We start from the raw sequence: 115,343 nt of genomic DNA on the forward strand, positions 1-115,343 counted from the left end.
ATCGTCCGCCGGATCGGCGGGGGGAGGGGCACATGATCCGGCTGGTCAACGCGGCCAAGGCCCGCTCGCGCGCCATCGCCGAACGCGCGCGGCTCAGGTACCGCTGGCTCGACCACCTCGTCCGCACCCACCAGCGCTACCGGCACTGCTCCGGTGACCGGCTGGCCGGCGCCTTCACCTACTTCGCGTTCCTGTCGTTCTTCCCGCTGATCGCGCTCGCGTTCTCGGTGTTCGGCTACTTCGCGGCCGCCCGCCCGGAGATCCTCACCATCCTCACGAAGGCGATCTACGCGCAGCTCCCGGGCCTCGCCGAGCGGCTCCCCCTGGAGCAGATCGCCGACGCCCGGGTGCCCGCCGGGATCATCGGCCTCGGCGGCCTCCTCTACGCCGGGCTCGGGGCCGTGGACGCGATGCGGTACGCGCTCCGGGAGATCTGGATGGCCGGTCTCCCGCGGCACAACCCGCTCGTCGGCAGGCTCCGCGACCTGGTGACCCTCCTGCTGGTCGGCGTCACGGCGCTCGCCTCGGTCGCGGTGGGCGGCTTCGCCACGAGCGCGACCGGCACGGTGACCGGCTGGTTCGGCCTGGCCGGTTCGCCGTGGGGCGGGGCCGCGGTGTGGCTCGCCGGGCTCGGCGCCGCCCTCCTCGCCGATCTGGCGATCTTCCTGGTGCTCTTCGGCTGGCTCGCGGCGCCGTCCCAGCCGTTCGGCGTGGTGCTCAGGGGCGCCCTGCTCGGCGCGGCCGGGTTCGGCCTGCTCAAGCAGCTCGCCGTCCTCCTGCTCGCGCACACCCTGCGCAACCCGGTGTACGGCACGTTCGCCGTCGTCGTGGGGCTGCTGCTGTGGATCAACCTCTCCGCCCGGGTCGTGCTGTACGCGGCGGCCTGGACGGCCACGGCCATGCTCGGGCCGCCGCCCACGCCGACCCCGGCGCCGTGGCCGGTTCTGCCGCCGCGGGCGCGGCCGGCCGGGCCGGGCTAGCCCGGACCGCCGGGGGAGCCCGCGGCCGGTCCCGGTGGGCGGCCGCCGTGCCCGGCGGCGCGGCTCCGGCGCGGGGTCACTCCGGGGGTCACTCCCGGGCGGTACGGCGGGCCCGGCGCAGCCGGTAGGCGGCGAGCAGCCCGACGAGGGCCAGGGCGCCCCCGGCCGCCGGGACGGCGAACGCCATGGGGCTCCGCTCCCCGGAGCTCCGTACCGCCGGCGCGGGCGCCTGGGCGGCCGGTGGTACGGCCGGGGCGGCCGGCGCGGCCGGGAGGGCCTGCACCGGGGCGGGGGAGGGCGACGGCGTCTCGGAGAGCGGGGGCACCAGCGTGCCCACCGGGGTGACCTTGCCCCGGACCGCGAAGCCCCAGTCGAGCAGGTCGGCGACCTCGTCCCAGAACCAGCCGGGGTGGCGCATGATCACCACGATGATGGTGTGGCCGTTCCGGGTGGCCGCGCCCACGAAGCTGCCGAGCGCCTTCGACGTCCAGCCGTTCTTCACGCCGATCATGCCCTGGTAGCGCCCGAGCAGCCGGTTGTGGTTGGCGATCTCGTAGTGGCCCTTCGGCGCCGGGAACTTCGCCACCTTGGTGCTGACGTACCGGCGGAAGTCGGGCATGGCGAGCCCGGCCCGCGCGATGAGCGCGAGGTCATAGGCCGAGCTGCGCTGGCCGGGCCGGTCGAGGCCGCTCGGGGTCTTCGCCACGGTATCGTACGCCTGGAGCCGCCGGGCCACCTGGTTCATCTCGGCGAGCGTCTTGCGCATGCCCCCGTTGGCCTCGGCGAGCGCGTTGGCGGCGTCGTTGCCCGAGACCATCAGCAGCGCCCGGAAGAGGTCCTCGACCGTGTAGATCGGCTTCGGGACGAGCCCGACCGCGCTGCCCTCCTCGTTGCACGCCTCGGGGCTGGGCCGTACCACCCGCTTCTTGTCGAGCTTCGGGATCAGGGTGATCGCGGTGAGCGCCTTGAGCGTGCTCGCGGGACGGTAGTGCCCGTGCGGATCCTTGGCGGCGAGCACGTCACCGGTGTCCGCGTCCGCGACGAGGTACGCGGCGGCCTTGGTCTTCGGCGGGCGCCGGACCCCGGCGGGCACGATCTCCCCGCGGCTGGCGAGCCGCTCCCCGCCGATCGTCCCGGACGGCCGATCGGCGCGCGCCACCGTGGCCGCCTCGGCGCGGGGCGCCGTGCCGAGCAGCGCGGCCGCGGCGGTCACGATCGCGAGCAGGGCCGATGCCCGTCCCAGGTGATCTCTCATCGGTAGGTCAGCCTAGCCGTACTTCGCACGTCGCGATTTATGCCCCTAAGTTCGCCGGAACGCCCGCTGATTGGCCATCCCCATACTGAGTACATGACAAGACGGGTAGCGGGTTTCCTGGTCGCCCTGGGCGCCTTCATGGTCGTCGAGTGGACCAACCTCGCGTTCAACCTCACCGACGGCCACCCGACCTCGTTCTACGTGATCCACGGGATCCTGATCGCGGTCAACATCGTTCTGGGTCTGGCGCTGACCACCGTCGGCGTGCGGGGATGGAAGTCGGGTAGGGAATCCCAGCGGGAGATCCATCCGACGACCACGGAGGCAGCGCAGTGGCGATCGAGTTCAAGCCATCACAGGGCCCGACCTTAGGCGTGGAGTGGGAGCTTCAGCTCGTCGACACCCACACCCGGCTCCTCCGCCAGGAGGCCAAGGAGGTGCTGGCCGCGGTTCCCGAGCTGAGCGACGGCCCGCGCCCGAAGGCCATGCACGAGCTCATGCAGTCGCAGATCGAGATCGTCACGGACATCTGCCACACGGTGCCCGAGGCCGTCCAGGACCTGCGCAAGACGATCGAGCGGCTGCGCGACGTGGTGGAGCCGCGGGGCATCGCGCTCGCCTGCACGGGGACCCACGCGATCAGTGACTGGCGGGACGCGGTCTACGCGCCGGTTCAGCGCTACACCGAGCTCGTGCAGGAGATGCAGTGGCTCGCCTGGCGGATCCAGACCTTCGGCGTCCACATCCACGTCGGGGTGAGCGACCGGGACAAGGTGATCCCGATGATCAACGCGCTCGCGGGCTACCTGCCGCACTTCCTGGCGCTCACCGCCTCCAGCCCGTTCTGGGGCGGGCAGGACACGGGCCTCGCCTCGAGCCGGGCGATCGTGTTCGGCGCCCTGCCGACGGCCGGGCCGCCCCACCTCCTCGCCGACTGGGCGGAGTTCGAGGAGTACATGGAGACCCTCCTGCGCGCCGGCACGATCCGGAGCATCAAGGAGGTCTGGTGGGACATCCGGCCCCACCCGGACTTCGGCACGATCGAGATCCGGATGTTCGACGGGATCCCCACCATGCGGGAGGTGGGGATGGTCGCCGCACTGTCCCAGTGCCTCGTGACGCTGTTCGACCAGCAGCTCGACCGCGGGTACACGCTGCCGCTGCCGACGGCGTGGGTGGTACGGGACAACAAGTGGCGCGCCACGCGCTACGGCCTCGACGCCGACATCATCATCGACGATCGTGGCTCCACCGCCCCGGTGCGCGACGTATTGTATGAACTTCAAAGGGAGCTCGAACCCATCGCTGAGCGTCTCGGCTGCGCCGAGGAGCTCGCCGTCATGAGCGACGTGCTCGAACACGGGTGCTCCTCCGAACGTCAGCGGACGATCGTCGCAGGTGGAGGGACCCTCCAGGACGTCGTCGACGCCACCATCATCGAGTTCGCCGAGGACAGGTTCGTCACCTCGAACCCCAACCGCGAGCCGACGCACTCAGCGAGCTGAGCGGTATGCCTGATTTGTCAGGAAATAGCGGCTTACATCCGGCAAGAGGTGGTCGCCGGTGTAAATAGTAGGCAACCACGCTGCCGGAAAAGGCCGCGGCGTGAAAAGATTATGGCCGGAAGGGTCGGTGACGGCGGCACGCAAGCGGCCGCACGGCCCTTTTGGTGTTTCGTTATGTGTCATGTCCTCTTTTGACTGGCCGAATAGTTATCTATAGCGATATTCGGCGGTCGGTGAGGGCTCGCAGGAGAAGGGAAGACCCGTGACCACCTCATCGAAGCTCGCACCGCCCGAGGGGGCCCTTTTGGGGGGAGATGACCTGGCCGAGCAGTTGGCGGTATTCCTCCGCGAGCACAACGATGAGCTGATCGAATTCCGCCGGGATGTGCATGCCCACCCGGAGACCGCTTTCCGGGAATATCGCACCACGGAGAAGATTGTTCAACGCCTGGCGGCCGCCGGATTGCGCCCGCGGCTGCTCTCGCGGGGCACCGGTCTGTGGGTCGACATCGGTGACGGGGATGGGCCGACCGTGGCATTGCGCGCGGATATCGACGCGCTGCCCATGCAGGATGAGAAGAACGTTCCCTACCGGTCGACCAACCCGGGCGCCTGCCACGCCTGCGGGCACGACGTGCACACCACCGTGGTGCTCGGCGCCGGGCTGTTCCTCGCGGCCCAGGCCGAGGCCGGCGCGCTCCCCGGCCGGGTGCGGCTGATCTTCCAGCCGGCCGAGGAGACCGCGAGCGGCGCCCTGGAGGTCATGCGGGAGGGTGGCCTGCACGGGGTGGACCGGATCTTCGCCCTGCACTGCGACCCCCGGATCGAGGTCGGGCGGGTCGGGCTGCGCGTGGGCCCGATCACCGGCTCCTGCGACAGCATCCAGATCAAGGTCTCGGGCCCCGGCGGCCACACCGCCCGCCCGCACCTCACCGTCGACCTCGTCTACGCGCTGAGCAAGATCGTCACCGAGCTGCCCGCCGCCCTGTCCCGCCGGGTCGACCCCCGCTCCAGCCTCAGCCTGGTCTGGGGGCAGGTGGCCGCCGGGTCGGCCTTCAACACGATCCCCGACGAGGGCCTGGCCCAGGGCACGGTGCGCTCCCTCGACGAGGAGGCCTGGCACCGGGCCCCCGACCTGGTCAAGGCGCTGCTCGACTCGGTCGCCAGCGCGTACGGGGTCGACGCCGAGCTCGACTACCGGCGCGGCACCCCGCCGACGGTGAACGAGGCGACGAGCGTCGGGATGATGCGCGACGCGGTCACCCAGGTGCTCGGGGAGAGCGCCGCCGTGCCCACCCCGCAGAGCCTCGGCGGGGAGGACTTCTCCTGGTACGTCGAGTCGGTGCCCGGCGCGCTCGCCCGGCTCGGCACGCGCTCGCCCGACATGCCGGAGGAGCTCGACCTCCACCGGCCGGAGTTCGACGTCGACGAGCGGGCGATCGGCGTCGGCGTCCAGGTGCTCGCCGCCACGGCGCTCAACGCACTGTGGGCCGACCGTGGCAAGCCGGACCAGCCGGCGGTATAGGCGTGCCACGGCCGCCGCCCCGGGAAGGGCGGCGCCTGAAGGTCACCCGGCCCTCGCGCCGGATCGCCACCCGGCCCTCGCGCCTGATCGCCGGCCGGAACGCCCCTCTCCCGGGCTCGCTGGTCACAGGGCGGCGTGAGCTGCATAACGGACGTGTTGCGGAGCCGTTTGCGCCTTTGGCCGATACGGGACGAACAACTATCTTCCGTGCAGGTATGCCGTGCGTTCGCGCGTAGATGCGCAGGGTGCGGACGGCGGGGACACGGAAGGGGAATCGAACTTGCTCCGCTCACGAGTGAGCACGCTGGCTGCCGCCGCCGTGGCGGGAGCCGTACTGATGGCCGCCACCGCATGCGGGGGCGGTGACACCGCGACCTCGGAGTCCTCCGCGTCGCCGGGCGGCGGCGCGTCGACGGTCAAGGTGGGCCTCGCCTACGACATCGGCGGGCGGGGTGACGGGTCGTTCAACGACGCCGCCGCGGCGGGCCTGGACAAGGCGGCCGCCGAGCTGAACATCGAGACCAAGGAGCTCGAGGCGTCGCCGGGCGAGACCGACGCGCAGAAGGAGCAGCGGCTGCGCCTGTTCGCCTCCAGCGGCTACAACCCGATCATCGCGGTCGGGTTCGCCTACTCGGCGGCGGTGGCCAAGGTCGCCCCCGAGTTCCCCCAGGTGAAGTTCGCCATCGTCGACGACGCCGAGGCGAAGGGCGACAACATCACCAACCTCGTCTTCGCCGAGGAGCAGGGTTCGTTCCTCGTCGGCGCGGTCGCGGCGCTCAAGTCCAAGACGGGCAACATCGGCTTCATCGGCGGCGTCGAGACCCCGCTGATCAAGAAGTTCGAGGCCGGCTACGTCGCGGGCGCGAAGGCCGTCAAGCCGGACATCAAGGTCCAGAGCAAGTACCTGACCCAGCCGCCGGACTTCACCGGCTTCAACGACCCGGCGAAGGGCAAGACCGTCGCCCAGGGCATGTACGACGCGGGCGCCGACGTGATCTACCAGGCGGCCGGCGGCTCCGGCAGCGGCGTGTTCGAGGCGGCCAAGGCGGCCGGCGCCATGGCGATCGGCGTCGACTCCGACCAGGCGGCCCTCCCCGCGTACGCGGAGGTCAAGGACGTCATCATCACGTCGATGCTGAAGAAGGTCGACGTCGCGGTCTACGACTTCATCAAGAACGCCACCGCCGGCACCGTGCAGTCCGGCCCCGTCGTCTACGACCTGAAGGCCGGTGGCGTCGACTACTCCACCACCGGCGGCCACGTCGACGACATCAAGGCCACCCTCGACGAGTACAAGCAGAAGATCATCAACGGCGAGATCACGGTTCCGACCGGCGCCTGACGCGGCGGCCGTGGGGACCGGTGACCCCGGTCCCCACGGCCCTTCCCGTCACTGATGATCAACCCGGACTCCGCACGGAGGAGGCGGTCATTTCCACCGCGACGGAACCTGCTGCGGTGGAGCTTGTCGGGATAACCAAGAGGTTCCCCGGGGTCGTCGCCAACCGCGACATCCACCTCCGCGTCGCGAAAGGCCAGATCCACGCGATCGTGGGGGAGAACGGGGCCGGCAAGTCCACCCTCATGAAGATCCTCTACGGCATGCAGCGCCCCGACGAGGGTGAGATCCGGATCAACGGGTCGCCGGTCGGCTTCCACAGCCCCGCCGACGCGATCTCCGCCGGCATCGGCATGGTCCACCAGCACTTCATGCTGGCCGACAACCTCACCGTGCTGGAGAACGTCATCCTCGGCAGCGAACCCCGGCGGGGCGGCATCGCCATCGACTTCGCCGCGGCCCGGAAGAAGATCAAGGAGATCTCCGACGCGTACGGCCTCGGCATCCGGCCCGACGTCCCGGTGGAGGAGCTGGGCGTCGGCGACCGGCAGCGCGTGGAGATCCTCAAGGTCCTCTACCGCGGCGCGCGGATCCTCATCCTCGACGAGCCCACGGCCGTGCTCGTCCCCCATGAGGTGGACGAGCTCTTCGAGAACCTGCGCGGCCTGGTCCGCGAGGGCCTGACCATCATCTTCATCTCGCACAAGCTCGACGAGGTGCTCCGGGTCGCCGACGCCATCACGGTGATCTGCCGCGGCACCACCGTCGCCACGGTCGACCCCAAGCAGGTGACCGCCCGCCAGCTCGCCGAGCTGATGGTCGGCGGCGAGCTGCCGAGCCCGGAGACGCGCGAGTCCACGGTCACCGACGTCACGGTCCTCTCCGTGCGGGACCTGACCGTGCGCAACCCGGACGGCCGGGTGGTCGTCGACAACGTGAGCTTCGACATCCGCAAGGGCGAGGTCCTCGGCATCGCCGGGGTGGAGGGCAACGGCCAGAACGAGCTGGTCGAGGCGCTCATGGGCATCCGCCCGTCCACCGGGCGGATCGTGCTGAACGGCACGGACATCAGCGAGTACCCCACCCGGAGGCGGCGCGAGGCGGGGATCGGCTACATCCCGGCCGACCGGCACCGGCACGGCCTGCTGCTCGAGTCGCCGCTCTGGGAGAACCGGATCCTCGGCCACCAGACCCGCCGCCCGAACGTCAAGGGCCGCCGGGGCATCTGGCTCGACCGGGCGGGCGCGCGCGCCGACACCCGGCGGATCGTGCGGGAGTACGACGTCCGCACCCCCGGGATCGACGTCCACGCCACCGCCCTCTCCGGCGGCAACCAGCAGAAGCTCATCGTGGGCCGGGAGATGAGCGGCGACCCGGTGCTGCTGATCGCCAGCCACCCGACCCGCGGGGTCGACGTCGGCGCCCAGGCGGCCATCTGGGACCACCTGCGGGCCGCCCGGGCCAAGGGCCTGGCGGTGCTGCTGATCTCCGCGGACCTCGACGAGCTCATCGGCCTGTCCGACACGCTCAAGGTGATCCTGCGCGGCAGGATCGTCGCGGACATCGACCCGTCCACGGTGACTCCCGAGCGGCTCGGCTCGGCCATGACCGGCGCTGAGGAGGGCATGTGACTTCCTTTCTCGATCGCGCGCTCGGCCGGGTACGGCTCGGCGGCTGGCTCGCCTTCGCCGCCCCGCTGCTCGCAGTCGCGTTCGCCGCGCTGATCACCTCGGCGGTGCTGCTGATCGCCGGGCACCGGCCGGTGGCGGCCTTCTCCGCGCTCGTCGAGTACGGCTCGGCCCCGCGCACCATGGCCGTCATCGTCAACACGGCGACGCATTACTACATCGCCGCGCTCGCCGTGGCGATCGGGTTCCGGATGAACCTGTTCAACATCGGGGTGGACGGCCAGTACCGGCTGGCCGCGGTGGTGGCCGCCGGCGTCGGCGGCGCGGCGCTCCTCCCCGGTGTGCTCAACCTCCTGCTCGTCATCCTGGTCGCGGTGGTCGTCGGCGCGCTCTGGTCGGCGATCGCGGGCGTGCTCAAGGTGGTCCGGGGCGTCAGCGAGGTCATCTCGACGATCATGCTGAACGCGATCGCGACCGGCCTCGGCTCGTGGCTGCTGATCAACCACCTCGGCGTGGTGACCGGGAACGAGATGGCGACCCGCCCGATCCCCGAGGGCTCCCGGATGCCCGGGCTGTCGCTCATCCCCGGGGCGGACCTGCCGGTCACCGGGTTCCTCGTGCTCGCGGTCGCCCTCGGCATCGCCTACCACGTGCTGCTCAGCCGGACCCGGTTCGGCTTCGAGCTCCGGGCCACCGGCCAGTCCCTGACCGCGGCGGTGGCGAGCGGGGTCGACGTCAAGAAGATGGTCATCGCCGCGATGACCGTCTCGGGCGCCGTGGCCGGGCTGATCGGCATGGTCGAGCTGCTGAGCGGCTCGTACCGGTACAGCAACAACTTCCCGGCCGGGCTGGGCTTCACCGGGATCGCGATCGCGCTGCTCGGCAGGAACCACCCGGTGGGCATGGCGCTCGGCGCCCTGCTCTGGAGCTTCCTGGACAACTCCTCCGACGCGCTCCAGCTCCTCGACATCTCCAAGGAGATCGTCGCGATCATGCAGGGCGTGACCGTCCTGTCGGTGATCATCGCGTACGAGCTGGTCCACCGGTACCAGGTCGTCGCGGGTCAGCGCCGGGTCGGCAAGGAGCTGAGCGCGTCCGGCGCGGAGGACGCGGCGGCCGGGACGGGCGCGCTCGCGCGCTAGGCGGCTGGCGAGGAGAGCACATGACACTCCTGCTTCCGGCGCCCGGCGGGACGGCCGCGTGCCGCCGCGCCCCGGCCGGGCCCGCGCTCCCGGCCGGGCCGGCCGTACCGGGCGCGCCCGCGCGCGGCGCGATGATCCTCACCCGGCCGGTGGACATCCCCGGCGATCACGTTCCCGGCGGCCGAGACCCGGTCGCCGGACCGCCGGCCGGTGCCGGCGAAGGTGGTGGCCGCACCGTGATGGTGCCTGTGAGAAAGATGGTGCCGTAGTGACCACGACGGAGCTGCCGGTGGCCAAACCGGAGCGGGCCGAACGCCGGCTCCGGCTGAACGGGCCGACGCTGCTGCTCGGAATCGCGTTGCTGATCGTGCTGCTCGCGGTGGCGCGCGTGATCACCGGGGCCGACGACCTCACCTCGGCCGGCACCGTGGGCGCCGCGCTCGGCCTCGCCGTGCCCATCGGGCTCGCCGGCCTCGGCGGCCTGTGGTCGGAGCGGGCCGGCGTGGTGAACATCGGGCTCGAGGGCATGATGATCCTCGGGACCTGGTTCGGGGCCTGGGGCACGCTGGAGTTCGGCAGCCCCTGGGCCGGGGTGATCGCCGGCGCGATCGGCGGGGCGCTCGGCGGCGTGGTCCACGCGATCGCGACCGTCACCTTCGGCGTCGACCACATCATCTCCGGGGTGGCGATCAACATCGTGGGCCTCGGCTTCACCCAGTACCTGTCCAAGCTGGTCTTCGAGGGCATGCCCGGCGGCGGCAGCAAGCAGTCGCCCCGGCTCCCCGCGATGGAGACGCTGAGCGTGCCGTGGATCGGCGAGCCGCTGCGGTCGCTCGAGGCCTCCCACACCTTCCTGGTCTCGGATGTCGCCGGGGTGCTGCTGGGCATCACCCAGAACGTGCCCGCGTTCACCCTGCTCGCCATCCTGCTCGTGCCGCTGTCGTACTTCCTGCTGTGGCGGACCGCGTTCGGGCTGCGGTTACGAGCCTGCGGCGAGCGGCCGGTGGCCGCCGAGTCGCTGGGCGTGAACGTCTACCTGTACAAGTGGATCGCGGTGGTGGTCTCCGGCCTGCTCGCCGGGCTGGGCGGGGCCTTCCTGTCGATCGTGGCCGCGCAGATCTACCGGGACGGGCAGACCGGTGGCCGCGGCTACATCGGCCTCGCCGCGATGATCTTCGGCAACTGGCGGCCGGGCGGCCTCGCCGGCGGCGCCGCGCTGTTCGGGTACACCGACGCGCTCCAGCTCCGGCAGGGCGGGGTCTCGGTGCACGCGCTGCTGCTCGTGATCACGCTGCTCCTCGCCGCGGTCGCGGTCTACCACGCGGTGCGGCGGCGCCGGTGGGCGGCGCTCATCTCCGGGGCGGCGGCGGTTGTGATCTTCGTGGCCTTCACGGTGACCGACGTGGTCCCTGAGCAGTTCACCTCGTTCACCCCGCACCTCACCACGCTGCTGGTGCTGGCGCTCGCCTCCCAGCGGCTGCGCATGCCGGCCGCCGATGGTGTTCCGTATCGGAGAGGGCAGACCACATGACGATCGATTGGCAGCGGCTGCGCGACGCGGCGTGCGAGGTGATGGCGAACGCCTACGCGCCGTACTCCAAGTTCCCGGTGGGCGCCGCCGCCCTGGTGGACGACGGCCGGGTGGTGACCGGGTGCAACGTGGAGAACGCCTCCTACGGCCTCGGCCTGTGCGCCGAGTGCGGCCTGGTCTCCGCCCTGCACGCCACCGGGGGCGGCCGCCTCGTGGCCTTCACCTGCGTGGACGGGCACGGCGAGCTGCTCATGCCGTGCGGGCGCTGCCGCCAGCTCCTGCTCGAGCACGGCGGGCCCGACCTGCTCATCGAGACCCCCGAAGGACCGCGGCGGCTCGCCGAGCTGCTGCCGTACGCCTTCGGGCCGGACGATCTGTCCCGCTAGTGCGGCACCGGAGCGAGAGGTAGGGGACATGGGGTTCGATGCGATCGAGGTGATCGTCACCAAGCGGGACGGCGGCGAGCTGTCCACCGCGCAGATCGACTGGGTGGTCGACGCATACACGCGCGGCGCGGTGGCCGAGGAGCAGATGGCCGCGCTGCTCATGGCGATCCTGCTCAACGGCATGAACCGCCGGGAGATCGCGGACTGGACCAAGGCGATGATCCGGACGGGGGAGCGGATGGACTGGTCCGCCCTCGACCGGCCGACCGCGGACAAGCACTCCACCGGCGGGGTGGGGGACAAGATCACGCTGCCGCTCGCCCCGCTCGTGGCGGCCTGCGGCGCGTACGTCCCCCAGCTCTCCGGCCGCGGGCTCGGCCACACCGGCGGCACGCTCGACAAGCTCGAGTCCATCCCCGGGTGGCGGGCCACGCTCTCCCAGGAGGAGATGCTCCAGGTCATCCGCACCGCCGGCGCGGTGGTCTGCGCCGCCGGCGCCGGGCTGGCGCCGGCCGACCGGAAGATCTACGCGCTCCGCGACGTCACCGGCACGGTCGAGTCGATCCCGCTGATCGCCTCCTCGATCATGTCCAAGAAGATCGCCGAGGGCACCGGGTCGCTCGTGCTCGACGTCAAGGTCGGCTCGGGCGCGTTCATGAAGGACGTGGCGAGCGCCCGGGAGCTCGCCCGGACCATGGTCGACCTCGGCCTGGACGCGGGCGTGCGCACCGTCGCCCTGCTCACCGCCATGGACCGCCCGCTCGGCCGGGCCGTGGGAAACGCCCTGGAGGTCGCCGAGGCCGTCGAGGTCCTCGCCGGCGGCGGGCCGTCCGACGTGGTCGAGCTCACCGTACGGCTCGCCCGGGAGATGCTCGAGGCCGCCCAGGTGCCCAACCCCAAGGACCCCGAGCAGGCCCTCAAGGACGGGTCGGCCATGGACGTCTGGCGGCGCATGATCCGCGCCCAGGGCGGCGACCCGGACGCCCCGCTGCCCGAGGCCAACGAGGTCACCGTGGTCAGCGCGCCCGCCACCGGGGTGCTCACCCGCCTCGACGCCTACGCGGTCGGGGTGGCGGCCTGGCGGCTCGGGGCCGGCCGGGCCCGCAAGGAGGACCCGGTGTCGGCGACCGCGGGCGTCACCCTCCACGCCAAGCCGGGCGACCGGGTGACCCGCGGCCAGCCCCTGCTCACCCTGCACGCGGACGACCCGGCCCGCTTCGAGCGGGCGCTCCAGGTGCTCGAGGGCGCGTACACGATCGAGGAGAACGGCACCCCGGACCTGCTCCCGCTCGTCATCGAACGGATCGCCGGATAGGGACCGCGCCACGGGCGGCGGTACGGCGCCGCCCTCGAACGCCCCGCGGCGAGCACCGGCGGGACCGCGCGGCGGGCCGTACCCGTACACCGATCGCACGGCGCGGCCCGCCGGCCGCGCCCGGACCTGAAAGACTGAACCGCATGGCGAAGAAGATCGACGCGCCGCACCGGATCCCCGCCGAGGGCGGGAAGATCATCGACGAGTACATCGGCCGGGTCGGCACCGGCGACGACCGGGTCTCCATCGCGCACATGCAGGCGCCGCCCGGGTGGGCCGAGCCGGCCCAGACCCCGGAGTTCACCGAGTACACGATCGTGCTCAAGGGCTCGGTCGTGGTGGAGCACGCCGGGGGCACGGACGTCGTCTCGGCCGGGCAGGCGTTCGTCAGCGAGCCGGGGGAGCGGGTGCGGTACAGCGCCGGCCCGTCGGGGGCCGAGTACATCGCGGTCTGCCTGCCCGCGTTCTCGCCGGATACCGTGCACCGGGACGAGTGACGGATACCGTGCACCGGGACCAGTGAGGAATAGGATTAGGCGAATGACCGATCGGAGTGTGGTGGGCGGATGACGCAGACGCCCACGCTAGAGGAGATCCGCAAGGCGCCCAAGGTCCTCCTCCACGACCACCTCGACGGAGGACTCCGCCCCGAGACGATCATCGAGCTCGCCCGCGAGCGCGGCCACCGGCTGCCCTCCACCGACCCGGACAACCTCGCCGAATGGTTCCGCGAGTCGGCCGACTCGGGCTCGCTCGAGCGCTACCTCGACACCTTCACCCACACGGTCGCCGTGATGCAGACCCGGGAGGCCCTCACCCGGGTGGCCGCCGAGTGCGCCGAGGACCTCGCCGACGACGGGATCGTCTACGCCGAGGTCCGGTACGCGCCCGAGCTGCACACCGACGGCGGGCTCACGCTCGACGAGGTCGTGGAGGCGGTCCTCGAGGGCTTCCGGATCGGCTCGACCGGCCCCGACGGGCGGCAGCGGATCAGGGTGGGCACGCTGCTCACCGCCATGCGCCACCAGGCGCGCTCCATGGAGATCGCCGAGCTCGCCGTGCGCTACCGCGACGCGGGCGTGGTCGGCTTCGACATCGCGGGGGCCGAGGCGGGGTACCCGCCCACCCGGCACCTCGACGCGTTCGAGTACCTCAAGCGGGAGAACGCCCACTTCACCATCCACGCGGGCGAGGGGTTCGGGCTGCCGTCGATCTGGCAGGCGATCCAGTGGTGCGGCGCCGACCGGCTCGGCCACGGGGTCCGGATCATCGACGACATCACCGTGGCGGACGACGGCACCGTGACGCTCGGCCGGCTCGCCGCCTACGTCCGGGACAAGCGGATCCCGCTGGAGATGTGCCCGACGTCGAACGTGCAGACCGGGGCGGCGAAGTCGATCGCCGAGCACCCGATCGGCCTGCTGCGCCGGCTCTGCTTCCGGGTCACCGTGAACACCGACAACCGGCTGATGAGCGGCACCAGCCTCTCCCTGGAGTTCGCCAAGCTCGTCGAGGCGTTCGGGTACGGCTGGGACGACCTGCAGTGGTTCACGGTGAACGCGATGAAGTCGGCCTTCATCCCGTTCGACGAGCGGCTCGCCCTGATCAACGGTGTGATCAAGCCCGGTTTCGCGCAGCTCAAGTGGCGGATGTGAAGCCCACGGTCTTCCGGTCGAAGGTGGCCTGGGTGTTCGGCTGGGCCTGGATCGTCTTCGCCCTGCTGAACGCCTGGGACCTCGCCGTGCGCGGCACCATGCCCTCGGCGCTGATCGCCGCCGCCGTGCTCGGCATCATCACCGTGTTCGTCTTCCTCACCGCGCTCCGCCCGGCGATCGTGGCCGAGGCCGGCGGGGTCCGGGTCCGCAACCCGCTCCGCACCGCCTACATCCCGTGGAACGCCCTCGGCGCCGTGACGGTGACGGACGCGATCACCCTCCAGTCGGGCCCGGCCAAGGTCCGGTGCTGGACCCCGCAGGCGTCGCCGCGGGAGCGCGCCCGGGCCGCGGCCCGGGCGGCCAAGGCCGCCAAGGACCCGAACCTCACCCCGGCCCAGCGCGCCGTCGCCGAGGCGGCCGGCCGTACCCACGCCGACTGGGTGGCCGAATGGCTCACCGCGCTGCGCGACGAGCGGCGGGACATGTCCACCGGGGAGACCACGGTCACCTGGTCGTGGTGGGCGCTCGCTTCCGTGGCGGCGGCGGTCCTTCTCGCCGGGCTGATCGTGGTCCTCGCGCTCACCGGCTGATCGCGGTTCCCGCCTGCACCGGCTGAGCGCGCCGCCCGAACCAGGCCGGGCGGCCCGCGCGGTGTGGCGGCCGAGAGGCGCACGGCGCGCGGGCCGCCGCCACCGTCCGCTCAGGACCGGGCGGTGGGTTCACCGTGCCCGGCCGGTGGCGAGGTCCTTCCGGCAGTCCGTGCACGGCCCACGGCGGGGTGTGGCCGCACGGGGCCGCACCCCGCGAGCGGCGTCAAAGCCCCACGGCGGCGGCGAGGTCCTTGCGGAGCAACTCCAGCTCCGCGGCGGCCGTCGCCCGCGCCCCGGCGACGTCGCCGCCGCGCACCGGGACCACCACCTCCAGGTAGCACTTGAGCTTCGGCTCGGTGCCGCTCGGCCGTACCACGACCCGGGCGCCGCCGGAGAGGCGGAGGCGCACGCCCGCCGTGGGCGGCAGGCCGCCCACCCCCTGCGCCAGGTCCTCGGCCGACTCCACCGCGCGCCCGGCGAGCCGCACCGGCGGCGCGGCGTTCAGCCGGTCCACCGCCTTGGCGATCAGCGACCGGTCGGCCACCCGGAACGAGAGCTGGCTCGTCGCGTGCAGGCCGTACCGGCGGGCCTGGTCGTCGAGCAGGTCGATGAGGGTCTTGCCCTCCCGCTTCGCCGCGGCGGCCACGGCGGCCATGGTGAGCGCGGCCCCGATGCCGTCCTTGTCCAGGACGGGCGGCCCGGCGTCCGATCCGACGCTGTACCCGAGCGCCTCCTCATAGCCGAAGACCAGGCCCGGCCCCGCGCGCATGATCCACTTGAACCCGGTGAGCGTCTCCGCGTACCGCACCCCGTGCTCGGCGGCGATCTTCGCGAGCAGGGAGGACGACACGATCGTGGTGGCCACCAGCCGGTCGCCGGAGGTGTGCCGCAGCACGTGCTCCGCGAGCAGCCCGCCCACCTCGTCACCGGTGAGCGTCCGGTAGGCGCCCTCCCGGGTCCGGGCCGCGACCGCACACCGGTCCGCGTCCGGATCGTTGGCGAGCACGAGGTCCGCGCCGGTCTCGGCCGCGAGGGCGAGCACCAGGTCCATCGCGCCCGGCTCCTCCGGGTTGGGGAACGCCACCGTGGGGAAGTCCGGGTCGGGCGCGGCCTGCCGGTCCACCACGGCCGGGCGAGGGAACCCCGCGCGCTCCAGGGCCCGCACCATCACCTCGCCGCCCACCCCGTGGAGCGGGGTGTAGGCGATCGAGAGCTCCCGGGCGTCGCCGAGCGGGAGGCCCAGCAGCGCCTCGAGGTACGGCTCGACGATCTCCGGCCACTCCACCGTCCGCCAGCCGTCGCCGAGCGGGAGCGCATCCACCCGCCCCACCGTCTCGATCGCCGCGGAGATCTCCCGGTCGACCGGGGAGACGATCTGCCGGCCGTCGCCCCAGTAGACCTTGTAGCCGTTGTCCCGCGGCGGGTTGTGCGACGCGGTCACCATCACCCCGGCGTCGGCCCCGAGGTGCCGCACGGCGAACGCGAGCACCGGGGTCGGCCACGCACCGGCGAGCAGCGAGGCCCGCAGCCCGGCCCCGGTGAGCACCGCGGCCGTGTCCCGGGCGAACACATCCGACTTGTGCCGGGCGTCGTACCCGATCACCACGTGCCTGCCCGGGCCCAGCACGCGGGCGAGCCCGGCGGCCGCGCGCATGACGGTCACCCGGTTCATCCGGTTGGGCCCGGCGCCGAGCTCACCGCGCAGCCCGGCCGTGCCGAACTCCAGGGTCCCGCCGAACCGGTCGGCGAGCGCGGCGAGGTCCCCCCGGCTCAGGATTCCGGAGAGCTCGGCGCGCGTCTCCGGGTCCGGGTCCTGGTCGAGCCACTCCCGGGCGAGGGAGACGAGGTCCGTCGAGGTCACCGTGCGCTCCCCGGGGTCACAGCTTCTCGACGACCTGGGCGAGCAGGTCGCCCATGCGGGTCGCGGTGGCCCGGCCGACCGCGAGTACCTCCTCGTGGTCGAGGGGCTCGCCGGTGAGCCCGGCGCCCAGGTTGGTCACGAGGGAGATGCCGAGCACCTCGGCGCCCGCCTCGCGCGCCGCGATCGCCTCGAGCACGGTGGACATGCCAACCAGGTCGGCGCCGAGCGTGCGGAGCATGCGGATCTCGGCCGGCGTCTCGTACGTGGGGCCGCGGAGCGCCGCGTAGACCCCCTCGGTGAGGCCGGGCTCCACCTCGCGGACCAGGCCGCGGAGCCGGGCGCTGTAGACCTCGGTGAGGTCGACGAACCTCGGGCCGGTGACCGGGTTGGCGCCGGTGAGGTTGATGTGGTCGCTGATCAGCACGGGCGTGCCGACCCGCTGGGTCTCCGGGCGCAGGCCGCCGGCGGCGTTGGTGAGCACGACCACCCGCGCTCCGGCCGCCGTGGCCGTGCGCACCCCGTGGACCACGGGCTCCACGCCCCGGCCCTCGTAGAGGTGGGTGCGGCCGAGGAAGATCAGTGCGGTGCGCCCGCCGCCGGTCCGGACCGCGCGGACCTTGCCCGCGTGCCCGGGGACCGCCGGTGGGGCGAAGCCCGGCAGCTCGGTCACGGGGAACTCGGCGATCGTCTCCCCGATCCGGGCGGCGGCCGGTTCCCAGCCCGAGCCCATGACGAGGGCGACGTCAACCGTGGACAGCCCGGCGCGCTCGCGCAGGATGGCCGCGGACTCGGCGGCGAGCTGGTAAGGATCGTTCGTCACCCTGCTGAGGGTACAGAACCCCGCGGGCGTTCAGTCGCCCAGCTTCTTACACGGGCGGGTGCGGAGCTGATACACGTAATCGTCCGGTGCGCCGGCCTTCTCGGCGGCGTCCGCGATGATGCCGAGGTAGCGGGCGGACGGCAGGCCGCCCTCATAGCTGTCGAGCACGTACGTCCAGGCGAGCACGTCTCCGTCGAGCGTCGCGACCCGGAGCCGGAGCTTCCGGTAGATGCCGAGGTCGCTGCCCATCCACTGGTCGAGTGAGGCCTCGTCCCACTCGGGCACGTCGTAGAGCACCACGAAGACCTGCTCGTTGGGGTCTTCGACGATGGTGACCAGGGCGCCTTCCCACCCGACGTCCTCGCCGCCGAAGGTGAGCCGCCAGCCCATGATCCAGCCCGTCCCGCGCATGGGCGAGTGGGGGGCCCACTCCGCCATCTGCTTGGGGTCCATGTTGCTGCCATAGGCCGCGTAAACAGGCACGGCAAAAGCGTAATCCAAGATCCCGAAGTCGCGCCGGAGGACCGCGATACCGCTCATGAGCTGGTGGTACGCCGGCCGGGATATGGTGGTGCGAACCACGCTGTCATGTCGTTATGGGCCATACGGAAGAATAGGTTTCGTGACGAGGATTGCGATCATTGGTGGCGGTCCGGGGGGGTATGAGGCGGCGCTCGTCGCCGCGCAGCTCGGTGCGAAGGTCACGGTCATCGAACAGGACGGCCCCGGCGGCGCGTGCGTGCTCAGCGACTGCGTGCCGTCCAAGACGCTGATCGCCACCTCTGTTCGCAAGCAGGCCCTGCTCGACGCGGCCTCCCTCGGCGTCCGGTTCAGCGGCGGACCCGACGGCGACGCCGGGCACGTGCTCGCCGACATGCCTCTGGTGAACCGGCGGGTGAAGGAGCTGGCCCGCGCGCAGTCGGAGGACATCGCCAAACGGCTCGCCGCCGAGGGCGTCGACGTCATCGAGGGCAGGGGCCGGCTCGTCGACCCCCAGCGGATCAGGGTGGGAGATCAGACGATCCGCGCGGACGTGGTCATCGTGGCCACCGGCGCCCACCCCCGCGTGCTGCCCGGGGCGGAGCCGGACGGGGAGCGCATCCTCACCTGGCGGCAGCTCTACGACCTCGACGAGCTGCCCGAGCACCTGATCGTGGTCGGCTCCGGGGTCACCGGTGCGGAGTTCGCGGGCGCGTACCGCTCGCTCGGCTCGGAGGTCACGCTGATCTCCTCGCGCGACCGGATGATGCCGAACGAGGACGCCGACGCCGCCGAGGTGCTCGAGGCCGTCTACCGCCGCCGCGGCATGAACGTCCTCGGCAGGTCGCGCGCCGCCTCGGTCCGGCGCACCGCCGACGGGGTGGTGGTCACCCTGGAGGACGGCCGGGTCGCCGAGGGCACCCACTGCCTCATGACCGTCGGCATGGTCCCGAACACCGCCGGCCTGGGGCTGGAGGACAACGGCATCCGGCTCGACCGGAACGGGTTCATCGAGGTCGACAAGGTGTCCCGGACCTCGGCGCCGGGCGTCTACGCCGCCGGGGACTGCACCGGGGTGATGATGCTCGCGTCCGTCGCCGCGATGCAGGGCCGGATCGCGGTCTGGCACGCGCTCGGCGAGGCGGTGGAGCCGATCCGGCTGGCCACGGTCGCGTCCAACATCTTCACCGACCCGGAGATCGCCTCCGTGGGGGTGACCCAGCGGCAGGTCGACTCCGGGCAGGTGGACGCGAAGGTGGTCAAGCTGCCCCTCGCCACCAACGCGCGGGCGAAGATGCAGGGGTTCCTCGACGGGTTCGTGAAGCTGTTCTGCCGGCCGAACACCGGCATCGTGCTGGGCGGCGTGGTGGTGGCGCCGCGCGCGTCGGAGCTGATCCTCGCCGTGTCCACCGCGGTGCGGAACCGGCTCACCGTGGACCAGCTCGCCCACACCTTCGCCGTCTACCCCTCGCTCTCCGGTTCGATCACCGAGGCCGCCCGCCGGCTCATGTCCCGCGAGGCGGCCTTCCTCTGACGCGCGTACGGCCCTCTGACGCACGTACGGCCCCGGCCTTGACGTGACGTACGGCCCCGGCCTTGACGTGACGTACGGCCCCGGCCTTGACGTGACGTACGGCCCCGGCCCTTATCCGAGACCTACGGCTTGGACGCGGCCTAGCGGACATTGTGGGCTTTCCGTACCGAGCGGCCAGAGCAGAGCTCGGCTCGATCCCGGTCCACCGGCTCCGGGGGACGTGGCCATCGGCCGCCAGGATGGCGGGACCGCGCGATCCCGGGCCTCCGTGGGGCCGGTGCGGGGAATGGGCCGCCCCCCGCCGGTGAACCCGGGCCACCGTGCCTGCGGATCGCCCATGGCCGGTCGCAGCGAGCCCCGCCGGACGCCGGTGGGGCGGCGAAGCCATGCAGAACACCGCGGCCGTGATCGCCGTGCCCGCGGCCCCGGAGCCACGGGAGGGACATCGCCCTGACAGGCCCGCCCCGGAGGTCGCGGGGACCGCTCTGGAAGCCGCCGGAAAAGCACGTGACCCCGCACCGGGGGGCACGGGGTCACCGGATTCCTGGAGACGTCAGGGCCGGCCGGGGGTCACCAGTCTCCGCCGCCGAAGTCACCCCCACCGAAGTCGCCGCCGCCCCAATCGCCGCCGCCCCAGTCACCGCCGGAGCCGCCCCAGTCGCCACCGGAGCCGCCCCAGTCACCGCCGGAGCCGCCCCAGTCGCCACCGGAGCCGCCCCAGTCACCGCCTCCGCCGCCGCCGGAGTCACCGCCGAGACCGCTCGCGAGGCCGGCGGCCAGGCCCCAGCCGGCGCCCATCGCGGAGCCGAGCATGGTGCCGACGAGCATGCCGGTGAGCAGGTCCCCGCCGAAGCCGCCGTAGTAGCCGTAGGCGTACGGCTGGTAGGCCGGGCCCGCGTCCCAGTACGGCCGGCGGTGGCCGTCCACGACGACCTCGCGCATCTGCGGGGTGAGCCCGCGCTCCACGGCGTCGGCGTCGGCCGCGCAGGCGGGGACCTCGCGGACCATGCCACCGGGCGGAGCCCACTGGACCTTGCGCACAGAGGGACCGTGCTGCGGGTTGAAGAAGCACGGGGGAAGCCGTTCGGGGAGCGGCTCGTTGTTCACCCGCGCCTTGACGCACGCGAGCGCGTACCGGCCCTCCTCCAGCGTGGCGGTCACCGTGCGCAGGTCGTCGGCACGCCGGACGGCGGCCAGCTCGGCCTTGGCCCGCTCGTACGCGTCGAGCGCGCGCTGCCAGTCGGCGGTGGTGTCCGCCGTCTGCGGCAGCATCTTCACGTCCATGTCGAGGGCGGTGATCTCCTCACCGAACTTGGTGACGTCCTCCTCGACCGTCTGCTTCACCGCGGCGAGCTCGCGGGCCTCCTGCTCCTCGCGCTTGCGCTTGTTGCGGCGGGCGAGCAGCCAGATCCCGCCCCCGCCGATGGCCGCGAGGCCGAGGATCGCGAGGAGACCGCCGGTGCCGCCGCCGTCATCCCCGCCGCCGTCATCGCCGCCGCCGGCCAGGCTCCCCGGCCGCAGGGCCTCGTTGCGGTTCCCGGCCGCGAACGCGTCCACCCGGGCCACGAAGTCCTGCATCACGGCGACCGGGTTCCCGGAGTTGTTGGCGGCGGCGAGGTTCGCGATCCGCCCGGCCGCGCCCTTCGGGAGGGCGCTCGACCCGGCGAACAGGGTGGTCCCGTCGATCACCGCGACGGTCGCCGAGGGCCGGCCCGCCTTCGCGAGCTCCTGGCCGAGTGAGGTGATGTAGGAGCCGGCCTGCTGGCTCGTCGTGATCGTCCCGTCGGGCAAGGCGACCGCGTAGATCTTGGTCTTGGCGTCCTTCAGGGCGTTGCGGATGCCCTCCTGGTCGCTCGCCGACAGCGGGGCCCCGCTCTGCACGAACAGCGGGTCGCCGTTCCGCCACGAGGCGAGCACCGTCGCCGGGTCGGGCGCGGGGGCGGCCCACGCGGCCGACGGCAAGAGCAATGCGCATAGGCCCGCGAGCAGCGCCACCACGGCGCCCCTGACCGGGCCTAGGGGTCTGTTGCTGGTCACGGCTTCAAGCCTCCTTCGCCCTCCAGGACGAACGGGGACGCGAGAACGTTCCTCATCACCGCAACCGTATCCGGTGACCCCACGACCGCGGGCACGGCTGCGCGGCCCGGCGGGCGGCCGCTCACCGGGCACCCGGGACGACGCTCAACGGGCACCCGGGACGACGCTCACCGGGCACCTGGGACGGCCCACGGGGCGGCGCCGGCGGGCGGCGCCGGCGGGCGGCGCGGCCGGGGCCGGTCACTCGTCCTTGATCTCGCAGATCACCGCGCCGGAGGCGATGGACTGGCCGACCGAGACGGACAGGCCGGTGATCGTGCCGTCCTTGTGGGCGGTGATCGGCTGCTCCATCTTCATCGCCTCGAGCACCACGACCGTGTCCCCGGCGGAGACCCGGTCCCCCTCCGCGGCGACGACCTTGACGATCGTGCCCTGCATCGGGCTGACCAGGGCGTTGCCGCTGCCCCCGGCCGCCCGCTTGGCGCTGTTCTGCGCGACCCGCCGCGGCGCCTTCTTCGGCCCGCCGCCGGCCTTGCCGAGCCCGGCGGGCAGCACGACCTCCACCCGCTTGCCGCCGACCTCGACCGTGATCCGCTCGCGCTCCGGGGCCTCGGCGGTCTCGATCTCCCCGTCGAACGGCGGGATCTCGTTGACGAACTCGGTCTCGATCCAGCGCGTGTGCACGGAGAACGGCTCGGAGGTGAAGGCCGGGTCGTTCACCACGGCCCGGTGGAACGGCAGCACGGTCGGCATGCCGGTGATCTCGAACTCGGCGAGCGCCCGCCGCGCCCGCTGCAGGGCCTGCTCGCGGGTCGCGCCGGTCACGATCAGCTTGGCGATGAGCGAGTCGAACGCCTGCGGCACGCTCTGGCCGGCCTCGTAGCCGGAGTCCACCCGGACGCCCGGGCCTCCCGGCAGGCGCATGGTCTTGATCGTCCCGGGGGCGGGCAGGAAGCCGCGGCCGGGGTCCTCCGCGTTGATCCGGAACTCGATGGAGTGCCCGCGCAGCACCGGGTCGTCGTACCCGATCGGCTCGCCGTCGGCGATGCGGAACATCTCCCGCACCAGGTCGATGCCGGCCACCTCCTCGGTCACCGGGTGCTCGACCTGGAGCCGCGTGTTGACCTCGAGGAAGGAGATGGTGCCGTCCTGGCCGACGAGGAACTCGCAGGTGCCCGCGCCGACGTAGCCGGCCTCGCGGAGGATCGCCTTGGAGGAGGAGTAGAGCAGCTCGCGCTGCTCCTCGGTGAGGAACGGCGCGGGCGCCTCCTCGATGAGCTTCTGGTGGCGGCGCTGGATCGAGCAGTCCCGGGTGCTCACCACCACGACGTTGCCGTACCGGTCGGCGAGGCACTGGGTCTCGACGTGGCGCGGGCGGTAGAGGTAGCGCTCGACGAAGCACTCCCCACGGCCGAAGGCGGTCACGGCCTCGCGGACGGCCGACTCGTACAGGTCAGGGATCTCCTCCATGGTGCGGGCCACCTTGAGCCCGCGGCCGCCACCGCCGTACGCCGCCTTGATGGCGATGGGCAGGCCGTGCCGCTCGGCGAAGGCGAGCACCTCCTCGACCCCGCTGACCGGGTCGGGGGTGCCGGCGACGAGCGGTGCGCCCACCCGCTGGGCGATGTGCCGGGCCTTGACCTTGTCACCGAGCGCGTTGATCGCGGCGGGCGGCGGCCCGATCCAGATGAGCCCGGCGTCCAGGACCGCCTGGGCGAAGTCGGCGTTCTCGGCGAGGAACCCATAACCGGGGTGCACGGCGTCCGCTCCCGACTCCCGGGCCACGGCGAGGAGCTTGCCGATGTTGAGGTAGGTCTCCGCGGGGGTCTGCCCGCCGAGTGCGTACGCCTCGTCGGCCACCCGGACGTGGAGCGCGTCCAGATCCTGGTCGGCGTACACCGCCACGCTCGTCAGCCCATTGTCCTTGCAAGCGCGGGCGATCCGTACCGCGATCTCGCCACGGTTGGCGATCAGGACCTTCTGCACCGCCGTGATTCCTTCCTTCTCAGGCCGTGAGCCCTTCTGGAGTGTAAGCGCCCGCCGATTCATCGATTACGGCCGCCCCGCCGGATGCGCGCAGGGCCGGTTCACGTGCGTGCCCTCCGGTTCGGCCAGGGCCCGCGGCCGCCCCGGCGCCCCGGGCCGCCGTCCCGGTGCCGCCCCGCCGTACGGTGCCGTGCGAAAGGGCCCGGCGCAAGGGTGACGCGATCACACGATAGGGAGCCGGGCCGTTCCGCCGCCAGACCCGGCCCGGTGGGCCCGCCGTTTCCCGCCCGGAACGGGATCCCCGGTGAGCCACCCCGGCGGGAAGAAAACGAACGAAGGGGCAGGGCTCTTGAATGCCGACATTTCATTTCGAGATCGAGAACGTGATGAAAAATGATCCCCGCGGGCTCGACGCCGGGGTTCATCAGGCGACATTCCCATATAACGACTCGGCATGAACCGTTCCTCGAAATGATCGCGGATTTACAGTGGGGCCGGTTTCTTTTCGTGGACGAAGGGACGAAGGAGTGACGCGATGACCAGCAACCTGCTCGGCGGTGACCTGGCGGAGATGCAGAACATGGCGGCCCAGTTCAGCCGGCAGGCCGATCAGGTCCGCGCCACGATGACCGCCCTCGACCGCGAGGCGGCCAAGGTCGGCACCGCGTGGACCGGTCCCGGCGCGCAGCGCTTCCGCGAGGCCTGGGAGAGCTACCGGTCGGCGTTCCACCGCATGGCCGACGAGCTGCACGAGGCGGCCCGGGTCATCAACTCCTACCGGGGCAACATCGAGGCCGCCACCCGGTAGGCGGCACCGGCCCGCCTCACCCGGGGATCGCGGCCTGGATCGGGACCGCGATCCCCGCCGAGACCAGCCACCCGCGCCCCGGCGGGCCGCCCGCCCCGGTGCGCGGCAGCCGGATGGCGAACAGGTCCCCGTCGGCGGGGCCCTGCACCCCGAGCAGCAGCCCGGTCCGGTTCTTCCGCGCCTCGGCCGCGAACCCCCGGTACCCGGCGGACAGGTCCGCGGTCGACCCGGCGATGAGCATCCCGTGCCCGCCGTCCCGCCCGGTGCGGAGGATCTCCTCGAGCGCCAGGCCGAGCGGGGAGTCGGGGGAGATCAGCTCGGCGTCGTCGACGAGCACCGCGTACGGCTCCCGCCCGGCGACCACGGCGAGCGCGTCCACCGGCCCGGAGCAGCCGTGCCCGTCCGCCGTGACCGGCTGGGCGCTCCCATCGAGCACGGCGAGCACCCCCGGCTCCCCGGCGAGGCCGCGGAGCGGGCTGCGCCGGGGCGTGACCACGAGCACCGGCGTGCCCTGGGCGAGCAGCGACCGGGCGGCGGTGAGCAGGCAGGACGACCGCCCGGACCGGGGCGGTCCCGCGATCACCGCGGCCGGGCCCTGAGCCTGCAGGTCGATCCCCATCGGGGCGAGCGCGTCGCCCCCGGCGCCGAGCAGCGCCCACAGCGGGGAGGGCGGCGTGAACGACGGATCCAGCCGCATCGCCTGCTCGGCCGTGATCCGCGCGGGCAGCGCGTCCACCCGCAGCGGCGGCTCCGACGGCCACGCCCACGCGCCCGGGCGCGCCGGGTCCCCGCCGAACCGGGCGGCCGCGCCGCGGGCCAGCTCCTGCAGGGCGGCGACCTGGGCCTGGCCGGACGGATCGGGCGCCAGGAGCGCGATCCGGCTCTCCACCAGGCCGTGCTCACCGATCGAGAGCGCCCGCCCCGGCGGCATCGACCCGGGCAGGTCCCGGCTGGGGAGCCCGGCCAGGCCGTAGTCGGACGGGTCGGCGAGCCGCAGGATCAGCCGCTCGTCGAAGACCGTGGAGATCTGCCCGACCAGGCCCGACCGGTCCGCGGTGACCACGGCCCGCAGGCCCACGGCCGGGCCCTCCCTGAGGAGCTGGAGCATCTCGTCGAGCAGCCGGCCGTAGTCGTGGCCGTCGAAGGCCGCGACGTACCCCTCCCAGCGGTCGAGCAGGAGCACGAGCCAGGGCAGGCGGCCGGCCTCTTCCCCGGCGCCGGTCCCGTCCTCGCCGTACGGCCCGGCCCCGGCGCCGCAGGAGCCGGTCGCCGCGGCACCGGAGGTGCCGGCCCCGGGGGAGCCGGATGCGCCGGTTCCGGCGGCCCGCGCCCGGGCCGCGGCCCGGGCCTCGGCGAGCGACGCGTACCCCGCCTCGGCGAGGAGCCGCTGCCGGCGGGCGACCTCGCCGCGTAACCGGTTGAGCAGGCGCTCCACCCGGTCGGCCTCCTCCCGGGTGACCACCGCGCCGCAGTGGGGGAGGCAGGCCAGCGGCAGCAGGGCGCCCGACCCGCAGTCGATCGCGTGGACGTGCACGTCCTCGGGGGAGGCCCACGCGGCGATCGCCCCGGCGATCGTCCGGAGCGCCGTGGACCGGCCGCTCCGCGCCGTACCCGCGATGAGCAGGTGGCCGCTGCGCGGCAGGTCGAGGAGGAGCGGGGTGCGGCGCTGCTCCCACGGGAGGTCGGCCAGCCCGTACGGCAGCGGCGGCACCTCTTCGATCCCCCTCCGGTACGGCCGGGCCGCGGGGATCCACTCCACCTGCGGATCCGCCGGGCCGGGCTCCGGGAGGCCGGGGAGGGAGAGCACCACCCGGTCCGGGAGCGGGGGCGGCCACGGGCTGGGCTGGGGCGGGATACCGCGGGCGGCCGCGCGGACCGCGCCGACGAGCAGCGAAAGATCGGTCTCCGCGGCCTCCTCCGCCGCGGCCGCCCCGGCGGACGGCGGGTGGCCGAGCGCCCGCCACGGCAGGTCGATCACCCGGACCTCGCCGGAAGGGTGCTCCGTGCCGCGCGGCGCCCGGCCGCCGACCCGCGCGGCCTGCACCGCCACGGGCGGGGCGGACCCGGCCTTGACGTAGCAGCGGCCCGGGGTGGCCGGGGCGATGCGCGCGGCGTCCGGCGCGTCGATCACGTCGGCCGACTCGCGGGCGTCCGTCACCCGGAGGGCGATCCGGAGCGAGGTGTTGGCCTGGATGTCCGGGGTCACCGCCCCGGCCGGCCGCTGGGTGGCGAGGATCAGGTGGACCCCGAGGGAGCGGCCGCGCCGGGCGATGTCCACCAGGCCCGCGACGAAGTCGGGCAGCTCGGCGACGAGCGTGGCGAACTCGTCGATGATCAGCACCAGCCGGGGGAGCGGCGGGAGGGGCGTGCCCCCGGCCGGGCCGGCGGGCCCGCCGCCCGCGGGGTGCGGCCCCGCCTCGCGGGCCGTCCCGTCCTCCGGCGACCGGACCGGCCGATCGGGGCACCCGGCCGCCCGGGCGCCCGCGGAGGCGCGCAGGCGGTGGTACTCGCCGATGTCCTTCGCCCCGGCCGCGAGGAGCAGGCGTTCCCGCCGGCGGATCTCGGCGGCGAGCGATCGCAGGGCCCGCTGGGTGAGATGGCCGTCGAGGTCGGTCACCATGCCCACCGTGTGCGGGAGCCGTACGCACTCTTTGAAGGCCGCCCCGCCCTTGTAGTCGATGAGCACGAAGGTCAGCTCGTCCGGCCGGTTGGCCACGGCGAGCGAGCAGATGAGCGTCTGCAGCAGCTCCGACTTGCCCGAACCCGTGGTCCCGGCGATGAGCGCGTGCGGGCCGTCCTCGGCGAGGTCGATCTCGAACGGCCCGTCCGGCCCCACCCCGATCACCGCCCGGGTGGTCCGGCCCCAGCCGGCCGCGATCCGCGCCGGGTCCGCCGGGCCGATGAGGTCGAGCAGCCGCACCGACCCGGGGAGGGCGGCGGCCGGGTCCTCCCGGCTCACGTCGCGGAGCGGGGCGAGCGCCCGCGCCAGCCGGTCGGCCCACGCCGGGGACACCCGGTCGGCCCGGATCCCGGCCGTCGCCTCCGGCCCGCCGCCGTCGAACCGCACCGTGCCGTCGGCCGCACAGGAGAGCACCGCCGTGCACTCCTCGGGCAGGAGCCGCTCGTCGTCCTCGATCGCGATCGTGTAGACCCCGGCCATCGGCCCGCGCCGGAGCACCTGCGGCATGCCGGGCAGGCCCCGGAGCACCTGGGCGCCGTCGAGCACGACCAGCACCTCGAACGGCCGCTCGCCGTGCCCGGTGAACGGCTCATGCCGCTCGTTCCCCGGGCCTCCCGCCGCGTGCCCGGCCGGCCGCGGCCCTCGCCGGATCCCCTCGTACGGCCCGGCCTCACTCTCGCCGAGCCGCTCGGCCACGAGCGCGGCGAGGTCGGCGGCGCGCCGGGCGGCGGCCTCCGGGTCCGCCCCGATGAGCGCGACGCAATCGGCGGGGAAGCGGCCGCCGCGCGCGGCCGGGGCGCAGTGCGGCAGCCAGCGGACCCAGCTCCACTCCTCGGCGCCGTCCCCGTGGGCGGAGAGCACCACGATCGCCAGGTCGTACGGGCTGTGCAGGGCGGCCGCCTGGCCGGCGAGCCAGCGGGCGCAGCCGAGCGCCGCCGCCCGGGGGCCGACCACGCCGGCCACGCCGATCCGCCGCAGGTCCAGGGTGACGGGCACGTCGCGGCTGAGCGGCGGCTCGGGCAGGGCCGCGTCCTGGGCCGGGCCGGCCTCCGGCCGGAACTCGATCGCGGCCGGCAGGTCGGCGAGGCCCACCCGTAGCCGCAGCGCGTCGGGGTCGTGCATGCGCCGCTCCCACAGCCGCCGCCGCGGGCCCACCGCGGTGAGCAGCACCTCGGCCGGATCCGGCGCCGCGGCCCGGCGCTCCGCCTCGTCCGCCCGGACCGCCGCGGCGACCCGCTCCTCGAAGGCCGCCATCCGCTCCCGGTACTCCCGGAGCGCCTGCCGGTACCGCTTCCGGCCGTACCGGCGGTCGCTCGCCCACTGCCCGATCGCGATGAGCGGGGAGGCGGCGGCGAAGAGCAGGAAGTACCACTGCCGGAAGACCAGCGCGGTCACCACGCCGAGCACCGCGGGGAGGAACGTGGCGAGGAGCTGCAGCCGCGCCCCTTCCGGGCGCCCCGGCTCGGCGGGGACCACGATCCGTCGCTCACCGGCCGGGCGGGCGAGCCGGGGCGGGCGGTGGTAGGCGAGCCCGCCGCCGGGGAGCGGGTCGAGGTGCGCGTCGGGCGGCTCGACCGGGCCGACCGCGAACGCCGAGGCGCCGCAGGTGAGGACGGCCCCCTCCGGCCACGGCACCGCGGCGGTCACCGGCTCGCCGTCGAGCAGCGCCACCGGCTCACCGCCGGGGGCCGGCTCCACGGTGACCGCGGCCGGGGTGAGGCGGACCACCGCGGCGGCCGCGGGCAGCAGCGGATCGGGCACGGTGATCGCGCACGCCGGGTCGGCGCCGAGCGAGTAGCTGCCGAGGCCGAGCCGGTGGACCGCCCCGGCCCCCGGCCCGCCGATCACCCGCAGCTCGGCGAGCCCGTCGGGCTCCTCGGTCACGGTGGCGTCCGCGGCCCGGGGGTCCGTCGCGATCCGGTCGCCGTCGCGGAGCAGGCCGAACACGGCCGCGCCCGGGTCGAGCCGCCGCCCTTCCAGCCAGAGCCCGGAGGCTTCCGGGGCGTGGTCCGCGGGGCCGCCGTCGAGGCGGTAGGGCGCCCGGGCGCGTGCCAGCCGTACCACGTTGCCGGCGCGGGACCGGCCGAGGGCGGCGGCGAGCTCGGCCACCGTGCTGGTCTCGTCGCCCTCGACCAGCACCTCGCGTTCCCGGTCGCCGTGGACGACGGTGAGCATGACCCGCATATGGCTCCTCGATCGGTTCCGGCGGATTCAGTACGAAAGTGGGCTCTTTTTCAGGCGTGAGCCTGATATCGGCTGTTAAGTCATTAAATGGGGCGGCCGGTCGAGTGGCAGCGGCCGAATATTCGGTGGCCCCATCCGCGGTGATCCTCCGGGAATGGGGCGAAATCCGGATCGGTGGTCGCCGGAACCGTTTGTGTGGAATACCGGTGATTTCCGGATGTGCCCCCTGTGAGCAGGGTATGCGCGGGCATCCCGCGGAGCGCCGTCGCAATTGGGTACGGCCGGACCGGCCGTGATCGAGGCGCTGAGCACGGCCCGGGCCGGCCGCGATCGAGGTGGTGAGCACGCTCCGGCCTGGCCCCGATCGAGGCGGGCGAGGACGGCCGGGCCGCCGGCGGTCGCGGCTCTCCGCCTCCGTTCCGCCGTGCCGGTGCACGAAAGCGCGTTAATCGCCCCAAATCGCATATTCATTAACGCTCGTTTGTGGGATATGGCCGGATAGGTGGTGGTCGTGGATCATGGAGTTGATTTCGCTCCCGGATCGCCGGGGATATGATGACAGACCGGTTCCATTGGCAGAGCCATTCTCAACGGAAGGACATCGTCTTACCGGAACGGAGCCGCGAGAATTCCCCGAGCACCAGGGAGGGCGGGAGATTCGGAGCGAACCGGTACGGCCGCGCATGACGTGGCGGCCCGGCGAGCGCGGTCCGGCCCATCCCGGCGCGGACCGGTGTGACGCCCGGCCCACCGCCGGCCGGCCCGGCCGGCGGGCGTCCCAGTGCGCTGCGGCGGCCATCGGTCCTCGCCGGGCGCGCCGCCTGACGTTTCCCGGGTTCGCGGCGAAGAGGGTGGAGGCCTGCGGCACATGAGGCCATCCGCGTCGAGCCGGCGGACCGGCTGGGAGAGCGCCCGGCCGCCGGGCTGGGCAGACCGATGGGGCGCGCGCCCGGGGACCGGGCCGCGGCCGCCGGAGTCCCGGCCGTTCCCGCCGCCCTCCCCGCCGGAGTGGTGGCGCGGCCGCCGGGCGGTCCACATCCCCCCGCGGCCTGCCGTACGGGAGGCCATGGCCGGGATCGGCGCGCTGCTCGCGCTGATCGGGCTCATCGGGGGCGTGCCGTACGCGCTGCTCAGGTTCGCCGGGCCGCCGTTCTCCCCGCGGCTGCTCGAGGCGCTCGTCCACGCGGCCGGGTGGCGCACGGTCGCCGCGATCATCGTGCTGGTGCTCTGGCTCGCCTGGTTCCAGCTCTTCGTCTGCGTGCTGGTCGAGGTGTACGCCGGGCTGCTCCGCACCGGCGCTCCGGTCCGGGTCCCCCTCGCGGGCGGCGCTCAGGACGTGGCGAACCGGTTGGTCTCCGCCGTGCTCGGGTGCCTCGGAACGGCCGCTGCGGCCCCGGCCGCGCAGCGCACCTCGCCGGTGCCCGGATCGGAGGTGGCCGTCCCGCCCGACCGGGGTGAGGCGAGCGTCGATCAGATGGAATCCCCGGTGGGCCGGGCCAGGCGTCGCCGGCCGGGCCGGGCGTCCGGTACGCCGGAGAAGGCCGGGAACCGTCTCGCCGGCCGGCTCGCCGTCCGCGACCGTGACCGGTTGACGCGGCTCTGGCGGCGGGCGTCCCGCCGTGGCACCGCCCGCGAGGAGGCGGTCCCGGTGGAGGCCGCCGTCCGGCTCGGGGCGGACGCACCGGGCGGCCGGATGCTCGACCTCGGCCTGCGCCTGCTCGGCGGGCTGCTCGCCGAACGCGGCGGCCGCCTGCCCACGATCCACGCCGTGCACGTCTCCCACCAGGGGATCGACCTGTGGATCCACCCGGCGGACGAGGACGCCCCGGGTCCCTGGCAGTCGTGCGACGGCGGACAGGTGTGGCGGTTACCCGCGCACGAGGGGCGACGGCTCGACGAACCGGCCCTCTCCCGCCACCCGGCCCCGTACCCGGGCCTCGTCACGCTCGGCACCGGCCACGGCGGCCGGGTCCTCATCGACCTCGACGCGGCGCCGGGCGTGATCGGGCTGACCGGCGCGCACACGGTGGCCGCCCTCTCGGCGCTCGCCGTGGAGCTGGCGACCAACCGCTGGTCCCACGACATGCGGATCACGCTCGTGGGCTTCGGCGCCGAGCTCGCCGAGCTCGCCCCGGGGCGGATCAGGGTCGCGGGCAGCCTCACCGAGGTCCTCCGCGAGCTCGAGCACCCGGCCGCCGCCGCCGAGGACGTGCTCACCGGGCGGCCGGCCCGCCGGGCGGCCGACCCCGTGCGGCCCCGGCACTACCTCCTCTCCGCGATCCGGCCCGGCGCGGAGGAGATCCGCCGGCTGGCGCCGCTCGTCAAGGGCCCCCGGCCGGCGTACGGGTTCGTGGTCGCCGGCGAGGCGCCGCACACCGCGTGGACCTGGGAGATCACCGAGGACGGCCGGGCGCGGGTGGACGCGCTCGGGCTCGAGGTCACCGCGCAGCTCCTGCCGCGCGGGCACTACGCCGCGGTCATCGACCTGTTCCGTACGGCGGCGCGGGAGGAGGAGCGGTGGCCCGGAACGCCCGGTGTGGCCGGCCGGCGGTCTGGATCGTGACCGTAGGCGGTGGCACCAGGGTGTCACCTGCGGGCGCGATCACTGCCCTTCCTGGTTCCCAATCGTGTGCGGCCCACCCGTGCCGAGCGTCGATCGGTGTGACGCAGAACGCGCCATCACCCGATAACGCGGGGATCGCCCCAGACGGCGATCGTCCGGTAGCCGATACCGCAGACCTCTAGGGAGGCCGCGAGGATCAAGCGCGTCGTCCCGTTCAAGGCGACGTCGAAGGTGGCGGGTGAGCGGAACGTAGCGGCTCTCGTGCCGAGCTGTTCGTCCCTATCCGGCTCGCCATCTTCGTTGCGGTCCGCATAAATGGTGAAGTTCACCGTTTCGAGCTGATCATCCCGTTCTGCGTTGTCGCTCACTCCGACCGTCGCCTGGAAGCGGGCATATGGGCGGTCCAGCTCGTAGAGCGTCCATTGCTCAGAGCAGGTGTCCAATCTCGCGATGGCCAGGCTCTTGCGATACCGGGTCCCGGACAGGGGGAAAGAGCCCTGCAGCCACGCGTTTCCCACTGGGGTGAGATCGGAAAGGTGGACGGTTCGCCCTTCGCCGTCGGGTGGAGAGGACGCGCTGGAGTCGTCGCTCTGGCCGATGGGGACCGCGGCTTCGGCCGTGACCGTCGTCGTCGCCGTGGCCGTCACGGTCACCGTGCTCTGGGCCTTCGGGGCTTGCTCCCCGGTGACGTTGTTGCCCCAACCGATCTCCAACAGCCCGGTCACGATCGAGAACACTCCGCCCAGCACCGTCGCGGCAAGGGTGCCGACGACGCCGATGACGGCCGCCTTCACGTTTGAGTCGGTTCCACCGGTATGCGTTTGGCTGTGCTGTGGAGCCGGCGCGTTAAGCCTTTTCACGCTTTGACCATAGCGAGGTGCCGGCGGGTGAGGTTCTTCATTGACGGTGTTGTGATCAGCGGCGTTCGTGGGTGAGCAGCCATTGCTTGATGTGGCTGCCGTAGTAATAGCCGCCGTATCCGCCGGTCGCCGGCAGCACCCGGTGGCACGGCACGAACGGGGCGATCAGGTTCTGCGCGCACGCGGTGCCCGCCGCCCGCGCCGCGGTCCGCGGCAGCCCGGCCTTCTCCGCGAGCTGGCCGTACGTCACCGTGGCCCCGGCGGGCACGGCGCGCAGCGCCGCGTAGAGCCGCCGCCGGGTGGGCGTGCCCGCCTGCTCGGCCACCGGGACCCGGTCGAGCGCGTCGAGCTCCCCGTCGACGTACGCGCGGACCGCCTCCGCGGCCTCGGCGAGGTCGCCCGCCACCAGCGGCAGCTCCTGGAGCCGCTGCGGCAGCCGTACGAAGAGCTCCCGGGGGTCGGCGGTGAACCCGGCCGCGACCAGCGGGCCGTCGTGGGCGAGCATGGCGAGGGGACCGACCGGGGTGGGAACGACCTGATAGGTGATCATCTCTCGTCGCGGCCTGCCGGCCGCACCCTCCTTCGCTGTCAGTCTGCCAGGGTGACGTCGGCCAGGGGCGGCACGCCCTGACCAGGGAGTTCGCGCGCGAGCCGGTGCTCACCCGCCGTCCGCGTGCCACAGGTGCACGGCGGCGTACGCCCGCCACGGCCGCCAGCGCTCGACCTCGGCGGGCGGAATGCCGAGCCGGCGCATGGCCCGCACCAGGCCCAGGTCGCCCTCCGGCCAGGCGTCGGGGTCGCGGATCGCGCGCAGGGCGATGTAGCTCGCGGTCCACGGGCCGATGCCGGGGATCTCCCGGAGCAGCGCCACGGTCTCCGCCGGGTCCTGGGCGCCGTCGAGGTCGATCCGCCCGCTCGCCACGGCCTCGGCGAGCGCGGTGAGGGTGGCGATCCGGCGGGTGGTGAGCCCCAGCCCGGTCAGGTCGGCCCCGGCCAGCCGGTCGGCGGCCGGGAAGAGCAGGGCGCACTCCGGCGGCTCGCCCCCCGGCGGGCCGCCCTCGGGCGGGTCCTCCACCGGCGGGCCGGCTCCGTCCGGCGGCGGTGCCACACCGTCCGGCCCGGCGGCCCGCCCAGCCCCGAGCGGCCGATCCGGTGATCGATCGGGCGGCTGATCCGCCGGGGCCGCCGGTGACCCGGCCCGGGCGGCGATCCGGCCGAGGATCGTCCGGGCCGCGGCGACCGAGATCTGCTGGCCGACCACGGCGCGCACCGCGAGCTCGAACCCGTCGAAGGCGCCGGGCACCCGCAGCCCCGGCCGCCGCGCCACCAGCGGCGCGAGGCCGGTCGAGCCGAGCACGGCGGCGATGGCGTCGGGATCGGCGTCGAGGTCGAACAGCCGCCGGCACCGGGACACGATCTTGGCGAGCCGCCGGATGTCCGCGGTGCGCACGGTGAGCCGCAGGTGGTCCTCGGCCGGGGTGATCGTGAGCGATCCGCCGGGGATGGCCCGGGTGTAGCGCGGCGCGTCGGCCTCCCCGCGCCGGGGCCCGGCACCGTCGCCGGCCGGCCGGGTGACGTGCTCCACGCCCGGGATCGCGCGGGCGGCGAGGAAGCGCAGCAGCGCCCCGGCGTCGTAGGGCCGGCGGTAGCCGAGCCGCAAGGTGAGCGCGGCGGGACCGCCCGCCGGTCCCGGTTCGGCCGGCCGCCCCGCCGGGCGGGCCGACCGGCGCAGCTCCCCGGGGGTGAGGCCGTACGACTCTTTGATCACCGCGTTGAACTGGCGGACGCTGCCGAACCCCGCGGCGAAGGCGACGTCGGTGACGGGCAGGGCGGTCTCGGTGAGCAGCCGCTTCGCGAGCAGGAGCCGTCTCGTCCGGGCCACGGCGAGGGGACCGACGCCGAGCTCGGCGGTGAACAGCCGGTGCAGGTGCCGTTCGCTCACGTGCAGCCGGTGGGCGAGCCCGGCGACGCCGAGCTCGTCGGCGACCCCCTCGTCGATCAGCCGGAGCGCCCGCCCCACCAGGTCGGAGCGGGTGTTCCATCCCGGGTCGCCCGGGCTGAGCTCCGGGCGGCAGCGGCGGCACGGCCGGAACCCGTCCGCCTCGGCCGCGGCGGCGTGCCGGTAGAAGCGCACGTTCTCGCGAGCCGGGGTGCGGGCGGGGCAGATCGGACGGCAGTAGATCCCGGTGGTGAGGACGGCCGTGACGAAGCGCCCGTCGAACCGCGGGTCGCGCGCGGACACCGCCGCGTAGCACGTGTCGAAGTCGAGCCGTCCCGTCACCACGGGTCCGACGTTATGCGCCGGGCGTGCGAACGCGCTCGCGGAAATCGGACCTCGCGGTCACTTGTTCGAGACGCCCACCCCGAGGTTGAACTCCCGGTAGACGCGGGCCCAGAAGCCGTCGCGCAGCCAGATGCGCGCCTCCGGGTAGGGCCGGAGCGAGTGGCCGAGCTCCTTCTCCGCCTCGATCAGCAGCTCGGTGTCGATCACCGGCGGGAGCATCGGCCCGGGCAGCAGGTCGCGGATGTTGTCCCGGCCCCGGGTGAGGATCCACTTCTGCGCGACGTGCTCGCCCACCTCCTCCACCTGGCTGCGCGCCGGGCCCAGCTTCGACGCCTTCGGCGCCGGCTTGGGGGCGCGGTTGGCGAACACCTGGGCGGGCGAGGGCACGGACGGCACCGGCGGCACACGGGTGAAGTACGGCCGGAGGAAGTCGGCGCTCAAGATCTCCACAGTGTCCGACTCCCACACCAGCCGCTCGGCCTGGTTGGTGCCGAAGGGCGGCTCGACACCCCAAAGATGGACGCGCACCCCGTACGCCTGAGCGGCCTCAACGGCGGGCACCATGTCCTCGTCACCGGCGATCAAGATGGTGTCACTCACCGCGTGGTGCCGCGCCAACGCCTCCAGGTCACTGCGGATCTGCGCGTCCACGCCCTTCTGCTGCCCACGCGCGTTCAGGTTGCCCAACCGGACCTTCACCCAGGGGAGCTGGGCGATCACCCGCTGATCGACGGTCGGCACCCGGTCCCGGGCGGCGTCGTACCAATAGACCCGCAACAGCTCACCGCCCGGAATGCGCTCGGCCGCGTGCTTCTGGAGCGACTTGATGAGCTCGTCGGCACGCACCCGGAACTCTTTGCGCTCCTTGGCCCCTAACAGCACCTCACCCGCGGCCGCGTACAGGTACCCAACATCGACCAGCAGTGCGAACTTGGAGGTGGGATGTGGATGATGGAAGTCCGGGATGGCCATGGTGTCCTCCAGGACTCGGCACTTGGCAAAGGCTGGCTATATTCCCCCACTTCCTAGATAGTCCCAACTCCCGGACGGGCTGACACCTTGATCTGACAATGTGACCGAAAGGTCTACACCAGCTCACCCCGGCCCGGGTCACCTCGGGCCGGGGAAGAAGGCGGTGCGCCATGTCACATGCCCGCGCAGCGGGCTGACACGCATCCGATATGCCGGATTTCTCCAGTTATCGACCTTCCGTACGGGCTGGGTAGCGGGCGCCGTGCGGGCCGCGATGGCGGCGACGAGCGCCGCCACCTCCTCGGGCGTCACGTTCCCCTTGACGATCTTCAGGTACGGCTCGGGCTCGCTCATAGCGGGATGTTCCCGTGCTTCTTCGGGGGCAGGCTCTTGCGCTTGTTCCTGAGCGCGCGCAGCGCGCGGATGATGTGCACCCGGGTGTGCGACGGGCGGATCACCGCGTCCACGTACCCGCGGTCGGCGGCGATGTAGGGGTTGGCGAACGTGTCCTCGTACTCGGTGATGAAGCGGGCGCGCGCCGCCTCGGGGTCCTCGGCCTGCGCCAGCTCGCGCCGGTAGAGGATGTTGACCGCGCCCTGGGCGCCCATCACCGCGATCTGGGCGGTGGGCCAGGCGAGGTTGATGTCCGCCCCCAGGTGCTTGGAGCCCATGACGTCGTAGGCCCCGCCGTACGCCTTCCGGGTGATGACCGTCACCAGCGGCACCGTCGCCTCGGCGTACGCGTAGAGGAGCTTGGCGCCCCGCCGGATGATGCCGTTCCACTCCTGGTCGGTGCCGGGGAGGAAGCCGGGCACGTCCACGAAGGTGAGGACCGGGATGTTGAAGGCATCGCAGGTCCGGACGAACCGGGCGGCCTTCTCCGACGCGGCGATGTCGAGCGTCCCGGCGAAGTGCATCGGCTGGTTCGCCACCACGCCGACCGAGTGTCCCTCGACCCGGCCGAACCCGATGATGATGTTCGGCGCGTAGCCCGCCTGGAGCTCGAGGAAGTCGCCGTCGTCGAGGACGTGCCGGATCACCGTGTGCATGTCGTACGGCTGGTTCGCCGAGTCCGGGATGAGCGTGTCCAGCTCCCGGTCGGCGTCGGTGATCTCGAGCGTGACCTCGGTGTCGTAGACCGGCGGGTCCTCCATGTTGTTGGACGGCAGGTAGGACAGGAGCGCCTTGGCGAACTCCAGGCAGTCCACCTCGTCGGCCGCCTCGTAGTGGGCCACCCCCGACTTGGTGCCGTGGGTGTGCGCGCCGCCCAGCTCCTCGAAGGTGACCTCCTCACCGGTGACCGCCTTGATCACGTCCGGCCCGGTGATGAACATGTGCGAGGTCTCCTGGACCATCAGGATGAAGTCGGTCAGGGCGGGGGAGTAGACCGCCCCGCCGGCGCACGGCCCCATGATCAGGGAGATCTGCGGGATCACGCCGGAGGCGTGGACGTTGCGCTTGAAGATCTCGGCGTAGAGCCCGAGGGCGACCACGCCCTCCTGGATCCGGGCGCCGCCCGAGTCGTTGATCCCGATGATCGGGCAGCCGGTCTTCAGCGCGTGGTCCATCACCTTGACGATCTTCTCGCCGAAGACCTCGCCGAGCGATCCGCCGAAGACCGTGAAGTCCTGCGCGAACACCGCGACGTGGCGGCCGTCGATCGTCCCGTACCCGGTCACCACGCCGTCGCCGTACGGCCGCTCGCGGTCGAGGCCGAAGCTGGTCGACCGGTGCCTGGCGAGCTCGTCGAACTCGACGAAGGACCCCTCATCGAGCAGGAGGGCGAGCCGCTCCCGGGCGGTCATCTTGCCCTTGGCGTGCTGCTTCTCCACCGCTCGCTGGGAGCCGGCGTGCAACGCCTCCTCAAGGCGGCGCTCAAGATCCTTGATCTTGCCGGCGGTCGTGTGGATGTCGATCTCCTGGGCGCGTTCGGCGCTCATCCGTCTCCCACCACTCCTCGCTCGCGGCCCGGCCCGCGCGTCCGCCGGGTTCGCTCCGCAATCACGACGGACAGGGTAACGAGCCGCCGATCGTCGATGGGGGCAGGGTGGCGCATCCGGTGTGCCGTCCTGCCCGGCCCGGCCGGGACGGCCGCCCGCGGGCACGGGCCCTCGCGGCGGCCGCGGTGACCGGTCGGCGTGCGGCCGGCCGGTGATTCGGCCATGAAACGCCGTGAAAGAACAGGGCCGGAACCCGCGGAAACCCGCGAAGGGTGAGCGAAAAGCACGTGGTGTGAAGTGTGGGCAAATGTCGTCCCGCGCAGAGGTCTGATCACCCGACGAAATTGGCTAGCCTCAACGGCATGGCCGCCATTGCCCACACCGCTGCGAACGGTGCTCCCGAGCCAGGATCCGAAGGCGTATCCGAGCGGCTCGACGCCGTCGCCGAAATGCCCGACGAACTCCGCGCCGACGTCCGCCTGCTCGGTGAGCTGCTCGGCCAGGTGATCGCCGAACAGGGTGGGCCGGATCTGCTCGCCGACGTGGAACGGCTGCGCAAGGCGGTGATCGCCGCCAAGCGCGGGGAGACCACCGCCGATGAGATCGCCGCCATGGTGGCGGAGTGGCCGATCGACCGCGCGGTGCAGATCGCCCGGGCCTTCACCTGCTACTTCCACCTGGTCAACCTCGCCGAGGAGCACCACCGCATCCGCAGCCTGCGGCAGCGGGACCAGGGCGGAGTTCCGCTCCGCGAGTCGATCGCCGAGGCCGTGGAGCGGCTGCGGGACGACGAGCGGCTCGGCGACCTGATCGAAAACCTGGAGTTCCACCCGGTGCTCACCGCGCACCCCACCGAGGCGCGGCGCCGGGCGATCGTCACCGCGATCCAGCGGATCAGCGCCCAGCTCGGCGTGTACCGCACGGCCGCCGGCGCGAGCGAGCGCGAGGAGGCGAAGCGGCGGCTGATCGAGGAGATCGACATCCTCTGGCGGACCGCCCAGCTCAGGCCCACCAAGCTCGACCCGCTCGACGAGGTGCGCACCGCGATGGCGGTGTTCGACGAGACCCTCTTCCGGGTCGTGCCCAAGATCTACCGGACCCTCGACGCCGCGCTCGCCCCCGGCACCGGCACCAGGGAGCCGCGGGCGAGGGCGTTCATCCGCTTCGGGAGCTGGATCGGCGGCGACCGGGACGGCAACCCCTACGTCACCGCGCGGGTGACCCGGGAGGCCATCCAGATCCAGGCCGAGCACGTGCTCATCGCGCTGGAGAACGCCACCTCCCGGATCGGGCGCGCGCTCACCGTCGCCAACCTGTTCACCCCGCCGTCCGCCGAGCTCAGCGCGGCGATCGCCCAGGCGGAGGGCGACCACCCGGACCTGATGAGCGAGCTGGCCAAGCGCTCGCCCCGGGAGCCGCACCGGCAGTGGCTGCTCTTCGTGGCGGCGCGGATCGCGGCCACCCGCCGCCGCGACCTGGACCTCGCCTACCGCTCCCCGGACGAGCTCCTCGCCGACCTGCGGCTCGTGCAGCGCTCGCTCCGCGACGCGGGAGCCGTACGGCAGGCCTACGGCGAGCTGCAGCACCTGATCTGGCAGGTGGAGACGTTCGGGTTCCACCTCGCCGAGCTGGAGATCCGCCAGCACTCCGAGGTGCACGCGGTCGCGCTCAAGGAGATCGCCTCGGGCAGCCTCTCGGAGCGCACCGAGGAGGTCCTCGCCACGTTCCGGACCATCGCCTGGATCCAGGAGCGGTTCGGGGTGGCGGCCTGCTCCCGGTACATCGTCTCCTTCACCCGGTCGGCCGCGGACATCGCCGCCGTGTACGAGCTCGCCCGGCACGCCCTCGGCGACCGGGCGCCGGTGCTCGACGTGGTGCCGCTCTTCGAGTCGGGCGACGACCTGGAGCACGCTCCCGAGGTCCTCGACGGCATGCTCCGGCTCGAGCCGGTGCGCGAGCGCCTCGCGGCGAACGGGCGCCGCCTGGAGGTCATGCTCGGCTACTCCGACTCGGCCAAGGAGATCGGCCCGGCGGCCGCCACGCTCCGGCTGTACGACGCGCAGGCCGCGCTGGCCGAGTGGGCCAGGGCGAACGACATCCGGCTCACCCTGTTCCACGGCCGCGGCGGCGCCCTGGGGCGGGGCGGCGGACCGGCGAACCGCGCGGTGCTCGCCCAGGCGCCCGGCTCGGTCGCGGGCCGGTTCAAGGTGACCGAGCAGGGCGAGGTCATCTTCGCCCGGTACGGCCACGCGGAGATCGCCCGCCGGCACATCGAGCAGGTCACCAACGCCGTGCTGCTCGCCTCCACCCCGGCCGTGGAGTCGAAGGCGGCCGAGGCGGCGGCACGGTTCCGCGAGCTCGCCGAGCTGGTGGCCGCCGCGTCCGAGCGCGCCTACCGGGCGCTGGTCGAGGCGCCGGGGTTCCCGGAGTGGTTCGCCCTGGTGAGCCCGCTCGAGGAGATCGGCCGGCTGCGGATCGGGTCCCGGCCGCCCCGGCGCGGCCTGGGCGCGCCGCGCTCGCTCGACGACCTGCGGGCCATCCCGTGGGTCTTCGCCTGGGCGCAGACCCGGGTCAACCTCCCCGGCTGGTACGGCCTGGGCAGCGGGCTCGCCGCGGCCGAGGCCAGCCGCGGCATGGACGAGCTCCGCGCGGCGTACCGGGAGTGGCCGCTGTTCGCCTCGATGATGGACAACGCGGAGATGTCGCTCGCCAAGACCGACCGGGCCATCGCGGCCCGGTACCTCGCGCTCGGCGGCCGGGAGGACTTCGCCGAGCAGGTCCTCGGCGAGTACGACCTCACCCGGAGGCTGGTGCTCGAGGTGACCGGCCACCGCCGGCTGCTGGAGAACCGGCGCGTGCTCTCCCGGGCGGTGCAGCTCCGCAACCCCTACGTGGACGCGCTGAGCCACCTGCAGCTCCGCGCCCTCGCGGCGCTTCGGGCGGGCGGCCTGTCCGAGACGGAGCGCGAGCGCCTGTCCACCCTGCTGCTGCTCAGCGTGAACGGCGTGGCGGCCGGCCTGCAGAACACCGGCTGACGCCGGTGCGCCCGGGCCGGCCGGACGGCCCGGGCCCGCCGACGGCCGCGCCGGCGGGGCCGTACCGCAGGGCGGCCGCGTCCGGCAGGCCGGCGGGCCCCCGCGGATACGCTGAAGAGGTGACGGAATCCCCCTACACCGATCTCGACCGCCCGCCGCTGTCCGCGGCCGCGCTCCAGCGGGCCCTGGTGCGCCCGGGATCCCTGTGGTCGTCCGTCACCGTGGTCGCGCGGACCGGGTCGACCAACGCCGACCTGGCCGAGGCGGCCCGGCAGGGCGCCGCCGAGGGCACGGTGCTGGTCGCGGAGGTGCAGTCGGCCGGGCGCGGCAGGCTCGGCCGCACCTGGACCGCGCCGCCGCGGGCGGGGCTCACGTTCTCCGTCCTGCTCCGGCCCACCGTGCGCCCCGCGCGCCAGGGGTGGCTGATGCTGCTCGCCGGGCTGGCGGCCGCCTCGGCGATACGGCGGATCGCGCAGGTCGACGTCCGGCTCAAGTGGCCCAACGACCTGCTCGTCGGCGAGCGCAAGCTCGGGGGCGTCCTCGCCGAGCGGGTGGACGGGGCGGTCGTCGTCGGGATCGGGATCAACGTCACCCTCCGGCCCGACGAGCTTCCCGTGGAGCAGGCCACGTCCCTCGCGATCGAGAAGGCGGCCTGCACCGACCGGGACCCGCTGCTGCGGGCGATCCTCCGGGAGCTCGAGTCGCACTACCGGGACTGGACCGAGGCCGACGGGGACGCGGAGGCCAGCGGGCTGCGCTCCGCGTACCTCGCCTCCTCGGCCACGGTGGGGCGCGAGGTCCGGGTCGAGCTGCCCGGCGGGTACGCGCTCACCGGGCAGGCCACCGGCATCGACCAGGACGGCCACCTGCTCGTGCGGGCGGAGGGCCGGCTGCACACGCTGAGCGCCGGCGACGTGGTCCACCTGCGCCCGCGCTGACGCGCCGTGCGGAATCCGCCGGCATCGGCGGGCTGCGGACCGGCTGGGAACGTGTCACGATTTGCCACATGGGCCTCCCGGAGCACTACCTCACCGAGGGCGAGCGGATCGTCTTGTCCTTCCACCCGCACTGGAAGCGGCTCGTGCTGCCCACGCTGGCGTTCATCGCCGTGACCGGGGCGGCCGCCGTCGCGATCTACGCGATCCCGGGTGAGTACGAGTTCGCGAAGTACGCCCGCATCGCGGTGGCCGTGGTGGCCTTCGTGGCGCTCATGCTGTGGTCGGTGATCCCCTTCCTGCGGTGGAAGACGACCACCTACACGCTGACCACGCACCGGTTCGCGATCAGCACGGGGATCCTGAACCGGTCGGAGGACGACATCCCGCTCACCAAGGTCAACAGCGTGAGCTCGGACCAGCGGTTCATCGAGCGCCTGCTCGGTTGCGGCACACTCCGAGTGGAGTCGGCCTCGGAGAAGGGTGAGATCGACTACCGGGACATTCCCAAGATCCAGCTCGTCCGGCTGGAGCTGTTCCGGCTGGTGGAGGACGCGGGCCGGGACGACGGCTGAGCCGCCGTACGCGCGCCCGTCAGGGAGGAGACGTGGATACCGGGGGGAAGCCCAGCGCCGATGACGTGCGATGGCTGGTCGCCGGATCGCAGCCGGTCTATACCCGCCGTCAGGTGATCGAGGCGGCCGGGGTGCGGCCGGACTTCGCATCCCGGATCTGGCGGGCGCTCGGCTTCCCGGCCCCGGCCGACGACGCGGTGGCGTTCTCCGAGGCCGACGTGGCGGCGCTGCGGCGGGTGCGCGCGCACCTCGAGGCGGGCCTGCTCGACGAGCAGACCACGATCCGCATGGCGCGGGCGCTGGGCCGTACCACGGCGCGGCTCGCCCAGTGGCAGGCGGAGATCATGACGAGCTCCTTGCTCGAGCAGCCCGGCAGGCCCGGCGAGGCCGACCTGGAGCGGGTCATGGAGACGACCCGCCGGTTGCTGCCCGACTTCGAGCAGATGCTCGTCCACGTGTGGCGGTCGCAGCTCAGCGTGGCGACGAGCCGGCTGCTCTCGCTCGCCGAGGGGGAGGAGGCCCAGCCCGGCCGCCCGTGCCTGGCGGTGGGCTTCGCCGACCTCGTGGCCTTCACCAAGGTGTCCCGGGAGCTGGACGAGCCGGCCCTCGCCGAGCTGGTCGAGCGGTTCGAGAGCCGGGCATCCGACGTGATCGCGGCCCACGGAGGTCGGCTGGTCAAGACCCTGGGGGACGAGGTGCTGTTCACCAGCGACGAGCCGTCCGGGGTCGCCTCCATCGCGCTCGACCTGGTGAGCGAGTTGAAACGTGACAAGAGCGGCCCGGACGTCCGGATCGGGCTCGCGTACGGGCCGGTGGTGCCGCTCATGGGGGACGTCTTCGGCGCCACGGTCAACCTCGCCGCCCGGCTCACCTCGATCGCGCGGCCGGGGACGATCATCGCCGACGCCGAGCTGGCCGGCGCGCTCAACGGGGTCGCGGGCTTCCACCTGGTCAGGCTGCGCGCCCGGCCGGTCCGCGGTGTCGGGACCATCCGCCCGTACGTGCTGCGGCGGGCCCGCCCTGACCGTCCCGAGGGCGAAAAGTGACCCAGCACACGTAGGCAAGGTAAGCCTTACCTGGCTATAGTTAGGTTTGCCTAACCTACTGAGAAGGGTCTCCCTGCAGCATGTACGCCTGTATCTGCCGTGCGGTGACGGAGAGCGAGGTCCTCGAGGCCATCGCCGCTGGTGCCAAGAGCGCGCGCCAGATCAGGGACGCCACCGGGGCGGGCAGTGACTGCGCTATCTGCGTCCGCCGGCTCTGTGCGATCCTGAAACGGACGGAATTGGTCACCAGCGCATAACGGGGGCATTCATGCGGGGGGACCCAGAGGTCATCACGCTGCTCAATGAGCAGCTCACCGCCGAACTGACCGCGATCAACCAGTTCTTCCTCCACTCCAAGCTGCAGGAGAACTGGGGGTACCGCAAGCTCGCGGAGCAGACCCGGGACGAGTCGTTCGGCGAGATGCGCCACGCCGAGTGGCTCACCGACCGGATCATCTTCCTGGAAGGCCTGCCGAACTACCAGCGGCTCGGCACCCTGCACATCGGGCAGACGGTCAAGGAGCAGCTCGAGGCCGACCTCGCGCTCGAGCAGGGCGTCGTCGATCGGCTGCGCACCGGCATCGTCACGATGCGGGAGCGCGGCGACATCACCTCGGCGCGGATCTTCGAGAAGATCCTCGAGGACGAGGAAGAGCATATCGACTACCTGGAGACCGAGCTCGGCCTGATCGAGGCCCTCGGCGAGCAGCTCTACCTGCAGCACTACATCGGCGACGCCGAATCGGACTGATCCGGGCGATCACGCCGCTCCGGACGATCACGTGCTTCCCGGCTCCGGCCGGGCCCGCGTCAGGTGCGGGCCGGTGGAGCCCGGCCCGGCACTGCGCGCCAGGCACTGCCGTCGCGCAAGTGACCCCTGGGGGCGTCGCCGGGCGTCGGATCATCGTCTCTCCCGTTCGCCGGCGTGCGCGGGGAGCCGCCCGCCGGCCGGTCCGGGGTGGCGGGGAGCCGCCCGCCGGCCGGTCCGGCGTGCCCGCGCGCGGTGCCCTGTGCGGTTCGCGGCCGGCATGGCGCCCCGTGATCGGCACTGCCGTGCTGTACGGCGCCGCGCTGCGGCTCGCGATGAGAGCCCACCCGGAGGTGGCGGCGCCGCGCATGCGCACCCCTCCGCGGCCGGTGGGCGGTATGACCGGCGTGCCGTACGGCGCCGCGCCGGGCGCCCGTGATAGAAGCGCATGCATCAGGTGGACCAGGCGCGCCCCGCGACGCCTCTCCCCGGGCCGCAGGGGACCCGTGGAGCCCGGGGATCCGCACCCGCCGGCACCCGGGTGCGCTTCGCATCGCCCTCCCGTGCCATCCGGCCGGCGCGAAACCGGACGCGGTTCGCCCGATCCTGCGCATATTTCCGGGCAAAAGATTCGTTATTTCAGATAGTTCTACGGTTAGGTCTTAACTAAACGGAATAAATGTCACTTGCTTTCTGGTGCTTGTGCGGTGGCTATCCTGTATTTGACAGCGTTTGCCCAGGTCAAGATGTGGGTCAACGTAAAGTCAAACTGCACGCTGTAGCCGGGAAACGATCGCTTAAGGTCCTACGATCTCTAACATGACCTGCGTACTTCTCGCCGAGGATGACACCTCGATTTCCGAGCCGCTCGCGCGCGCACTGCGCCGGGAGGGCTACCAGGTCGAGGTGAGCCCTGATGGCCCGCAGGCCCTCGAGAGGGCGCTGTCGGGGGGCATCGATTTGATCGTGCTGGATCTCGGCCTGCCCGAGATGGACGGGCTCGAGGTCGCCCGCCGTATCCGGGCGGAGGGACACGGCACTCCGGTCCTGATCCTCACCGCCCGCGTCGACGAGGTCGACACCGTGGTCGGGCTCGACGCCGGTGCCGACGACTATGTGACCAAGCCGTTCCGCCTCGCCGAGCTGCTCGCTCGGGTACGGGCGCTGCTACGGCGCGGCCAGTCCGAGACACCGGTGGTGCAAGGTGTGCGGATCGACGCCGATTCGCGCCGGGCCTGGCTCGGGGACAAGGAGCTGCACCTCACCACCAAGGAGTTCGACCTGCTCCGCGTGCTCGTGCGGGACGCCGGCAAGGTCGTCACCCGCGAGCAGATCATGCGCGAGGTGTGGGACACCAACTGGTGGGGGTCGACCAAGACGCTGGACATGCACATCTCGTGGCTGCGCCGCAAGCTGGGCGATGACGCGTCCAAGCCGCGGTACATCACCACGGTCCGGGGAGTCGGCTTCCGCTTCGAGCGCGATTAGGCGGGCTCCATGGGATGGCCGCTGGGGAGGAGCTAGCGGTGCGAAGGCGTCTGCTCTCCTCCATGCTGCTCGTGGCGGTCATCGCCGTGCTGCTCTTAGGCGTGCCCCTCAGCGTTCTCGTCGCGCGCATGACCAACGACGAGGCCGCTGAGGAGCTCCGGGCCGAGGCGACTCGGCTCCTGGTGGGGGTGGAGTATGCCCTCAGCCGGCAGCAGGCGATCGGCGCCGACCATCTCGCGAAGAACTACCCGGACAGGTACATCCAGGTGTTCTTCCGCGGGCACCCGCCTGTCGTCGTGGGCACACCGCCGCCGGAGGGGCGCGAGCTCGTCGAAGAGGCGCGGTCGGAGAACGGCTACATCCGGATCAGCCGGGACTCCGCCCAGGTGGAGCGGGAGGTCCAGACCCGGCTGGTGCTGATCATCGCACTGGCCGTGGTCGCGCTCGGGGTCGCCGTGTGGCTGGCGACCGTGACGTCGCGTCGCCTGAGCCTGCCACTCCAAGAGCTCACGAAGATCGCGGAGCGGTTGGGCTCCGGCGACGCGAGACCGAGCCGGCACCGCAGCGGGATCCCCGAGGTGGATCTCGTCGCCGAGGTGCTGGACCGGAGCGCCCTGCGGATCTCCGACCTGCTCGCCCGGGAGCGGGAGTTCGCCACGGACGCGTCCCACCAGCTCCGGACACCGCTCACCGGCCTCACCATGCGGCTGGAGGAGATCGTGGCCTCCGCCGACCGGCCGGAGGTGGTCCGCGAGGAGGGTGAGGCCGCGATCGTGCAGGTGGAGCGGCTCACCGCGGTCATCGACGAACTGCTCGCCGCCGCCCGGCGGCAGCGCCACGCCCAGGCGGAGCCAATCGAGATCGACGAGATCGTCCAGCAGCAGATCATCGAGTGGGAGCCGACCTTCCGCCGGGCGCAGCGCTCGCTCGTGCTGACCGGCGATCGCGGTCTGCGGGCGCTCGGCACGCCCGGCGGGCTGAGCCAGGTCTTGGCGACCCTGCTGGAGAACTCGCTGAAGCACGGTGCCGGGACCCTGAGGATCCACACCATGAGCAACGAGCGGTCCGTTGTGATCGAGGTGTCGGACGAGGGCCCCGGTATCCCGGACAACCTCGGCCAGAAGATCTTCGAACGCAATGTCAGCGGGGCCGGCGGCACCGGGCTGGGGCTCACCCTCGCCCGGGCGCTGGTCGCGGCGGATGGGGGAAGGCTGGAGCTCGTCCGGCGGCGCCCGGCGACCTTCGCGGTCTTCCTCCGGCACGTCCACGACCTCGAGAAGGAACGCCACCGCGTGGTCAGCGGACCCGCCTGAGCCCGCACCGGGCCGGCCGTACCGCGGTCGGACCGGCCCGCCCCGCCACCGGCGGCCGGCATGCCCGGCCGCCGATTCTTCGCCGTGCGGCGCCTCGCCGCGGACCGCTCACCAGGCCGGCGTTCCGCTGCTCGCCCGCGCCGGCCGTGGCTTCGCCGGCCCGCCCGGTCACCTGACCTGCCGTTCACCCGTGGTGCCCGGGGCACGTGGCCATGCGGTCGTCGCCGCGGATCCGGGCGCTCGGTCTCGCCCGCTCAGCGCACCGCGCTCGCCTGCTCGACCCGCTTCTCCAGCGGCAGGTCGGCGAGGAAGACCCACTTTCGGTAGGACCAGAAGCGGAACATCGTGCCGAGCACCAGGCCGATCCCCTGGGCGATGTTGTAGCTCACCGCGTCGTGCAGGCCGAGCACGTAGGTGACGAACCAGATCACGATCAGCGGCGGCAGCAGCCCGATGCCGTTGAGCAGGAAGAACAGCGCGTACTCGCGGCCGAAGCCGGTCTGCTTGCGGTGCCGGAACGTCCAGTACCTGTTGCCGAAGTACGCGAACGTCGTCGCGGCCACGGTGGCGAGCACCTTGGAGGTGAGCGGCCCGAGGCCCACGCCGAAGCGCAGCAGGTTGGCGCCACCGAAGTCGATCACGAAGGCGAACGCGCCCACTGTGCCGAACTTCAGCAACTCATGGACGAGCGAGGCGAACCTCGCGTATGCGCGTCGAAGAAACTGCACGGCCCGCAGGTCCTTCCCGGTCATCGGCGAGTGGCTCCAGGCTACCGGCCTGGAGGGCCGAAGCACGGTGAGGTGCCGCCGTCCCGTCCGTCTTCCCAGCTCAATCACGAACGTTTCATGAAATATGCAGCCATACGCGGGAAAATCCTGAGACCGTGGTTACGCTTCCGTAGGATCACTTCGTCGTGCGGAACCACGAGGTGCTCCTACGGTGCTGCGCAGAATCACCGCCCTGGGCCTGGGGCTCGCCCTGCTGACCGCCTGCGGCGGCGAAACGCAGGCGTCGGGCCGCCAGACGACCGCCACGCCATCCAGCATTCCCAGCACGGTCACCCTCGACGACGCCGAGGCCGCCTTCGAAATCGTCCGGGATCTCGCGGACGCGTGGCGGGAACGCGACTGCGCGAAGATCAAGCACCTCACCGCGGAAGTGGAGCGCGCGGTCGGGGAGCGGGTCTGCGCGGCGGTGCGGAACGGCCTGCCCGCGCCGAAGTTCACCAACTACCGCGACCCGGAGTTCTTCCTGCCCGCCGGCGGCGATGACGACGAGGACCCGTGGTTCGCCGCGCTCGCCACGACCCCCTCGCCGGCCTACTTCGTCTTCGTCCGGTCGGGAGGCCGGTGGCGGCTCGCCCTGGGCCCCATCCCGGTCGCGGGCGACGAGCGGCGGCCGGCGAAGGACCGCGCCGCCCTCGCCCGCAAGGCCGCGGTCCGGGCGCGGCTCGTGCCGCCCCGGCACGTGACCTACCTCACCGACCCGGCCGGCCTCGGCGGCGTGCGGTTCCGCTCCGGTGATCCCATGCGGGACCTGCTGAAGGAGCTGGTGCGGACCACGGAGAGCGGCGGCCGGCTCACCGCCGACGTCGGCATCGAGGGCACCGCGCGCACGCTCCCCCTGCCTAAGGACGGCGCCCTGGTGTTCCACACCATCCGGATCGACTACGAGCAGCGCCCGGGCGGCGGCCGTCCCCGGTACCGTCCCGCGGAGGTGCGCGCGTTCACCGGAGAGGCGGCGAAGGGGACCGTGCGGGGCACCGAGATGATCGCCCTCGCCACCGCGGTCGACGCGAACGACGAGATGGCCACGGTGGGGATGCGGCGGGTGCTCTCCGGCATCACCGCCGACTGACGCCCGGCCGTACCCGGCGGGGCGACGCCCCGTCTTGCTCCGCGGCGAACCGCGCTCGGCCGCCCGCTCGCCGTCCCGCTCACCCGGCCGCCCGAGGGCACGGCCGGGCCGGCGCATGGCCGGGCGGCGCCCCGCTGCGCGGTCCGGGACGGCCCGATCGGTACCCAAGCCCCGTGGCCGGTGGGCGCCGCGGGCGCACGCGGGATCACGCCACCGGTGCGGGCGTCGCGGAGTGCGGTGGGGCGCCGCGGGCGCGGGGATCACCGGGCGGCCGTCCGTGCACCCCACGGTAGGCTGACCTGTCGTGAACAGCCCTGATGTTCCCCTCTCCCGTCCGGTATCACCGCCGGTGGTGGGCATCGTCGGCGCGGGCCAGCTCGCCCGGATGACCCAGCAGGCCGCCATCGCGCTCGGCGTCGAGCTGCGGGTGCTCGCCAACGACCGCCGCGAGAGCGCGGCCCGGGTGATCCCCGACGCGCACATCGGCGACCATCGCGACCTCGCCGATCTGCGAGAGTTCGCCAAGGGCTGTGACGTGATCACCTTCGATCACGAGCACGTGCCGAACGAGCACATCCGGGCCCTGATCGCCGAGGGCCACCGGGTCCACCCCGGTGCGAGCGCGCTGATCCACGCCCAGGACAAGGCGGTCATGCGCGAGCGGCTCACCGCGATCGGGGCGCCCTGCCCCGGCTGGGCCAGGGTCGCCTCCCTCGCCGACGTGGAGGCGTTCGCCGAGCGGTACGGCTGGCCGGTGGTGCTGAAGGCGGTGCGCGGCGGGTACGACGGGCGCGGGGTCTGGGTGTGCGCCTCGGCCGAGGAGGCGCGCGGGCCGCTCAGCGGCGGGGCCGAGCTGATCGCCGAGGAGCACGTGCCGTTCGAGCGGGAGGTCGCGGTCCTGGTCGCCAGGTCCCCGCACGGCCAGGGGGTGAGCTACCCCGTGGTCGAGACCGTGCAGCAGAACGGCATCTGCGTCGAGGTCATCGCCCCGGCGCCGGGGCTCGACGAGGGCAGGGCGGCGGACGCCCAGCACATCGCGCTCACCATCGCGCGGGAGCTCGGCGTCACCGGGCTGCTCGCCGTCGAGATGTTCGACACCGGGACCGGGTTCGTGGTGAACGAGCTCGCCATGCGCCCGCACAACAGCGGCCACTGGACGATCGAGGGCGCGCGCACCTCACAGTTCGAGCAGCACCTGCGGGCCATCCTCGACCTGCCGCTCGGCTCGCCGGCGCCCACCGCGCCGGTGGTGGTCATGGCGAACCTGCTCGGCGGCGACGACCCCGACGTCTTCTCCCGTTACGAGCACGTGCTCGCGCACGACCCGGAAATCAAGATCCATTTCTACGGCAAAGAGGTGCGGCCCGGCCGCAAGATCGGGCACGTGACCGCGCTCGGCACCGACGTGGACGAGGTGCGGGAGCGCGCCCGGCACGCCGCACGCTGCTTGAGAGGACCGGTACATGCCTGACGTCGGGATCGTCATGGGCAGCGACTCGGACTGGCCGGTGATGCGGGCGGCGGCCGAGGCGCTGTCCGCGTTCGGGGTGTCCTTCGAGGCCGATGTGGTGTCGGCGCACCGCATGCCCACCGAGATGATCGAGTACGGCAGGCGCGCCGCGGAACGCGGGCTCAAGGTGATCATCGCCGGGGCCGGGGGAGCGGCCCACCTGCCGGGCATGCTGGCGTCGGTCACCCCGCTGCCGGTGATCGGCGTCCCGGTGCCGCTCAAGCACCTCGACGGCCTCGACTCGCTGCTGTCGATCGTGCAGATGCCCGCGGGCGTGCCCGTGGCGACCGTGGCGATCGGCGGGGCGAAGAACGCCGGGCTGCTCGCCGTGCGGATCCTCGCCGCGACCGATGAGCGGCTGCGGCGGCGCATGGAGGAGTTCCAGGCGGGCCTGCGGGACCAGGCGTACGCCAAGGGCGAGCGGCTGCGGGCCGAGGTCGCGGCCATGCCCGGGGCGGTGACCCCGGAGCCGCCCGCGCGGTCCTGAGCGCGGCCCGGCGACGCTGAGGGCGGCCCGGCGGTCCGGAGCCCGGCCGGGCATGTGAGCGCGCCGGGCGGCATGAGCGCGGCCGGGCGTGTGAGCGCGGCGCGCCCGTCCGGGCGCGCCGGCGGGCTCAGGGCCGGCCGAGCGCCCGGTAGGTCCAGCCGGCCGAACGCCAGGCCTCCGCGTCGAGCACGAGGCGGCCGTCGACGATGTTGCGCTCGCGCACCACGGTGCTCAGCTCGTCCGGGTCGAGGGCGGCGAACTCCGGCCACTCGGTGAGGAGCAGCACCACGTCCGCCCCGCGGGCCGCCTCCAGGGCGCTCTCCGCGTACTCCAGGTCCGGGTAGGCGGCGCGGGCGTTGTCCAGGGCCACCGGGTCGTAGACGGTGACCGTGCCGCCCAGCCGCGCGATCCGCACGGCCACGTCGAGCGCGGGGGAGTCCCGGATGTCGTCGGAGTGCGGCTTGAACGCCGCGCCGAGCACGGCCGCCCGGCGGCCCTCGAACGTGCCGCCGGCGAGCTCCCGGGCGAGCTCGACCACCCGGGTCCGGCGGCGCTGGTTGATCGCGTCCACCTCCTGGAGGAAGGCGACCGCCCGGTCGGCGCCCAGCTCGGTGGCGCGGGCCATGAACGCCCGGATGTCCTTGGGCAGGCAGCCGCCGCCGAAGCCGACCCCGGGGTTGAGGTACCGCCCGCCGATCCGCTCGTCGTAGGAGAGCGCGCGGGCGAGCTGCGTGACGTCGGCGCCGGCCGCCTCGCACACCTCGGCCATCGCGTTGATGAACGAGATCTTGGTGGCGAGGAACGCGTTCGCCGCCGACTTGACCAGCTCGGCGGTGGCGTAGTCGGTCACCACGATCGGCACGTCGCCGAGCGGCGCGTACACCTCGCGGAGGATCTTCTCGGCCCGCTCGGAGGCGACGCCGAGCACGATCCGGTCCGGGCGCAGGGTGTCCTGCACCGCGTGGCCCTCGCGCAGGAACTCCGGGTTCCAGGCCAGCTCGACCTGCACGCCCGCCGGGGCGAGCCGTACCAGCTTCTCGGCGATCCGCTCGGCGGTGCCGACGGGGACGGTGGACTTGCCCACGACCAGGCACTCGCGATCGAGGAGGGGAGCGAGGGAGTCGACCACGGCGTCGAGGTACGAGGTGTCGGCCGCGTAGCCGTCGCTGCGCTGCGGCGTGCCCACGCAGATGAAGTGCACGTCGCCGAAGCGCGCCACCTCCTCGTAGGAGGTGGTGAACCGGAGCCGGCCGGCGGCCAGGTTGCGCTTGAGCAGCTCCTCTAGCCCGGGCTCGTGGATGGGCAGATCGCCGCGCCGCAGCCGCTCGATCTTGCGTTCGTCGACGTCCAGCGCGAGGACGTCGAACCCTAACTCGGCCATGCACGCCGCGTGCGTCGCACCCAGGTACCCGGTACCCAGCACGGTGAGGCGGTATGGCACGGCTGCTGCTCCCCTCTTGCCGATCGTTTGGTGAGGCATGCTACTGGCCGAGTGTTGTGCCCAGGACGGCCGCCCAGGAAAACCCGTTCTTGGTCGTTCTTGACCAAGGTAGGGCCAATTGTGTGCCGTGTGAATCGCGTGTGACGTACCGCATGGTAACCATCTGCTTGGACGTCCTAATATCGCGCTATGACCAGCTTCCCTCTCTACGCGCCCTCTGAAGAGCACCAGCTGCTTCGGGAGACCGTCCGGTCCCTCGCCGAAGAGAAGATCGCCCCGCGGGCCGCGGAGATCGACGAGACCGAGGAGTTCCCGTGGGACGTCTACAAGGACCTCGTCGCGGCCGAGCTCCACGCCGTGCACATCCCCGAGGCGTACGGCGGGGCGGGGGCGGACGCCCTCGCGACCGTGATCGTGATCGAGGAGATCGCCCGGGCCTGCGCCTCGACCTCGCTGATCCCCGCCGTCAACAAGCTGGGAACGGTCCCGCTGCTGCTCGCGGGCTCCGAGGAGCTCAAGCAGCGCTACCTGCCGCCGGTGGCGCGCGGTGAGGCGATGTTCTCCTACGCGCTCTCCGAGCCGGAGGCCGGCTCGGACGCCGCCTCGATGAAGACCCGGGCCGTCCGCGACGGGGACCACTACGTGCTCAACGGCACCAAGATGTGGATCACCAACGCGGGGGTCTCGCAGTTCTACACGGTCATGGCGGTCACCGACCCGTCGGCCGGCGCGCGGGGGATCTCGGCGTTCGTGGTCGAGAAGGACGACCCCGGAGTGAGCTTCGGGCCGAAGGAGAAGAAGCTGGGCATCAAGGGCTCGCCCACCCGCCAGGTCATCCTGGAGAACGTCCGCATCCCCGCCTGGCGGATGATCGGTGAGCCCGGGACCGGGTTCAAGACCGCGCTCGCCACACTCGACCACACCCGGATCACGATCGCGGCCCAGGCGATCGGCATCGCCCAGGGCGCGTTGGACTACGCGATCGGTTACGTCAAGGAGCGCCGCCAGTTCGGGAAGCGGATCGCCGACTTCCAGGGTGTGCAGTTCATGCTCGCCGACATGGCCATGAAGCTCGAGGCGGCGCGGCAGCTCACCTACGCGGCCGCGGCCAAGTCCGAGCTCGTCATGAACGGCACGCCCGTGGACGACCTCACCTTCTTCTCCAGCGCGGCCAAGTGCGCGGCCTCGGACGCGGCCATGGAGATCACCACCGACGCGGTGCAGCTGCTCGGCGGGTACGGCTACACGCGGGACTACCCGGTCGAGCGGATGATGCGGGACGCCAAGATCACCCAGATCTACGAGGGGACCAACCAGATCCAGCGCATGGTCATGGCGCGCCACCTGCTGAAGTAGGCCGCCTGAAGCAGGCCGTGACGAAGCAGGCGGTCAGAAGCAGCCGTCTGCGGCGGGCCGCGGCGATCCTCACGCAGGGGCGCAGCGGCCGCCGGCCGGGAGCACCCGGTCCGGGGCGGACCCGCCGGACCGGGCTTCCCGCGTGGCCGCCCCGTCAGGTCCGCCCGGCCGCCGATCCGGCCGCGGCCGCACCGGTGGGGAGCACCGGCGGCCGGCCGCGCCGGGACCGCGGCCGTACCGGAGGGTGGGCGGGTCGCCGATCGCGCCCCCGCGCGGCCGGGCCGATCAGCAGAGCTTGTAGTCCGCCTTGCTGGAGTTGTACGAGCAGGAGTGGACGAGCCGTCCCGCCTTGTCGCGCAGGTAGGCGGTGTCCTTGTCGTTGTTCCACACGTACCAGCCGCGCCCCCAGTACACGGTGGTGGCGGTGTCCTTGCCCTTACCGGTGCGCAAGGTCACGGTCTTGCCGCGCTTGAGGGTGAAGGCCTTGAAGGTGTAGCGGAAGCCGTTCTTGTCGCGGATGGTCCAGCCCTTCAGGGAGACCGCGGCCGTGCCGAAGTTCTTCAGCACGACGTACTCGCCGTTGAGGCTCGCGTTGCCGCCGCGATCGGGGCCCGGCGAGTCGTAGTAGATCTTGACGATCCGCACCTTCGGCGCGGCGGCCTGCGCGGGCGCGGTGGTGAACGGGATCGCCAGCGCGGCGGCGGCCAGCACGGCGGAGATGGCGACGGTGCGCACGGAACCTTCCTGATCGGTGAGATCCTCGCGCGCAGATGACGCCTCGGCTGCCTCGTTGGTTGTCCGGAGACCCGGAACGCCCTCGGATCTATGCCGTAACGAAATCTTCTTCGGCCCCTCGCGCCTCAGCCTCCGCAGTACGATTCCGGCCACGGCGGTCCCCGGCCCGCGCGTCTCATGAATCGAACCCGGCGCCGGTTCGGGGAGACCACCCGGGCGGGTATGTGCGACACATGATCCCGTGATCGGTGGACCCGTACGGCACCGCGGACCGGGGCGGCGCGGATGGTCACCGCGGACCGGGGCGGCGCGGATGGTCACCGCGGCCCGGAGCGGGGAGCGGGCCCGACCCGTGACGGCATCGCGCCCATCCCGTTCGGGATCAGCGGCCCACGGCGGGCGACGGAGGGGACGACGGTATGGAGGCATGGGCGGCCGGCCTGCAGCAGAGCCTCGGCGGGGAGACCCTCGCCGAGGTCGGCAAGCTCGCGCTCGCCTTCGTGCTCTCGGCCCTCATCGGGGTGGAGCGGGAGTGGCGGAGCAAGGCGGCCGGGATCCGCACCCACACCCTGGTCGGCCTGGGCTCGGCGCTCTTCATGCTGATCTCGAAGTACGGCTTCTGGGACATCATCAACCGCGACCTGGTGGTGCTCGACCCGTCCCGGATGGCCGCCCAGATCGTCTCCGGCATCGGCTTCATCGGCGCCGGCCTCATCTTCGTCCGGCGGGACGCGGTGCACGGGCTCACCACGGCGGCGGGCGTGTGGGTGGTCGCCGCGGTCGGCGCGGCCGCGGGCGCCGGGCTGCCGCTCCTGGCGACGGCGGTGACCGCGGGGCACTTCCTCGCCGTCATCGGGCTCAGCCCGATCGCCCGGCTCGTCTCCCGCCGCGCCGAGTCGCGCTGCGGGATCCGCATCGACTACCTCCACGGCTCCGGCGCGCTGCGCCGTGCGCTCGACCTCTGCGAGCGCCGCGGCTTCGCCGTCAGCGACCTCAGCACCGTACGGCGGGTGCGGCCCGCCGAGCCGGAGGAGGAACGCCGCCGCGAGCGAGGCGAGGAGCCGCATCCGGAGGTGGCCACCGCGTCGATGGTCGTGCTGGGGAGGGGCTCGGTCACCTCGCTGATCGCCGAGCTGATCGACGTGCCCGGTGTCGTCGCGGCCCGGGCCGACGCCCCGGACGCCACCACCGACTGACCGGCCACCGCCCCGCCGCACCGGCCCTCCCGTACGGCACCGCATCGCACCGGCCGCTCCCGTACGGCACCGGGGCCCGGGCGCCGGGCCACACGGAACCGGGCGGCCTGTCCGGCGAGGGCGGCGAGGCACCGGTGGGCTCCCCACGTGTCGCATCGCATGGGACCGGGTCGCCCGTCCGGACGCCGACCGTCGGCCCCACGGCCACCGGATCTCGGGGCACCGGTGACCGCTCCGGACGGCACCGGGCCGCCGGGATCGGCGAACCGTGCGGCCTCCAGGCCTCCACCAGGGCTCGAGGCACCCCCGGGGCGCGATCACCCACCCCCCGCGGTTTCGGTGATCGCGGGCTAGCGCTTGCAGATGTTCTGCGTGGCGGTCCGGGCCGCCGGGGTCACCACCGGGGACGGGGACGGCTTCGGCGTGGCCACCGGGACCTTCCGCACCGTGTGGTTCTCCTGACCGAGGACGATCTCGATGCCGGGGACGTCGCGCTCGCGCAGCTCGGCCCCGGGGATCGCGGCGGCCACGGTGCGCGCCGATTCCTCCCGGCCGGGCGGGTAGCGGATCACGGTGGTGGCGTAGTCGCGCCGGGCCGCGTTGCGCGCGGGGGCCGGCACCATGAACCCGGCCTCGATGAGCGCCGTCCGCGTCCGCGCGCCGAGCCCGGGGATGGTGGTGCCGTTGAGCACCCGGACCGCGATGCGCTGCGGCGGGATGGTCGGCTCCGTCGAGGCCGTGGGCGTGGCCGAGGCGGCCGGGGAGGCCGCCGGCGCGGACGGCGTGCCGGACGGCCCGGCCGAGGGGGTGGCCGGCGCCTTCGACGGCTTGATCAGCGGCTCGTCCGCGGCGATCCGCCGGAACAGCTCGCGGGCCGCCGCCTTGTCCCACAGCACCGCGGACTCGCCGGTCGGCGTCCGGTAGTTCACGTCGGCCAGCGGCACGGTCGCGAACGTGACGTCGTCGGTGGAGACGTCCTTCAGCCGGGTGGCGAGGCCGAGCAGGTTGTCGGCGAGGGCCTTGTCCACGGTGAGGGTCTTGAGCGCCGAGTCGACCAGCGCGGCGAGCCGCGCCGGGTTGGCGAGCGTCCCGCTGCTGGTGATCTTGTCGAGCAGGGCGGAGATCACCTGCTGCTGGCGGTCGATCCGGTCCAGGTCGGAGCGCGCGGTGGCCCGGGTGCGCGCGTAGGCGAGCGCGTTCACCCCGTCGAGGGTGTACGTCCCGGGTTTGAGGACGAGCTTGGTCTTCGGGTCGTCGATCGGCACGGGGGTGCAGACCGTGACCCCGCCGAGCGAGTCCACCACGTCGATGAAGCCGAGCACGTTGACCTCGACGTAGTGGTGGATCCGCAGCCCGGTCGCCCGCTCCACGGTCTGCACGGTGAGCTTGGGACCGCCGAACTGATAGGCCGCGTTGATCTTGTGGTGGCCCTTGCCGGGGATCTCGGTCCAGGTGTCCCTGGGCAGGCTGACGACGGTGATCTTCCTGCGGTCCTTCGACAGGTGGATCACCATCATCGTGTCGGTGCGCTGCCCGCTCTCCCGGCCGAGGTGGAGCAGGTTCTGCTGGCGCCGGGTGAGGTTGTCCCGCTTGTCGACGCCGACGAGCAGGATGTTGAGCGCGTCCTCGGTGGTGGCCTGGCTCGCCGTCCCGGCGTCCACCGCGGTGATCCGGCCCGCGGCGTACTTGGGGACCAGCCAGAGCGCGCCCGAGCCGAGCAGCACCAGCGTCGAGAGCGAGCTTGAAATGAGCAGGGATCGGAGACTTGTCCGTTTCCGCCGGGCGCGCGGGGCCGTGAGGCGCACCCCGCCGTAGGCGTCCTGGCCTATCCGGACTCCGGAGTCCTCCTCACGGTCGCCGGCCATTCGACCTCCGATTGCCGTCTCCACCCGCTAGTACAGTAGCGTGAGCGCAGCCATGAAGCCCTTTTCTGACTCGAGTCGATCGAGCGAGGCGCCCGGGCGCGCCTGGCCGCCGGTCTCGGTGATCATGCCGGTGCTGAACGAGGAGCGGCACCTGCGCGAAGCCGTGCGCCGGGTCCTCGACCAGGACTACCCGGGGCCCATCGAGGTCGTCATCAGCGTCGGCCCGTCCAAGGACCGGACCCAGGAGATCGCCGACGCGCTCGCGGCCGAGGATCCCCGGGTGATCGTGGTGTCGAACCCGACGGGGCGCACCCCCAACGGGCTGAACATCGCGATCGCCGCCTCCCATCACCCGATCGTCGCCCGCGTCGACGGGCACGCCATGCTCCCGCCGGACTACCTGCGCACCGCCGTCGAGACGCTGGAGCAGACCGGTGCCGACAACGTCGGCGGCATCATGGCGGCCGAGGGCGTCACCCCGTTCGAGCAGGCCGTGGCCTGCGCGATGACCTCGAAGATCGGGGTGGGGAACGCCCGGTTCCACACCGGAGGCCGGCCCGGGCCGGCCGACACCGTCTACCTCGGCGTCTTCCGCCGGGAGGCGCTCGACCGCGTCGGCGGCTACGACGAGCACTTCCTGCGCGCGCAGGACTGGGAGATGAACTACCGGATCCGGGCGACCGGCGGGCTGGTCTACTTCCAGCCGCGCATGCGGGTCTCCTACCGGCCCCGGCCGAACGTGCGGGCCCTGGCCAAGCAGTACTTCCACTACGGGCGGTGGCGGCGGGTGGTCGCCAGCACCCACCAGGGCACGCTGAACTTCCGCTACCTCGCCCCGCCGGCCCTCGTGGCGGCGGTGGTGCTCGGGCTGCTCGTCTCCCCGGTCTTCTGGCCCGGCCTGCTCATCCCCGGGGGCTACCTCGCCGCGATCCTCACGGGATCGGTGGTCACCGGCCGCAGGCTGCCCCCGGCCGCGCTGGCCTGGCTACCGGTCGCCTACGCGACCATGCACCTCTCGTGGGGCGTCGGCTTCCTCACCAGCCCGCCGAAGCTCCGCAAGCCGCGCCCCGAGCCCGAGCGGGTGAGCCTCCAGGAGCTGTTCACCGATTAGGCACCGGGCGGGGACGCGGCCCGGTGCGCATCGGCCGCCCGGCCGCGAGGGCGGCGTCCGGCGACCGGCCCTGAGGGCGGTGTCCGGCGACCGCCGCGCGGGCGCGGCCCGGTGACCGCCCGCGCCGGCCACCGGCCGGGCCGCCCGGCGGATCCGCCCGCCACGGTCCGCGCCGCGAGGCGGGCCCGCCGGCCGGATCCGTTGCCCGCGCCGGCGCCGCGCGGCGTGCCCGCGCCGCCGGGCGACGCCGCGCTCAGCGCGCGAGCCGTACCTCGGCGACCTGACCGGAGCGGCCGGAGAGCAGCAGGTCGAGGCCGGTGAGCGCGGCCTCCTCGGGCGAGCGCGGGGCCTGCGCCGGCTCCCCGGCGGGGACGCCCGCCCCGGCCGGCCGCAGCTCCACGCAGTTGACCCGCACGCCGTGCTCCGCCCACTCACCCGCGAGCGACCGCGCCAGGGCCGTCACCACGGCGCTCCCCAGCGAGCCGAGCGCGCCGCCTCCGCCGGAGGCCGCGAAGAGCAGCCCGCCCCGGGTCTCCGCCAGGTGGGCGAGCGACACGGCCGCGACCGCGACCGGGACCCGGCAGGAGGCCGTGACCGCCTCGTCCACCACCCGATCGCCCGCCTCGGCGAGCGGGCCGCCGTACGGCACCGGCCCGGCGTGGACCACGTAGTCGATCCGCCCCGCCGCCGCGGCCGCCCGGCCGAGCGCCTCGGCGATCGCGCCGGTCTCCGGTGCGCGCAGCTCGCCGGGGGAGAGCACGTGCACCGCCGCGCCGTACCCCTTGGCGAGCCCGGCGATCAGTGAGCCGAGCCCGCTCCCGGCGTCGGCCACCACGAGCGTGCGGCCGTCCAGCCCGGCCCGCCGCTCCTCGTCGGTGAGCGGCCGGACCGCGCGGCCGGAGAGCCCGAGGAGCCGGTCGGCGATCTCGAGATCGACCGGGTGGGTGACCTTCATGTTCCGCTCGCTGCCCGGCACCAGGTGGATCGGCACGCCGGGCAGGTAGCGCAGCACGACCCCGCAGTCGTCGGTCGCCGGGCGCGCGCCGAACTCGGGGTCGGCGAACGCCCGCTCGTACGCCGTCCTGATCACCGAGAGCCGGAAGCACTGCGGGGTCTGGGCCCGCCGGAGGCGGGAGCGGTCGGGGACGTCGCCGACGACCTCGCCCTCGGGCCCCTGCTCGGCCACCAGGATCGTGTCGCTCGACGGGATGGCCACCTCGACCGCCACGTGCCGGTCGAGCGCGGCCACGCACGCGCTGAGGATCCCCGGATCGAGCAGCGGCCGCGCGGCGTCGTGGAGCAGCACGTCGCACTCCTCGTCGCCGAGCGCGCACAGGGCCCGCCAGGTGGACTCCGGGCGGGTCGCGCCCCCGGCCACCACCCGGGTGACCTTCGGGTAGCCGCGGGCGATCCGCTCGGCCTCCGCCAGGAAGCCCGGGGCCATCACCACGACCACCTCGTCGATCCCCGGATGGCCGTCGAACACGTCCAGGGTGTGCTCGAGGATCGTCTTCCCCGCGATCTCGAGAAGCTGCTTGGGGGCGCCGGCCCCGACCCGTTGCCCGATCCCGCCGGCGAGCACCACCCCGACCCGGCGCAGCCGCGATTCCGCGATCATGTTGTCCTCCCCGGATCCCGACCATACCGGGAGGTGAAACGGTGCAGGTGATTGCCAGCTCGTGATCGCTCGGTTACGTTGCGGGGTGAACATCCCGTGACCGATGTGAAACGAGATCGCATGGAAGCGGATCCGATCCGGTCCGGTACGGCCCGCGGCGACCCGGGCGCGGAGCCCGGCACCGTCGCCGTGGTCGTGGCCACCACGCCGGTCGCGAGCCTGCCCTGCGCGGCCGGCGGCACCCTGCTCGACCGGGTGACCGAGCAGCTCGCCATGCTGCCGATCCGCGAGGTGCACATCGTCGCCCGGGACATCGCCGGAGGCGCCGACACGGGCGCCCACGGCGTCACGGTGAGCGACGGGCTCGCCGAGGACCTGCGCACCGTCGCCAAGCTGGCGCGAACCGCCATCTCCCCCCTCGCCGTGCTCCCCGCCGACCTGCTCGCCCACACCGAGGCCCTCGCCCTGCTGCTCGGCCACCCGGCCCGGCCGACCGGGGCCATCGTCGCCGGCGGGGCGCCCGGCCCGCTCCGCCCGCCGGTGCGGATCGAACAGGACCGGATCGCCTCGGCCGGGACCTCGTTCCATCGCGTCGGGCAGGCGAACGCCACCTTCCGCGGGGTGCTGCTCGTGGGGCGGGACCACCTCGCCGGCCTCGCCGAGGTCGCCGAGGAGCTCGCCGACCTGGTGGCCGGCCGGAACCTCGCCGGGGTGGGCGACCACGAGCTCCCCGAGCTGCTGCTCGCCGGGCTGGTCCGCGTGGGCGTGCCGGTCAAGGCCGTCCCCATCGGCGGGCTGCACTGCACCCGGGTGGGCGACGCCGACGAGGCCGGCCGGGCGCTGCGGGAGCTCGCCGCGGTGGACGTGGACGCGGCCCGGCTCGACGCGGCGATCAAGAGCGACGACGGCTTCTTCACCACGTTCTGCGTCAGCTCGTGGTCCCGCCACCTGGTACGGCTCGCCGCCAAGGCGCACCTGACGCCGAACACGGTCACCGGCATGTCGGTGGGCCTGGCGGTCATCGCCGCCGTGTGGTTCACCGGCGGGCACCGGGGCGCGATGCTCACCGGCGCGGTCGCGCTCTACCTGTCGTTCGTGCTCGACTGCGTGGACGGCCAGCTCGCCCGGTACACCGGCCGGTTCTCGGCCCTGGGCGGCTGGCTCGACGCGATCTGCGACCGGTTGAAGGAGTTCATCGTCTACGCCGGGCTCGCCATCGGGTACCCGGGCGGCGGGGCGTGGCCGCTCGCCATCGCCGCCCTCCTCGTGCAGGTCACCCGGCACATGGCCGACTTCGCGTACGCCGGGGCGCGCGCCGACGCCCGGCGCGACGCCCCGCGGCCGCGCCGGCCGCTCACCGTGCCCTGGGACGACGCGCCCTCCGGCGGCGCCCGGGGCGGCGCCGCGGGATCGGTGCTCGCGCTGGCGTGGCGGTTCGACGGCGGCGCCGGATACTGGCTGAAGAAGATGATCGTGCTGCCGGTGGGGGAGCGCACCGCGGTGATCGCGGTCACCGCGGGGCTCTTCGACGCGCGGGTGACATTCCTCACCCTGCTGGGGTGGGGCCTCATCGCGCTCGCCTACACGGTGGCCGGGCGGATGGCGAGGTCCCTGGCATGACGTCGGTGTATCTCGCGCCGGTGCCGCGGAGCACGGTGGCCGCGCAGCGCGACGACGGCCCGCTGGCCGCGGCGATGGGCCGGCTGGTCCTCGGGCAGATCCCGCCGCTCCCGCCCGTGATCGCCGCCGCGTTCGTGACCGGGGCGCTGCTGCTGCTCGGGGTGACGGGCGCCGACGACTTCAGCGTCTTCGCCCCCGCCGTGGTCCTGCTGCTCGCCGGGGCGGGGAGCTCGCACCCGCACGACGGGCGGCTCGACTGGCTGGTCCCCCCGGTCCTGCGGCTCACCGAGTACGGCTTCGTGGCCTCGCTCGGCTTCGGCCGGTCGGTGCCGCCGGTGCTGATCGCCCTGCTGATCGGGGCGATCGCCTTCCACCACTACGACCTGGTCCACCGGCTGCGGCAGCGGGTGTACCCGCCGTCCTGGCTCGCCGCCGCCGGCCTGGGCTGGGACGGGCGGATGCTCCTCATCGCCTTCGGCGGCCTGCTCGACCTGGTCCCCTTCGTGTTCGCGGTGCTCGCCGTCTACCTGTGGGGTCTGTTCGGCTGGGAGAGCCTCACCGCGTGGCTGGCCGCCCCGGGGTCGGGGAACGCGGCGGCCGACGCGGACGTCCAAGAGTGACGATGGGCGTCACACCTTGCCCAGGTATTACCGAAAGCGCACTAACCTTTGAGGCTAGCCGCCGATGCTCGACCTCAAGGAGACGGAAATTGCTCGGAATGGTGCTGGCTGCGGGAGCGGGGCGCCGTCTGCGGCCGTACACGGACACCCTGCCCAAGGCGCTGGTGCCCGTCGACGGTGAGACCACCATCCTCGACATAGCCCTGCGCAACCTCGCCGCGGTGGATCTCCGCGAGGTGGTGGTCGTCGTCGGCTACCAGGCCCAGGCGGTCCGCGACCGGCAGGCCGACCTGGAGCGCCGTCACGGAGTGCGGCTCACCCTCGTCCACAACGACAAGGCCGAGGAGTGGAACAACGCGTACTCCCTCTGGTGCGCGCGCGACTACTTCGGCGAGGGCGTGCTGCTGGTGAACGGCGACACGGTCCACCCGGTATCGGTCGAGCAGGCGCTGCTCTCCTCCGAGGAGCCCGCCGACATCCTCCTCGCCGTGGACACCGTGAAGAAGCTCGCCGACGAGGAGATGAAGGTCACCGTCGAGGGCGGGCACCTGAAGCGGATCACCAAGCTCATGGACCCCGCCGAGGCCTACGGCGAGTACATCGGGGCGACGCTCATCCGCCCGGGCGCGGCCGAGCGGCTCGCCGACGCGCTGCGGGCCACGTTCGAGCGGGACCCGCAGCTCTACTACGAGGACGGCTACCAGGAGATGGTCGACCGCGGGGAGAAGATCGCCCTCGTGCCGATCGGCGAGGTCGACTGGGTCGAGGTGGACGACCACGCCGACCTGGAGAAGGCCCGCCGGATCGCCGCCGGTTACTGACCCGGCCGTGACGTGACCGAGGAGTTCTCATGCCGATTCTGGCAAGGATGCTCCCCACCCCCCTCACGGTCGAGGTCAGGCGGGGAGCGGTCGCACAGCTGGGTTCGCTGCTCGCCGACAGCCGGATCGCCACCTCCGGGCGGGTCGCCGTCGCGGTCGGCGTGAACCTGGGCGACCGGGTGGCCCAGGCCATCGCCCCGTCGCTCGGCGAGGCCCAGGTCTTCCGGGTGCCCGAGGCCACCGTGGACGCGGCGGTCTCGCTCGGCGCGGAGCTGCGCAAGGGCGCCTACGAGGCGGTGATCGGGATCGGCGGGGGCAAGACGATCGACGCCACGAAGTACGCCGCCTCGCTCGCCGGGATCCCGATGGTGGCCGTGGCCACCAACCTCTCGCACGACGGCATCTGCTCGCCGGTGGCCTCGCTCGTCCACGACGGCGGGAAGGGCTCCTTCGGCGTGCCCATGCCGCTGGCCATCATGGTGGACCTCGACTTCGTCCATGACGCCCCGCCCGCGCTGGTGCGCGCCGGCATCGGCGACGTGCTCAGCAACCTCTCCGCGATCGAGGACTGGCAGCTCGGCAACGCGGAGCGCGGGGAGCCCATCGACGGCCTCGCCGTCGCCATGGCCCGGACGGCCGCGGAGGCCGTGCTCCAGCGGCCGGACTCGATCGAGTCGGACGCCTTCCTCACCGTGCTCGCCGAGTCGCTGATCCTCTCCGGCATCTCGATGGTCATAGCCGGGTCAAGCCGCCCTGCGAGCGGGGGAGATCATGAGATCCTGCATGCCGTGGATCAGCTCTTCCCCGGGACCTCCAACCACGGCGAGCTGGCCGGGATCGGCACGGCGTTCTGCTTCTTCCTCCGGCAGGACCGGACCCGGCTCGATCAGGTGGTCGGCTGCCTGCGCCGGCACGGCTTACCCGTGGCACCCGGTGACGTCGGGCTGACGGTGGATCAGTTCACCGCGGCCGTCGCGCTCGCCCCGAGCACGCGACCCGGCCGCTATACGATCCTCGAGCATCTAAGGCTGTCGGAAAGCGAGATCAGGGCGAAGGTAGAGGACTATGTCCGCGCCGTCGGTCGCTGAGCTTCGCGCCGTCGCTCAGCCGCAGAGCACGATGGACCGGCGCAGTGGCGAGCACTGGGCCGGTCTGTTGTACATGCGCCGCCTCTCGATCTACGTGACGTGGCTGCTGGCGAAGACGCCGATCACCCCCAACCAGGTCACCGGTCTGATGATCGTGTGCGGCGTGGCGGCCGGGGCGGTCCTGGCGCTGCCGGGCCTCTGGGCGGCGCTGGCCTGCGCCCTGCTGGTCCAGCTCTATCTGCTCTTCGACTGCTCCGACGGTGAACTGGCGCGGTGGACCGGCCGTACCTCGGTCAAGGGCGTCTACCTCGACCGGGTCGGGCACTACTTCGCGGAGGCCGCGCTGCTCATCGGCCTGGGCTTCCGCGCCGCCGAGACCGCGCCCGACTGGTACACGGTGCTCGGCTTCGCCGCGGCGCTCGGCGCGATCCTCATCAAGGCCGAGACCGACCTGGTCGACGTCGCCCGGGCGCGCTCCGGTCTCGCCGCGGCGACCGAGGCCGCGGCCGAGCAGTTCGCCTCCCGGTCCCTCGGGCTGGCCAGGAAGATCGTCGCGGCGCTCCGCTTCCACCGGGTCATCCAGGCCGTCGAGCTGTCGTTGATCGTCGTCATCGCAGCCCTGCTCGACCCGTGGTTCCCGGCGACCCGCGTGCTGGTCGTCGCCTGCGCCGTCATCGCGGGGGTCCAGCTCGTGCTGCACCTGGTGAGCATTCTCGCTTCGCGGCGGTTGTCATGATCGAAGTAATGCGGATTTCACAGCGGTCCGGCATCGGCTCGGCCGGTGTTCCTATAACCTTGTTCAGCAATACACCAGCCAGATATCGGGTGATCCGGCCGAACGGACTCGGTGATCATGAAGTCGTGTTCATTCCGCCCAGTCTCGAGGCGATGACGCGGTGAAGATCTCCTGTGTCATCCTCACCATGGGCGACAGGATCGCCGAGCTCGACCGTGCGGTCCAATCCGCGCTGTCGCAGACCGACGACGTCGAAGTCGTGATCGTCGGCAACGGCGCGGACGTGCCCGAGATCACGGCCCGGCCGCAGCCGGGATCCGCATCGACGATCAAGAAGATCCGGCTCGAGCGCAACGCCGGCATCCCCGAGGGCCGTAACCGGGGTGTCCAGGAGTGCACCGGCGACATCGTCATGTTCCTCGACGATGACGGCTGGTACGCCAGCCCGAAGATCGCCGCGCACGTTCGGGAACGATTCATGCGGGAGCCGGACCTCGCCGTGCTCTCCTTCCGGGTCATGGACCCCGAGGGCGGCTCCGTGCAGCGGCGGCACGTGCCGCGGCTCCGCGCCGGGGACCCCGAGCGGTCCTCGCCGGTGACGACGTTCCTCGGGGGCGCCTGCGCGATCCGGAAGTCGGCGTTCCTCCAGGTCGGCGGTCTTCCGGAGCGGTTCTTCTACGCCCACGAGGAGACCGACCTGGCCTGGCGGCTGCTCGGCGAGGGCTACCGCATCGAGTACGACGCGGAGACCGTGATGTACCACCCGCTGGTGCTGCCCCAGCGGCACCCGGAGTACTACCGGTACAACGCGCGCAACCGGGTCTGGCTCGCCCGCCGGAACCTGCCGTGGCCGCTCGCCGTGATCTACCTGACCAACTGGATTCTGCTGACCCTGATCCGCGAGCGGTCGCTGCCCGCGCTCAAGGCGTGGTTCGGCGGGTTCATCGAGGGCATCCGGGAGCCGGCCGGCGAACGCCGCCCGATGGCGTGGAAGACCGCCTGGAAGATGCTCCGGCTCGGCCGCCCGCCGATCGTCTAGGCCCGGGGCGCGAGCCGCCCGGCCGTCACCGGCGCGCTCCGTGGCCTGACCGGACGCCCGGCCGGGCCACGGAGCCGCCGGCCACGGCTCAGCGCGGGACGGCCGCGCTCCGCTCCTCGGCGCCCGCCCAGCGTTCGAGCAGGGCGACGAACTCCCCGGCGTGTTCGGGCCAGTGGCGGTGGAGCAGTGCCTCGGCGTGGCCCCGCGCGCCCATGGCCGCCCGCAGCGACGGGTCATCCCGCAGCCGGAGCACGGCGCGGGCCGCGGCCTCGGCCACCGCGGCGGGCTCGCCGAACGGCACGACCGTTCCACAGCCGAGCCGCTCCACCAGCGCCGCGGGGCCGGGGAGCGCCGTGGTGATCACCGGGAGGCCGCACGCCATGTAGTCGATCACCTTCACCGGGACCGGCGCACGGAAGAGCGGCAGATCGCGCAGGAGGCAGAGCCCGGCGAGCGCGCCCTCGGCCATGCGCAGCGCGTGCGGGTACGGCACGTGGCCGAACCAGTCGAGCAGCCCGGTCCGCTGCGCCTCCTGCAACAGCGGGCGGGTGCGGGCGTCGGCCTCGCCGATGAGGTCGAGGCGGATGCCGTACGGCTTGAGCCTCCGGGCGAGCTCGATCATCTCGACGGCGCCGTGGGCGGCGGAGATCCGGCCCAGGTAGACGATCCGGTGGTCGTCCGAGGGCGGCGGCACCTCCTGGGGCACGTACGCGTGGTCCGGCACGATGGGGTGGTCGCCGGTGAACCTGCTCCGGTGGGACTCGTCGGCGAGGATGAGGTGGAGCCGTTGCTCGGCGCGGCGCTCCAGCCGGCGGATGACCGCCGGGGCGAGGCGCCGGATGAGTCGGGAACGCTCCACCGTGGCGTACTCCGCGCCGAGGTCCTCGTGGACGTCCCAGACCGTGGGCGGCCGCTTGCCGGGGAGGGCGAGCAGCAGCTCCAGGTCGTGGATGAGCAGGAGATCGGCGTCCCGCACGCCCTGTCTGAGCGCGGCACGTGCCGCCTTGATCGCTTTGATCCGGCTCAGCGTCCCCACGGCCCGTGGCACGTCGATGGCCCGGACGCCGGGCGGAGGGCTGGCGTTGCAGTGCCGGAACGGCGCGATGAAAGTCACGTCGTGGGCGGCCTCACGGAGCGCCCTGATCTGCCGGTGGGTGATCCGTGCGTGCTCCGGGTGCTGGACGATCGTGGCGACACATACCCTCATATGCAGAGGCTGTCCCACTTAGCGCAAATTATTCATATTTTTTCATGAATTGTGGTTGAACTGCCGCCGAAACTTGTGCACGCGGTCCCGGGCACCGGCCGGGGGATCCGCGGGCGGCGGCGCGGAGAGCCGTGGCCGCTCGAGCCGGACCGGCCGGCGCGGCCGGTGCCGTACGTGCGGTCAAGGGAGGGCCGGCCCTCGAGATGGCTGAGGAGCGGCCGCCGGATCGTGACGGGCGGCCTCCGCAGCGCGCTCGTGGCCGAGCGGGCGGTGAGCGCCATCGCGGCGCCTGGCGAGGGGCCGGCCGGAACGTGGGTGGCCGGCCACCGATCGGGACGGGCCGGCATTCGGATCGGGAACGGCCACGACCTCCATCACCCAGGATAAGAAGCAGGCCCCGGAACCGGGGCCGGCTCCGGGGCCTGGGAACCGCACGGGGCGGCGTCAGCCCGTCCGCACCGGTGTCTTCGGTTTCCGGTACAGCCAGGTGAGCCGCGGCTCGAGCAGCCACCGGAACAGCCGGCGGGTGATCGGCATGCACAGCAGGATGGAGAGCGCGAAGCTGGCGCTGCCGATCGCGGCCACGCCGAGCGGGCCGAACAGCCAGGGCGCGCTCAGCCAGCCCATCTCCTTCCCGATCAGCACCGGCACGCCGTGGAGCAGGTAGCAGTAGAGCGTTCGGGTGCCGAGGTCGGTGAACCACGTCTCGTGCCTGGGGACGAGCGACATCACCGCCGCCGACATGAGCAGCGCGGCGATCAGCAGGCTCATCCGGAGGGCGATGCCCTTCCACCAGACCAGGCCGAGGTCCTTGTAGCTGTACTTGTAGTAGATCGGGCCGAGCTTGACGTGGTAGTTCTTCACCAGGTAGATCGCCACGGCGGCCGCGCCGATCAGCACCAGCACCGACAGGACCTGCACCCAGCGGCGCTTGAGGAAGTCGAACCACTCCGGCTTGAACATCAGACCGATGACGAAGAACGGCATGAGCCCGAAGAACCGGTCCATGCTGAAGTCACCGGTCAGCTCTGAGAACCCGGCGAACAGGTAGACGAAGACCGCCATGGTCACCGGGAAGCGCATGCGTTTCCAGACGGGCGTGGAGAGCCGCCAGAACAGCAGCGCGATCAGATACCAGTTGAGCCAGGCCGGATCGGTGATGGTCAGGCTCCACTTCTGGCCGAGGGACCAGCGGAGCAGCGCGTAGCCGACCTCGACGATCACATAGGGGACCAGGAACGTGTCGACCAGCTTGTTGGTCTTCGCGTTCGAGTTCCAGAAGTTCCTGGACAGGTAGCCGCTGATCATGACGAACAGCGGCATGTGGAAGACGTAGATGTACAGGTAGGTCGCCCGGGCCGAGTCCGCGGCGAGGGTCGGGACCAGCGCGTGCCCGAACGGCACCAGCGTGATCAGCAGGAACTTCGCGTTGTCCAGGTACGGGTCGCGCTTCTTCGCCGCCCGCGCCTTGGGCTTCTGCTGCGCTCCGCCGGCCGGTGCGCCGGACCGCTCCCGCTTCTCCTCCCGCGGCCGATCGGCCTTGGCCGGGGGATCGGTCCTGCCGTCCGCCCACGCGGGGCGGGGCGGCGTGTGGACCGTGTCGGCCGGCCGGTCGAAGGCCGTCTCGGTCGCGGTGGCGGCTGCGCCGCTCTGCCGCGGCCGCTGCCACGGGTCCCACGCGTCCGCCGCGGGCGCGTCAGCGGCGCCCGGCTCGTCGCGGTGCCGGGACGGCTCCTGGGCCGGCCAATCGGTCCGGGTCCAGGATTCGGTGCGGTCGGGGTCCGGCCAGGAGGGCTCGGCGCGCTCGCGCTCCGCCCAGGAGCCCGTGCGCTCGGCCGCCGGGGAGGCCGGGGAGGCGTCGCGCTCGGCTCCCGGCCAGGAGGACGGCCAGGAGGAGGACTCGGTACGGCCGGGCTCCGGCCAGGGGGAGTCCGCCCACCGGGGCTCCGTCCGTCTCGGCTCGGGCCACTCCGGCCCGGCGGTGGCCGAGCCGGGGGCCTCGTGCGAGGCCGGACCGCGGAACGGGTCGTCGAAGGCGCCCGCGAATCCCGTGGCGGCCGTGGGGGCGTCCGGGCCGGCCGGCTCGTACCGGTCCCAGCCGCCGGTCGCGGACGGTTCCGGCCTGGATCTTCTGGGAGGCGCCGCGAAGTAGTCGAACCCCGACGACGGCTCCTGCGGCCGCTCGCCGGGCTCCTCTGCTGCGCGCCACCGCCGCCGGCTCGGTAACGGCGGTTTGTCCTGCGCGTCGGCCGCCGGGCTCGCCGCCGAGCCGCCCACCGTCTCCTCCCCGGTGGGGTGCGCCCCTGGCGGAGACCCCGGGGGGGATGGCTGCGGAGCGGGTGCCGGCTCCGCGGTCGCGGAACGGCCCTCCGGCGATCCGGTGGCCGATGCCGGGGAGCCGCCCGTCCCGGTCGCGGACCCGTCGCCGAACGGTCCGGTCCAATCCCCGGTGATGCGGTTGATCACTCCGGTGGGCGCGTCGTCGGCGTCAGAGGCGCCCTCGGACGGCGGTGTGACTGGAACCGGATTGTGATGGCGGGTGTCACTCACGGGGAAACGCCCTGCTATCTCTGGAGGCTAGGTTGACGGGCGGGGCTCGGTGCAGCCCCGCAGGATCTGGCCCACCTTTGGGACAGTAGCGAACTCGGCCCGGCGGATCAGAGGAATTGAGCCGACCGGGCAGGGCCGCCAGATGTTTCACCCTAACGTTCTTGTCAATCGCTGTCTTCCGTGGGATGAAACATCACCGCTGTGACGGGTGGGAAGAAAGGGTGCGTGCCGATGGCCGCCCCGCGCATGACCGGAACCCGGGTCCGGCCGGGGGCGCCGGGCGGCCGGCGGGCCGGGGCGCGGTGGCGCCCCGGCCCCGTCAGGTCTGGCAGGGGTTGGTCTCGGTGGTCACCGCGTTGTCGCCGAGCTTGAGCGGGATCCGCACGCCCTTCCAGTCGCTGCCGATGATGAGCTGGATCACCGGGCCGGGCACCTTCCCCTTCGGCACCTCGGGCGACGGGGAGCTGGGGGTGAACGGCGTCACCGGACCGGTCGCGAGCCGCCCGGTCTCCGGGGTGACCTGGTTGAGCAGCTTGCCCGCGAGGACCTTCGCGTGGTCCCAGCCCTTGCCCTGGTAGCGGATCATCGTCTTGGGCTGGTCGGTGCCGTCGGGCCGGCGGGCGTCGCCGATCCCGACGACCTTGAAGCCCTGCGCGGAGAGCTCCTCGGCGACCTCGCGCGCCTTCCCGTTGATGTTGGTGCCGTTGAACACCTGCACCTTCACCTGGGAGGGCTTGGTCACCGTGGGCTTGCTCGCGCTCGCACTCGCGCTCGGGCTCGGCGACGGGGTGACCTCCGTGTCGCTCCGGATCGCCCGGAAGAGGTTCTCCGCGTCCGGCTGCTTCCACTGGACGCGGTTCTTGTCCGGCGGGTACGGCTCCCACGGGACGATCGTGGCCTTGAAGCCCTTCGCGGAGAGCTTGGAGGCGCTCTGCGCGATCTGGAGGAGCGTCTCGGTGTTGAGGGCGTCGTCCGTGGTCACCGACCGGGCCACCGCGGTGACGAGCCGGGTGAGCTTGTTGACGTCGGTGAGCATGGCGCTGCTGGTGGCCTTCTTCACCACCTGGGCCATGAAGATCTGCTGGCGCTTGATCCGGGAGATGTCGCTCCCGTCGCCGATGTTGCGCAGCCGCACGTAGGCGAGGGCCTGCTCGCCCTTGACCACCTGCCGCCCGGCCGGGAGGTTCAGCTTCGACTTCCGGTCGTTCACCGGCTGCGGCAGGCAGATCTCGATCCCGCCGAGCGCGTTGATGATGTTCTTGAACCCGGTGAAGTCGACCTTGACGAAGTGGTCGATGCGGATGCCGGTGAGCGTCTCGATGGTGCGGCGCGTGCAGATCATCCCGCCTTCCGAGAAGGCGGAGTTGATCATGCCGAGGTGCGCCGGGATGATCTGCCCCGTCCGCACGTTCCGGCAGGCGGGGATCATCACCATCGAGTCGCGGGGGAAGCTGATCAACGTCGCGGCGTCCCGGTTGGGGGACACGTGCAGCAGCATGATCGTGTCCGTGCGCTCGCTGTCGTTGACCATGTACTTGCCGTACTTCCGGTTCGCCCCGGCCCGGCTGTCCGACCCAACGAGCAGCACGTTGAGCGCCCCGGTCTGGTTGACCGGCCGGCTCTTGTCCAGTTCGTCGGTCGACTTCTCCCGGTCGATGAGGCCGACCGTGCTCCGGTAGACCTTGTACGTGGTGAGGGTGGCGAGCACCAGCACGGCGGTGAGCGCGATGCTGATCCAGCCGCCGATGCCCAGGCGCTTGCGGTCCCCGCCGCCTTTGCCGCGCCGCCGGGGCGGGGCGCCGGGGCCTCCCGGGGGCCGGCTCCGGTCGGCCGGCCGGGTGCGGTACTCCGCGTCCTCGTCCCCGCCGCGCGCCCGGCGGCCGCGCCGCGGGCGCTCCTCGCCGGGGTCGGTGTCCACCGGATCAGATCGTCTGCGCCGCCCGCCGGAGCGGTGCTCGAACGGCGGTTCGGGGGAGTCGTCTCGCCGCAGTGACCGCCGGCCACGCCCGTCGTCCCAGCCGAGATCGTCGTCGTAGCCGTGTGCGGCACGGCCGCCCCGTCTCCCGGTGGCGCGGTGGGAGGCGGCGGCCGCCTCGGCACGGCCCCAGACCCGCTGATCGGTCGGGGCGGGCGGAACCGGCTCGCCGTACGCGGCGGCCCGGCGGCGCTCGCTCACCGCGGTCCTCGCCGAGCGAGGGCCGTCGGAGGAGCGGGCGAGCGGCGGAATTGGCCGAGGATTCGCTCGCTCACGTGTCCTCCTTGCCTGGTGATCGCTGCCCGCGTTCTCGAGGTTAAATCAGGAGAACGCGCTGGGGTGCCGCGATCGGTCGTCGTGGCTGTGGGTACGCCGCAGCGCATGCGCCCGGCTCAGCGGGCGAGCATACCCAATGTGACCTTAAGCCTGTATTATCGCCATAAATGGCCAATAGCTAGATGAGCTATGCCTTGGGACGATGTATCGCGGCCAGGGCGGCGGCGAGGCAGGCCAGCGGCACGGCCGGCAGCACATACCGGTAGTCGAACTCCGCCGTCGCGGCCGGTGCGATGAGCAGCGCCCAGGCCGACGCCCACGGCAGCCCCCACCGCGCGGACCTCGCCCGGCCCGCCACCGCGAGCACCGGGGGCACCAGGAGCACGCCGAGCAGCACCGCCCCGGGCAGCCTGACCAGGTCCTGGTAGGCCCGCATCACCCCGGCGTACGGCTCCACGATCCGCACGGTGATCGGACCCCGCTCGTACCGCTCCGCGAAGCGCTTGCCGACCACGGCCGGGTACCGGCCCGGCGGGGGCGGGGTGGTCTCCGGGAACTCGTAGTAGCCGTAGATCTCCGCGTCGGGGTAGACCGGCCGGCCCCAGGTGAACGTACGGCTCAGCTCGGTCAGGGTCGACCGGAGGTAGTCCCCCGGCTGGCTCCGGATCGCCAGCACCGCGAACCGCCCGGCGAGCGCGTCGGTCTCCCGGAGGAAGGTGATCCCGGGCAGCTTGACCAGCGGCGACTCCGGGTTCCAGATGTACTCCTGCGAGGGCGGCCGCTCCTCGGGCGGCCGGCGGTCGCACAGCACGGCGAGGTCCGCCGGCGGCTTCATGATCGAGCAGTCCGCGAACGACATGGTCCGCGCGTAGAGGAAGACCCCGTTCGACCCGACGATGCCGATCCGGTGGTGGGTCGCGTAGAACCAGCCGCCGTAGGCCACGATCGGCACCAGCGCGGCGAGCGCGAACGCCCCGAGGAGCCGGGTGCGCCGGACCGCGCGGGAGCCGTACCGGAACACGAAGAAGGCGAGGACCGCGACGAGCGCGAGCCCGACCGTCCTCGTCAGCGCCGCCGCGGCGATCAGCAGGCCGATCGCCACCGCGCCGCCCTGGCCCGGCGGCCGCCACACCGCCAGGCAGACCGCGCTCGCGACGAGGAACATGAACAGGGTGTCGGAGACGAGCAGGTGCTCCAGCTCGATCTGGTAGGCGTCGAGCAGCACCGGGGCCGCGGCGAGCGCCCCCAGCCAGGCCCGGCCGCCCAGGCGGAGCACGGTGACGTAGACCAGCGCCCCGGTGGCCAGCCCGAGCAGATGCTGCGCGATCGCCACCGCGCCGAAGTCGTGCAGCGGCTCCAGCAGCCGGAGGAACATCGAGTACCCGGCCGGCCGGACGAGGTCCGGCCGCGGCCGCATCGCGGTCACCACATAGGTGTAGGAGTCGGGGAACCACAGGATCGGCCGGTACCCGGCCACGGTCACCGCCCGCAGCACCGCCCCGAGCCCGGCCACGGCGAGGAACCACCGGTGCCGGTGGGCCCACCGCCGCACCCGTTCCGGTAACGGCGCCGGGCGGGCCGCCCGTGCGCGCGCGGCGGTGCCGGTCCGCGCCCGCTGCCCCGTCCGCTCCTCGGCGACGTACACGTGCCCCCCTGCGTCCCGTGCTCGCTCCCCGGAGTACGCTACCGGTTCCCCGTACGGCCGGCCCCACCCTTCGGCGATCTTCCGGCCGGGGCGGCTACCCTCAGATCATCCCAACGAACCGAACCGAACGCAGATCCACCGGACGGCCGCCGGCGGGCCGGGTGCTCGCCGCGGTGTCGGCCGTGCCCGTGCTCGCCCTGAGCGGGTGGCTCCTCGCCGGGCTGCCGCTGCTGCTGCTCGGCCGGTTCCGCCCGCTGCCCATGGCGGTGCTCGGCGGCGGGCTCGCCGTGCTGCTCTGCCGGTACGCCCTGCGCCGCCTGCCGCCGATCCCCGGCGCCACGCCGCGGCGGACCGCGGCCGTGCTCGGCATCGCCGCCGCCTCCGGCGTCTTCAACGGGGTCCTCCACAGCGAGCAGCTCGTGGTGCGGCGCGACCCGGCCACCTACGCGCAGTACGCCATCTGGCTGGCCCGGCACGGGTCGCTGCCCATCCCGGCGGGGGACTTCGGCGGCCCGGACCCCGCCCTGCACTTCGGCAGCATGGGCTTCTACGCCACCGCCGAGGGGGTCGTCCCGCAGTTCATGCCCGGCCCGCCGATGATCTACGCGATCGGCCACTGGATCGCGGGTATCCCCGGGCTGCTGCTCGTCCCCCCGGTGCTCGGCGCGCTCGCCGTGCTCACCTTCGCCGGCACCGTCGCCCGCCTCGCCGGGCCCCGGTGGGCGGCGCCGGCCGCGCTGACCCTCGCGGTCAGCCTCCCGCTGCTGTACACCTCCCGGACCACGTTCAGCGAGATCCCGTCGCTCATCCTGCTCTTCGGCGCGATGAGCCTGTGCGCGGACGCCCTCGCCGCGGCGGGGGTGCGCCCGCCCGGCGCCGCCGATCGGCGCGCGGACGCCGGCCCGGCCCACCCGGCGCCCGGGGTGGGCGCCCGCGCGCTCGCCGCGCTCTCCGGACTCGCCTTCGGGCTCGCCCTGCTGGTCCGGATCGACGGCCTGCGGGACGTGCTCCCGGTGCTCCCCTTCGCCGGGCTGCTCATCGCGCTGGGCCGGATCGCCCGGACCGGCGGCGCGGCCCACCCGCTCCTCCCCGCGGTGGCCCGGCTCGGGCCGCCCCTGCTCGCCGGGCTCGCCGCCGGGACCGGCTGGGGGTTCGCCGCCGGCCACCTGCTCTCCCGGCCGTACCTGGGCTACCTGTCCGACTCGCTCACCCCGCTGCTCGCCATCGCGGCCGGCGTGCTCGCGGTCACCGCCGTGGGCACGGCTCTCGCGCCGTGGCTGGTGGCCCGCTGCGGCGGCTCCCGGACCGTGCGCCGGATCGCCGGCCGGCTGCCCGGGCCGGCCGCCGCGCTCACCGTGGCGGTCGCCGCCGGGCTGGCGGTACGGCCGTGGCTGCACACCGTGCGCCGCACCCCGGAGAACGAGGCGGACCGGCTCACCGCGGCCTTCATCGAGGCGGCCCAGCGGGTCAACGGGCTGGATCCCGACCCCACCCGGCTCTACTACGAGCGTTCGCTCCACTGGGTGTTCTGGTACCTCGGCGTGCCCGCCGTCGCGCTCGCCGTGTTCGCCGCGGCCGTGCTCGCCGGGCGTCTCCTGCGCGGGCGGGAGTTCCGCTGGCTGCTCCCGTGGCTGATCATCTGCTGGACCACGGTCACCACGCTCTGGCGGCCGGCGATCACCCCCGACCACCCGTGGGCGTCGCGCCGGCTCGTCCCGATCGTCATCCCCGGGCTGATCCTGCTCGCCGTCTGGGGGCTGCGCCGGCTCCGGGAGGCCGCCCGGCGGTCCGGCCGGCCGGCCCGCGCGGTCACCGGGCTCGGCATCGTGCTGCTGATCGCGCCGGCCGCGATCACCTCGATCGGGACGGCCTTCACCCCGGTCGGGCGGGGTGAGGCGGCCGCGACCGCCGGGCTCTGCGCGGCGCTGCCGCGCGACGCGGCGGTGCTGATCATCGAACGGGTGACCGGCGACCGGTTCACCCAGCTCGTGCGCGGGCAGTGCGGGGTGCCCGTCGCCCGGGTCGCCACCCCGGCGGGCACGGACGTCGCCTCCCCGGCCCACGTGACCCGGCTGGTGGGCAAGGTGCGCCGCCTCGGCCGGGTCCCGGTGCTGCTCGCCGCCGAGCCCGGCCAGCTCGCCCGGTACGGCCCGCCGGTCCGGGCGCTGCGGCTGCACACCCGCCAGGACGAGCGGTCCCTCACCGGCCCGCCGGACGGCACCTGGTCGCTCGTCTTCGAGGTGTGGCTCACCGTGCCCCGATGACGCCGGGTCCCACGCTGCCGGAGGGCTGCGGCACGAGCGGGCGGCGGTGCGGGCCGCGCGGCGCCCCGGCGGGGCCGCCCAGGTCCGCCGGAGAATCCGTGGGACGCGGCCGGGCAGAGTACGCTAGCCGGACGTGACCACGCCTGACTCATCCGTACGCGGGGAGATGCCGGAAGAGAAGCCTTACGTGACGATCGTCCTGCCCTGCTACAACGAGCAGGACCACGTCGTCAAAGAGGTCGAGCGCATCTGCGCCGCCATGGACGCGAGCGGCTACACCTACGAGCTGATCGCGGTGGACGACGCGTCCACCGACGAGACGCTCACCCGGCTGCGCGAGGCGGCCCCGCGCTTCCCGCACATGCGGATCAGGGCGTTCCACCGCAACGGCGGCTCGGGGACGGCGCGGCGGATCGGCACCCAGGAGGCGCGCGGCGAGATCGTCGTGTGGACCGACGCCGACATGTCGTACCCGAACGAGCGCATCCCCGAGCTGGTCGAGATCCTCGAGAAGGACCCGTCGATCGACCAGGTGGTGGGGGCGCGCACCTCGGAGCAGGGCTCGCACAAGCTGCTGCGCGTCCCGGCGAAGTGGTTCATCCGCAAGCTCGCCGAGATCCTCGCCGGGGAGAAGATCCCCGACCTCAACTCCGGGCTGCGGGCGTTCCGGGCCTCGGTGGCGCGGCCGTACCTGCGGCTGCTCCCGCCCGGGTTCTCCTGCGTGACCACGATCACGCTGGCCTTCCTGTCGAACCAGCACGGCGTGTACTACCTGCCGATCGAGTACTCCAAGCGGGCGGGGAAGTCGAAGTTCAACTTCGTCTCGGACGCCTACCGGTACATCCTCCAGGTCCTGCGGATGATCATGTACTTCAATCCGCTCAAGGTGCTCATGCCGCCCGCGCTCGCGCTGGTCGGCCTCGGCCTGGTCAAGGGCGTCTTCGACGTGGTCCGCTACGGGTTCTACCTCACGAGCAACACCGTCGTGATCTTCCTGTCCGGGCTGCTCATCGGCTCGCTCGCCCTGCTCGCCGACCTGATCGTCCGCTCCCGGGGGGATTGAGCGTGCGAGGCCGCGGATGAGGATCGCGATCGTCGGGCCGACCTTCCCGTACAAGGGCGGTGGCGCCCAGCACACCACCGAGCTCGCGCACCGGCTCAGCGCCCGGGGCCACGACGTGGTGATCGAGTCGTGGCGGGCGCAGTACCCGTCGTTCCTCTACCCCGGGCAGCAGACCATCGACACCCCGGAGGGCGAGCCGTACCCGGACACGCGGCGCGAGCTCGACTGGCGGCGCCCGGACGGGTGGATCCGGTGCGGGCGGCGGCTGCGCGGCGCCGACCTGGTCGTCCTCGCCGTGCTCACCCCGGTGCAGGTGCCCCCGTACCTGGGCATCCTGTACGGCCTGCGCCGCCGGGACGCGGCGATCGCGATCTGCCACAACGTGCTGCCCCATGAACGCCGGCCGTACGACCGGCCGCTGATGCGGGCGCTGCTCGGCCGGGTCGGCGCGGTGCTCGCCCACTCCGAGCAGCAGGCCGCCCTCGCCCGCGAGCTCACCACCACCCCGGTGCGGGTGGCCGCGCTCGCCCCGCACCTGCCCGTGAAGGGGGCGGCCGCCCCGCGGTCGCGCGAGCCGTACCGCAGGCTGCTGTTCTTCGGCATCGTCCGGCCGTACAAGGGGCTGGACCTGCTGCTCCGCGCGCTCGCCCGGGTGCCGGACGTGTCGCTCACCGTGGCCGGCGAGTTCTGGGGCGGGCTGGAGGAGACCGAGGAGCTGATCGCGGAGCTCGGCATCGCCGACCGGGTGGAGCTGCGGCCCGGGTACGTGCCGGCCGAGCAGGTGCCGTCCCTGTTCGCCGAGGTGGACGCGCTCGTCCTGCCGTACCGGTCGGCCACCGCGAGCCAGAACGTGTGGCTCGGCCACGAGCACGGCGTGCCCGTGATCGCGACCAGGGCCGGGGCGCTCGCCACGGCGGTGCGCGACGGGGTGGACGGGCTGCTCGCCGAACCGGGGTCGGTGGAGTCGCTCGCCGAGGCGCTCAAGCGGTTCTACGAGCCCGGCATGCCCGAGCGGCTGCGCGCCGGGGTGCGGCCGGTCGACCCCGAGCCCTACTGGGCGGCCTACCTCGACACGCTCCTCGCCGGGCGGTAGCCGTACGGGACGGGGGAGCTCCGCCCGGGAAACCACGGGGGGGTTCGCGGGATGCCAGGCGCCTCACCACGGGGTTCGCGGCCCGGACGGCCGGGTCCGGGGGCGTGCGGGGCGGACCCGGGGGAGGGTCAGGGAGATCCCGGATGGCGTAGACCAGGGGCCGTCCTTACAGTGAAGGCCATGCCCATCGACGACCCCATCGACGGCTACGTGGCAGAGCTGAGCCGTGCCCTGCACGGGCCGCGGCGGGCGAAGCGCGATCTGATCGCCGAGGTGCGGGACGGGCTCATCGACGCCGCCGAGGCGTACCAGGCCGCCGGGCTGGACCGGCCGGAGGCGGAGCGGCGGGCGGTGGCGGAGTTCGGGACGGTCGGCGAGATCGCCCCCGGGCTGCAGGAGGAGCTGGCCGCGGCCACCGGGCAGCGGCTCGGCGCGCTGCTGTTCCTCAGCGCCCCGCGCTCGCCTGGTACGTGATCTGGCGGTTCGATCCGGTGGAGGTGGTGGGCCGGCCGGCCGGGTGGTTCGGGCCGGTGGCCCGCGCGATGGACCTGATGCAGTTCGGCATCGGCGTGTTGGGCGGCCTCGCCGTCCTGGCGCAGCGCAGCGGGCGGTTCCGCCCGGGGCCGGCGGCCAGGGCGCTCGGGCTGTGCGTGCTGGGGTCGTTCCCGGTCACCGTCGCGCTGTACGCCGCGATGCTCGCCGGCACCGCCGGCGTGGTCACCGTCGGCGTCCCGGTTCTCGGGCTCACCGCGGTGAGCTGGGCGGTGTGGGGCGTGCAGCTCGCGGTGGCGTGGCGCTGCCTGCTGGTCAGCCGCCCTCGGAGGGCGTGGGCTCCAGCACGCTGCCGATGACCGCGGTGAACTCCCGCCAGGCGGACCGTGCGTCGAGCAGGTGGGCGCGTCCCGCGCCGGTGAGCCGGTAGGTACGGCGCTTTCGGCCGCCCACCTTCGCCCACTCGCTGCTCAGGTAGCCGATCCGCTCCAGCCGGCGCAGTGCGGGATAGACCGTTCCCGTCGGCACGTTCAGCGCGCCTCCGCTGCGCCGCCGTAGCTCCTCGATGATGGCGTAGCCGTGGCGCGGCTCCTCCTCCAGCACGGAGAGCAGCAGGGCGTCGAGGTGCCCGCGCAGGGTGTCGGCGTTCATGTGATCGAGCCTATAGATCCTTTTCGATGTCATGCCTGGCTACATGTAGGCTACCAATATATAGGCACGCACACTGAAGACACGGAGCGTGGCATGACCGTCCTCGACCTGGCCCGGCTGCAGTTCGCCCTGACGGCAGGCCTTCACTTCCTGTTCGTCGTGCTCACGCTGGGGCTGGCCCCGCTCGTCGCGATCCTCAACACGCGCTGGGTCCGCACCGGGAACCCGGTGCACGAGCGGATGACCCGGTTCTGGGGCCAGATCTATGTGATCAATTACGCACTCGGCATCGTCACCGGCCTGGTGATGGAGTTCCAGATCGGGCTCAACTGGAGCGGGCTGATCCACTACGCCGGGGACGTGTTCGGCGCGCCGCTGGCCATGGAGACGCTCGTCGCCTTCTTCCTGGAGTCCACCTTCCTCGGGCTGTGGATCTTCGGCTGGCATCGCCTGCCCCGCGGGCTCCACCTCGCCTGCATCTGGCTGGTCGCCCTCACCGCCTACGCGAGCGCCTTCCTGATCATGCTCGCCAACTCCTTCCTCCAGCAGCCCGTCGGCGTGGTGGACAAGGGCGACCGGCTCGAGCTCGTCGACTTCGGCGCGCTGCTCACCAACTCGACCCTGGTGTTCTCCTTCCCGCACGTCATCGCCGCCGGGCTGGTCGCCGGCTCGTTCGTGATGATCGGGGCAAGCGCCTACGGGCTGCGGCGCCACCCGGGGGAGCGGGAGCTCTTCACCAGGTCGCTGCGCCTGGGCGTGGTCGTCGCGGCACTCGGCACCACCATGACCTCCGGGTTCGGCTACGCACAGTTCGCCGGGGTGCAGGAGGGCAAGTTCACCGGCGAAGGGCCGGCGCAGGTCGCGCTCGGCGTCATGACGCTGATCGGCGACAACCTGATCCTGGTCGCCCTGTTCGTCCTCCTCCCCCTGGTGCGCTGGCTGCCCCGCTGGCGCCGGCTCCACCCCTTCCTCATCGCCCTCACCCCGCTGCCCTTCATCGCCGCGATCGCCGGCTGGCTCACCCGCGAGCTCGGCCGCCAGCCCTGGGTCATCTGGCAGAAGCTCAGCGTGGCCGACGCCCTCACCCCCGGGCTCACCCCCGGGATGCTCATCGCCTCGTCGGCCGCCTTCACCGGCGTGGTCGGCGTGCTCGCGATCATCGACTACCTCCTCATCGCCCGCGTCATCCGGCGCGGCCCCACCCGGCTCGCCCTCGGCGCCGGCCCCGAGGTCCCCGAACCCGCCCCGGTGCCGAGCCTCTAGGAGACCCGACCATGGAACTGCTCTGGTTCGCGCTCTTCGCGGTACTGCTCATCGGCTACTTCGCGCTCGAAGGCTTCGACCTCGGCGTCGGGCTGCTGCTCCCGCTGCTCGGCCGCACCTGGGAACGCCGGGACCGCATGATCGCCGCCATGGCGCCGTTCGTGCTCGCCAACGAGGTGTGGCTCGTCGCCGTGGCCGGCACACTCGCCGGCGTCTACCCCGAGGTGGAGAGCCGGGTGATCCCCGGCCTCTACCCCCTGGTCATGGCGGCCCTGATCGCCTGGATCGCCCGGGACGCCGGGCTGTGGTTCCGCCGCCGCCTCGACGGGGCCGGATGGCGCGCCGTCTGGGACGCGATGATCACCCTCGGCTCGCTCGGCCTCACCGTCACCTGGGGCCTCGCCCTCTACGCGCTCGCGACCGGCTTCACCGCGCCCCCGCTCCACCCGTTCGGCCTGGCGCTCGCCGCCGCCGTCACGGTCGCCTGCGCCTTCCACGGGTGGACCTTCCTCTGCTGGCGCGCGCCCGGCCTGACCGGCACGGCCCGCACCGGCCGCGGCCTGGCCATCTCCGCGCTCGGCACCGCGGCCCCCGCGATCGCGGTCGTCGCCGCCGGGGCGGCTCGGCTGCTCTCCGGGACCACCACCCCGGCGGCGCTCAGCGTGCTCAGCCTCGTCGTGCTCCCGCTCGTCCCGGTGCTCGCGGCCGCCCAGCTCTGGGTCTGGCGCACCTTCGGCCGGGACGCGGGCGACCGCGGGCTGCCGTCGTTCTTCTGACGGTCGCCGTGGCGGGACACCCCATGCGCCCCGACCTGCTCCGCCGCGTCACCGCCGAGCGCGCGGTGCGCCGGCACCTCGCCGGCACGCTCTGCGCCGCGGCCGCCGCCGGGCTGCTCGTGCTCGCCCAGGCCGAACTCCTCGCCGGCCTGCTCTCCGGCCGGTTCCCCGGCACGGCCGCCGCCGCGCTCGCCGCCGTGGCCGCACTGCGGGCCTTCCTCGTCCGCGTCCAGGGCGGCTGCGCGGCGCGCACCGCGACCGCGGTCAAGTCCGCGCTCCGGCACCGGCTCCTCGCCCGGCTCGGCGACCCCGGACCGGCCCGGCCCGCCGGCCACCGCACCGGCGAGCTCATCACCCTCGCCGGCCGCGGGCTCGACGGGCTCGACCCGTACCTCACCGGCTACCTGCCCGCGGCCGCCGTGGCCGCCGTGGTCCCCCTCGCCGTGGTGGCCCGCCTGCTCGCCGCAGACCCGGCGAGCGCCGTGATCGTGCTGGTCACGCTCCCGCTCATCCCCGTCTTCGGCGCACTGGTCGGCACGCACACCAAGGCCGTGACCGAACGGCAGTGGCGCACCCTCTCCCGGCTCGGCGGGCACTTCCTCGACGTGGTGCGCGGCCTGCCCACCCTGCGCGCCTTCAACCGGGCCGCCCACCAGGCCGAGGTGATCCGCCGCATGGCCGGGGCGCACCGCTCCGCCACCATGCGCGCGCTCCGGGTCGCCTTCCTCTCCTCGCTCGTGCTCGAGCTGTGCGCGTCCCTCTCGCTCGCGCTCGTGGCCGTGCCGATCGGGCTGCGCCTGCTCGGCGGAACCCTCGACCTGGCCACCGGGCTGCTCGTCCTGCTGCTCGCCCCCGAGGCCTACCTGCCGCTCCGGGCGGCCGGCGCCCGGTTCCACGCCGCCATGGAGGGGATCGCCGCCGCCGAGGCCGCGTTCGCCGTACTGGACGAGGCGGCGGGGGAGCGGACCGCCCGGCCGGAACCGCGGGACACCGCACCGCCGCGCCCCGCCGTACGGCCGCGCGCCGCCGTCCGCGCGGACCGGGGCCCGTCCGGAGGCGCGCCGGAGGTGAGGCTCGACCGGGTCGCGCCCGGCGGCCCGCCGGAGATCCGCCTCGACCGGGTCACCGTGCGCTACCCCGGCCGGGCCGAGCCGGCGCTCGCCGACGTCTCCCTGGTGATCCGCGCGGGCGAACGGGTCGCGCTGGTCGGGGAGAGCGGCGGGGGCAAGAGCACCCTGCTCCACCTCATCCTCGGCCTGATCACCCCCGACCGGGGACGGGTGCTGATCGACGGCGCCGAGGCGGTCGACCTCGACGCCTGGCGGGAGCGGGTCGCGTTCGTCCCGCAACGGCCGCACCTGTTCGCCGCCACGGTCGCCGACAACATCCGCCTCGGCGCGCCGCACGCGGACCTCGCCGAGGTACGGCGGGCGGCCGACGCCGCCTCCGCCACCGAGTTCATCGACGCCCTGCCCGGCGGGTTCGCGGCCCTCATCGGCGAGCACGGCGCCGGGCTGTCCGCGGGGGAGCGGCAGCGCATCGCGCTCGCGCGGGCCTTCTGCCGCCCCGGCGCCTCGGTGCTGCTCCTCGACGAGCCAACGGCCCGGCTCGACGTCCGCAGCGAGGCCGCGGTGACCGAGGCGGTGGCCCGCCTGATCGGGAACCGCACCGCGATCATCGTCGCCCACCGGCCCGCCATGCTCGAGCTCGCCGACCGGGTGATCCGCCTGGAGCGCGGGCGGATCACCGCCGACGTCGCCCGCACACCCCGTCGCCCCATGCCCGCGCTCACCGGAGGCGCCCCGTGACCGTCCCGCCGTCCGTGATCCTCCGCCTGCTGGGCGCGGCCGCCGCCGGCGCGGCCGCCGAGCTCGCCGGGCTCGGGCTCATCGCCACCGCCGCCTGGCTGATCACCCGGGCCGCCGAGCAGCCGCCCCTCGCCGCGCTCGGCGTCGCGATCGCCGCCGTGCGCGCCTTCGCCACGAGCAAGGGCGTCTTCCGGTACGCCGAACGCCTCGCCGGGCACGACGTGGCGCTCCGCGCCCTCGCCACCGCCCGGGAGCGGCTCTACCACGCCCTCGCCCCGGCCCGCCCGCCGGAGCGGCGCGGCGCCGACCTGCTCACCCGCATGGTCGAGGACACCGAGGCCGTGCAGGACCTGCTCGTCCGCTGCCTGCTCCCGGCGGCCGCCGCGCTCACCCCCGCCGTCGCGGCGCTCGTGATCGAGCTGGTGCTGCTGCCGCGCGCCGCGCTCGCGCTCCTCGCCGGGCTCACCGTCGCCGGGGTCCTGCTGCCGGCCGCCTCCTACGCGGCCGCCCGCCGCTGGGGCGCGGAGATCGGCCGGGCCCGGGCCGCGCTCGCCGAGCGCGTGGCCGACCTGGTGCACGGCTCGGCCGACCTCGCGGCCTTCGGGGCCACCGGGCGCGCCCTCGCCGCCGCCTCCGCCGCCGGAGATCGGGTCGACGCGCTCGAGCGCCGGCGCGCCCGGGCACTGGCCACGGCCCAGGCGGGCGGCGTGCTCACCCAGGGCCTCACCGCCTGCGCGGTCACGCTCACCGCCCAGGCCGCCGGGGCGGGCACGGTGGCCACCGCCGTGCTCGCGCTCACCGCCCTCGTCGCGTTCGAGCCGGTCCTCCCGCTCGCCCAGGCCGCCGAGCGGCTGCCCGGGATCACCGGCGCGCTGCGCCGGACCCGCGAGATCCGGCGCCTGCCCCGCGCGGTCACCGAACCCGACCGGCCGGCGCCCCTCCCCGGCGGGCCGTACACCGTCGAGGTGCGCGACCTGGTCGTGCGGCACCCCGGCCGGGCACCCGCCGTCGACGGGGTGAGCCTCACGCTCACCCCCGGCAAGCGGGTGGCCCTGGTGGGCCCGAGCGGCGCGGGCAAGAGCACGCTGCTGGCCGCGCTCATGCGGCTGATCGAGCCGGAGTCGGGGAGCATCACGGTCAACGGCCGCGACATCCGGGAGCTGCGCGCCGAGGACGTGCGGCGGGTGATGACCGGGCTGCCCCAGGACCCGTACGTGTTCCGCGCGAGCGTGCGGGAGAACCTGCGCCTCGCCGCACCGGAGGCGGGCGACGAGGAGCTGGAGCGCGCGGTGCGGCGGGCCCGGCTCGACCGCTGGGTCGCGGGCGTCGGCTGGGACGCCGGCCTGGGGGAGGACGGCCGCACGGTCTCCGGCGGCCAGCTCCAGCGGCTCGCCCTCGCCCGGGCGTTGCTGTACGACCCGCCGGTGCTGCTGCTCGACGAACCGGGCGAGGCGCTGGACGACGCGACCGCCGGCGCGATCATGGCCGACGTGCTCGACGCCACGCGCGGCCGCACCGTGCTCATGGTCACCCACCGGCTCACCGGGCTCGACCAGGTCGACGAGGTCGTGGTGCTCGACCGGGGCCGGGTGATCCAGCGCGGCGGGCACGAGGAGCTGATCCGGACGCCCGGGCACTACCGCGATCTGTGGGAGGCCGAGTCGCGAGCGTGGCGGCCGCCGGCCGGCCAGCCGATCATCGCCGGGACCGGCTCGCCGTCCGGCCGGGCCGCGGCGGCGCACCACCGAGAGCGGTGACCATCGTGCGCAGGAAGACGCCCGGTTCCTGCCGGCGGGCCCAGTGCGAGGCGCCGGCCGGGATCCGCTCTCCCGAGGTGCGCGCAGCCTCCGGCGCCCGAGCGTGATCGAGCGCGAGCCGCCGTGACCGGGTCGTTCTCTCCGATGGGCTCGCCGTCACACGGCAGGGCGTCGCCGGGAACCCGCCGCAGGGAAGAATGGTGCGAACCGCATGGCAAGTTCTGTGATCCCGGCCGTCGCCAGTGCCGGCCGACGAGGGATGGGGGAGACTGTGCCCCGGCGGAGACGCCCGCGTGTGATCCCAGGCACTGCGATCCCTAGTCGTCGTCCACGCTGCCGAGCCTGCTCCTGCGGATGTTCGGTCACGCCGAGATCCACGACGGGGTCGAGGTGCTCGATGTGGGCACCGGTTGCGGATACGGGGCGGCGCTGCTCGCCCGCCGTCTGGGCGATGACCGTGTCACGAGTGTGGACGTCGATCCCTACCTGACGAAGGCCGCCGCCGAGCGGCTCGACCTGATCGGGCTGCACCCGCGGATCGTCACGGCGGACGCCACGGGGCCGCTGACGGGGGAGTACGACCGGATCGTGGCGACGGTGTCCGTACGGCCCATCCCGCCGAGCTGGTTGCAGGTGCTGCGGCCGGGCGGGCGCCTGGTCACCACGATCGCCGATACCACGATCATCGTCGTCGCCGATAAGACCCCCGATGGCGGCGCCGCCGGGCGGGTCATGTGGGACCGCGCCGGGTTCATGCGCACCCGGCACGGCGACGACTACCCGCCGGATGAGCTGGCCGACCGGTTCAGGGAGATCCACGACCGGGAGGGGGACGAGGTCACCCGCGGCCGGTACCCGGTGGTGGAGGTGGCCGAGGCATGGGAGCTGCAGTCGATGCTGGAGGTCGTCGCACCGGGGATCGAGCACTGGTACGACGAGGACGACGAGGGGCGGCGCACGGCGCTCATGGTGCACCCGGACGGCTCCTGGGCCCGGGCGACCGCCATGCGGGACGAGGCGCCGATCGTTCACCAGGGCGGGCCGCGCCGCCTATGGGACCTCCTCGATCGGATCCGGCATCGCCGGCTGGTGGAGGGGAGCCTGCCGCTGTACGGCTCGCGCGTGCGCATCACCCCCGACGGTGTGGTCCACCTGCGGCGGGGCCGGTGGACGGCCGTGATCGGCCCGTGACCCGTTTCCGCACGGCTAGCGAGCAAGATCACGTATGATCCCGCTCGTCGCTCCTTCCTCTCTTGGAAGTCTTCACGGAACCGGGGAGCCCGGCGAAGGCGTGCCGTCGCCGGGCTTTCCGCCGTGCGAGGAGCCCAGGGGCTCGCGCGGCCTGGCCTTCGGCGCCGGGACGCTCCGGGCCCAGAGGAAGCCGATCGCCGCCCACGCGGCGTCGGCCGCGCTGAAGACCACCCGGGAGACCACGGCGACGACCAGCGCCTGCGACGTGCCGAGCACCGGGGAGAGCGCGAGGACCATGGCGCCTTCCCGCACCCCGATGCCCGCGGGGATCACCACGGTGAGGATGCCGGTGGCCCACGCCAGGGCGTACGCCCCGGCCGCGATCGGGTAGAGGGACACCCCGCCGGGGCGCATGTCGGCCACGAGCACCCACAGGTGCACGCCGTACACCAGCCAGCCCAGCATGGTCCAGGCGAGTGCCTTCGCCATGTCGGCCCCGCTGAGCACCCGGTCGAGGGCCTCCCTGCGCAGGATGCGCAGCGCGAGGTTCAGCCCCCAGGTCAGCACCCGCGGGTGGAGGCCGATGAGGATCATCGGGATCAGCGCGAGCAGCCACCACCCCTCGCGGGCGATCTGCCGGGAGAGGGTCGCGGCGGCGAGGAGCAGGGCGCAGCCGAGCGAGGCGGCGAGGCCCAGGGTGGTGGCGCCGAACGTCCGCCGGGGCGGGGCGCCGTGTTCCCGGGCGAGCTCGATCATCGCGGCGAACGACCAGACCGTGCCGGGGATGTACTTGCCGAGCTGGCCGACGAAGAGCACCCGCGCCGCCACGGGCAGCGGGAGCGGGGAGCCCAGCCCGGCGAGGATGTCCCGCCAGGCGACCAGCATGAGGCCGAGCCCGGCGAGCACCGCGGCGAAGGAGACCGCGACCGACCACCAGGAGAGCTGCGCGAGGGCGGCGACGGTCTCCGACCGGTTCCGGGCCAGGCCGTAGCCGAGGAAGCCGAGCGCGGCCAGCACCAGCAGGGCCCGCACCACTCGGCTGGAACTCAGGCGGGTGAGCAAGCGCGGCACGGGGCCAGCGTAGGCCCTGGCCGGTGCCGGGCCGTACCGTCCTCCCGGATCCGGTACGGCCTCGCAACGCGCCCGGGATACCGGACCCTCGTTCCGGCCCCGGCCTAGGGGACGCTCGCTCCGGCCCCCGGCGTACGGGATGCCCGTTCCCGGCCCGGCGTCACGGGGAACCCGGCCGCGGGCGAACCGGGCCGCGGGGAGGCGCGGCACCGGTACTGTTGGGCTCCGTGAGTGGGAACCCAGGCATCTCGGCGGTGATCGACCGGTGAGCAGGAAGCGGACCGCCCAGCTTGCGTACTCCGAGCTTCAGGCCGCCATGCTCGACGAGGACAAACGCCGCCGCAAGGCCGCGAAGATCATCGCGGTGCTCGCGCACTTCTTGGGCAGGGAGAAAGCCGACCGCGGCGAGATCCTCGCCGGGCTCACCGTCGGGGACATCGGCTGCTCGGCGGGGTTCATCGCCGACGAGCTCGCGGCCGCGGGGGCGAGCCGTACGTTCGGGGCCGACATCGACGTGCCCGGGCTGAAGAAGGCGGCCGGGAGGTTCGGCCACCGCGTGGGGTTCGTCTGCGCCGACGGCGCCGCCCTGCCGTTCCCCGACGGATCGATCGACGTGCTCGTCTTCAACCACATCTACGAGCACGTGGTCGACCCGGACGCGGTGGTGAGAGAGATGCGCCGGGTGCTCGCCGACGACGGCGTGCTCTACCTCGGGCTCGGCAACCGGCTCGGGATCATGGAGCCGCACTACCGGCTGCCTTTCCTCTCTTATCTGCCGGCGGCCGCGGCGGACCGGTACGTCCGGGCGTTCGGCCGGGCCGACCACTATCACGAGCGGTTCCGCACCCGGTGGGGCCTGCGCCGGATGCTCGCCGGGTTCCACGTCTGGGATTACACGCTCCCCGTGCTCGCCACCCCGGAGCGGTTCGCCGGGGAGGAGCTCTTCACCGGCCCGGTGGGGCGGGCCGCGAAGGCGACCCTGGAGCGCACGCCGCGCCCGGTGCTCCGGGCGCTCCTGCCCCTGGTGCCCACCTACCTGTGGGTCGCGACCAAGACCCCGCGGCGCCCGCTCGGCTCCCCGCTCCCGCAGCCTCCGGAACCGGTGCCCACCCCATGACCCTGCGTCGTGCCGTACGCGTGCTCTTCCTCGCGGCCGCGCTGGGGTTCGGCGCGTGGGCGATCGCCGGCCAGTGGGCGGAGGTCGCCGGCGGGTTCGCCCGGCTCTCCTGGGCGGTGCTCGCCGGCTCGCTCGCGGCCGTGCTCGGGGCGCTGGCCGCCGGGATGCTGCTGTGGCGGGCGCTCCTCGCCGACCTCGGGTCGCGGCTGACCTTCGCCGAGGCCGCGCGGGTCTTCTTCGTGGGGCAGCTCGGCAAGTACATCCCCGGCTCGGTCTGGCCGGTGATCGCCCAGATGGAGCTGGGGCGCGACCACGGCGTCCCGCGGGCGCGCAGCGCCGCCGCCTTCTTCCTCACCTATCCCATCTACCTGGCGAGCGGGCTGCTGGTGGCCGCGGTCACGCTGCCGGCGCTCGCCGGCGACTCGGTGGCGGGGTACGCCTGGCTGCTGCTCCTCGTCCCGGTCGCCCTCGCCGCGCTCCACCCGGGGCTGGTGAACCGGGTGATCGACCTGGGGCTGCGGCTGCTGCGCCGGCCACCGCTGGAACGCCCGCTCACCCGCCGGGGGGTGCTCGCGGCCGCCGGGTGGGCGCTCGCCGGTTGGGCGGCGTACGGGGCGCACCTCGCGCTGCTCGTCCACGGCCTGGGGGCGACCGGCGCCGCCGCCGTGCCGCTCAGCGTGGGCGCGTTCGCCCTGGCCTGGTGCCTGGGCCTGGTCGTGGTCATCGCCCCGGCCGGCGCGGGGGTGCGCGAGGTGGCGATCGTGGCCGCGCTCGCTCCCGTGCTCGACCAGGGCTCGGCGATCGCGGCCGCGCTCTGCTCCCGCCTGGTGGTCTCGATCGGCGACCTGGTCTGCGCCGCGCTCGCCGGTCTGGCGTCCTGGCGGCTGCTCGCCGGGCGTCGTACGGTGACCGCGACGGGCGCGTCCGGGGCGGGTCACGGAGCGGACCTGTCCAGCGATGCTACTCGTGAGTAGGCTTAACGCACGGCCGGCACCGCGCGCGGGCCTCCACCCCGCGGGGACCGGCCGCGCCGGCGCGGGGTCACCTCCGCCCGGTACCGATGTAGGTGAAGCCGAAGTAGCACCGGCTCGTGTCACAGGTGTCAGGTGATGCGCGCTGGGCTACCCTCACGCTGTGCGGGAGAGATCTTTGCGTGCTTCGTCGTCGGGCCTTGAGGCGATCCTTCTCGTCGGAGGCCAGGGCACCCGCCTGCGGCCGTTGACCCTGACCACCCCGAAGCCGCTCCTGCCCACGGCCGGGGTTCCCTTCCTCGCCCACCAGCTTGCCAAGGCGCGATCATACGGCGTGCGCCGCGTGGTGTTCGCGACCTCGTACCGGGCAGAGCTGTTCACCGAGGCGTTCGGTGACGGTTCGGGCTTCGGGCTCGAGATCGTCTACATGACGGAGAAGCAGCCGCTCGGCACCGGCGGGGCGATCCGCAACGCCGCGGCGGCGCTCACCTGTCCGCCCGACGCGCCCGTCCTGGTGATGAACGGCGACATCCTCTCCGGGCACGACATCGCCGCACAGGTCGAGGCCCACCTCTCGCGCGACGCCGCGGTGACCCTGCACCTGACCGAGGTCGAGGACCCCTCCCGGTTCGGGTGCGTCCCCATCACCCCCGACGGCCGGGTGACGGCCTTCCTGGAGAAGACCCCGAACCCGGTGACGAACCTGATCAACGCGGGCTGCTACGTGTTCCGCCGCTCGGTGATCGACTCCGCGATCCCGCCCGGGCAGGTGGTGTCGGTCGAGCGGGAGACCTTCCCCAAGCTCATCGAGGATGGCGCGCTCGTCCTCGGGTACGTCGACTCCTCCTACTGGCTGGACGTCGGCACCCCGTCCGCGTTCGTCCAGGGCTCGGCCGACCTGGTGCTCGGCAAGCTCAAGTCTCCCGCGCTCCCGGGCGAGGCCGGGGAGTACCTCGTGCTCGAGGGGGCGACCGTGTCGCCGGAGGCGAAGCTCACCGGCGGCACCGTGGTCGGCACCCGGGCCATGGTCGAGGCGGGGGCGAGCGTCCAGGGCAGCGTCGTCTCCGACGACGCGGTGATCGCCTCCGGGGCGGTGGTGGTGGACTCCGTGGTCGGCGCCGGCGCCCGCATCGATCCCGGGGCGGTCCTCCGGGACGTGGTGGTGGGCGACCGCGCCCGGATCGGCTCGGGGAACGAGCTCACCTCCGGGCTGCGGGTCTGGCCCGGGGTCACGCTGCCGGAGTGCGCGGTCCGGTTCTCCAGCGACATCTGACGGCGGCCCGGGAGCGACGGGAGCGAGGGAGCGAGGCCGATGGGGGCAGCCCGCCCGGCGGTGCGGGAACGCGGGTGGCGGCCGGGGCGGCCGGTTGACATCGCGCTCACCCTCTCCCCGTTACGGCACGGCCGGGGCGACCCCACGTGGCGGCGCACCCCGGACGGGGCGGTGTGGCGCACCTCGCGCACGCCGGACGGGCCGGGCACGTTACGGATCACCGCGGCCGGGGGCGAGGTCCACGCGCAGGCGTGGGGCCCGGGCGCCGAGTGGCTGCTCGAGACCCTGCCGTCGCTCCTCGGCGCCGACGATGATCTGACCGGGTTCGCCGGGACGCTCGCCGCGGCCGCCCGGTCGGGCCCCGCGGCGGCCCGGCATGCCGCGATCGTCGCCTGGCTCGCCGCGCGCCTGCCCGGGTTGCGGATCGGTCGCTCCCAGCGGGTCTTCGAGTCCCTCGTGCCGGCCGTGCTCGAGCAGAAGGTCGTCGGCCGGGAGGCGTGGCGGGCCTGGCGGTGGCTGGTCACCCGGTACGGCGAGCCGGCCCCCGGCCCGGCCGCCTCCGCCGGTATGGCCGTGATCCCCCCGCCGGAGGTCTGGCGGGAGATCCCGAGCTGGGACTGGCACCGGGCGGGGGTGGAGGCCGTCCGGGCCCGGACCATCGTCAACGCCGCACGCCACGCCGGCCGGCTGGAGGCGACGGCGTGCGCCGGAGCGGCCTCCGCCGAGGCGGACCGGCTGCTGCGCGCCCTGCCGGGGATCGGGGTGTGGACCTCGGCCGAGGTGCGCCAGCGCGCCCACGGGGACGCCGACGCGCCGAGCGTGGGCGACTACCACCTGCCCGGCATCGTCGGCTGGGCGCTGATCGGCCGGAAGACGGACGACGCCGGCATGCTCGAGCTGCTGGAGCCGTTCCGCGGGCACCGGCACCGCGTGGTGCGGGTGATCGAGCTCAGCGGGGTCCGGCCGCCGGCCCGCGGCCCGCGCATGCCCGCCCGCGACTACCGGTCCTTCTGACCCGGCTCCGGCCCGGCCGTCCCCGGCCGGTCGCCGCACCGTCCCGCCCGGCCGGGGCTCCGCCGCGAGACGGCCGCGAGGGCGGCCCGGCGGGAGCGCCGCGACCGTCCACGGCCGCGGCCGTCCCCCGGGGACCGCGTGCCCGGGCCGGGGAGTCCCCAGCGGAGCCCTCGGCCGGGGCTCGCCCGCGCCCGGGCGGGGACCGTGCGCGGTGCGGCGCGACGGTGAGATACCGGTGACCCGTTCGCCGGGAATGCGGCGCTGTTGCGTACTGTGCGGTCTGTGCGCAACGAGTACGTGAACCCGACTGCGATGCGCCGGGCCCTCGCCCGGGCGAGGGACGGCAAGACGCTCGACGCGGCCGAGGCCGCGATCCTGATGCGCGCCCGAGGGGAGGATCTGGAGGCGCTGCTCGGCCACGCCTCACGCGTGCGCGACGCCGGCCTCGTCGCCGCCGGCCGGCCGGGAGTGATCACCTACAGCAGGAAGGTGTTCATCCCCCTGACCCGGCTGTGCCGGGACCGCTGCGGCTACTGCACGTTCGCCGCGGCCCCGCACGAGCTGCCGAGCCCGTACCTCTCCCCGGACGAGGTGCTCGACATCGCCCGGCGCGGGGCGGCCATGGGGTGCAAGGAGGCGCTGTTCACGCTCGGCGACCGGCCCGAGGCCCGGTGGCGGCAGGCCCGGGAGTGGCTCGACGCGCACGGCTACGACGACACCCTCTCCTACGTCCGCGCGATGGCCATCCGGGTGCTGGAGGAGACCGGCCTGCTGCCGCACCTCAACCCCGGGGTGCTCACCTGGCGCGACCTGCAGCGCCTCAAGCCGGTCGCGCCGTCGATGGGCATGATGCTCGAGACGACCTCCCGGCGGCTCTTCGAGGAGAAGGGCATGCCCCACTACGGCTCGCCGGACAAGGACCCGGCGGTCCGGCTACGGGTGCTCGAGGACGCGGGGCGGCTGAGCGTGCCGTTCACCACCGGCATCCTCATCGGCATCGGGGAGACGATCGAGGAGCGGGTCGACTCGCTCTTCGCGATCCGCCGGGTGGCCCGGGAGTACGGCGGCATCCAAGAGGTGATCGTCCAGAACTTCCGCGCGAAGCCGGACACGGCGATGCGGGGGATGCCCGACGCGGACCTGCACGACCTCGCCGCCACGATCGCGGTGGCCCGGCTGATCCTCGGCCCGAAGATGCGGATCCAGGCGCCGCCGAACCTGATCGGCGGCGAGTACGCGTTGATGATCCGGGCCGGCATCGACGACTGGGGCGGGGTCTCCCCGCTCACCCCCGACCACGTGAACCCGGAGCGGCCCTGGCCGCAGATCGAGGAGCTGGCGGAGCGCACCGCGGCGGCCGGGTTCCGGCTCCGGGAGCGCCTCACCATCTACCCCGAGTACGTGCGCGCCGGTGAGCCGTGGCTCGATCCGCGGCTGCGCGAGCACGTGGCGGCGCTCGCCGACCCGGAGACCGGGCTGGCCAGGGAGGGGGCGGCCCCGGTGGGCCGGCCCTGGCAGGAGCCGGACGGCGGGTTCCCCTTGCGCACCGCGGGCCGGACCGACCTGCACACCGCGATCGACACCGAGGGCCGCCGCAGCGACCGCCGCGCCGACTTCGACACCGTCTACGGCGACTGGGAGGCGCTCCGCGAGCGGCTGCCCGGCCGTACGGCAGGCGGGGGCGCGGCGGGGCGGCCGATCGACGGCACGGTGCGGGCGGCGCTGCGGCAGGCGGAGCGCGACCCGGCCCGGCTCACCGAGGAGCAGGCGCTCGCCCTCCTCGACCTCGCCGGCGACGCCGAGGGCAGGGGCGCCGACGACGCGGGGCTGGACGAGCTCTGCCGGATCGCCGACGGGCTGCGCCGGGACACGGTGGGCGACGAGATCACCTACGTGGTCAACCGGAACATCAACTTCACCAACGTCTGCTACACCGGCTGCCGGTTCTGCGCGTTCGCCCAGCGGCGCACCGACCTGGACGCGTTCACGCTCTCACTGGAGGAGGTGGCCGAGCGGGCCGCGGAGGCGTGGGAGGCGGGCGCCACCGAGGTGTGCATGCAGGGCGGCATCCACCCCGACCTGCCCGGCACCGCCTACTTCGACCTGGCCCGGGCGGTGAAGGAGCGCTGCCCGGAGATCCACGTCCACGCGTTCTCCCCGATGGAGGTGGTGAACGGCGCGAGCCGGGCGAACATGTCGATCGAGGAGTGGCTGCTCGCGGCCAGGGAGGCGGGGGTGGACTCGCTCCCCGGCACGGCGGCGGAGATCCTCGACGACGAGGTGCGCTGGGTGCTCACGAAGGGCAAGCTCCCCACCCGCGACTGGATCGAGGTGATCACGACCGCGCACCGGCTGGGCATCCCGACCACGGCCACGATGATGTACGGCCACGTGGACACGCACCGGCACTGGGTGCGGCACCTCCGGCTGATCCGGTCGATCCAGGAGGAGACCGGCGGCTTCACCGAGTTCGTGCCGCTGCCGTTCGTGCACCACAACACGCCGATCTACCTCGCCGGGCTGGCCCGGCCGGGCCCGACCGCGCGGGAGAACCGGGCGGTGCACGCGCTCGCCCGGATCATGCTCCACGGGGCGATCGACAACATCCAGGTCTCCTGGGTCAAGCTCGACGCCGGCCTGCTCCGCGCCATCCTCGCCGGGGGCGTGAACGACCTCGGCGGCACGCTCATGGAGGAGACGATCAGCCGGATGGCCGGGTCGGAGAGCGGGTCCTACCGGACGATCAGCGAGCTCGCCGAGCTGGTCGCGCCGACCGGCCGCCCGCTCCGGCAGCGCACCACGCTGTACGGCACGCCGCCGCCGGAGCGGATCGAGGCGGCGCGGCGGAGTGACGGCGTGTGCCGGAGCGTGCGCGCCGTGCTGCCGCTCGTGACCGGCCCGGGCGCGGGCGCGCCATGCCACGATTGAAGATCATTCTGATTCGCCACCTGGCACGCTGTTGTAACGCGTTCTAATATGCGGGCTCAAAGATCCCGGTAGGCCCGGAACCGGTCAGGATCAGCCGGGCATGTCCCCGAGAGCTTGAGGAGGACCAGCGAGGTGCCCTCCGGTCGTCACCGCGCCAGCTCACCCGTCGAGCGGCTGCTCAGGCGGTTCCGATGGCGAGTCAGCCGGCGCGCCGCCGTGGCCGCGCTCACCGTCCCGGTCGTCATCGCCGGAGGTGCGGTGCTGTACGTCCGCGGCACCGGTGGCGCGTGCTCGCCGCGCGACCCGCTCATCGTCCGGGTCGCCGCGGCGGTGGACATCGCGCCGCCGGTGATGGAGGCGGCCGACCGGTTCAACGCCACGGACACCGGGGTGGACGGCAGGTGCGTCAAGGTCCAGGTGGTCGAGCAGCCACCGGCCCCCGTGCTCCGCACGCTCATCGGCGACCGGGTCGGCGTCCTCCCCGAGCGGCCGGACGGCTGGATCACCGACTCGTCGGTCTGGGTGCGCCTCGCCCGCAAACAGGGGGCGCGCAACCTCGGCGCCGATGAGACCGTGGTGGCCACCTCGCCGCTGGTGTTCGCCACCCGGCGCTCGCTCGCGGAGCGGTTCGCGGCCGGGAAGACCGAGATGAGCTGGGACATGGTCTTCCCCGCCACGGCGCGGGGGAGGCTGCGCCCGACCGAGAGCGAGCCGGACGTGGTGCGCGTCCCCGACCCCTCGGTGTCGGGGGCCGGGATCGCCACGGTCGCCGCGGCCCGGGACCTGGTGGGCACGGGGAGCGAGGCGAACAAGGCGCTCACCGCCTTCGTCCGCATGGCCCAGGCCGGGGCGATGCCGGACTACCGGACCATGCTCGAGGCCGTGTACGCGCGCGGCTTCTGGTCCCGGCCGGTGGTGATCGTGCCGGAGCAGTCCGTCTGGGCGCACAACCGCGGCCCCGTCACCGAGCCGGTCGTCGCCCTCCAGCCGAAGGAGGGGACGATCCACCTCGACTACCCGTACGTGGTGACCTCGGACGACCCGGCCAAGGCCAAGGGGGCGGAGCTGTTCGCCCGGTGGCTGCGCTCCGCGCCGGTCCAGGACCTGCTGCGGCGCGCCGGGTTCCGCTCGGCCGACGGCTCGCAGGCGCCCTTCGAACCCGGCGGCGAGATCCCCACCCGGGCGCCCAAGGTCCTCCCGTCGATCACCCCCCAGCTGATCGACGAGGCGCTCGAGGCGTGGGGCAAGCTCGCCCCGCCGAGCCGCATCCTCGTCCTCGCCGACGTCTCCGAGGAGGGCGCCCGGCCGATCGGGCCCGACGGCCAGACCCGGCTCGGCGTCGCGGTCAAGGCGGCCAAGCTCGGCCTGGAGCTGTTCCCCAACGAGACCCACATGGGCCTGTGGGAGTTCGCCCGGGGCATCGCCAAGGGCAAGGACCACCGGGAGCTGATCAGCGTCGGCTCGATCAGCGAGCCCGCGCACGGGCAGGAGATCCGCCGGACCGAGATGCTCCGGGTCGCCGACAGCGTCCGGCCGCTCGCCGGCAAGTCCGCCTCGCTCTACGACACGATCCTCGCCGGCTTCCGCTCGCTGTCCGCGGGGTACGAGCCGATGATGAGCAACGCCCTGCTCGTGCTCACCTACGGGCAGGACGACGGGAGGGGCATCTCCCGCCAGGAGCTCGCCGAGGCGCTCCGCAAGGAGTGGAACCCCGACCGGCCGGTGCAGATCGTCGTGGTGATGTTCGGCGCGGGGCGCGATCGGGCGGCGCTGGAGGAGGCCGCCGCGATCACGAACGGCGAGGTCTACGTGGCCCGGCAGCCGGGCGAGATCATAGACGTCTTCCTCTCCGCCATCGCCAGGCGGCTCTGCCACCCGACCTGCCCCCGGCAGTGACCGGACGGCCGGTGTGCCCGGCGGCCGCCATGCCGTGGCGGGCCCGGGCCGCTGGGCGATCGCCCGCCGGTGACCGGCCCGCGTTGCGGCGGTCCGCTCGCCGCCGGCCGTGTCCGGGCGGTGTGCCCGGCGCGTCGCCCACCGGCCTCCGGTGGCCGGACGGCCCCGCGCCCGGCCCGCCGCGGAGCCCATGCGTCCCATGCCAGGCCGCGTCCCGGCAGCGCGGTCCCAGAGGCCCCGCGGAACCCGGGCGTCCAGGGCGGGCCGCGTCCCCGCGGCAGAGGTCCCGGCCCCGCCGCTCACCCGTCTCGCCGCGGCGCCCATGCGTCCCATGGCAGGCCGCGTCCCGCCGGCGGCCACGGTCCCAGGGGTCCCGCCGCGGCGTCCGGACGTGCGGCCGCGCCGGTGCGGGCCGGGGTCCCGAGGCGCGGGGCCACGGGTCCGCCGGTTCGCCCCCTCGGGATGCGGAAACCCGGGGATGCGCGAGGGCCACGGTGAGCCGCGGCCGCACCGAGCCTCACGGGTCACGATGAGCCCGATTCTCACCAGGTCACGATGAACCCGGTCCTCACCGGGTGACGATGAAGGCGGCGGGGTCCCGGGGCGGGCGGTCCTTGGGCGGGGCGGCCGGGTGGCCGATCGCGACCGCGCCCATCGGGTCCCAGTCCTCCGGCAGGCCCAGCACCTTCCGCACCACGCCGCGGCAGAACATCGTGGACGACACCCAGGCCGAGCCGAGGCCCTCGACCGCGAGCTGGACGAGGAAGTTCTGCACCCCCGCGCCGGCGGCGACCACGAACATCTCCCGCTCGGCCGTGCGCCGGCGCTCGTCCGGGTAGGCGTGCGCGCCGTCCATCACCAGGCAGGGGACGGCGAGGTAGGGGGCCTTGCGCAGCACGTCGCCCCGCTTGATCCGGCGCGCGATCGCCTCCTCCGGCAACCCGTCGGCGCGCAGGTCCGCGATCCAGGCCTCCCGCATCGCGTCGAGGAGCGCGGTGCGGGACTCCGGGGTCTCCAGCAGGACGAACCGCCACGGGGTGGTGTGGTGGGGCGCCGGGGCCGCGACGGCGGCCGCCACGGCCCGCCGTACCGCGGCCGGGTCCACCGGCTCGTCGGTGAACTCGCGGATCGTGCGGCGGGCGAAGACGACGTCGGCCGAGCCGTACCGGAACATGTCCTGGGCGGCGGGGCGGATGAGGGCCCGGGCGCCCGGACCGTCCTCGGGGGTGACCAGGTGGGCGAGCCCGCGGACCACGGCGACGGGGACGCCGGAGAGCTTGCCCTTGACCAGCTCGCCGGCGGAGGCGAGCTCGTCGGCGAGCGCGGTGACGGTCGCGGTGAGCTCGTTGCCGTACCCGTCCGTCCGGCCGCGCAGGTCGTCGAGGGGCCGCACGCCGGCGACGCCGATCGCGAGGTCGGTGAGCCCGTTCCGCCACGGCCTGCCGAAGGTGTCGGAGATGACCACCCCGACCTCCCGGCCCAGCCGCTCCCGGATCCCGCGGCGGATCCGGCGGGCCGAGCCGTCCGGGTCCTCGGGGAGCAGCAGGACCGTGCCGGGGGCGGAGTTGGAGGCGTCCACCCCGGCGGCCGCCATGACGAAGCCGTGCCGGGTCTCGGCGATCACGGTGGTCCCGCGCCGGGCCACGACCCGGGCCGCCTCCTCCCTGATCGCCTCGGTCCGGTCCGCGGCCCGGCGGATCCGGCCCTCGGCCTTGCTCACGATCTTGGAGGTCACGACGAGGATGTCGCCGTCCGCCAGGTCCGGTACGGCTCGCGCGATGAGGCCGGCGATGTCGTCCCCGGGGCGCACCTCGGGCAGCCCGGGGACGCCGGTGACGGTGATCCCGGTCACGCCGACCCCCGCCCTGTGCCGGCGCCGCGGGCGGCCTCCTTCTTCTCCCGGAGCGACCGGGCGAGGTCGAGCGCGGCCGCGGCGATGTCCCGCGCCGCCTCGAGGGAGGTCATGAGGAGCGGCCGGGCCTCGACCACCACGCCGTCGAGCGCGACGCCCGCGTCCTCCTCGGCCACGAGCCACCCGTCGAGCAGCGCGCTGCCGTACAGCTCCAGCACGCCCTGGGCGCTCGTCTCCACGCCGATCGCGGCGAGGCAGGCGTCGGCCATGCCCCGGACCGGGGCGCCGCCGATGATGGGGGAGACGCCGACCACGGTCTTGGCCTCGAGCGCCTCCCGGACGCCGGCGATCTGCAGGATCGTCCCGATGCTCACCACCGGGTTCGACGGCGGGAGGATCACCACGTCGGCGTCGTGGATCGCCTCGAGGACCCCGGGCGCCGGCTTGGCGGTGTCCGCGCCGACGAGCACGAACCGCTCGGCGGGGACCGAGGCGCGCAGCCGTACCCACCACTCCTGGAAGTGGATCGCCCGCCTGCCCTGGTCATCGGAGATGACCACGTGGGTCTCGACCCGGTCGTCCGTCATGGGGAGCAGCCGGATGCCGGGCCGCCACCGCGCGCACAGCGCCTCCGTCACCTGGGAGAGCGGGTAGCCGGCGGAGAGCATCTGCGTGCGCACGATGTGCGTGGCGAGGTCCCGGTCGCCCAGGCCGAACCACTGCGGCTCGACCTCGTAGGCCGCGAGCTCCTCCTTGACCGTGAAGCTCTCATCGGCCCGCCCCCAGCCCTGCTCCTCGTTGATGCCGCCGCCGAGCGTGTACATGACGGTGTCGAGGTCGGGGCAGATGCGGAGGCCGAACAGGGTGATGTCGTCGCCCGTGTTCACGATCGCGGTGATCTCGGCGTCCGGGGCCGCCGCCTTGAGCCCACGGAGGAACCGGGCTCCTCCGATGCCTCCGGCAAGGGACACGATTCGCATGTCTGACAGTCTTCCACCGGTCCGCCGGCCGGGCGCGCGCCGGTGGCCCCGGTGCGGCCGGCCCCGCGGGCGGGCGTACCGGGCGCACAAAATGATCACAAATACCCCGGGCCGGATCCGGGAAACCGCAGGATACGGCAGGTCGCGGGTGCTTTGCCGACTTGTAACCTTTTTTGGTCTGCCACCACAAGTGTCAGACATGTGCAAAACTGCCCCGGGTGCCAATCGAGGCATTGGGGGTAAGTCGTGCTCAAGGTCGATACCGACAGGCTGCGTGAGCCCGCCGCGTGGACCATGCTCGCCGTGGTGACCACCGGCGTCATCGTCGGCGTCGTCCGCCTGCTCATCGGTCCGGAGGCGTTCTCGCACCTCGGCTTCGGCAGCCGTGCCGCCACCGCCCTGCCCACCCTGACCTCGGCGGTGCACACGGCGCTGGCGGTGGGGGCGGTGCTGATCGCCGGCCGGGCCGGTGCGGCGACACCCCGGGCCCGCCTGATCGCCCTCGGGGCGGCCGGCGTGCTCGGTATCGCCCTGCTGTTCAGCGTGATCGCCCTGTTCGGGGTGCTGCTCGGCGACGGGCTCACCGGCCGCGGCCGGGCCGAGGACCTGCTCGCCGGCCTTCCCGGGGCCGCGCTCACCGCCCTGGGCGCGCTCGTCGCGTGGAAGGAGGCCGACCGGCTGCGCCCCGCCCGCGATCAGCAGTTCGGCGCCTTCCCCGGCACCCACCCCGGCTACCCGGTCGCCCAGGGGTACGGCGACGGCTACGGGCAGGGCGCTCCCGGCTTCCCGCAGCAGCCCGCCCAGGTGCCGTACGGGGAGCAGGCCGGGTACGGCGGCGCGGCCCAGCCGCAGGCCGGCGCGCCGTACGGCGAGCCGCAGCAGCCGGCCCAGGCGCCGTACGGGGACCCCCAGCAGCCCGCCCCGGTCCCGTACGAGCAGCAGCAGCCGGCTCCCGGGTACGGGGAGTCCCAGGCCCCCGTGCCGTACGACGCCTCCCAGCAGGCCTCGATGGCGCACCCGCCGGCTCCCGCCCCGACCGGTGGCCCGTACCCGCAGCCGCCGGCCCACCCGGAGCAGCCGTACGGGGCCGAGCAGCACCAGGGGGACCCGGAGCGCACCCAGTACGCCCAGCCGTCCCCGGCGCCGGCCCAGCCCTGGCCGGGCGGCCAGCCCGGGCAGCCCCAGCAGCCCTGGCAGGCCGAGCAGCCCCAGGGCCACGGCCAGCAGCCGCCGGCGCAGCACGACCTCCCTGCCGCGCCGCAGTACCCCTCCGCCCCGCCGCCGTACCCGGCGGGCCACGGCTACCCGGCCGAGCCCACCGGCGCCCACGGCGCGGACCCGTACGGCCAGCGGATCGAGCCCGGCCAGCCCACCGCCGGGCAGCCGCAGGCCGCCGCGCAGCAGCCGGCCGGGTACCCCGGGGCCGACCAGTACGGCCACGCCGTACCGCAGCCCGACCCCTACGACGCCCGCCACTCGCACCAGGACCGTCCCTACGGCCACCCCGCCCTCGCGCCGGCGGAGCCCAGGCCGTACGACCAGGGCGGGCAGCAGGGCCAGGCGTACGGCCCGGCCGGGATGCCCGGGCCGGGGGACTACTCCGGGTACTCCACCCAGCCCACCCCGCCCCCCGGCGCCGACACCGGCGGCCGGTCGCCGTACGAGGCCGCCTCGGCCGACCCGAGGGAGCAGCAGCTCGCCCAGGCCTACGAGCAGGCGCGCAGCTACCAGCAGCTCAACCAGTCCGCGGAGTACTCCGGCGGCCCCACCGGCCCGCTCGCCCCGGACCAGCCGGGGTACTACGACCCGCACGGCCACCACCAGCACGGCGATCACGGCTACCGCCCGGCGCCGGCCGAGCAGACCGAGCAGACCATGCGCCTGGATCCGGTCGCCTACCGGCATTCAAAGGATCAAGACGAGCCGATCCAGCCGACGGCGATCTATACGCCCGAGGGCGTGCAGGCAAAGTATGGGGAAGATTCCGGCAGTGATCAGCCAGGGCGGGGAACCGGCCAAGACCGTCCTTGGTAAGGTTCCGATCGCTGATAGCACCGAAGATCTTGGCGCTGCGAACCGGGGCAAGCGGGTCTTTCCCCGGGTATCGCTATGCCGCTTGACGCCACACGCGTCACACGCGTGTAATTACAGGCATGTTGTTACGCCTTGCCGAGGGTGGGTTTAGGTGAGGCGCTTTATGGGGGGCTCTATGTGGGCGGGCGAGCGACAGGGAGGTGTGCAATGACCGATCTGGTCATGGCACATGCGCTCGGTGGTGAAAATCTCGACTGGCAAGAGCGCGCTTTGTGCGCTCAGACCGACCCCGAGGCGTTCTTTCCTGAAAAAGGCGGCTCGACCCGGGAAGCGAAGAAGGTCTGTCGTTCTTGTGAAGTCCGCGTGCAGTGCCTCGAATATGCGCTGCAGAACGATGAGCGGTTCGGCATCTGGGGTGGGCTGTCCGAACGGGAACGCCGCAAGCTGAAGCGCCAGGCGGTTTGATCCCAGACGTTCCTGGTTCGTCCATGATTCTCGGTCGCGTGTGATCGAGTGAGACCTATGTGCCGTATTGTGGTCGGCGCTCAGTCGTACCACCCAGCTAGGACTCGACGTGCACTCGGTCACCGCGATCGTCGTCGCTCACGACGGCGCCCGTTGGCTCACTGAGACGTTGACGGCGCTCCGGCGCCAGGTCCGGCCGCCGGATCGCGTCGCCGGGGTCGACAACGGCAGCACCGACGGCAGTGGCCGGTTGCTGGCCGAGGCCCTCGGCCCCGGCAACGTGCTGACGCTCTCCCGGACCACCGGGTTCGGCGCGGCCGTGCACGAGGTGGTGCGCCGGCTTCCACCGGCCTCCGGCCAGGAGTGGCTCTGGCTGCTCCACGACGACTGCGCCCCGGACGAGTACGCGCTCCAGGAGCTGCTCCGGGCGGCGGACCGGGACCCTAAGGCCGCCATCCTCGGCCCGAAACTCCGCGACTGGGTCGACCGCCGGGTGCTGCTCGAGGTCGGCGTCACCATGAGCCGCTCGGGGCGGCGCGACACCGGCCTGGAACCCAAGGAGTACGACCAGGGCCAGCACGACGGCGTCCACGACGTCCTCGCCGTCTCCACGGCCGGCATGCTGATCCGCCGGGACGTGTGGGAGGAGCTGGGCGGGCTCGATCCCGCCCTGCCGCTCTTCCGCGACGACATCGACCTGTGCTGGCGCGCCCGGGCCGCCGGGTTCCGCGTGCTCAACGTCACCGCGGCCGTCGCCTGGCACGCCGAGGCCGCCACCCGGCGGCGCCGGCGGATCGCCATCACCGACGAGCACCCGCGCCGGCTCGACCGGCGCCACGCGCTCTTCGTGCTCATGGCGAACCTGCCCCGCGGGGCGTTCCTGCGCTCCATCGTGCGGAACGTCACCGGGGCGGTGTTCCGGGCCGTGCTGTTCATGCTCGCCAAGCAACCGGCGCACGCGCTCGACGAGCTCGCCGCGATCGGCTCGGTCCTCGGCCGCCCCGGGCGGCTGCTCCGGGCCCGGCGGGCGCGGCGGCGGCACCGGGCCCGCGGCCACCCGCCGGTCGAGCGGCTGCTCACCCCGCCGGGGGAGGCGTTCCGGCGCCTCGCCGACACCGTGCAGAACTTCCTCGCCGGCGGCGGGCCGGTGGAGACCGCCGGGCGGCACCACGCCACCCCGGCCGACCGCGAGCAGAGCGAGGGCGAGGAGCTGCTCACCGACACCGGGCTGATCCAGCGCGTCTTCACCAACCCCGGCGTCCTGCTCTTCCTCGCGCTCACCGCGGTCACCCTCGCGGCCGAGCGCGCGCTGCTCATCGGCGGCCTGCTCGGCGGCGGCGCCCTGGTCCCGGTGACCGGGGGCGCCTCCGACCTGTGGCGCCTCTACACCGAGAGCCACCACACGACCGGGCTCGGCTCGGACACCTGGGCCCCGCCGTACGTGGCGGTGCTCGCCGCGGCCGCCACGCTCTGCCTCGGCAAGCCGTGGCTCGCGGTGAACCTGCTCCTGCTCGGGTGCGTGCCGCTCGCCGGGCTGTCCGCCTACGCCGCGACCAAGGCGATCGTCCCGTACCGGCCGGCTCGGGTCTGGCTCGCCGCCACCTACGCGCTGCTGCCGGTCGCGACCGGCGCCGTGGCGAGCGGGCGGCTCGGCACCGCGGTCGTCCTCGTGCTCCTCCCGGTCTACGCCGCGCTCGCCACCCGGGTGGTCGCCGGTTCCCGCCGGGCCGCGTGGGGGTTCGGCCTGCTCCTCGCGGTCGGCACGGCCTTCGTGCCGCTGGTCTACGTGCTCGTGGCGGTCCTCGGCGTGCTCGCGGCCGTCTCCTTCGTCGGCCTGCGGCGGGGCGCCGGCCGCTCGCTCCTGATCGGCCTCGGCACCCCGGTCGTGCTGCTCCTCCCGTGGCTCGTGGAGGTCGCCAAGGACCCGGGCCGCCTGCTCCTCGAGGCCGGCCTGCACGACGTCCCCCTCGCCGATCCGCGCCTCACCCCCGAGTCGCTCCTGCTGCTGAGCCCCGGCGGGCCCGGTGTGCCGCCGGTCTGGGTCACCGCCGGCCTGGTCGCCGTCGCCCTCGGCGCGCTGCTCCTCCGCAGGCAGCGGATGGTCACCGCGATCGGCTGGGGGGTCATGCTCTTCGGCGTGCTCGTCGCCACGGTGGTCAGCCGGGTGCCGGTCGGCGTGGGGGACGGCCAGAGCGTGGCCGCCTGGCCGGGCGTGCCGCTGGCCTTCGCCGCGACCGGCCTGCTCATGGCGGCCGCGCACCAGGCGCCGCGGCTCGCCGAGTTCCGGGCGGCCGGCGGGTGGCGGCGGGCCGCCGCCGGGGCCATCGCGGTGGCCGCCTTCGCCACCCCGGTCGCCGCGGCCGCCGTGTGGGTGGCACAGGGCGCCGACGGCCCGCTCAAGCGCGGCGTGCCCGACCCCATGCCGGTGCTCGCCGCGGTCGGCTCGCCGAACGGCGAGGGCACGCTCGTGCTCCGGATGACGGACGGCGTGGTCCGCCACACGGTGCTCCGCGGCCGGGCGCCGCTGATCGGCGAGTCCGAGCTCAAGCCCGCCGAGGACGCCCGGCGGAGGCTCGGCGAGGCGGTCGCCGGGCTCGCCTCCGGCCGGGGCGGCGGCTACCTGCAGACCCTCGCCTCCTTCGGCATCCGGTTCGTCGCGGCCCCCGGCCCGGTCGACCCGGCCCTCACCCGGGCGCTCGACTCCGAACCCGGGCTGGTCCGGATGAGCCTCTCCCCGGCCGGCGGGCTGTGGCGGATGGCCGAGCCGGTGACCGTCCCCCGTCCGCCCGAGGGGGCGGACACCCTGCACCGGATCTGGCTGTGGGCCCAGGCCGGGCTGCTCGCGCTCGTGCTCATCCTCGCCTCGCCCGGCCGGAAGGCCGAGCCGGAGGACGAGTACGGCGAGCCGGAGCCGGACGCCCGCGCCGCCACGGCGCGGCCCCCGGCGCGGGACCGGTCGGAACCGGTGCGGGAGGACCGGGACGGGCCGGTGCCGGACCGGGCGGGACCGCCGCGGCGGTACGCGCACCCGCCGCGGGCGCGGGCGCACCCGGTGCGGGCGCCGGGGGAGTGGGTGCCGGATGACCGCGAGGTGCGCGCATGAAGGCTCTGATCGAGAACCGTTTCGGCCTGCTCTGCCTCGTGCTGGTCGCGCTCGCCGCGGTGTACGGCGTCGCCCACGTCACCCGGCCGGCGCCTCCGTCCCAGGCGGCCGCGCGGGCCGTACGGGCGCCGGTGCAGGCGGTCTCCGCGGTCTGCCCGGACCCCGGAGGCGGTCGGCTCAGCGTGATCACCCCGTCCGGTGGCCGGGAGGCCGGGAAGGCCGTGCTCACCCCGGTGCGGGCGGCCCGGGAGGACGGCGGGAGCCGCGGGAAGCGCGCGGCCGGGACGCTCGCCACCGTCGAGCGGCCGGGCGTGCTGTGGCAGCGCACCGTGCCCGCGGCCCTCGGCCCGGTCGCCGTCGCCGCCACCGGCTCCATGGCGCCCGGGCTGGAGACCGCCCAGACCACGCGGGAGACGAGCGGGCCGCAGCGCGGGCTCGCCGGGGTGCGCTGCACCGAGCCCGGCTCCGAGGCGTGGTTCATCGGCCCCGGCCCGGCGGCGGCGAACGTCCTGCTCTACCTCGCCAACATCGACTCGGCGCCCGCCCACGTCGTCCTGTCGATCTACTCCGGCGAGGGGCCGGTGCTCAGCGACCGGGACAGCAGCCTGATCCTCCAGCCGGGCCGGCACCGAGCCATCCGGCTCCGCGACCTGGCGCCGACCCCGCTCATCATGGCCCTGCGGGTGAGCACGACCAGCGGCCGGGTCGCCGCCGCGGTGAAGGCCGTGTTCCCGAACGGGCAGGGCGTGGACTGGCTGCCGGCCGCGGCCCCGCCGTCCACCCGGGTGGTCGTCCCCGGGATCCCGAGCACCGCGGGCCAGCGCGAGCTCTACGTGGCGGCCCCGGGCGGGCAGAGCACCGTGGTCCGGGTGAAGGCGGTGCTCAAGGACGGCTCCTACGCGCTGCGGAACAAGGAGTCCCTCGAGGTCCCGGCCGAGTCGGCCGCGACCCTCGACCTTACCACGGGCATCGGCGGGCAGGCGGCCGCGCTCGTGCTCGAGTCCGAGACGCCGATCGTCGCGGGCATGAAGATCACCGGGATCGGCGGGGCCGGCCAGGACGTGGCCTTCACCGCGGGCGCCACGCCCATCGACATCGGGAGCGTCGTCGCCGACGGCCGGGCGAGCAGCGCCCAGAGCGCGCGCCTGGTGCTCTCGGCCCCCTTCCGGGGGGCGACGGTGACGGTCCGGCTGGTGCCGAAGGAGGGACCGGCGCCGCGGCCGATCACCGTGCGGATCCCGGCCGCCCGGACCACCGAGGTCGACCTGGTCCCGCCCGCCGGGCTCAAGACCGGGTTCAGCGTCGTGGTCCAGCCGCAGCGCGGCTCCGGCCCGGTCTACGGGGGCCGGGTCCTCCAGGAGCCGGACCCGCAGGGTCTGATGATCACCGTGCAGCCGCTGGCCGTGGCGCGGACCTCGGTGCTCGTCCCGCCCGCGGTGGACTCGCCGAGCGTGGTGGTGCGGTAGCCGTACCCGCGCGCGGTGGCCGTGCCCGCCCGGCCCGCGGGTGCCGGGCGACCCGGTGCGCGGCCGCGCCGGCCGTGGCGCGGGCCCGCCGCGCCCGCAGAACGCTCAGTGCCGTTCGTCGTAGCCGGGGTCGATCGTCTCGGGCGCGAGGCCGAGGAGGTTGGCCACCTGCTCGACGACGACGTCGAAGACCAGGGCGCTGAGCTGCTCGTGGTCGCGGGCCCTGATCTCCAGCGGCCGCCGGTAGACGATCACGGTCGCCGGCTGCGTGGCGCTCGCCGGCTCCGCCCTGCCGAACGGGACCGGGTCGGACGACAGCCGCGCCGGGCCGTCGACCAGCTCGCTCGGCGGCGGGACCTCCTCCACGGCGAACTCGACGGACGCGAGCTGCCGGCCCCACCGGGGCCTGAGCCGGTCCACGGCGTCGAGCACCAGGTCGTCGAAGCGCTCCGCCCGTGACTTGGCGATCGGGATGTGGGAGGGCGCCAGAGGACCGCGCAGACCCCGGCCGTGCCGGTCGCGCCGGCGCAGCCGCCCGGGCCTGGGTCTTCTGCTCCGATCGCTCACGAGGCCAGCTTAGAGCGTGCCACGCCCGGATGGAGGATCCCGCGCTTGTGTCCTGCTTCGCGATCAGCGTTGAGAAACGTAGGAGATGGCCGCATTGTGGCGACACGCTCGATAAGAGGGCCGGGGGTGGTGGCAATACGCGCGCAGACGGGATACGTTCCCACCGTGAGCCCCGTCCGCAGCTGTTCACGAACCGCCTGTAGGCAGCCTGCCGTATTCACACTCACGTATGTCTACGCCGACTCCACCGCGGTGCTCGGCCCACTGGCGACGTACGTCGAACCGCACTGCTACGACCTGTGCGCCGAGCACGCGGAGCGACTCACAGCGCCGAAGGGCTGGGAGGTGGTCCGCCTCCCGGCGGGTCCCTCCACGCCCAGCGGGGACGACCTGGAGGCCCTGGCGAACGCGGTGCGCGAGGCCGCGCGACCGGCACGGCCCCCGGCCGAGCCGGTGGGCGAGGCGATCGAGGTCGGCCGGCGCCGCCACCTGCGCGTGCTCAAGTCGGTGCCGCAACCCCACGGGCGCGATCGCTGACCCGACCCGCCCTCGGTGGTTCCCGAGCCTCCGCGAGGCGAGCCACCGAGGGCCTATAGGCTCGTGTGCGAAGGCACATGACCGTTAGGGGCTGCAGTGGCCGACCTCACCAAGATCTTCAAGGCATACGACGTGCGCGGCGTCGTGCCGGACGAGCTGAACGAGGAGATCGCAGAGGCCGTCGGCGCGGCGTTCGTCGAAGTGATCGGCGCGAAGTCGGTGGTGATGGCGCATGACATGCGGGTCTCATCCGCCCCGCTCGCCCGCGCGTTCGCCCGCGGGGCGGCATCCCGCGGCGCCGAGGTGATCAACGCGGGCCTCGGCTCCACCGACCTGCTGTACTACGCCAGCGGCAGCCTCGGCCTGCCCGGTGTGATGTTCACGGCGAGCCACAACCCGGCCCGGTACAACGGCATGAAGATGTGCCGCGCCGGAGCGGCTCCCATCGGCACCGACACCGGTCTGCTCGAGATCCGTGACCGGGCCGCCCGGCTCCTGGAGACCGGCATCGGGGGCACCCCCGGCGCCGGCCGGGTGGTCGAGCGCGACCTGCTCGAGGGGTACGCCGCCCACCTGAAGACCCTGGTCGACCTCTCGGGCATCCGGCGGCTCAAGGTCGTCGTCGACGCGGGCAACGGCATGGCCGGCTACACCGTCCCCGCGGTCTTCAAGGGCCTGCCGATCGACCTGGTCCCGCTCTACTTCGAGCTCGACGGGACGTTCCCCAACCACGAGGCCAACCCGATCGAGCCGGAGAACCTGCGCGACCTGCAGAAGGCCGTCATCGAGCACGGCGCCGACATCGGGCTCGCCTTCGACGGCGACGCCGACCGGTGCTGGGTGATCGACGAGCGGGGCGAGTCGGTCTCGCCGTCCACGATCACCGCGCTCGTGGCGGTGCGGGAGCTCGCCCGGCACCCGGGCGCCACGATCATCCACAACCTGATCACGTCGAAGAGCGTCCCCGAGATCATCGCCGAGCACGGCGGCGTCCCGGTGCGCTCGCGGGTCGGCCACTCGTTCATCAAGGCGGAGATGGCCCGCACCGGTGCGGTGTTCGGGGGCGAGCACTCCGCCCACTACTACTTCCGGGACTTCTGGTACGCCGATTCCGGCATGCTGGCCGCGCTGCACGTGCTCGCCGCGCTCGGCGAGCAGGACCGCCCGCTGTCCGAGCTGCTGGCGCGGTACACGCGGTACGTCGCCTCGGGCGAGATCAACAGCCGGGTGGCCGATCAGGCGGCCGCGCTCGCCAAGGTGCGCGCCGCCTTCGAGGGCCGCGAGGGCGTCACCTTCGACGAGCTCGACGGCCTCACCGTGAACGGGCCCGGCTGGTGGTTCAACCTGCGGCCGTCCAACACCGAGCCGTTGCTCCGGCTCAACGCCGAGGCGGCCGACGAGCGGACGATGGCCGCCGTGCGGGATGAAGTGCTCGCTGTGGTAAGGAGCTGAGAAGGTTGAAGATCGACGACTGGCTGCTGGACATCCTGGTCTGCCCGGCATGCAAGTCCCCGCTCCGCGCGGCCACCGACGCCGATGAGCTGGCCTGCACCTCGGAGACGTGCGGGCTGATCTACCCGGTGCGGGACGACATCCCCGTGCTCCTCGTCGACGAGGCGCGCCGGGCATGAGCGGCGCCGCCGGGGCGCCCGAGGACCGGTTCGACCCGGATCGGCTCGACGACCCGTCCTTCCTGGAGGAGTGCGACTCCTCGGGGGCGTTGCGGACGGTCGCCTCGTCGGCGGCACAGGTGCGCGTGGCGTTCCGGGCGGCCCTCGAGGCCGGCGTGCCGCGGATCGCCGAGTACGGCAGGCCCCGCGCGATCGTGGTCGCCGGGATGGGGGTCGCGGGGGTCGCCGGCGAGGCGCTGGAGGCGGTGTGCGGGCGCGGCTGCCCGGTGCCGATCCTCACCGTCCGCCGGCACCTGCTCCCCGGCTGGGTGGGCGCGGCCGACCTGGTCGCGGTGACCGCCGGATCCGCCCGGTCCGAGGAGGCGCTCGCCGTGGCCGCCGACGCGGTCCGGCGCGGCTGCGTGCTCCTCGGGGTGGGGCCCGAGGACTCCCCGCTCCGGGAGGCGGTGGCCCGCGCCGGCGGGCCGTACGTGGCGGTCGCGCAGGGGCACCGGCCGACGCTGTGGGAGCTGGCCGTCCCGCTGATCGTCGCCGCGGGGGCGTTGCGCATCGCCGAGATGGGCGAGGCCGTGGCCGAGGCGGTGGCCGCGCGCCTGGAGGACATCGCGTTCCGGTGCCGGCCGTCGAGCGAGTCGTTCCTCAACCCCGGCAAGTCGTTCGCCATGGAGCTCGCGGACCGGCTGCCCCTGCTCTGGGGGTGCTCGCCGCTCGCCCGGGTGGCGGCCCGCTCGCTGGCCTGCCGGCTGCACCGGTGCGCGGGCTACCCGGCGCTGGTGGGCGAGATCCTCGAGGCCGGGCACGAGCAGATCGGCCTGTTCAACGGCCCCTTCGGCGCGCAGCCGATCGACGCCGACCCGTTCGGCGAGGAGGGCGGCCCGCCGCGCCCGCGGCTGTTCCTGTTCCGCGACACCGAGGAGCACCCGCTGGTCGCCGAGCGGCGGGAGGCGGTGGCCCGGCTCGCCGAGGACCGCGGCGTGCCGGTGTCCGAGATCTCCGCCGAGGGCGCTCACCCGCTGGAGCGGCTCGCCTCCCTGATTGGTTTGAGCGACTATGCCGGGGTTTACCTCGCCCTGGGCTATGGCCGGGATCCTTCCCGGATCGCCGCGCTCGCGGAGCTCGGAGCGCACTAGGATCGGCTTGGCCGATCCTTGAGGAGTCCGCGTGAGTGCGAGTGGTGGTACCAAGGCGATCATCGCCGCCCTGCTGGCGAACTTGGCGATCGCGGCCGGGAAGTTCGTGGCGTTCCTCGCCACCGGGTCCTCCTCCATGCTCGCCGAGTCCGCCCACTCGGTAGCGGACTCCGGTAACCAGGCGCTCCTGATCGTGGGCCAGAAGCGGGCCCAGCGCCGGAGGACCCGGGAGCACCCGTTCGGGTACGGCCGGGAGCGATACTTCTACGCCTTCGTGGTGGCGGTGGTGCTCTTCACCATCGGCGCCCTCTTCTCGCTCTACGAGGGCTGGCACAAGATCACGGATCCGCATCCGGTCGAGTCGCCGCAGTGGGCGCTCGGCGTGCTCGTCTTCGCCGTGGCGGCCGAGGCGTTCTCGTTCCGGACCGCGATGCGGGAGACCCGCGAGGTGAAGGGCGACCACTCCTGGTTCTCCTTCATCCGCCGGGCCAAGGCCCCGGAGCTCCCCGTGGTGCTCCTGGAGGACCTGGGCGCGCTGCTCGGCCTCGTCATCGCCCTGGTCTGCGTGACCATCGCCGCGATCACCGGCAACGGCGTCTGGGACGGGGTGGGCAGCCTCGTGATCGGCCTCCTGCTCGCGGTCATCGCGGTGGTGCTCGCCATCGAGACCAAGTCCCTGCTGATCGGGGAGAGCGCCGCCCCGGAGATCGAGGAGCGGATCATCCGGGCGCTCGAGGAGACCCCCGAGATCGACAGGGTCATCCACCTGCGCACCCTGCACCTCGGCCCCGAGGAGCTGCTGGTCGCCGCCAAGATCGCGGTGCACCACGACGACACCGCGGCGGAGATCGCCAAGGGGATCAACGCCGCGGAGGAGCGCATCCGCGCGACCGTGCCGATCGCGAGGGTCATCTACGTCGAGCCCGACCTGTACCCCGCCGCGACCACGCCGGAGCCCGGCGCCGCCCACGAGGACCAGCGGCGGGCGTAGCGGGAGGGCGGCATGGCCGAGATCTCCGTCCCGGACGGTTCGTGGAGCTTCGACGGGGACGTGCTGCGGATCGTCCCCGGCGGCGGCGCGCACGAGGTGCGCCGGGCGGTCGGCGGGCTGGAGATCCCTCTGGCGGCGATCGCCGGCGCGGCGTTCGAGCCTGCGCGCAAGGGCGGCCACCTGCGGGTCTGGCTGCGCCGGGGCGCGGACCCGCTGACCGACGTCGCACGTGGCGGGCTGACCGGCGCCGCCGACCCCTACCGGCTGGCGGTCCCTCGGGAGAGCACCGGGGTCGCCGAGTACCTCGCGGACGAGATCCGCGACATGCTCCGGCTGGCGCAGGTGCCGGCCGGGCCCTGCGACGAGTTCCTTCTCCCCGGACCGGACGTGCCGATCACCGCGTCGGCGGGCGACGGCACCGTGACCTTCGACGGCGATGTGATCCGCATCGAGTGGAACTCGTTCGCCAGGACCGCCAAGCGGGCGGTCGGGCCCCAGGAGTTCTCGCTCTCCGAGCTCACCGGGGTGGTGTGGACCCCGATGACCGGGCTCGGGTACGGCAGCCTCCGCTTCCGGGTCCGGAGTGCCAGGGCCACCGCGGCGCCGGAGGAGGACCCGCACTGCGTCGCCTGGGGGATCCAGCGCTACGGCGGCACCACGGTGCTCGTCGCCGCCGCGGTCTACGCCCGGCTGCGCGGCCGTACGGCGCCGCCGGCATTGCCCGAGGGGACGGGCGGCGGGAAGGAGGACCTGGTGACCCGGCTCGTCCGGCTCGCCGAGCTCCACCGGTCGGGCGCGCTCACCGATGAGGAGTTCCAGATGGCCAAGCGGCTGGTCCTCCGGGAGGCCGCAGAGGAGGCCTGAGCCGAGCGATTGTGCCGCGACGGTACGGACGGCGAGGGCCGTCCGCTCCAGCCGCCGCCCTCCGGCGACGCCGAACCGGCCCGTGAGGTCCTAGTCTCCTTCGAAGCCGATGAGGCTCCCGGGGGCCGGCCGGCGTACGCCGAAGCGCTCGCCATGCGGACCGATCCCCGCCGGGCCGCAGCCCCGCCGATCACGCCCGAGCAGGCCGAGGAGCTCGAGGGCGCTCCCGCGGCCGGGTATGAGATCGGCCCCGAGCACCTGGAGGCGCTCCCGGGAGAGCCCACGGACGTGACCCCGGATCCGGAGGAGCTTCCGACGACACGGCCCCGCCGGCGGTCGTGGACACTCGGCCGGGGCGGGACGCCACCGGCGTCCCGACCGGCACCCGGATATCCGTGACCTTCAGCGAACCCATATGGGAGCCCGAGATGACGCTGAAGGACCAGGCGGGCACCCCCGTCCCCGGGAAGGCGTACCTCGGCGAGGAGCGAACGGTCCTGTTCTCCGAGCGGAGCCGGGACCTCGCGGCGGGATGCCGGTACACGGTCGAGGCGACCGGCGGGTACGACGAGGAAGGCAACGGGGGCTGGAGACCCTTACGTGTGGTCGTTCACGACCCGGGTCCGGATGAGGGCTCCGGTCGCCGTGACCGCGGTTCCGTGGCGCGGCGCGGGGCGGCGACCGTTCGACGGCACGTTCACGCCCGGGGATCACCCTGCCCCGAGCAGGCGCATGGCCTTCTCCTTCTCGAAGTCGAGCGCCCGCCGCGGGGCGGGGATCCGGCCGAGCCGTACCCCGAGATCCCGTACGGCCTGGCCGACCGCGGGATCGGCGAGCGTGCGGAGGGCGAACGCGAGCTCCGCGGGGGAGACGCCGAACCGGCGCTCCAGCTCCATGGCCTGGCGGACCGCGGCCAGCTCCTCCTCGCCGTACCGCCGGTGCGTTCCCCGGCCGCGCGTCGCCGGCAGCAGCCCGAGCGACTCCCGGTAGCGGAGCATGCGGGGCGAGACCCCGAGCCGCCTGGCCGCCTCCGTGATCCGCATCGATCCCTCCACCGAAGAGGCCGGACCTACGGAATATCCGGCCATCTGCCGGTGAAATTAACAAATCCCTGTCAGATTCGTCCATCGCGGCATGCGTCCCGCCGGCCGGGAAGCCTAGACTCGCACGGGACGGACAACGGAGGGATTGGGAACCGATGGACTTCAAGGTCGCCGACCTGTCCCTTGCGGAATTCGGCCGCAAGGAGATCCGCCTAGCCGAGCACGAGATGCCGGGCCTCATGGCGACCCGTAGGGAGTACGCGGCGGCGAAGCCGCTCAAGGGCGCCAAGATCGCGGGCTCGCTGCACATGACCGTGCAGACCGCCGTGCTCATCGAGACGCTGGTCGAGCTCGGCGCCGAGGTCCGCTGGGCGAGCTGCAACATCTTCTCCACGCAGGACCACGCCGCCGCCGCGGTCGTGGTCGGGCCGAACGGCACCCCGGACAACCCCCAGGGCGTCCCGGTCTTCGCCTGGAAGGGCGAGACGCTCGAGGAGTACTGGTGGTGCATCGAGCAGATCTTCCGGTGGCCGGACGGCTCCGGCCCCAACATGATCCTCGACGACGGCGGTGACGCCACCCTCTTCGTGCACAAGGCCGTGGAGTTCGAGCGGGCCGGCGCCGTACCGCAGCCGAGCGAGGACGACTCCGAGGAGTGGAAGATCGTCCTCGACACGCTCCGCCGGTGCGTCGGCAAGGACATCCGCTGGTCCGAGCTCGCCCGGCAGATCAAGGGCGTCACCGAGGAGACCACGACCGGGGTCCACCGGCTCTACGAGCTGGAGAAGAGCGGCCGGCTGCTCTTCCCGGCGATCAACGTCAACGACTCGGTGACCAAGTCGAAGTTCGACAACAAGTACGGCTGCCGCCACTCGGTGATCGACGGCCTCAACCGGGCCACCGACGTGCTGATCGGCGGGAAGGTCGCCGTGGTCTGCGGCTACGGCGACGTGGGCAAGGGCTGCGCCCAGGCGCTGCGCGGCCAGGGCGCCCGCGTGATCGTCACCGAGATCGACCCGATCTGCGCGCTCCAGGCGGCGATGGACGGCTTCCAGGTCACCACCGTCGAAGACGTGGTGGAGACCGCCGACATCTTCATCACCGCCACCGGGTGCTGCGGCGTCATCACCGCCGAGCACATGGCCCGGATGAAGCACCAGGCGATCGTCGCGAACATCGGGCACTTCGACAACGAGATCGACATGGCGGGCCTGGCCCGGATCCCCGGCATCAAGAAGCAGGAGATCAAGCCCCAGGTCCACGAGTGGATCTTCCCCGACGGGCACTCGGTGATCGTGCTCGCCGAGGGCCGGCTGATGAACCTGGGCTGCGCCACCGGCCACCCGTCGTTCGTGATGTCGAACTCGTTCACCAACCAGGTGATCGCCCAGATCGAGCTGTTCACCAAGACCGAGGACTACCCGATCGGGGTGTACCGGCTGCCGAAGATCCTCGACGAGAAGGTCGCCCGGCTGCACCTCGACGCGCTCGGCGTCAAGCTGACCAAGCTCACCAAGGAGCAGGCCGAGTACATCGGTGTCGATGTCGAGGGGCCGTACAAGCCCGAGCACTACCGCTACTGAGCGGCCCGGGGCGGCGGGACCACTCCCGCCGCCACCGGTGCGCTCGGACGAGTCGAGCCGGAGGGCAGGGGTGGGCACGGCGGAACCGGTCACGCCGGTGGGGCAGGCCGCTGAGGGAGAGCTCCGGATCGGGTGGGCCGCCCGGTCGATGCCGGTGCTCGCCGGCATAGCGGAGCGGTTCGCCCGGGAGCGGCCGCTCGACGGGCTGCGCATCGCCGCGTGCCTGCACGTCACGGCCGAGACCGCGGTGCTGCTCCAGGTGCTGCGGGAGGGCGGGGCCGAGATCGCGCTCGCCGCGTCCAACCCGCTCTCCACCCAGGACGACGTGGCCGCGGCGCTCCGGGAGCGGGGCATCGCGGTCCACGCCCGGGCCGGGGCGGACCTGCAGACCTACTACCGGCACATCCACCAGGCGCTCGACATCGCCCCGCACCTCGTGCTCGACGACGGCTGCGACCTGGTCAACGTCCTCCACACCGAGCGGGTCGAGCTGCTCGGCGACGTCGTCGGCGGGTGCGAGGAGACCACCACGGGGATCATCCGGCTCCGGCAGATGGCCGCCGAGGGCGCGCTGCGCTTCCCCGTGGTCGCGGTGAACGACACCCGGACCAAGCGCATGGTCGACAACCGGTACGGCACCGGCCAGTCCACGCTCGACGGGATCATCCGGGCCACGAACCTGCTGCTCGCCGGCCGGGTCGTCGTGGTCGCGGGGT

Annotated in this window: 92 protein-coding genes and 1 pseudogene (1 of these 93 only partly in view); 65 read left to right on the plus strand and 28 right to left on the minus strand. The window is 73.6% G+C overall.

The annotated features are described in order from the left end of the window. The first annotated feature begins 32 nt into the window (after window positions 1-32). On the plus strand, window positions 33-980 hold the full coding sequence (locus TBIS_RS03360; RefSeq protein WP_013130929.1) for a YihY/virulence factor BrkB family protein: 948 nt from the start codon (window positions 33-35) through the stop codon (window positions 978-980). 88 nt (window positions 981-1,068) lie between these two features. Here the strand turns inward: TBIS_RS03360 and TBIS_RS03365 are convergent, their stop codons facing one another. Further along, window positions 1,069-2,235 (minus strand): D-alanyl-D-alanine carboxypeptidase family protein, encoded by a 1,167-nt coding sequence (locus tag TBIS_RS03365; RefSeq protein ID WP_013130930.1) that lies wholly within the window; start codon window positions 2,233-2,235, stop codon window positions 1,069-1,071. Between the two features lie 93 nt (window positions 2,236-2,328). On the opposite strand from TBIS_RS03365, the gene TBIS_RS19500 reads away from it, so the two are divergent. The 12 genes from TBIS_RS19500 to TBIS_RS03430 all read left to right on the plus strand — a co-directional run bounded on the left by TBIS_RS19500 (window position 2,329) and on the right by TBIS_RS03430 (window position 14,851). Then, on the plus strand, window positions 2,329-2,607 hold the full coding sequence (locus TBIS_RS19500; protein ID WP_013130931.1) for an SCO4848 family membrane protein: 279 nt from the start codon (window positions 2,329-2,331) through the stop codon (window positions 2,605-2,607). After that, window positions 2,568-3,740, plus strand: coding sequence for a glutamate--cysteine ligase (locus TBIS_RS03375; protein ID WP_013130932.1), 1,173 nt, complete (start codon window positions 2,568-2,570; stop codon window positions 3,738-3,740). The genes TBIS_RS19500 and TBIS_RS03375 overlap by 40 nt, the downstream gene beginning before the upstream one ends. Before the next feature lie 304 nt (window positions 3,741-4,044). Next, window positions 4,045-5,265, plus strand: a complete 1,221-nt coding sequence (locus tag TBIS_RS03380) for a M20 family metallopeptidase (RefSeq protein ID WP_041431151.1) — start codon at window positions 4,045-4,047, stop codon at window positions 5,263-5,265. A 337-nt stretch (window positions 5,266-5,602) separates the two neighbouring features. Then, a complete protein-coding gene (locus TBIS_RS03385; protein WP_013130934.1) occupies window positions 5,603-6,607 on the plus strand; it encodes a BMP family lipoprotein in 1,005 nt (334 codons plus the stop codon). Window positions 6,608-6,723: 116 nt separating this feature from the next. Next, window positions 6,724-8,235: an ABC transporter ATP-binding protein gene (locus TBIS_RS03390; RefSeq protein WP_013130935.1), complete on the plus strand. Its 1,512-nt coding sequence runs from the start codon at window positions 6,724-6,726 to the stop codon at window positions 8,233-8,235. After that, window positions 8,232-9,374 carry an ABC transporter permease gene (locus tag TBIS_RS03395; RefSeq protein ID WP_013130936.1) on the plus strand — a complete coding sequence of 381 codons (1,143 nt, stop codon included), beginning with the start codon at window positions 8,232-8,234 and terminating at the stop codon, window positions 9,372-9,374. Before TBIS_RS03390 ends, TBIS_RS03395 begins: the two co-directional genes overlap by 4 nt. 268 nt (window positions 9,375-9,642) lie before the next feature. Then, window positions 9,643-10,905 (plus strand): ABC transporter permease, encoded by a 1,263-nt coding sequence (locus TBIS_RS03405; protein WP_013130938.1) that lies wholly within the window; start codon window positions 9,643-9,645, stop codon window positions 10,903-10,905. Beyond that, entirely contained in the window at window positions 10,902-11,291 is a 390-nt protein-coding gene (locus TBIS_RS03410) for a cytidine deaminase (protein WP_013130939.1), read from the plus strand. Before TBIS_RS03405 ends, TBIS_RS03410 begins: the two co-directional genes overlap by 4 nt. A gap of 28 nt (window positions 11,292-11,319) precedes the next feature. After that, the gene (locus tag TBIS_RS03415) at window positions 11,320-12,606 is read left to right on the plus strand and encodes a thymidine phosphorylase (protein ID WP_013130940.1); all 1,287 of its coding nucleotides are present in this window, start codon (window positions 11,320-11,322) and stop codon (window positions 12,604-12,606) included. Between the two features lie 143 nt (window positions 12,607-12,749). Beyond that, window positions 12,750-13,103 (plus strand): cupin domain-containing protein, encoded by a 354-nt coding sequence (locus tag TBIS_RS03420; RefSeq protein WP_013130941.1) that lies wholly within the window; start codon window positions 12,750-12,752, stop codon window positions 13,101-13,103. Between the two features lie 69 nt (window positions 13,104-13,172). Next, window positions 13,173-14,261: an adenosine deaminase gene (locus TBIS_RS03425; protein ID WP_013130942.1), complete on the plus strand. Its 1,089-nt coding sequence runs from the start codon at window positions 13,173-13,175 to the stop codon at window positions 14,259-14,261. Then, window positions 14,249-14,851 carry a PH domain-containing protein gene (locus TBIS_RS03430; protein WP_158306174.1) on the plus strand — a complete coding sequence of 201 codons (603 nt, stop codon included), beginning with the start codon at window positions 14,249-14,251 and terminating at the stop codon, window positions 14,849-14,851. Before TBIS_RS03425 ends, TBIS_RS03430 begins: the two co-directional genes overlap by 13 nt. A gap of 223 nt (window positions 14,852-15,074) precedes the next feature. Here TBIS_RS03430 and TBIS_RS03435 read toward each other — a convergent pair whose 3' ends face one another. The 3 genes from TBIS_RS03435 to TBIS_RS03445 are packed head-to-tail and all read right to left on the minus strand — an operon-like array spanning window position 15,075 to window position 18,015. Continuing rightward, window positions 15,075-16,712 (minus strand): phospho-sugar mutase, encoded by a 1,638-nt coding sequence (locus TBIS_RS03435; protein ID WP_013130944.1) that lies wholly within the window; start codon window positions 16,710-16,712, stop codon window positions 15,075-15,077. A 16-nt stretch (window positions 16,713-16,728) separates the two neighbouring features. Further along, entirely contained in the window at window positions 16,729-17,532 is an 804-nt protein-coding gene (locus tag TBIS_RS03440) for a purine-nucleoside phosphorylase (protein WP_013130945.1), read from the minus strand. 30 nt (window positions 17,533-17,562) lie between these two features. Beyond that, the gene (locus tag TBIS_RS03445; RefSeq protein ID WP_041431922.1) at window positions 17,563-18,015 is read right to left on the minus strand and encodes a gamma-glutamylcyclotransferase family protein; all 453 of its coding nucleotides are present in this window, start codon (window positions 18,013-18,015) and stop codon (window positions 17,563-17,565) included. 139 nt (window positions 18,016-18,154) lie between these two features. Between TBIS_RS03445 and TBIS_RS03450 the strand changes: the two genes are divergently transcribed. Continuing rightward, entirely contained in the window at window positions 18,155-19,546 is a 1,392-nt protein-coding gene (locus TBIS_RS03450) for an NAD(P)H-quinone dehydrogenase (protein WP_013130947.1), read from the plus strand. 570 nt (window positions 19,547-20,116) lie between these two features. On the opposite strand, the gene TBIS_RS03455 is transcribed toward TBIS_RS03450, so the two are convergent. Both TBIS_RS03455 and TBIS_RS03460 read right to left on the minus strand, forming a co-directional pair. Next, complete coding sequence (locus tag TBIS_RS03455) at window positions 20,117-21,583, minus strand: hypothetical protein (protein ID WP_013130948.1); 1,467 nt, start codon at window positions 21,581-21,583, stop codon at window positions 20,117-20,119. Window positions 21,584-21,823: 240 nt separating this feature from the next. Continuing rightward, window positions 21,824-23,569 carry an acetyl/propionyl/methylcrotonyl-CoA carboxylase subunit alpha gene (locus TBIS_RS03460; RefSeq protein ID WP_013130949.1) on the minus strand — a complete coding sequence of 582 codons (1,746 nt, stop codon included), beginning with the start codon at window positions 23,567-23,569 and terminating at the stop codon, window positions 21,824-21,826. A 535-nt stretch (window positions 23,570-24,104) separates the two neighbouring features. Between TBIS_RS03460 and TBIS_RS03465 the strand changes: the two genes are divergently transcribed. Further along, on the plus strand, window positions 24,105-24,377 hold the full coding sequence (locus TBIS_RS03465) for a WXG100 family type VII secretion target (protein WP_013130950.1): 273 nt from the start codon (window positions 24,105-24,107) through the stop codon (window positions 24,375-24,377). Between the two features lie 16 nt (window positions 24,378-24,393). Here TBIS_RS03465 and TBIS_RS03470 read toward each other — a convergent pair whose 3' ends face one another. Then, window positions 24,394-29,241, minus strand: a complete 4,848-nt coding sequence (locus tag TBIS_RS03470; protein ID WP_013130951.1) for an FtsK/SpoIIIE domain-containing protein — start codon at window positions 29,239-29,241, stop codon at window positions 24,394-24,396. Window positions 29,242-30,307: 1,066 nt separating this feature from the next. On the opposite strand from TBIS_RS03470, the gene TBIS_RS03475 reads away from it, so the two are divergent. Beyond that, complete coding sequence (locus tag TBIS_RS03475; protein ID WP_050760422.1) at window positions 30,308-31,804, plus strand: hypothetical protein; 1,497 nt, start codon at window positions 30,308-30,310, stop codon at window positions 31,802-31,804. Window positions 31,805-31,920: 116 nt separating this feature from the next. Here TBIS_RS03475 and TBIS_RS03480 read toward each other — a convergent pair whose 3' ends face one another. The 6 genes from TBIS_RS03480 to TBIS_RS03505 all read right to left on the minus strand — a co-directional run bounded on the left by TBIS_RS03480 (window position 31,921) and on the right by TBIS_RS03505 (window position 37,860). Continuing rightward, window positions 31,921-32,664, minus strand: coding sequence for an NPCBM/NEW2 domain-containing protein (locus TBIS_RS03480; protein ID WP_158306175.1), 744 nt, complete (start codon window positions 32,662-32,664; stop codon window positions 31,921-31,923). 55 nt (window positions 32,665-32,719) lie between these two features. Then, entirely contained in the window at window positions 32,720-33,214 is a 495-nt protein-coding gene (locus TBIS_RS03485) for a methylated-DNA--[protein]-cysteine S-methyltransferase (RefSeq protein ID WP_013130954.1), read from the minus strand. Between the two features lie 108 nt (window positions 33,215-33,322). Continuing rightward, the gene (locus TBIS_RS03490; RefSeq protein ID WP_013130955.1) at window positions 33,323-34,945 is read right to left on the minus strand and encodes an AlkA N-terminal domain-containing protein; all 1,623 of its coding nucleotides are present in this window, start codon (window positions 34,943-34,945) and stop codon (window positions 33,323-33,325) included. 60 nt (window positions 34,946-35,005) lie between these two features. Further along, window positions 35,006-35,920, minus strand: coding sequence for an NYN domain-containing protein (locus TBIS_RS03495; protein WP_013130956.1), 915 nt, complete (start codon window positions 35,918-35,920; stop codon window positions 35,006-35,008). Between the two features lie 138 nt (window positions 35,921-36,058). Next, window positions 36,059-36,274 (minus strand): acyl-CoA carboxylase epsilon subunit, encoded by a 216-nt coding sequence (locus TBIS_RS18035; RefSeq protein ID WP_013130957.1) that lies wholly within the window; start codon window positions 36,272-36,274, stop codon window positions 36,059-36,061. Continuing rightward, the gene (locus tag TBIS_RS03505; RefSeq protein WP_013130958.1) at window positions 36,271-37,860 is read right to left on the minus strand and encodes an acyl-CoA carboxylase subunit beta; all 1,590 of its coding nucleotides are present in this window, start codon (window positions 37,858-37,860) and stop codon (window positions 36,271-36,273) included. Before TBIS_RS03505 ends, TBIS_RS18035 begins: the two co-directional genes overlap by 4 nt. Window positions 37,861-38,222: 362 nt before the next feature. On the opposite strand from TBIS_RS03505, the gene TBIS_RS03510 reads away from it, so the two are divergent. The 8 genes from TBIS_RS03510 to TBIS_RS03545 all read left to right on the plus strand — a co-directional run bounded on the left by TBIS_RS03510 (window position 38,223) and on the right by TBIS_RS03545 (window position 47,000). Next, complete coding sequence (locus TBIS_RS03510; protein ID WP_013130959.1) at window positions 38,223-40,895, plus strand: phosphoenolpyruvate carboxylase; 2,673 nt, start codon at window positions 38,223-38,225, stop codon at window positions 40,893-40,895. A gap of 119 nt (window positions 40,896-41,014) precedes the next feature. Next, entirely contained in the window at window positions 41,015-41,833 is an 819-nt protein-coding gene (locus tag TBIS_RS03515) for a biotin--[acetyl-CoA-carboxylase] ligase (RefSeq protein ID WP_013130960.1), read from the plus strand. A gap of 68 nt (window positions 41,834-41,901) precedes the next feature. Further along, window positions 41,902-42,405, plus strand: coding sequence for a PH domain-containing protein (locus TBIS_RS03520; protein WP_013130961.1), 504 nt, complete (start codon window positions 41,902-41,904; stop codon window positions 42,403-42,405). A gap of 32 nt (window positions 42,406-42,437) precedes the next feature. After that, window positions 42,438-43,451, plus strand: a complete 1,014-nt coding sequence (locus TBIS_RS03525; RefSeq protein ID WP_013130962.1) for an adenylate/guanylate cyclase domain-containing protein — start codon at window positions 42,438-42,440, stop codon at window positions 43,449-43,451. Between the two features lie 80 nt (window positions 43,452-43,531). Continuing rightward, window positions 43,532-43,708, plus strand: coding sequence for a (2Fe-2S)-binding protein (locus TBIS_RS20200; RefSeq protein WP_013130963.1), 177 nt, complete (start codon window positions 43,532-43,534; stop codon window positions 43,706-43,708). Window positions 43,709-43,719: 11 nt separating this feature from the next. Next, window positions 43,720-44,202: a bacterioferritin gene (bfr, locus tag TBIS_RS03535; RefSeq protein WP_013130964.1), complete on the plus strand. Its 483-nt coding sequence runs from the start codon at window positions 43,720-43,722 to the stop codon at window positions 44,200-44,202. Between the two features lie 816 nt (window positions 44,203-45,018). Continuing rightward, window positions 45,019-45,687 carry a response regulator transcription factor gene (locus tag TBIS_RS03540; protein ID WP_013130965.1) on the plus strand — a complete coding sequence of 223 codons (669 nt, stop codon included), beginning with the start codon at window positions 45,019-45,021 and terminating at the stop codon, window positions 45,685-45,687. 38 nt (window positions 45,688-45,725) lie between these two features. After that, complete coding sequence (locus tag TBIS_RS03545) at window positions 45,726-47,000, plus strand: sensor histidine kinase (RefSeq protein ID WP_041431152.1); 1,275 nt, start codon at window positions 45,726-45,728, stop codon at window positions 46,998-47,000. A gap of 254 nt (window positions 47,001-47,254) precedes the next feature. Here the strand turns inward: TBIS_RS03545 and TBIS_RS03550 are convergent, their stop codons facing one another. Beyond that, on the minus strand, window positions 47,255-47,752 hold the full coding sequence (locus TBIS_RS03550) for a GtrA family protein (protein WP_013130967.1): 498 nt from the start codon (window positions 47,750-47,752) through the stop codon (window positions 47,255-47,257). 187 nt (window positions 47,753-47,939) lie between these two features. Here TBIS_RS03550 and TBIS_RS03555 point away from each other — a divergent pair, with 187 nt between their 5' ends. The 3 genes from TBIS_RS03555 to purE all read left to right on the plus strand — a co-directional run bounded on the left by TBIS_RS03555 (window position 47,940) and on the right by purE (window position 50,854). Continuing rightward, window positions 47,940-48,857, plus strand: a complete 918-nt coding sequence (locus TBIS_RS03555; RefSeq protein WP_013130968.1) for a hypothetical protein — start codon at window positions 47,940-47,942, stop codon at window positions 48,855-48,857. Between the two features lie 304 nt (window positions 48,858-49,161). Then, complete coding sequence (locus TBIS_RS03560) at window positions 49,162-50,328, plus strand: 5-(carboxyamino)imidazole ribonucleotide synthase (protein WP_013130969.1); 1,167 nt, start codon at window positions 49,162-49,164, stop codon at window positions 50,326-50,328. Beyond that, window positions 50,321-50,854, plus strand: a complete 534-nt coding sequence (gene purE, locus TBIS_RS03565; RefSeq protein ID WP_013130970.1) for a 5-(carboxyamino)imidazole ribonucleotide mutase — start codon at window positions 50,321-50,323, stop codon at window positions 50,852-50,854. The genes TBIS_RS03560 and purE overlap by 8 nt, the downstream gene beginning before the upstream one ends. Window positions 50,855-50,981: 127 nt before the next feature. On the opposite strand, the gene TBIS_RS03570 is transcribed toward purE, so the two are convergent. Next, window positions 50,982-52,334, minus strand: coding sequence for a UDP-glucose dehydrogenase family protein (locus TBIS_RS03570; RefSeq protein WP_050760424.1), 1,353 nt, complete (start codon window positions 52,332-52,334; stop codon window positions 50,982-50,984). Window positions 52,335-52,484: 150 nt separating this feature from the next. Here TBIS_RS03570 and TBIS_RS03575 point away from each other — a divergent pair, with 150 nt between their 5' ends. Next, the gene (locus TBIS_RS03575) at window positions 52,485-53,651 is read left to right on the plus strand and encodes an acyl-CoA dehydrogenase (RefSeq protein ID WP_013130972.1); all 1,167 of its coding nucleotides are present in this window, start codon (window positions 52,485-52,487) and stop codon (window positions 53,649-53,651) included. A gap of 285 nt (window positions 53,652-53,936) precedes the next feature. Here the strand turns inward: TBIS_RS03575 and TBIS_RS19505 are convergent, their stop codons facing one another. Further along, complete coding sequence (locus TBIS_RS19505; RefSeq protein WP_013130973.1) at window positions 53,937-54,386, minus strand: lamin tail domain-containing protein; 450 nt, start codon at window positions 54,384-54,386, stop codon at window positions 53,937-53,939. 419 nt (window positions 54,387-54,805) lie between these two features. Here TBIS_RS19505 and TBIS_RS03585 point away from each other — a divergent pair, with 419 nt between their 5' ends. Continuing rightward, window positions 54,806-55,582, plus strand: a complete 777-nt coding sequence (locus TBIS_RS03585; protein WP_013130974.1) for an MgtC/SapB family protein — start codon at window positions 54,806-54,808, stop codon at window positions 55,580-55,582. A 350-nt stretch (window positions 55,583-55,932) separates the two neighbouring features. Here the strand turns inward: TBIS_RS03585 and TBIS_RS03590 are convergent, their stop codons facing one another. Then, window positions 55,933-57,447: an LCP family protein gene (locus tag TBIS_RS03590; protein ID WP_013130975.1), complete on the minus strand. Its 1,515-nt coding sequence runs from the start codon at window positions 57,445-57,447 to the stop codon at window positions 55,933-55,935. 52 nt (window positions 57,448-57,499) lie between these two features. On the opposite strand from TBIS_RS03590, the gene TBIS_RS03595 reads away from it, so the two are divergent. Then, window positions 57,500-58,558 carry a glycosyltransferase family 2 protein gene (locus TBIS_RS03595; protein WP_013130976.1) on the plus strand — a complete coding sequence of 353 codons (1,059 nt, stop codon included), beginning with the start codon at window positions 57,500-57,502 and terminating at the stop codon, window positions 58,556-58,558. Window positions 58,559-58,811: 253 nt separating this feature from the next. Here TBIS_RS03595 and TBIS_RS03600 read toward each other — a convergent pair whose 3' ends face one another. Further along, window positions 58,812-60,176, minus strand: coding sequence for an IspD/TarI family cytidylyltransferase (locus TBIS_RS03600; RefSeq protein WP_013130977.1), 1,365 nt, complete (start codon window positions 60,174-60,176; stop codon window positions 58,812-58,814). A 120-nt stretch (window positions 60,177-60,296) separates the two neighbouring features. Between TBIS_RS03600 and TBIS_RS20015 the strand changes: the two genes are divergently transcribed. From TBIS_RS20015 to TBIS_RS03630, 6 genes are all read left to right on the plus strand, one after another. Next, window positions 60,297-61,796: a CDP-alcohol phosphatidyltransferase family protein gene (locus TBIS_RS20015; RefSeq protein ID WP_013130978.1), complete on the plus strand. Its 1,500-nt coding sequence runs from the start codon at window positions 60,297-60,299 to the stop codon at window positions 61,794-61,796. Continuing rightward, window positions 61,793-62,416 carry a DUF5941 domain-containing protein gene (locus TBIS_RS20020; protein WP_013130979.1) on the plus strand — a complete coding sequence of 208 codons (624 nt, stop codon included), beginning with the start codon at window positions 61,793-61,795 and terminating at the stop codon, window positions 62,414-62,416. Before TBIS_RS20015 ends, TBIS_RS20020 begins: the two co-directional genes overlap by 4 nt. 89 nt (window positions 62,417-62,505) lie before the next feature. Beyond that, window positions 62,506-63,237, plus strand: coding sequence for a phosphocholine cytidylyltransferase family protein (locus tag TBIS_RS03615; RefSeq protein ID WP_013130980.1), 732 nt, complete (start codon window positions 62,506-62,508; stop codon window positions 63,235-63,237). Between the two features lie 47 nt (window positions 63,238-63,284). Then, complete coding sequence (locus tag TBIS_RS03620) at window positions 63,285-64,325, plus strand: iron-containing alcohol dehydrogenase family protein (RefSeq protein ID WP_041431153.1); 1,041 nt, start codon at window positions 63,285-63,287, stop codon at window positions 64,323-64,325. Next, window positions 64,303-65,061: a CDP-alcohol phosphatidyltransferase family protein gene (locus TBIS_RS03625; RefSeq protein ID WP_013130982.1), complete on the plus strand. Its 759-nt coding sequence runs from the start codon at window positions 64,303-64,305 to the stop codon at window positions 65,059-65,061. Before TBIS_RS03620 ends, TBIS_RS03625 begins: the two co-directional genes overlap by 23 nt. 187 nt (window positions 65,062-65,248) lie before the next feature. Further along, on the plus strand, window positions 65,249-66,100 hold the full coding sequence (locus TBIS_RS03630; RefSeq protein WP_083785309.1) for a glycosyltransferase family 2 protein: 852 nt from the start codon (window positions 65,249-65,251) through the stop codon (window positions 66,098-66,100). A gap of 88 nt (window positions 66,101-66,188) precedes the next feature. Here the strand turns inward: TBIS_RS03630 and TBIS_RS03635 are convergent, their stop codons facing one another. From TBIS_RS03635 to TBIS_RS03655, 4 genes are all read right to left on the minus strand, one after another. Continuing rightward, entirely contained in the window at window positions 66,189-67,307 is a 1,119-nt protein-coding gene (locus TBIS_RS03635; protein WP_013130984.1) for a glycosyltransferase, read from the minus strand. Window positions 67,308-67,751: 444 nt separating this feature from the next. After that, window positions 67,752-69,584, minus strand: coding sequence for an acyltransferase family protein (locus TBIS_RS18040; protein ID WP_013130985.1), 1,833 nt, complete (start codon window positions 69,582-69,584; stop codon window positions 67,752-67,754). Window positions 69,585-70,176: 592 nt separating this feature from the next. Beyond that, window positions 70,177-72,033 (minus strand): LCP family protein, encoded by a 1,857-nt coding sequence (locus TBIS_RS03650; protein WP_013130986.1) that lies wholly within the window; start codon window positions 72,031-72,033, stop codon window positions 70,177-70,179. A gap of 262 nt (window positions 72,034-72,295) precedes the next feature. Next, a complete protein-coding gene (locus TBIS_RS03655) occupies window positions 72,296-73,753 on the minus strand; it encodes a phospholipid carrier-dependent glycosyltransferase (RefSeq protein ID WP_013130987.1) in 1,458 nt (485 codons plus the stop codon). Between the two features lie 173 nt (window positions 73,754-73,926). Between TBIS_RS03655 and TBIS_RS03660 the strand changes: the two genes are divergently transcribed. The 5 genes from TBIS_RS03660 (at window position 73,927) to TBIS_RS03680 (ending at window position 79,024) form a co-directional block, all read left to right on the plus strand. Then, the gene (locus TBIS_RS03660) at window positions 73,927-76,017 is read left to right on the plus strand and encodes a hypothetical protein (protein WP_242384305.1); all 2,091 of its coding nucleotides are present in this window, start codon (window positions 73,927-73,929) and stop codon (window positions 76,015-76,017) included. 166 nt (window positions 76,018-76,183) lie between these two features. Further along, the gene (locus TBIS_RS03665) at window positions 76,184-77,080 is read left to right on the plus strand and encodes a glycosyltransferase family 2 protein (RefSeq protein ID WP_013130989.1); all 897 of its coding nucleotides are present in this window, start codon (window positions 76,184-76,186) and stop codon (window positions 77,078-77,080) included. 16 nt (window positions 77,081-77,096) lie between these two features. Beyond that, window positions 77,097-78,173: a glycosyltransferase family 4 protein gene (locus tag TBIS_RS03670; RefSeq protein ID WP_013130990.1), complete on the plus strand. Its 1,077-nt coding sequence runs from the start codon at window positions 77,097-77,099 to the stop codon at window positions 78,171-78,173. 180 nt (window positions 78,174-78,353) lie between these two features. Beyond that, window positions 78,354-78,647: a permease prefix domain 1-containing protein gene (locus TBIS_RS03675; RefSeq protein WP_013130991.1), complete on the plus strand. Its 294-nt coding sequence runs from the start codon at window positions 78,354-78,356 to the stop codon at window positions 78,645-78,647. Beyond that, window positions 78,644-79,024 carry a hypothetical protein gene (locus TBIS_RS03680; RefSeq protein ID WP_013130992.1) on the plus strand — a complete coding sequence of 127 codons (381 nt, stop codon included), beginning with the start codon at window positions 78,644-78,646 and terminating at the stop codon, window positions 79,022-79,024. The genes TBIS_RS03675 and TBIS_RS03680 overlap by 4 nt, the downstream gene beginning before the upstream one ends. On the opposite strand, the gene TBIS_RS03685 is transcribed toward TBIS_RS03680, so the two are convergent. Then, window positions 78,981-79,316, minus strand: coding sequence for a PadR family transcriptional regulator (locus tag TBIS_RS03685; protein WP_013130993.1), 336 nt, complete (start codon window positions 79,314-79,316; stop codon window positions 78,981-78,983). The genes TBIS_RS03680 and TBIS_RS03685 overlap by 44 nt on opposite strands. A 93-nt stretch (window positions 79,317-79,409) precedes the next feature. On the opposite strand from TBIS_RS03685, the gene TBIS_RS03690 reads away from it, so the two are divergent. The 5 genes from TBIS_RS03690 to TBIS_RS03710 all read left to right on the plus strand — a co-directional run bounded on the left by TBIS_RS03690 (window position 79,410) and on the right by TBIS_RS03710 (window position 86,111). Then, window positions 79,410-80,579: a cytochrome ubiquinol oxidase subunit I gene (locus TBIS_RS03690; RefSeq protein WP_013130994.1), complete on the plus strand. Its 1,170-nt coding sequence runs from the start codon at window positions 79,410-79,412 to the stop codon at window positions 80,577-80,579. Between the two features lie 11 nt (window positions 80,580-80,590). After that, a complete protein-coding gene (locus TBIS_RS03695) occupies window positions 80,591-81,355 on the plus strand; it encodes a cytochrome d ubiquinol oxidase subunit II (protein WP_013130995.1) in 765 nt (254 codons plus the stop codon). A gap of 23 nt (window positions 81,356-81,378) precedes the next feature. Continuing rightward, entirely contained in the window at window positions 81,379-83,163 is a 1,785-nt protein-coding gene (gene cydD / locus TBIS_RS03700) for a thiol reductant ABC exporter subunit CydD (protein WP_013130996.1), read from the plus strand. After that, the gene (cydC, locus tag TBIS_RS03705; RefSeq protein WP_013130997.1) at window positions 83,160-84,920 is read left to right on the plus strand and encodes a thiol reductant ABC exporter subunit CydC; all 1,761 of its coding nucleotides are present in this window, start codon (window positions 83,160-83,162) and stop codon (window positions 84,918-84,920) included. Before cydD ends, cydC begins: the two co-directional genes overlap by 4 nt. A 348-nt stretch (window positions 84,921-85,268) precedes the next feature. Continuing rightward, on the plus strand, window positions 85,269-86,111 hold the full coding sequence (locus TBIS_RS03710) for a methyltransferase domain-containing protein (RefSeq protein ID WP_273371615.1): 843 nt from the start codon (window positions 85,269-85,271) through the stop codon (window positions 86,109-86,111). A 72-nt stretch (window positions 86,112-86,183) separates the two neighbouring features. Here TBIS_RS03710 and TBIS_RS03715 read toward each other — a convergent pair whose 3' ends face one another. After that, entirely contained in the window at window positions 86,184-87,182 is a 999-nt protein-coding gene (locus TBIS_RS03715) for a lysylphosphatidylglycerol synthase domain-containing protein (protein WP_241019858.1), read from the minus strand. 265 nt (window positions 87,183-87,447) lie between these two features. On the opposite strand from TBIS_RS03715, the gene TBIS_RS03720 reads away from it, so the two are divergent. The 6 genes from TBIS_RS03720 (at window position 87,448) to TBIS_RS03745 (ending at window position 96,381) form a co-directional block, all read left to right on the plus strand. Continuing rightward, entirely contained in the window at window positions 87,448-88,299 is an 852-nt protein-coding gene (locus TBIS_RS03720; RefSeq protein ID WP_148231444.1) for a class I SAM-dependent methyltransferase, read from the plus strand. Further along, complete coding sequence (locus TBIS_RS03725) at window positions 88,296-89,273, plus strand: lysylphosphatidylglycerol synthase domain-containing protein (protein ID WP_013131001.1); 978 nt, start codon at window positions 88,296-88,298, stop codon at window positions 89,271-89,273. The genes TBIS_RS03720 and TBIS_RS03725 overlap by 4 nt, the downstream gene beginning before the upstream one ends. Before the next feature lie 160 nt (window positions 89,274-89,433). Beyond that, window positions 89,434-90,543: a mannose-1-phosphate guanylyltransferase gene (gene manB, locus TBIS_RS03730; RefSeq protein ID WP_280938083.1), complete on the plus strand. Its 1,110-nt coding sequence runs from the start codon at window positions 89,434-89,436 to the stop codon at window positions 90,541-90,543. Window positions 90,544-90,582: 39 nt separating this feature from the next. Next, window positions 90,583-91,557: a DNA-3-methyladenine glycosylase family protein gene (locus tag TBIS_RS03735; RefSeq protein ID WP_013131003.1), complete on the plus strand. Its 975-nt coding sequence runs from the start codon at window positions 90,583-90,585 to the stop codon at window positions 91,555-91,557. Window positions 91,558-91,839: 282 nt separating this feature from the next. Then, window positions 91,840-94,485, plus strand: a complete 2,646-nt coding sequence (locus TBIS_RS03740) for a bifunctional FO biosynthesis protein CofGH (protein WP_013131004.1) — start codon at window positions 91,840-91,842, stop codon at window positions 94,483-94,485. 132 nt (window positions 94,486-94,617) lie between these two features. Beyond that, window positions 94,618-96,381 carry a substrate-binding and VWA domain-containing protein gene (locus tag TBIS_RS03745; RefSeq protein ID WP_013131005.1) on the plus strand — a complete coding sequence of 588 codons (1,764 nt, stop codon included), beginning with the start codon at window positions 94,618-94,620 and terminating at the stop codon, window positions 96,379-96,381. A 568-nt stretch (window positions 96,382-96,949) separates the two neighbouring features. Here TBIS_RS03745 and TBIS_RS03750 read toward each other — a convergent pair. Further along, entirely contained in the window at window positions 96,950-98,233 is a 1,284-nt protein-coding gene (locus tag TBIS_RS03750) for a coenzyme F420-0:L-glutamate ligase (protein WP_013131006.1), read from the minus strand. Then, on the minus strand, window positions 98,230-99,213 hold the full coding sequence (gene cofD, locus TBIS_RS03755; protein ID WP_013131007.1) for a 2-phospho-L-lactate transferase: 984 nt from the start codon (window positions 99,211-99,213) through the stop codon (window positions 98,230-98,232). The genes TBIS_RS03750 and cofD overlap by 4 nt, the downstream gene beginning before the upstream one ends. 246 nt (window positions 99,214-99,459) lie before the next feature. Here cofD and TBIS_RS03760 point away from each other — a divergent pair, with 246 nt between their 5' ends. From TBIS_RS03760 to TBIS_RS03775, 4 genes are all read left to right on the plus strand, one after another. After that, window positions 99,460-101,247, plus strand: a complete 1,788-nt coding sequence (locus tag TBIS_RS03760) for a hypothetical protein (RefSeq protein WP_013131008.1) — start codon at window positions 99,460-99,462, stop codon at window positions 101,245-101,247. Between the two features lie 207 nt (window positions 101,248-101,454). Continuing rightward, on the plus strand, window positions 101,455-101,712 hold the full coding sequence (locus tag TBIS_RS18485; protein WP_013131009.1) for a WhiB family transcriptional regulator: 258 nt from the start codon (window positions 101,455-101,457) through the stop codon (window positions 101,710-101,712). Window positions 101,713-101,821: 109 nt separating this feature from the next. Then, window positions 101,822-104,815, plus strand: a complete 2,994-nt coding sequence (locus TBIS_RS03770; protein WP_013131010.1) for a glycosyltransferase family 2 protein — start codon at window positions 101,822-101,824, stop codon at window positions 104,813-104,815. Next, complete coding sequence (locus TBIS_RS03775; RefSeq protein ID WP_013131011.1) at window positions 104,812-106,281, plus strand: DUF5719 family protein; 1,470 nt, start codon at window positions 104,812-104,814, stop codon at window positions 106,279-106,281. The genes TBIS_RS03770 and TBIS_RS03775 overlap by 4 nt, the downstream gene beginning before the upstream one ends. A gap of 105 nt (window positions 106,282-106,386) precedes the next feature. Here TBIS_RS03775 and TBIS_RS03780 read toward each other — a convergent pair whose 3' ends face one another. Further along, on the minus strand, window positions 106,387-106,848 hold the full coding sequence (locus TBIS_RS03780) for a metallopeptidase family protein (RefSeq protein WP_013131012.1): 462 nt from the start codon (window positions 106,846-106,848) through the stop codon (window positions 106,387-106,389). A 165-nt stretch (window positions 106,849-107,013) separates the two neighbouring features. Between TBIS_RS03780 and TBIS_RS03785 the strand changes: the two genes are divergently transcribed. The 7 genes and pseudogenes from TBIS_RS03785 to TBIS_RS20205 form a co-directional block, all read left to right on the plus strand. Then, on the plus strand, window positions 107,014-107,385 hold the full coding sequence (locus tag TBIS_RS03785) for a DUF3499 domain-containing protein (protein ID WP_041431161.1): 372 nt from the start codon (window positions 107,014-107,016) through the stop codon (window positions 107,383-107,385). A gap of 96 nt (window positions 107,386-107,481) precedes the next feature. Further along, on the plus strand, window positions 107,482-108,837 hold the full coding sequence (locus tag TBIS_RS03790) for a phosphomannomutase/phosphoglucomutase (RefSeq protein WP_013131014.1): 1,356 nt from the start codon (window positions 107,482-107,484) through the stop codon (window positions 108,835-108,837). A gap of 5 nt (window positions 108,838-108,842) precedes the next feature. Continuing rightward, complete coding sequence (locus tag TBIS_RS18490) at window positions 108,843-109,016, plus strand: Trm112 family protein (RefSeq protein ID WP_013131015.1); 174 nt, start codon at window positions 108,843-108,845, stop codon at window positions 109,014-109,016. Continuing rightward, the gene (locus TBIS_RS03795; RefSeq protein ID WP_013131016.1) at window positions 109,013-110,146 is read left to right on the plus strand and encodes an SIS domain-containing protein; all 1,134 of its coding nucleotides are present in this window, start codon (window positions 109,013-109,015) and stop codon (window positions 110,144-110,146) included. The genes TBIS_RS18490 and TBIS_RS03795 overlap by 4 nt, the downstream gene beginning before the upstream one ends. A 31-nt stretch (window positions 110,147-110,177) precedes the next feature. Then, entirely contained in the window at window positions 110,178-111,137 is a 960-nt protein-coding gene (locus TBIS_RS03800) for a cation diffusion facilitator family transporter (RefSeq protein WP_013131017.1), read from the plus strand. A 12-nt stretch (window positions 111,138-111,149) separates the two neighbouring features. Continuing rightward, the gene (locus TBIS_RS03805; RefSeq protein ID WP_013131018.1) at window positions 111,150-112,001 is read left to right on the plus strand and encodes a DUF4429 domain-containing protein; all 852 of its coding nucleotides are present in this window, start codon (window positions 111,150-111,152) and stop codon (window positions 111,999-112,001) included. Between the two features lie 329 nt (window positions 112,002-112,330). Further along, window positions 112,331-112,570: pseudogene (locus TBIS_RS20205) on the plus strand (Ig-like domain-containing domain); the annotation flags it as partial. A gap of 141 nt (window positions 112,571-112,711) precedes the next feature. Here TBIS_RS20205 and TBIS_RS03810 read toward each other — a convergent pair. After that, window positions 112,712-113,044, minus strand: coding sequence for a MerR family transcriptional regulator (locus tag TBIS_RS03810; protein ID WP_013131019.1), 333 nt, complete (start codon window positions 113,042-113,044; stop codon window positions 112,712-112,714). Between the two features lie 155 nt (window positions 113,045-113,199). On the opposite strand from TBIS_RS03810, the gene ahcY reads away from it, so the two are divergent. After that, entirely contained in the window at window positions 113,200-114,627 is a 1,428-nt protein-coding gene (gene ahcY / locus TBIS_RS03815) for an adenosylhomocysteinase (RefSeq protein ID WP_013131020.1), read from the plus strand. A gap of 70 nt (window positions 114,628-114,697) precedes the next feature. Next, a protein-coding gene (locus TBIS_RS03820) for an adenosylhomocysteinase (RefSeq protein ID WP_013131021.1) crosses the window boundary here: on the plus strand, window positions 114,698-115,343 show its 5' portion. Its footprint extends 617 nt past the window's final position; the window shows 646 of its 1,263 coding nt (coding positions 1-646); its start codon is at window positions 114,698-114,700; the stop codon falls past the right edge of the window.

It is taken from the genome of Thermobispora bispora DSM 43833 (assembly GCF_000092645.1).
Classification (GTDB): Bacteria; Actinomycetota; Actinomycetes; order Streptosporangiales; family Streptosporangiaceae; genus Thermobispora; species Thermobispora bispora.

Bases quoted from the DNA above. Each gene is read 5' to 3' on its own strand.
- TBIS_RS20020 (WP_013130979.1), top strand. From the start codon at position 61,793: ATGACGTCGGTGTATCTCGCGCCGGTGCCGCGGAGCACGGTGGCCGCG.
- TBIS_RS03575 (WP_013130972.1), top strand. From the start codon at position 52,485: ATGACCAGCTTCCCTCTCTACGCGCCCTCTGAAGAGCACCAGCTGCTT.
- TBIS_RS20200 (WP_013130963.1), top strand. From the start codon at position 43,532: ATGTACGCCTGTATCTGCCGTGCGGTGACGGAGAGCGAGGTCCTCGAG.
- TBIS_RS03670 (WP_013130990.1), top strand. From the start codon at position 77,097: ATGAGGATCGCGATCGTCGGGCCGACCTTCCCGTACAAGGGCGGTGGC.
- TBIS_RS03410 (WP_013130939.1), top strand. From the start codon at position 10,902: ATGACGATCGATTGGCAGCGGCTGCGCGACGCGGCGTGCGAGGTGATG.
- TBIS_RS03590 (WP_013130975.1), bottom strand. From the start codon at position 57,447: ATGGCCGGCGACCGTGAGGAGGACTCCGGAGTCCGGATAGGCCAGGAC.
- TBIS_RS03775 (WP_013131011.1), top strand. From the start codon at position 104,812: ATGAAGGCTCTGATCGAGAACCGTTTCGGCCTGCTCTGCCTCGTGCTG.
- cydD (WP_013130996.1), top strand. From the start codon at position 81,379: ATGCGCCCCGACCTGCTCCGCCGCGTCACCGCCGAGCGCGCGGTGCGC.
- TBIS_RS03805 (WP_013131018.1), top strand. From the start codon at position 111,150: ATGGCCGAGATCTCCGTCCCGGACGGTTCGTGGAGCTTCGACGGGGAC.
- TBIS_RS03540 (WP_013130965.1), top strand. From the start codon at position 45,019: ATGACCTGCGTACTTCTCGCCGAGGATGACACCTCGATTTCCGAGCCG.
- TBIS_RS03475 (WP_050760422.1), top strand. From the start codon at position 30,308: ATGGCCGGGATCGGCGCGCTGCTCGCGCTGATCGGGCTCATCGGGGGC.
- TBIS_RS03735 (WP_013131003.1), top strand. From the start codon at position 90,583: ATGGGGGCAGCCCGCCCGGCGGTGCGGGAACGCGGGTGGCGGCCGGGG.
- TBIS_RS03420 (WP_013130941.1), top strand. From the start codon at position 12,750: ATGGCGAAGAAGATCGACGCGCCGCACCGGATCCCCGCCGAGGGCGGG.
- TBIS_RS03365 (WP_013130930.1), bottom strand. From the start codon at position 2,235: ATGAGAGATCACCTGGGACGGGCATCGGCCCTGCTCGCGATCGTGACC.
- TBIS_RS18035 (WP_013130957.1), bottom strand. From the start codon at position 36,274: ATGAGCGAGCCCGAGCCGTACCTGAAGATCGTCAAGGGGAACGTGACG.
- cofD (WP_013131007.1), bottom strand. From the start codon at position 99,213: ATGCGAATCGTGTCCCTTGCCGGAGGCATCGGAGGAGCCCGGTTCCTC.
- TBIS_RS03675 (WP_013130991.1), top strand. From the start codon at position 78,354: ATGCCCATCGACGACCCCATCGACGGCTACGTGGCAGAGCTGAGCCGT.
- TBIS_RS03600 (WP_013130977.1), bottom strand. From the start codon at position 60,176: ATGATCGCGGAATCGCGGCTGCGCCGGGTCGGGGTGGTGCTCGCCGGC.
- TBIS_RS03695 (WP_013130995.1), top strand. From the start codon at position 80,591: ATGGAACTGCTCTGGTTCGCGCTCTTCGCGGTACTGCTCATCGGCTAC.
- TBIS_RS03795 (WP_013131016.1), top strand. From the start codon at position 109,013: ATGAGCGGCGCCGCCGGGGCGCCCGAGGACCGGTTCGACCCGGATCGG.
- TBIS_RS03570 (WP_050760424.1), bottom strand. From the start codon at position 52,334: ATGCCTCACCAAACGATCGGCAAGAGGGGAGCAGCAGCCGTGCCATAC.
- TBIS_RS03690 (WP_013130994.1), top strand. From the start codon at position 79,410: ATGACCGTCCTCGACCTGGCCCGGCTGCAGTTCGCCCTGACGGCAGGC.
- TBIS_RS03625 (WP_013130982.1), top strand. From the start codon at position 64,303: ATGTCCGCGCCGTCGGTCGCTGAGCTTCGCGCCGTCGCTCAGCCGCAG.
- bfr (WP_013130964.1), top strand. From the start codon at position 43,720: ATGCGGGGGGACCCAGAGGTCATCACGCTGCTCAATGAGCAGCTCACC.
- TBIS_RS19500 (WP_013130931.1), top strand. From the start codon at position 2,329: ATGACAAGACGGGTAGCGGGTTTCCTGGTCGCCCTGGGCGCCTTCATG.
- TBIS_RS03725 (WP_013131001.1), top strand. From the start codon at position 88,296: ATGACCCTGCGTCGTGCCGTACGCGTGCTCTTCCTCGCGGCCGCGCTG.
- TBIS_RS03470 (WP_013130951.1), bottom strand. From the start codon at position 29,241: ATGCGGGTCATGCTCACCGTCGTCCACGGCGACCGGGAACGCGAGGTG.
- TBIS_RS03385 (WP_013130934.1), top strand. From the start codon at position 5,603: ATGGCCGCCACCGCATGCGGGGGCGGTGACACCGCGACCTCGGAGTCC.
- TBIS_RS03550 (WP_013130967.1), bottom strand. From the start codon at position 47,752: ATGACCGGGAAGGACCTGCGGGCCGTGCAGTTTCTTCGACGCGCATAC.
- TBIS_RS03465 (WP_013130950.1), top strand. From the start codon at position 24,105: ATGACCAGCAACCTGCTCGGCGGTGACCTGGCGGAGATGCAGAACATG.
- TBIS_RS20015 (WP_013130978.1), top strand. From the start codon at position 60,297: ATGGAAGCGGATCCGATCCGGTCCGGTACGGCCCGCGGCGACCCGGGC.
- TBIS_RS03360 (WP_013130929.1), top strand. From the start codon at position 33: ATGATCCGGCTGGTCAACGCGGCCAAGGCCCGCTCGCGCGCCATCGCC.
- TBIS_RS03630 (WP_083785309.1), top strand. From the start codon at position 65,249: ATGGGCGACAGGATCGCCGAGCTCGACCGTGCGGTCCAATCCGCGCTG.
- TBIS_RS03505 (WP_013130958.1), bottom strand. From the start codon at position 37,860: ATGAGCGCCGAACGCGCCCAGGAGATCGACATCCACACGACCGCCGGC.
- TBIS_RS18485 (WP_013131009.1), top strand. From the start codon at position 101,455: ATGACCGATCTGGTCATGGCACATGCGCTCGGTGGTGAAAATCTCGAC.
- purE (WP_013130970.1), top strand. From the start codon at position 50,321: ATGCCTGACGTCGGGATCGTCATGGGCAGCGACTCGGACTGGCCGGTG.
- TBIS_RS03425 (WP_013130942.1), top strand. From the start codon at position 13,173: ATGACGCAGACGCCCACGCTAGAGGAGATCCGCAAGGCGCCCAAGGTC.
- TBIS_RS03665 (WP_013130989.1), top strand. From the start codon at position 76,184: ATGCCGGAAGAGAAGCCTTACGTGACGATCGTCCTGCCCTGCTACAAC.
- TBIS_RS03485 (WP_013130954.1), bottom strand. From the start codon at position 33,214: ATGATCACCTATCAGGTCGTTCCCACCCCGGTCGGTCCCCTCGCCATG.
- TBIS_RS03585 (WP_013130974.1), top strand. From the start codon at position 54,806: ATGGAGGCATGGGCGGCCGGCCTGCAGCAGAGCCTCGGCGGGGAGACC.
- TBIS_RS03620 (WP_041431153.1), top strand. From the start codon at position 63,285: ATGCTCCCCACCCCCCTCACGGTCGAGGTCAGGCGGGGAGCGGTCGCA.
- TBIS_RS03595 (WP_013130976.1), top strand. From the start codon at position 57,500: ATGAAGCCCTTTTCTGACTCGAGTCGATCGAGCGAGGCGCCCGGGCGC.
- TBIS_RS03635 (WP_013130984.1), bottom strand. From the start codon at position 67,307: ATGAGGGTATGTGTCGCCACGATCGTCCAGCACCCGGAGCACGCACGG.
- TBIS_RS03495 (WP_013130956.1), bottom strand. From the start codon at position 35,920: ATGGCCATCCCGGACTTCCATCATCCACATCCCACCTCCAAGTTCGCA.
- TBIS_RS03810 (WP_013131019.1), bottom strand. From the start codon at position 113,044: ATGCGGATCACGGAGGCGGCCAGGCGGCTCGGGGTCTCGCCCCGCATG.
- TBIS_RS03520 (WP_013130961.1), top strand. From the start codon at position 41,902: ATGGGCCTCCCGGAGCACTACCTCACCGAGGGCGAGCGGATCGTCTTG.
- TBIS_RS03685 (WP_013130993.1), bottom strand. From the start codon at position 79,316: ATGAACGCCGACACCCTGCGCGGGCACCTCGACGCCCTGCTGCTCTCC.
- TBIS_RS03510 (WP_013130959.1), top strand. From the start codon at position 38,223: ATGGCCGCCATTGCCCACACCGCTGCGAACGGTGCTCCCGAGCCAGGA.
- ahcY (WP_013131020.1), top strand. From the start codon at position 113,200: ATGGACTTCAAGGTCGCCGACCTGTCCCTTGCGGAATTCGGCCGCAAG.
- TBIS_RS03415 (WP_013130940.1), top strand. From the start codon at position 11,320: ATGGGGTTCGATGCGATCGAGGTGATCGTCACCAAGCGGGACGGCGGC.